Origin of the sequence: Dyadobacter luteus (genome assembly GCF_003383615.1) — a bacterium.
Lineage (GTDB): Bacteria > Bacteroidota > Bacteroidia > Cytophagales > Spirosomataceae > Dyadobacter > Dyadobacter luteus.
In genome coordinates this window covers 173,015-288,357 of the sequence record NZ_QNUL01000004.1, presented here as the reverse complement: position 1 = coordinate 288,357, position 115,343 = coordinate 173,015, and the positions used below count along the sequence as shown (strand labels likewise).

The following is a 115,343-nucleotide window of genomic DNA, read 5'->3' as shown; positions in this document are numbered from 1 at the left end:
CGGAGTCATTCCTAATGACATACTCCCGCTTTTGATTTATCGTAAAGCAATTGATACTCCTGTCAATGCCGATAAACTCGATCAGCAGCTTGCTGGCAATAACTGGACAAACAGCTGGCGTGATGGAATTTATCCCTTTCATCACTACCATAGTAACACACATGAAGTTCTGACTGTGATCGAAGGTAGTGCAGTACTACAATTAGGTGGACCAAAAGGCGAAAGGCTTGAAGTACAACCCGGAGATGTACTGATCATTCCAGCAGGAGTCGGACACAAATGCGTTTCACACAGTAATGATTTTCTTGTATTAGGTGCCTACCCTGACGGCCTGGAACCTGATCTGCAGCGTGAAGACGAACAGATTAGGGCTAAAGCAAAAGAAAATATTGGCAAGGTGCCCCTACCGCTCACAGATCCGTTATCAGGCGCATCGGCCGGACTTGTGCTGATTTGGGGAGAGCAACAAAATAAAAACACACATTAGAGATTAACCAATATGGAAAGAAGAGAATTCCTGTTAAAAACACCACTGGTGGCCGCCTGTATGGCATCTATTCCTGCAATCGGACTACTTACATCAACTAACCAAACAATGCAAGAACCCGTAAATAACAAACAGTTAAAAAAATTCCGCCCCGCCGACAAAGCCGGTTTTGGCGGTGTCGCACTGGGAAACGGCTTTCAGCAAAACCCGGATATTGAATGTCTGCAATCGATGCAGGAAGCCTGGGATGCCGGCATACGGTATTTTGATACATCGCCCTGGTACGGTTTAGGCATCAGCGAGAGGCGTATGGGGCTTTTTTTGAAAGATAAAAAACGAGAAGACTTCACACTTTCTACCAAAATCGGAAGAATACTTACTCCGCAAGAAAATTTTAAACCCGGACAACTTCTTTGGAAAGGGAAAATGAACGCAGGGTATCAATACGACTACACTGCCGAAGGTGTGAGAAGAAGTGTTGAAGACAGTCTGCAACGTATGGGTGTGTCCTCCATAGACATCGTTTTCATACATGATTTGTCGCCTGATAATGGTGATATGAAAGATAAATGGGTAGAACACTTCGAGGTTGCCAGAAAGGGAGCCATGCCGGAATTGACTAAAATGCGCGAAGAAGGTATTATCAAAGGATGGGGATTAGGTGTCAATACGATCGAACCTATCCTGAAAACCATAGAAGTGGCGGATCCGGATATTTTCTTATCTGCTTGTCAATACTCTCTGATTGAACACGAAGCAGCCCTGAATAAAGTGTTTCCTGAAGTTGCGAAAAAAGACATTTCCATTGTTGTTGGAGCACCGCTCTGTGCAGGTTTTCTGTCGGGTAAGGACAGATATCTTTATGGAGGCAAATTCCCTGCTGGTGTTAAAGAGAAATTGTCGGCTCTGCAGAAAGTTGCAAGTCAGCATCAGGTGGACCTCAGAACGGCAGCTTTACAATTTTCCGCAGCACCGCAAGTCGTATCCGCTGTGATACCCGGTGCACATACAGTACAGCAGGCACAGGAAAATGCAACATCTTTTAAGACAAAAATTCCCGCAGCTTTCTGGGCGCAATTGAAGCAGCAAAAGCTGATTGCAGAAAATGCACCGGTTCCAAAAGGCTGATCAAAGCAAAATCAGGGCAGCTCATAGGAACCTACCCTGATTTTGCTTTACCTGAGGGAATCATAGACTGATGACTTCTAAACGGCGCGGCTTGCTTATATTTGTCAATCTGATACTCTTTGCCTGATCCAGCCATGTACGAAGTTTTCTTCCAAAAATTCAACGAAAAAGTAAAACTAACGCCAACAGAAGAGCTTCATATTCAACAATATCTGACACCCAAGAAACTTCGCAAACGACAATATCTGCATCAGGAAGGTGACATTTGCAAACACATCGCACTGGTTGAAAAGGGCGCTCTTCGAAGTTATGTTGTGGATGAAAACGGTCAGGAGCACATCACCGCATTCGCGTTGGAAGGCTGGACAATCAGCGATCTATCTAGCTTCATGCATGAGCAGGTTTCCTCTCAAAATATTGATGCACTTGAAGATTGTGAGCTGGTATTGATCAGCCGGACATCACACGAGGAGCTGCTGACAACCATGCCCAAGTACGAAACATATGTACGCATACTGGTAACAGATGCTTACGTGGCTCTGCAAAAGCGAATGCTTGGGATGATCAGTATGTCTCCGGAAAACCGCTACAAATCCTTTATAGAGCTTTATCCAAATATTGTCCAACGTGTGGCACAGCATATGATCGCCTCCTTTATGGGATTATCTCCTGAGACGATCAGCCGGATCAGAAGCCGCATCAATAACCCGAAACCATAGCTGAAGGTGAATCAAGTATTTTCATTGATTTGAATCAAGAGAATTTCTTGCCTGAACGCATTGGCGCAGGTATGGCCTTGCTGGTAATTTTGTGGTGTCAAAATTGATGCTACAATGAACACAAAACAAACTATTGCCATCATAGGAGCTACCGGGAGCATGGGAACAGCTATCTCGAAAAGTCTTGCCAAAGGCAATTACAGGCTTTTGCTTTTTTCATCCAAAACAGAGCAATTACAAGCACTTGCATCCCAAATACAAACGCTTCATCCATCAGCAGATGTGATTGTTTCACAATGTCCGACGGATGCCTCCTGGGAAGCGGACATCATTATTCTGGCAGTACCCTATCAGGCCCAGCAGGAATTAGCCGGGAAGATTAAACAGGTTGCAAACCAGAAAATAGTGATCAGTATCGCTAATCCGTTGAATGAAACCTACGACGGTCTGGTGACAGCGCCGGACACAAGCGCCGCTGAGCAGCTGCAATTACTGTTACCTCATTCTAAAATAGTTAAAGCATTCAGCACCGTATTTGCTGCTGATTTTGCCCAACCTGTTATCTCCCAAAAACAAGCAGATGCGTTTATTGCAGGCGACGACCAGGAAGCATTAGAGGTAGTAGAACAACTGGTAAGCATTGCAGGATTTAATCCCATTGTTGCAGGTGGGCTACAAGTGAGCCGTACGTTGGAAAGTATGACACTGCTGCTGATTCAGCTGAATATCCGATACGACTATAATTGGCTGGCGGGTTGGAAAATCCTGCACCACTGAGAAACAATCAATCACAAAGTATAACATCATACCGCTGTAACGATGCAACGGAAACAATTTTTAACAACTGCCATTACTGGTACAATCGCCATGAGCACTTTTTCAGCATTCAAACATTTCACCAACTCTCTTCCTGAGCAGCCACAGCTCATGCCGGTATTATTTATCGGGCATGGATCACCCATGAATGGTATCGAAGACACCGAATTCAGCAGAAGATGGACACAAATGGCAAAGGAGATACCTACTCCTACAGCTGTACTGGTCGTATCGGCGCACTGGTTCACGCAAGGCACTAAGATCACAGCCATGGACTTCCCTAGGACAATACATGACTTTAGCGGTTTTCCTCCTGAGCTTTTTGCAGTGCAATACCCGGCACCTGGCAATCCCGAACTGGCACGGGAAACTGTAGGTCTTATCCATTCCGCAAAAGTAGAGCTCAATCATGACTGGGGGTTGGATCATGGAACCTGGACGGTCGTACGTCATATGTATCCCGAAGCTAAAATACCTGTACTGCAACTGAGCATTGACTATTCCAAAGGAGCACAGTACCACTACGACCTGGCAAAAGGATTACTGGCATTACGTAAAAAAGGGGTACTGATTATCGGAAGTGGAAACATGGTTCATAACCTGAGAATGGTAGCGTGGAACAGGCTAAACGACGTGCAGGGATACGGCTATGACTGGGCATTGGATTTAAACGATAAGTTCAAATCGCTGATTGCAGAGCATGACCACAAAGCACTGATCCATTATTCGCAGCTCGGACGTGAAGCGATGATGGCCATTCCCACTCCTGAACATTATCTGCCACTGATGTATACCCTGGGTCTGCAATCAGGCAAAGAAGACATTTCGTTTTTCAATGATCAGGCAGTAGGCGGATCGCTCACGATGACATCGGTAAAAATAGGATGAGAGCAACATGGATATTTGTCCTGCTATTGCAGGCCCTAACCGGACTGACAATCATTTATGTCAAAACTGAAGAAAAAAGAAAGAACGATAACATCGCAAGCATGGAAACGACACAAACCAACCTGCAATATCTGATCAAAGAACCTGAAAAGAAAGGGATTAAAGGCAAAGCTATTATTTTGCTCCATGGCGTAGGGAGTAATGAAAAAGACCTCTTTACACTGGCAGATTATTTGCCGGAGGATTTCTATATAATATCCGTCCGTGCACCCTTCCCTATGGGCGCAGAGCGCTATGCATGGTATCAGGTCGATTTCTCAACAGGAAAACCCGTATACAATACCCAGCAGGAACAGCAAAGCCGGAAAATGATACAGGATTTTATTGTTCAGGTTAAACAAAAATATGATCTGGAACAGGTATACCTTGGAGGATTCAGTCAGGGAGCAATTATGAGCTTTAGTATCGGCCTGACCGATCCCGGTTCTGTGAAGGGAATCGTTGCGCTGAGTGGCAGGCTACTCGAAGAAATCAAACCATTTGCGGCTCAAAAAGATGAATTGAAAAAACTGCAAGTTTTTATTGCACACGGTAAGCAGGACAGAACCCTTGATGTAGCATACGCCAGAGAAGCAAAAACTTATCTTCATCAACTGGGTATTGAACCTACCTATTCTGAATTTGAGGGAGGACATCAGGTAACAGCCGATGTGATACAGGAATTGAAGATATGGCTACAGTAGAGAAATAAGTATTACACTCACTGCACCAATGCAATTTTGGTAACAGGAATACAAAAATCCTATAAGGTCGTTTAAACACTTTCCAGCTTTTAAAAGTAACATCAGGAGCCATCCTTCGGAAATAAGTCCATCATCCGTCTCGATGAGGCGGCCTGCTTCTATATCCTTGTAAAATATTCTTGCCTGTCTCATAGCAACGTCGTCTGATTTGTGGGATTCAGGTCTTTACTGTTTACGGGAGCTAATTCGTGACCGAACATTCGGAGTACCTGATTTACTTTTTCAAGATTCAGATTTCCTTTATTCTGCTCAATTTTCCGGATTACAGTCAGTGCGACTCCGGCTCTAGAGGCCAAATCTTCCTGTGTCAAATGAGCCTGTTTTCTTTTATACTTTACAAATTCTGCTAGCTTTTCCATAATCTATATGCTTAAACATATAATTAATCAAATATACCAATATTTATATGCAAAAGCATACAAATAAGTATATAATTACTAGAATTATATCTTTTTGCATATAATGAACGACAAAATACTTTCTGAATTATATTAAATTATTCCATCACCACATACTCGTCTTTTCTCATAGTCAAATTTAGTTGATATATTAAATCTGCCTATTTCTTCTTCCAACAAATGTAGCAACCTCAGATCACTTACCTCGCCCGTTCCACACCTTTACGAAACCTTCTTTAAAACAATAAAAGTTTTTTCCAACTTTCAACCAGCAGCGACCGACAGCCAGTTCATCATATTGTACATCTACCGAGGCATGTAACTCTACTTGCATATCTGTAAAATTACTCTTGTTACTAAACAATAACCGCTTACTTGAAATCATTCTTTAGAAATTTCAAATATCTTAAAGTTAAAAAGCTTTCAAAGTGAACTTTTAAAATCCGCAAAAAGCTTAAATTAAATACAGAATATTAATTAATATTTCTAAATTTAGAATCAATACCATGCTACTACGACATGAGAATATTTATTTTGGGAATTTTGAGTACCTTTTTGGGTTTTATAAATAAGGAATCAGTTAGCTCCATTCAGGTAAGTTGTAAAGAATGTCTAGGAGGAAAGATAAGTATTATCAGGTATTCAACTTTTGCACAGATTGCTGACACACTATACACTTCTTCATTTAAAAAGGCAGAAAGTGAATTGATAAATTTGAATCATTCTGATTCAACAAGACTGATAGTTTCGGTAGTTAAGAATGATAGTGTTTCGATTTTTCGCAGGGATATTTACATAGAACCGGGCAAATCTGTTTCTCTTCACTTCAGCGATGGAAAATTAACATTTGGCGGAGATTTAGGGTTAATAAATTCCTACCTGCAAGACTCAGACCAGATCACCAAGGTTATAAGAAAACAGCACAGCGAGAATTTTGAGAAGTTTATTTCCTTATCAGAGCAAGACGCAGATCTTTATTTGACCAGGGTAACTAAACCTTATAATGAACTGAACGTCAAAATTCAGCAAGACTCACACCTGAGTACTTATCATAAAGAATTACTATTACACAGTAACTATTTATTCGCAACTAGCGAACGAAAGAACTTTAACTTTTACAGGCAACTCCGCAACATTTCAAAAGCAGAAAAACGTTGGACACGAGAAGGAACTAAGGAGAATTTTTATTCTCCGGATTACTTTTCCAACTTTTCAGTCAATCCATATTTTCTCAAAATTAATCCGATAACCTACAGTCATTATATAGGTTTGGACTTTAATGTACAGCTTACTGCACCAATTGATCATCACATTTCCCTCACAGATAAAAATTGGGACAGTAAGTATGAAGTTATTAAAGAAGCTATTCTTGCAAAAACTGATATAACCCAATACCATGAATTCATTCTGGCTATGCACAACTGCACTTATTTAGCCACTGAGTATAATTTTGAAAAAGCAGATGCTATTGTCAATTCATTTAAATCAGCGTATCCGACATCAGATTACCTTACAGATCTGGAGTATTTACTGTCTGAGATCAGTGTTACCAAAGCCGGACAACTTCCCCCTCAGGTAGCTGTAAATGATATAGAAGGAAAAGAATTCACACTTGCTGATTTGAAAGGAAAACTGGTTTATTTAGACTTTTGGGCCACCTGGTGTGGGCCATGTATTGAAGAGCTGAAATACTCAAAGAAGCTATCAAAAAAGTACGCTGATAACCCGGATATCGTATTTATGTATATTTCAAAAGATGGAGATGTCGAAAAATGGAAAAGATACCTGGCAAAACATCCTGATCTGAAGGGTATGCACGGCATTGACAAACAAAGTCAGAACAGTCTATCATCGGGGTTTAGGGTAGATGGTATTCCTCATTATGCACTGATCGAAAAGGACGGAAAAATCATCAATTCATATGCCGATCGCCCATCTGTTTTGCTGAATAATGACGTGCTGGATAAGCTTTTGAAATAGCTATTATCAATGCCTTTCAGAAGCCCTCAGCAAGTTGAACCCGAAGACACTCAGGAACGTGCCATCCGGTTACATATCTCTCATTTTCACCGAATTAACAATAGCTTAACAATGGCTTAATCACAGCGAGGCGGCAGGTGTATAGTTTTGCAGAAACTACTCACCATTGAAAATGTATTTATTAAATTCTACACGTAACGCAGCTGCTGCGCTTATCCTGGGGGCTATGACCTTTTCAGGATGTAATCTTCAGGATCATCAGACACCTGTCGATGCAAACAAACTTGTTGATCGCTCTGTGAACCCTTCGCTTGTGAAAGCGATGCCAGGTTTCGAAGATCTGAAAATCACTACGCTGATCAGTTCTGATGATCAATTGCAAGACTCGCCGGGTTTTGTATATGGTGCACAACCTGACGGAGGTGCTTTCATGAAAAACCCTAATGGCGAAGGTTACATCATGCTCAACAACCACGAGATCCTTTTCTCGGTATCCCGTGTGTTTCTTGACAAGGAGCTAAAGCCTGTGAAAGGAGAATATATCGTTGATGCTGAAGGCGGACAGTGGCGCTTGTGTTCTGCAACACTTGCAACACCTCAAGAGCACGGCTTCGGACCTGTATTCCTTACTGCTGGTGAAACCAACTCAGAGTCGATGACACACGCGATTGATCCATTCGCGCCAGCCGACAAAAAGAACAAAACGAGAGCTGTTGCTGCTTTCGGAAAATGGAATGCAGAAAACGCAGTGCCGCTGCCCAAAACAGCATTTCCTGGTAAAACAGTGATTATCATCGGAGAAGATGATACCAATGGTCAGTTGGTAGCCTATGTTTCTGAAACGGTAGGTGATCTCAACAACGGAAAACTATATGCGTTGCGCCGTACCAATCAGAACAGCGTAGAAACTGATATGACGCAGGGTCAGTCTTATGACGTAGAATTCGTTCCTTTTGACGATGTAAAAACAAGCACTGGAACACAGCTTCAGGCGCAAACTGTCGACAAAAAAATGATTCAGTTTGCCCGTGTTGAAGATATCGATTACGTAAAGGATGGTGTGGGTCGTGAGATTTACTTTACCGCAACTGGTGTGAGCCAGTCGGACAAAATAACTCCTGTGGCTGGAAAAAACATGTGGGGACGTGTATATCACCTGACTTTCGATGCTGCTAATCCATTGAAGGGTAAGCTGAACATCATCATGGACGGAGCCGACAGACCAGGTAACTTCATTGTAAACCCTGATAACATTTGTGTAACAAAGAATTACGTGTACGTGCAGGAAGATGGTGATTCATTCTACCGCGACAATGACCACGATGGTACGATCTGGCAATACAACATCGCTACGAAAGAGTCTAAGGCGATGATCCAGATGAACCACAGACGCAACGAAATGGCATTCAATTCGAAATACAACTCTGTTGGCAATAACTCCCTGAGCACATGGGAGTATGGAGCAATGATCGACATTTCGGATATCGTTGGTATTCCTGAAACCTTCATGATCAACATCCACCCACATACATGGCAGGATGATAAGTACAAAGGCGCTGACGGAAGCGGTCTTTCTACAAACAAGGAAGGTGGCCAGACTGTCATCGTAAGAGGAATCAAACAATAGTTTTTTGTTCAAAATAAGTATAAGGAAGGCCTCATCTGACGGGGCCTTCCTTATCTGGTTTTCAGACCAATATGAGATATTTTTTCAAACTGACTATCGTATGCTCAGCCCTATGGTTTTTAAGTGCATGTTCGAAACAGAGTCCGTCGCAGCAAGTAAGAGAATATTTTATCGGCGATTTGAATATCGTTATCAATAAAAATGACGACTTCTTGGGCAAAGCCAGAGGCGGATCTCCGAAACGGGAACTTCAGCACGAATTTCTGAAGCTACGCTTACGCTACAAACAAATAGAAGCATTCGCAGAATACTTCACTCCGAGCACGGTAAAACTTGTAAACGGTGCTCCGCTCGACGAAGTCGAAGATGAAGAAAATGCAGTATTCGAACCGGGAGGATTACAGGTTATTGAAGAATTGATCTTTACCGACGACGCAATTGACAAAGACGAACTGATCCGTCACATCCGCAAATTGCAGGTCAATCTCAAACGGATTAAAATGCTTTGGGAGGATATTCAGCTTACCGATGCCCAGGCGTTGGACGCGCTACGTTTAGAAATGTTCAGGCTAACAACCTTGGGAATCTCGGGTTTTGACACGCCCGGGTCCGGTAATGCTGTGGAAGAAAGCAAAACCGTACTGACTGCATTCAGAGAATACATTGACATCTATGACAAAGTACTTCATGATACAGATGCACTCAATGAGAAGGTAGAAGCTGCACTTATTTTTCTCGAAGCCCAAAAAGACTTCAACTCACTGGACAGAGCAGCTTTTATTACAGAGCACCTCAACCCGATTTGCCAGTTACTTCACAATGAGCAGAAAAAGGCCGGAATCGCTTTTATCCAGGATGGAAAATTGTTGCGAGGTGATGCTGCTACATTATTTGAACCTGGCGCTTTCGACGCAGAAGCACTTGTAACCAATCCTGACTTCAAATCCACAGCAGACCGTGTTGCACTGGGAGAGAAGCTGTTTTACGACGGCAAACTTTCCGGGAATGGCAACACCAACTGCGGATCCTGCCACTCCCCCGCCCTCGCTTATTCAGACGGGCTTAAAACCAGTAAAGGTTTTGTAAACGGCAATATTCTCCGCAACGCTCCAACAATTATGTATGCGGCCTTACAACAGGCTACTTTTTACGATCTGCGTTCACCATCTCTCGAAGACCAGGCGTCCGACGTGATCCATAATACAGATGAAATGCATGGCTCCCTGCAGGCGATTACGAAGATGATCGCCAGTGACGATGCTTACGTTTCTCTGTTCAAAAAAGCATATTCTGACTCTATTCAGCCTATTCATGTACAGAATGCGCTGGCTAGTTTTGTGCGCTCCTTAAGTCCTTTTAACTCTTCGTTTGATCAGTACATGCGTGGAGACAAAAAGGCTTTGACCGATGGACAGGTAAAAGGATTTAATCTTTTTATGGGCAAAGCAAAATGTGGCACCTGCCATTTTATTCCGCTGTTCAACGGAACTGTCCCTCCAGACTATCAGCGTTCCGAATCTGAGGTGCTGGGCGTAACAAGTAACACCGATTTTAAACATCCGGTGATGGATTCGGATCTGGGGCGTGGGAGACATAATAAGTTTCCGCAATGGCAAAACGCTTTCAAAACAAGCTCTTTAAGAAATATCGGCAAAACAGCTCCTTATATGCACAATGGAGCCTATGCAACACTGGAGCAAGTGATGGACTTTTATAACGAAGGTGGCGGAGCAGGTATGGGATTGTCTGTACCTAATCAGACACTGGCAGCCGACAAACTGGAGCTTACGCCTCAGGAAATACAGCACGTAATCAGCTTTATGGAAAGCCTCACTGATAAATCCCTGTAAACCTGGCAACAATCCGGCAAGGATTTTTTAGGTTTGATGAAATATTGACCAGCCAACCACTTCAATATTTCATGCAAAAATCCGCTACTTCGATCTGTAAACTAACACTTCTGATTCTCACATTGACCATGGCCGGTTGTGGTTCTGACAAGAATCAAGACCGGTCATGGTCAGTTTATAAGGCAGATGAAAACAGCTCCAGCTACTCATCGCTCGACCAGATTAATACCTCAAATGTAAAGACTCTGCAAACTGCGTGGAGCTATGATTTCGGGGATGTTGCTGCCGGCGGAAGAGCCGGAGTAAGTCAAAGCAACCCGATTATTGTAGACGGTGTGATGTACACAACTTCTGCAAGAGTAATCGTATACGCACTTGATGCTGAAACCGGTAAGAAAATATGGTCCTATGACCCATTTGATGGCCAAGAGGGCAGCGGCCCTGTACGGGCAGTTACCTACTGGCAGAAAAACGACGACAAAAGAATCATCTTTTCGGCTGGCAATTATCTGTTTGCGCTCAACGCCACCACAGGTGAGTTGGTCCCATCCTTTGGTGACAATGGAAGGATAAATCTGAACGTAGGACTCCGGGATGATCCTGAAAAAATTTCGGTGGCCATGACAAGTCCAGGCATCGTTTACAAAGATTTGATCATTACCGGTTTGCGCCTGCCTGATGTATACGATGCTCCTCCCGGATACATACGGGCGTATGATTGTAAAACGGGCAAATTGGTATGGACTTTCCACACCATTCCTCACCCCGGCGAGCCAGGGTACGAAACCTGGCCGAAAGATGCCTACAAATATGCAGGAAGTGCGAACAACTGGGCAGGCATGAGTGTCGACAGCAAAAGAGGCATTGTGTATATCCCTTTGGGAGCGCCTTCCTACGACTTTTACGGGGCGGACAGAACCGGAGCCAACTTGTATGGAAACAGCCTTCTTGCACTTGACGCGGCTACAGGTAAATATGTGTGGCACTACCAGATAGTCCACCACGATCTGTGGGATTATGATCTTCCCGCCCCACCCAATCTTGTAACAATCAAAAAAGACGGAAAACCTGTTGACGCTGTAGTTCAACTTACCAAACATGGTTTTGTATTTGTCTTTGATCGCCAAACGGGCAAGTCATTATTCCCGATTGAAGAACGAAAGGTACCCGTATCCAATATGCCCGGCGAGCACGCCTGGCCCACCCAGCCGTTTCCCCTGAAACCCGCCCCCTACTCCCGACAACACATCACAGAAGCAGACCTGACCAATTTTCCGGGAGCGGATCATGAGGCTACCCTGAAAAGATTCAGATCATTGCGGTATGAAGGAATGTTCACACCACCTGATCAGAAAGGCACTCTGGTATTGCCCGGAACTCTGGGCGGCGTGGAATGGGGCGGAGCGGCGTACGACCCGGAAACATCGATGCTATACTTCAAATCCAATGATTCTCCCGAAATCCAAACCATTGCCAAGGTGGGTAACAATCAGGCAACGACAGGCCTGGATGTAGCTACACATGGCCGGGTGATCTACCAAACGCATTGCGCGTCTTGCCACGGAGCTGATAGGGAAAGTGACAAGCCGGCGTATCCTTCACTGACCGACGTTGCCCGGCGCATGAAACCTGAACAGATTTTAAGCAAAATTCAAAAAGGGGCTGGCGTAATGCCGGCATTTGGCAGCTCGCTTACTTCAGAACAACAGGAGGCAGTACTCACATACCTGAGTGATTTAAAGCAAAGTCCTCTCAAAGTGGCAAAGTCTGAAGCAGACAAAGAAGATACCAGCAAAGAGCGGCTGATGAACATTACTGCCTACCAACCATTTTTGGACGACCAGGGTAATCCTGCGCTGCGCCCACCCTGGGGAACACTGCATGCATTGAATCTGGCGACAGGAGAATATGAATGGCAAATCCCCTATGGAAACAAGCCTAAATACAAGCTGCCCGGAATGCCCGATACAGGTCAGGATAGCAAACCAGGGCCTATTGTGACGGCAGGCGGGCTGATATTTATCGCCGGCACGGCCGACAACCTGTTTCGAGCGTTCGACAAAAAAGCCGGGAAGATGCTCTGGCAAAAAAAGTTACCTGCCATAGCCAATGCAATTCCAAGTACCTATCAGATCAAAGGCAAACAGTATGTAGCACTTTCAGTAGCTGGTACGGAAGAAAATCCATCCGGATCTATAATGGTTTTCGCGCTGCCCTGATTGTACAGATTGGAAATATCAGAATTTGATTGGAAACAAAATTCCGGCATGCGCCGATAGTCCGCGATTGTTGGAATGAAATCCGCTAGATATTATTTTACGTAACCCCATATGGTAGCGCGCTTCTGCAAACAACTTTAAGTTTTTCAACGGATAAGCGAGTCCTGCACCACCTGTCAGTCCGTAATCAAAGCTTCTCCAGCCACCTTGCCTGTCAAATTTAGTGTCAGTTACTGCATCAATGATGGTTACGCCATCGTGATAAATTTGATTCGAAGCCTTGAATCTCATTTTTCCGACAAGCAATTTCACGTCCGGCCCAGCAGATAGTATCAAATCAAGCGCTCCCAACTTGCTTTTGTACTGGAACAATATCGGCATCTCAATATAATTGACGAAGATTTTGCCTGAATCTACTTGCCTGACATCTACATTATTCGAAACATATTCCATCTCGTCATCATATCTGGCTCCCCTACCGGAAAAACCAGGTTCCAATTGAATACTAAAAGCTGAGTTTAACGGCTTATTCAGGATAACAGCCACACTTGGTCTTACGTTCACCTTGTAGTCAATGACATTAGCAGATCCGAATTTGGCAAAATTCATACCTCCCCGAACACCAATATGGTACTGAGCGTATAATGGAGCACAAAAAATTAAAAAGGTAAATATAGATAGTAAACAAGTGTAGTGATATTTTTTCATGAACGTCAGATGAGGTGAAACATGTTAAAGTTTAAAGAAAAATCGGCTACATCTAGATGCAGACAGGCCAATATACATAAATAATTTACATCGGTTACATAAAATATCATTTATAGACTGAAAAAGAAATACTTAGAAATACAATATTCATTATTTCCGGAATTCACATAATCATAATTAATGTTAAATGAATTGACACTACCTGTCTCGGGCATAAATACCTTCCTACATTGCAGTTTAATGAAATAAACTTATGCAATGAAAACATATATAGCAGCGGCCCTCCTACTATTGACTAACTTATTTTCATTCGGTCAGCGAAATAAAGAATCCCCACAAAAGTTAAATTTAGATTTTGAAAAAAATGATCAAAATTTACCGATCGGGTGGAAAATATTTGGGGATGATAATTATCAGATCAACAAAGATTCTATAACCAAATACAATGGAACATATTCGGCTTCAATTGAGCTCGGTACGGGAAAGCCAGGATATAAAACATTGTCTTATTCACTGCCGGAAAACTATCCGGGAAACACCGTTACGCTCAAAGGATTCGTAAAAACCCAAAATATCGAAAACGGATATGCCGCTCTTTGGATACGCATTGATCCTGCATTGGGATATCACGAGGTAAAAGTGGAGGGCACTACCGACTGGTCGGAATATGAGGTAAGTCTGACAATGAATCCAGAAAAAACCAAACAAATCGTGGTAGGAGGAGCTTTATTCGGAAGTGGAAAGCTATGGCTGGATAACTTTCAGATATATATTGATGGAAAACCTATCGACAGCATCTCTCCCATAGAAAGAAAGGAGTACGCAGCCGAAAAAGACAGAGAGTTTGACAACGGATCAGGATTGGATCTGACTGATCTGAGCGACAAGCAAGCCGAAAAGTTATATAACCTTGGTTTGGTCTGGGGATTACTTAAATACTATCATCCGCATATCGCCAGTGGCAAATACAATTGGGATTATGAGCTTTTCCGGATAGCATCAAGGCTTCTTAAAGAGAACGTAAACGTTGACAACCTGCTGACGGACTGGATAAACAGCCTCGGAGATTTCCCGGAGGATCCTCCGAAAGTCATTGATTCAAAATTAACGAAGCTACAGCCTGACCTGGATTGGATCTCCAACTCCGGCTTTTCACAGGAGCTCCGAAAGTCTTTACTTAAAGTGAAAGATGCAAAGCGTGACAATCACCACTACTACATTGGATTAAACACCCATTTGCTTAACCCGGAATTCAAAAATGAATCCCCCTACTTGTCTATGCCATATCCTGACGCCGGATTCCGATTACTTTCACTTTTCAGATATTGGAACATCATTCAATATTATTTCCCCTACAAAAATCTTATCGGTCAAGATTGGAAAATTGTGATGAAAGAATTTCTTCCCAAATTTATTAATGCTAAAAATAAAACAGAATACACGCTGTATGCCTTGGAATTAATAGGTAAAATAAGTGACTCACATGCAAATATTTTGGGAGAAAATAAGGCATTATCTATGTACCTTGGAGAAAATAGTATTCCTTATGAAGTGAAATTCATCGAAGACCAACTGGCTGTAACAGCAAGTAAATATCAGGAAAGTACGAAGGCTAATGCATTAATCAAAGGCGATATTATCACGAAAATAAATGGGAAATATATCGAGGAAATCCAAATATTTCCCTGCGTCCAACCAGGCAGCCAGATTGAGAGATATGGCTCAAAACATACTGAGAACCAATGACCCAAATATCAATATCAGCTATAAAAGAGAAAATAATACTTACAGCAAAACCTTAAATACAAGCAATCGAAATGAACTACAATCCCATCTAAAAACAGTCAAATCAGATACTTCCTTTGCTTTAATAGAAAAGGATATTGCTTACATCGACAACAGTCTCCTTAAAAGAGCTGATCTACCAGCATTATGGCAAAAAATCAAAGAAACAAAGGGACTGATTATTGACCTGAGAAACTACCCAGGCGATTTTCCCGGCTACGAATTCTGTAATTATCTCCTGCCAAAACCAACTGATTTTGTGCAGCGATCTTACGGTAGTATTGAAAACCCGGGCACGTTTACTCTGGAAGACCCGTTGATCACCGGCCGGGAGAATCCGGATTACTATAAAGGAAAAGTAGTTATACTTATCAATGAAGTTTCTCAGAGTGCATCAGAATTTCATGCCATGCGCTACCGGGTTCATCCCAATGCAATGGTAGTCGGCTCACCGACAGCCGGAGCTGATGGGGATTTTTCGCAATTCTATTTACCAGGTGGAATTAGTACTGGAATAAGTGGAGTGGGTGTATATTATCCCGATGGCCGTGAAACACAGCGGGTAGGTATTCTTCCGGATGTATATGTGAAACCGACCATCAAGGCGCTGAACGAAGGTCGCGACGAACTATTGGAAAAGGCAATTGAAGTAATCGGAATGAAATAATACCCAAGAAGCCGGTTTCCCAAAGCGCAACCTGCTTCTAAATGCAGATTATGTTTTCTAAAATAGCATTAGCGCAAGCTTTAAAGCGGAGTAAGCTAATGCTATTTTAAACTATACTTTCTGATTAAGATCAGCCACCTGCAGATGCACATAAAAGTCATGCACCGAGCGCGACTGCCAGTTTACAGATAGTACTTTCAGTAGAAGATCCTCCAAATCACGAGTGGATTTTGGTTTGGAAAGATAGCCGGTAGCTCCAAGCTTTCTGGCCTGTTCTACCGTAACACGGTCTCCTGTGGTAGAAAAAAGGAATACCGGCAGTCTGGCGGAAAATTTCTCCCGAATCTCCTTAAGCGCATCCAGACCATTCTTCACTGGCATATTGATATCAATGAAAATAATATCAGGAAGTGCCGGCGATATCCCCTCTAAACCATTCATTAATTCTACTCCATTTCCAAAAACTGTGAGTTGATGATTTAACTCCAGTTTACCAAGCGCATTGTTGAACAGATAGACATCGTCGTGATCGTCCTCTGCCAGGAAGATGGATTGCCCTCCTTTAGATGCTAGATTCATATTACATTTCCAAGTTAAAATATACTTCATTCACTATTGGGCTACATAACCAAAACCCATGCCAACCATGGGGATAAAGCGCCCCGTTGGACAAAAATTTCACCACAGCAGCAGCATTCAGCCCAATGGAAACGTTTGCATTCTCAAAATATCAATAAAAAGCGATCTTAATCCCTGAGTCTAAAATCCACATGGGTTAAATTGTTTTTCTCCCGGATCAGTAACCTCTGTACAGCCAGGTAATCGTTCGCCTGTTCTAACAACTTCACATTCAATAGCTGTAATCAGGCAAGAAATTTTAAAAGGAAGGCATGCAGGGTAATAAAATACTTTTCAGTTCTGATATTTTTAAATTGGATTACAATGACACATTTGGTTTTAGGAGCAACAGGGCATGTAGGTTCAGCTGTAGTCGACACACTAATCGCCAACCAGCAATCGGTGGCCGTAATTATCAGGGATACTCAAAAAGCGGATCAGTTTCACCAAAAAGGCATAAAAGTCATTATTGCCGATGCCCACAATGTGGAAGAACTTCGTCAGGCATTTGCGCAGGGAGATCGTCTTTTTATTCTTAACCCGCCTGCGGACCCTTCGACTGATACCGTCAGGGAAGAAACTCAGACCGTAAATACTATTGTTGAAGCATTAGATTCATCCTCTATCAAGAAGGTTGTTGCTCTTTCAACCTACGGTGCTCAGCCGGGTGAGCAGCTGGGCGATCTGGGCGTGTTGTATCATATGGAACAATTACTTTCGAAGCTTGGCAAACCAGTTACTGTTCTGCGTGGCGCCTATTACATGAGTAATTGGGACAGTGCTTTGCAGACTGCAAAAACGGATGGGCTGCTTCATTCCTTCTATCCTGCAAACTTCAAATTACCTATGATTGCTCCCGGCGACCTTGGGCTGATCGCAGCACATCTACTTATGGAGCATGTAGAATCAACCCGTCTGTATCATGCACAGGGCCCCTCGCTATATTCTCCGGCCGATGTGGCACGTGCATTTGAGAAAGCGCTTGGCCGGTCTGTAGACTGTGTTGTAATCCCTGAAGTAAACTGGAAAAATGCTTTAATTTCTGCCGGGTTCTCAGCCCTGGCGGCAGAGTCGATGAGTGCAATGACAAAGGTAACGCTTGACAATCCAACCCAGCCCGACCCGGATGTACTTCGCGCCGGTACGACCCTGGATGAGTATATTGAAAGCATAGTCAGAAAAGAGCAAGGCGGCAATTTGCATTCACCTTCCCTACCTGGTTAGCCTTCATTAAATACCTACTTATTACAATGAGATAACAAATTGATTACAATCTGGTTAAAATATCCAAGGCCTTGATTCTGTAAGTTTCAAGCTGATAACTTTGCCTTGTCTAAAGAACCGATTAAGCATTTCATGACTTTTCTAAGGAGCCTGAGGGCGAGCCGGTATTTTTGTATTTTCTTTGCCTTTCACCTACTTAACCTTTCTGTAGATTCTCCGGATTTTCAACCCATCTCTGTTGCTGAAGACCTTAGCATCAATGATCAGGAGAGTCTAATCGAATTCATAACTGAGCATATTCTGGGTTTCGACCACCTTTTCCCTGAGACCGATGATGATGACAGCAATAGTCGAAGCAGTGGACTTACGCTGTATCATTTCCCTGTGAGTTGCCGGTTTAGATTTTCACCTACCCTATTGAAACTTGAATCTGTCAGGTTTCTCAGCAGAGCGATTTTTACTGATCCGCGCCCGATCATCGAAGGCAGTAGCCCTCCACCCGAAATGCTGTTAGTCTGACCTCGATCTTAACTAACAACACATTAACAGCGTTTCGAACAGTAATGAAATTTCATATTATTATGCTGCTTACCCTGATTGGTTCTACCATCCGGTATCAGCAGAGCTATGCTCAAAAAAACGAAGAAGACAGTTTGTACATCCGGGAAGTTGAAGAGCATCAGTACCCGGCAAAGGTCCTGCATGCTGAACCTCTTTATATTGATCTGATCAGGGATCTTGGAGCAAGAAAAGGAGAAAAAGAATGGAATGTAGGACTTGGTCTAAATGACCGCTATTCCAGAGATGAATACATCGCGCTTGTGGAGTACGAATGGGCTCCCATTAACAGACTGGGACTTGAAGTTGAATTGCCTTTTACTATTTACCCGTCAACTCCCAGGCTGGAAGGATCCAGAGGATCCCGACTAAACGGACTTAAAGTGGCAGGGCAATATTCCTTTCTGGTTTCCGAAAAGTGGAAAACGACCATGGCGATCGGCTATCTGCATGAACTTGAATTACCTGTTTTTGCTGACTACGGGAAGGGGAAATTTCTGAAGGGCAATATTTACAATCCCTTCTTTATTGCTGCCAAACGCTGGGGAGGAAACTTTCACAGCTTGCTGTATACCGGTCCTGTTATTCACCATGACTTCGCCTCTGGAAGCGTGCATACTGTATACCAGGCCAATACAAGCTTTCACTATATGATCCCGAAAACCAAAAATTTTATAGGTATCGAATTCAACAAAGAATTCAATCAAACAGAATTTAATATGACCATTCGCCCGCAGATGCGTGTGAGTGTGGCCGACAACCTGATCGTTGGAATCGTGACGGGGATTCCTGTAGATAGGACAGATGAAAGACTAAGTACATTTCTGAGATTAATCTATGAGCCGGGGCACCGGATTCGTCACTAGAAACGAAAAATCCTTTATCCGTTCATTGAGCAATGATCGGATAAAGGAAAGATATATTATTGACCGAACCCTACAGAAAGTATCCGCTTTAAGATCGAAACGGGACACGTAAATTAGAACTCAGCTGCAACTTTATTTCTCAGACTTAGTATTTGGTCTGTCAGATCATAACACTCCTGATCACTCATGTGAAGAATTGTATTCTTCACCTCATTGGTGATGATATGATTGTCTTCATCTACCGCCGGACCGGATCTTTTAACACGCTCACATATTGATTCCCAACGAGGAGCCAAATCCTCCGAAAACATGCTGGCCGGAATTACCCTGAAATAAGCATGTTGTGCTATCAGGTCAGATTTTACAGAATTAATGCTCAGCGAAAGATTTTCCGCAAATTTCGAGAGCTCATTATAAGCGAAAATATTGGAATGTCTCATAGAGGGAAAGGTAGATAGTGGATTGTTGATTCAAATAACCGCTTTTTTCGAAAGAAAAGCAACAGTAGTGGTATTAAAAAAAACTAAAATTTTTTATACCAATCGCTGATATATAGGCAGTTGCAAAAAAACATAGTAGAATTCACTATACTCATCGAAACAAATCTGCACATCAGGCATCAACCCCCAACGTTTTACTACATACGTAGTCGATAAACGTTAAGGAATAATTACTACAAAGTAAATTTACAAATTCGAGAAGCATCTCGAAATGATTTTATTGACAACAAACCATCACATCCGGCTCCAACTTTTTAGTAAAAAAAGATTTACTAATTTTTAAACAAAAATGATCTATCAATAATCTTCTGTCGTAGATGAGTCAACGTTGAGTAATGTCAGATAGGAGCCCCGGATTTTGCGGAGCTCTTATCTTTTTTTGTATAGTAATAGAATTACACCAACTGATCTTTACGTTAATTCAGATCAGTCAATTCTTAAGTTCTGTCTTACCTGTGAGAAATGATTGTTATTCTTTCCCAGCCGCTCAAACTCTGACAAATCCTGAGCCACTACATCCTTAAATTTCTGTTTGTTGGGAAATTTTTTACCTTTGAAGTCCTCAAAAATCTTATCAGCTTCTTTGAAGTCAGATGTTAACAAGTAATAGTAGGCCAGATTGGTGAGCAAATACATATCCTGCGGTTCTTTGCCCAATCCAATAGAAAGACTTTTTCTGGCCTGTTCAAGCTGTCCGGCACAAAGTTGGCTGAACGCGAGTTTATTGTATATATCAATTGATGTAACGCCCGAGTTCAAAAGCTCATTGTAAGATTTAACAGCACCCTTGTAGTCCTTAGTAATCATTTGTCCGGCAGCAAGCTGAGCGAGTTCCTTTAATTTGTTGTCTTTGTAATCCTGTGACAGCAGACCGTCCTTCTCAGAACACACCTTAATTGTATTACGAAGCAGTCCTGTCTTTTCAGAAGGTGACAACAATGAAAACTTTGAAGGGGTATAAATGCTTTTAATCTGATTTCTGCTGCAGTCACAAATCGCTTCGGCCTCACTGTCACGAATGCTGAATTCATTCAAACAATCGGTATAAATAGCTTCGACACTTTCGGCTGTCCATATGTCCTTATACTGTTTTGTAGAAACAATCGCGACTACATCCACAGATATGGCCACGCCCTCAGTGACACTTGGATTTTTGATACACAGGTACAGATCGTTTCTGACTACCGGAACCTGAAATACGCCATTCCGGCTGTTCTGCGCAGTTCCTTCCTCGTAGAAAGTGGGGACATCCACATCATACATGCCTACGAGATCCTTTTTTTCAAATTCCTTAAAACCCTTGTTATCGGTGAGATAGACATCCACAACACCACTGCCTGTCGGTTTAATGAGTTGGCTTACTACGTTAGTTGCCATACCTGCCTTGATCACGTTCAGAGCACCGTTTGCAATCAGTTTCGCGATCTGAATTTCGAGCCCTGAACCTTCCAGTATGGTACTGGCATCATTGGTTTTTACAGTGGAAAAAGAGTAGTACCACGACACCGTATTCGCTGGTAATTTCACAGGCAATACTATTCTGCTCTTACCACCCAGCCTGGCTTTGCTGTTTAAATAAACGGTCTGTCCTTTGATCAGACTTTTTTCCTTTAAAACATTAGTGGTTGACTGCGCATGCAAATTGCAAACCGATAACAGCAGACTGACAAAAAGAACAAATTTATACATGGGTTGATCCTTACGGGTCGGGATTGATATTTTTATAAAACACTGATTCAGTGTAGAAAGATTTGCGACTATCTTTAGTTCCAAAACAATCCGGGAATTAAGTTAAAAAAGCAGGCACCCTGATATGACAGAGTGCCTGAGATGCGAATTATTGAAACGTACCCGATATTGGTCAATACTAACGGCGAAGCTTTAACAGATAAAACACCGGTATACCGCTTAAGGCAATGAATAGTCCGGGCCAGGTAAACTGAGGCTTATAAATGATGAGCAATATACAGAATGCCACACCCATCAAAATATACAATCCAGGAAGAAAAGGATACAGCGGCGCTTTGTAGGGACGCTCTACATCTGGCTTTGTATACCGGAGAATAAAAATTCCTCCTATAGTAAGCACATAGAAGATCACGGCAACGAAGGTGATCATATCCAGCAAATCCCCATAACGCCCGCTCAGGCACAGTACACATGCTATGATACATTGTACCCAAAGAGCAAATTCCGGAACGGCATGTTTGTTAAGCTTTGCAATTTTGTCGAAAAACACTCCATCACGGCTCATACTGTAGTAGACCCTGGCTCCGGCAAGTATCAAGCCATTGTTACAGCCAAACGTTGCGATCATAATCAGTACTGCAATGATAGCTGTTCCGCTGCTTCCGAATATTGCTTCTGAAGCTGCAATCCCTACTCTGTCCTTTTCAGTGAGTGCAATCTGATCCATTGGAAGTACAGCTGTGAACATCAGATTTAAAAGAATATAAATCGCGGCAACCATCACTGTTCCCAAAAGCAGACTCAATCCGATATTCTTCCTGGGATTGGTAATTTCTCCTGCTACAAAGGTAACATTGTTCCACGCCTCGTAGCTCATGATCGATCCCACCAGAGCCGAAGCAACCGCGCCACCAATAGCAGCTTTTCCTATGTATTCTGAGGATGAGCCATCAATATTGATCCTGTGTAGTTTCCACGCTTCACTCCAGTTCAGATTCCATACATCGGCCTTAAAAAAAATAAAACCAAAAATGATCAGACCGATAATACTAAGCAGTTTGGTGGAAGTAAATACAGTCTGAATAATTTTTCCGCCCCGTACGCCATTTTTATTTACATATGTCAGAAACACAATCAGCCCGATTGCAATCAGCTGAGCCGGAGACACCTTGAAATTCCCGAGAGTAAAGACAACCAGATCTTCACTGGCCCAGGGCAGAAAATAAGCTAAAAACTTCGAAAATGATACACCCACTGCCGCTATGGTACCTGTCTGGATTACGGCGAAAAGGCTCCAGCCATACAAGAATGCCACCAGTGGATTATAAGCTTCCCGCAGGTAAACATATTGTCCTCCGGCTTTGGGATACATCGCGCTCAGCTCACCATAGCTCAGCGCAGCAGCAAGCGTCATAAAACCACCGATCAGCCAGACGGCAATCAACCAGCCTGATGAGCCGACGTTCCGTACAATATCAGCGCTGACAATAAAAATGCCTGAACCGATCATACCTCCCGCTACCAGCAGAGTGGCGTCTATTAAGCCGATCTCTCTTTTAAGTTCTGTTTCCTGTGTCTGAACATCAATCATTGTAGTACGGCGTGGGTTAGCGGGGTCGACGGCTCAGATTCAGGAATACGTCCCTGTAGCTTTGACAATGAAACATTGGGTAAATGAGGTAATACGAGCCTGGCAAAATGTTCAGATTCTTCCATCAGCGGGAAACCCGAAAATATAAAAGCTCTGATGCCCATTTGCATATAACGATTAAGCTTGGCGATAATCTGCTCAGGGCTTCCGACCAATCCGCTGCCACAGCCAGAGAAAACCTTCCCGATATGAGTCCAAAGAATATCCTCGGTGTAGCCGTCTTCGTCTGCTGTTTCGCGCAGCTCATCCTGGCGAAGTACACCCAAAGACCGTGAATCCTCTCCCCTGGCTCTGATCTCAGCCGCTTTTTTCTCGTCAAACTTCGACATCAGTTTTCTTGCATAAGCTCTTGCTTCTGCTTCAGTTTCTCTTACAATGACATGTATCCTGAGTCCGAAATCAATTTTACGCCCGTGCTCAGCAGCCCTCGCAGTCATATCCTGCATGGTCGCATAGATACTTTCCTCTGACTCGGGCCAGGTGAGAAATACATCACAATGTTTGGCGCACACCTGCCTTGATCCTTCTGAAGTACCTCCAAAATAAAGCAGCGGACCTCCGTTTTGCTGATAGGGTTTCACCGGATCAGCTGGCATGTGGAACTGATATATTTCTCCGTCGTAGTCGATCCTGTCCTGGGTCCAGGCCTGTTTGAGAATTTCTATTGTTTCCTGGCATCTCAGGTAGCGCAGATCCGGATTTTCCCGAAGTCCGGGAAGATCTGAATTAATGATGTTCAGAACCAGCCTTCCTTCCAGCATGTGGTCCAGAGAGGCAATCGCCCTGGCCAGCATCGGCGGATGAATTTCTCCGGTGCGTATTGCTGTTAACAGATTGATTCTGTCAGTCTGAGGGGCTATACCGGCCGCAAATGTGAGCACATCCTGACCTACCGTATAGGCAGTCGGTAACAAAATATTGGTAAATCCCAGCTGCTCTGCATTCCTGGCAATAGCTGCACAGTGTTTAAAGCTGCTGCGACGCTGGGTATCAAGTACGCCCAAATGCTGTGTATCGCCACCTATAATATCGTCAAACCATGAAATCTCTGCCACCTGCTCGGGCGTTCTTACGTCAATAGGTACTATCTGTGATAACATTACTTCTTACTGGTATTTTTTACGTAAATGGTTTTGCCTTCCTTGATCGTCTCCAACACCTGAATGTCTTTGATTTTTAGCGGGTCAATAGAAGTAGGATCGTCCGAGAGTATCACCAGATCCGCCAGTTTGCCTTTCTCAATCGAGCCTTTGTTCTTTTCCTCAAAATATTGATAGGCTCCATTGATTGTAATCGCGCGCAGCCCCTCAGCAACAGTTACCCTTTCGTCCGGACCGATCACCACATTGGTTCTTGAAAGCCGGTTTACAGAAGATCCAAGCAAAAAAAGCTGGCTGATAGGCGTGATACCGAAATCAGTATGATTGGTAAAAGTGATACCGCGCTTGATCGCAGATTTAAGCGGACTAGAGAAAAATGCACGCTCTTTACCAAGGTTCTTGACGTGAACATCACCCCAAAAGAAAGTATGGTTTGTAAAAAACGACGGAACCAACCCCAGTTGCTTGTATTTATCAAGCTGATCGGGCCTTACAAATTGTGAATGGATTACAACCGGCCTGTGCGCTGCTGCCGAAATACCTGTCTGCAGATTTGCGTTTTCAATTGCCTTGATATACATGTCCACTGTGGCATCTCCGTTACAATGCACATAAGGCTGAATACTATTTTTGATCCCTGTCACAATTACCTTGTTGAGCACTTCCTGGGTCACGTTCGCAAAACCGGTACATTCATCATGGTTACAGCCGGGTACCTCGGTCAGGTAAGGTTTTGAGAAAAACGCCGTTTTGCCTTGCGGAGATCCATCTGCTGTAACTTTGAAACCTCCGAGTTTGAGGTGTGCATCGTAAGTGCCGAACTGATAAGATTTATCAGCGATCAGTTTGTCCAGAAAAAGGTAGTAGGGAAGCGAAATGATATCAATGTACAAGACCTTAGCTTCAGCTGCTTTCTTTAAAAGCTCCACCGATTCAAGGCTAGACAACCCGTCCTGAGCCGTTGTAATGCCCACACTTGCATAAAGCTGTTGCTGTTGTTTTAACTGCTCGAATTTCTCTTCCAGCGTTAATTTTCTCGCTTCTGCCCGTTTCACCAACCTGGCTGCCGATTCCTGTAACAGGCCGGTCGGTTCCTGTGAACCTTTTTTTCTGACAATCGTGCCACCGTCAGGATCCTTCGTAGTCTGATCTATAGACGACAGTTTCAGCGCAAGCGAATTGGCAACGACCATGTGCCCCGAAGCATGCGTGAGCACCACAGGATTATCAGGAAACGCCTGATCCAGGTCGCTCTTTTCGGGATGACGATGCTCCTCCAGCTGATCGGTATCGTAGCCAAAGGCAGAAATCCATTCTCCGTCTTTAATATCGTTATCCTTTTTAAATTTGGTCAGAACAGCAACAATGTCTTTAATGTTACGGACTGTTCCCATTGGCGGTGGCGAAAGGTTTGCATTTCTGGTCTGTCCCAATCCCATAAAGTGACTGTGCCCGTCAATGAAGCCCGGAATCAGGGTCTTACCTTTCAGATCCACAACCTGCGTGTTCTTTGCTTTTAGCTTTAACACGTCTGCGTTCGATCCAACGGCAAGAATCTTTCCCTGGCCTATTGCTACCGACTGTGCAAGGGAATTATCAGCATCAATGGTAAGTACTTTTGCATTAATAAAAATCTTGTCGGCAGTCTGTTCACTTCGGGTATTATCACGATCCGTTTGCCTGAACGCCACAAAAAAAAGCGATACCAATACTGCAAGAATTGTTCTTTTCATTTTCAGTTAATTTTGTTCAAATTTTATATGCTCCTGTTGATTCAATAAACTGTATTGCCTACCTGGGCGCAAGCTTATTGTAGGCCAATTCGTTGCTAGGCACAGGCCATACATAGTTGGCGGCAGTCGGGGCAATAGCAGGAGCTGTACCCGCATTACCTACTTTGGCAGGAAGCGGCTGGCCGGTTCTGAAAAGATCGTGAGACCTGAAACCTTCTCCGAGTAATTCAATTCGTCTTTCCTTTTGAATCGTTGCTACAAGTTCGGTTTTAGTAGCTACACCCGTGCTGAATCTGTGGCTGGCATCCGAACGATTACGCACCGCCTGCAGCAAGGCAGTTGCCTTCTCCAGATCATTGTTTTGTGCTGCGGCTTCGGCATAATTCAGCAAAATTTCTGCATACCTTATTACGGGAATGTAGGTTGTAAAAGGCGCCGAATTTTTTGAGAATTTCCTAAGCAGATTCTGCCCTGTCGCGTTGGTGGTGAGCAGCCCTTTTCTCGCATCTTTTGATTCCGCACCAAAAACGGGGTCAGAAACGATTGCAGCCGTGTTCAGATAAATAACCGGTGTGAGGTAATTACTGGCCAGAGAGCTCTGTAGCCCCGGCGCTTCCGCAGGCAAAAGGAATGGTATTGTGAAAATCGATTCACTGCCTGTGTAGGAGCCTGTGAAAACGCTGCTTATATCTGCTTCCAGTTTATGCGTAAGACTTGCTGATACATACTGAAATGGAGCCGCGGCTGAAACAATCTTGGCAGCTTCGGCAGCCACAGCTGCATAATCTGCTTTCACCAGATTCACTCTGGTTTTCAAGGCAATTGCCGATGCCTTATGTGCTCTTGATGAGTTCAGTAATGCAGTGCTGTAAGTGGCGGGCAGGTCTGTTTCTGCCTGATCCAGATCTTTCAGAATCTGCTCATACACCTGAGCCACGGTACTAAATGCCAAATCATTATTTCCGCCTGAGGTTTCTCCCTTCAGTCGTAGCGGCAGACCCACCGCAGAACTACTTTGCGTGTAGGGCTTGGCATAAGTTTGAACAAGGCTGAAATAACTGAGTGCCCTGATAAATTTAGCCTCGGCGATATAGGCATTCTTTGTGGGCTGGTCTATCACAGAAATATCTTCACTCAGTTTATCAATCAGCGTATTGGCCGAATTGATCGTGCGGTAAGCAGCACTCCAAACCGCATTGACAAAATCTCCGGAGCCGGTGATTGACTGGTTCCACACGTTGGCACCGGTGGAATTGTTTCCGTCATTCTGGCTGAACTCGTTTCCTCTCTGCTCGCTGAAAATAATGTAGCGCCCACCATAGAAAGATTCTGCTCCAAGCTGACTATAAAGTCCATTTACTTGTGAGAGGATTTTTGCAGGTGTCGAAAATGCCGTCTGCTCGGAGATACTGGTCTGTGGTTGCAGATCCAGAATATTGCTGTGGCAGGATAAGACAGCGATAGAAAAACTGCTCCACAAAAGCGTTCTTTTAAATGCCTTTCCCGTTATATATGTCTTTTTCATTTGATTCAGATGATATTAAATGTCAATTGCTTAGAAACCCAGATTTAACCCAACTGTGAACACCGAAGCATTTGCAGGAACGTTCTGATCTTTTCCGGAATTGATCGAATTTCCATTGATTGATATTTCAGGATCAGAGCCGGTGTACTTCGTAAGCGTCAGGATATTGGAAGCCTGCACATAAACCCGGGCAGATGAAATGTAGCGCCCGATGCCTTCTGAGCTCAGTGGTACGCGGTAATTGAGCGCGATATTTTTCAGTTTAATAAAAGAGCCATCTTCAACATTGGCCGCATTTGCAGACGAGAAACCACCAGTGAAACTGTCACCCCAAACCAGTTTTGGGATGTCCGTGATCTGTCCCGGTGTAGTCCAGCGGTCTTTTATGAAAGTCCCGTTGTTGAAATAACGCTGATCAGAAATAGTGGATCTTGTTCCGTTGTAAAGCTTATTGCCGCCAGAGAATATCAGCCCGATATTCAAATCAAACCTGCCCAGAGAGAGATTGTTGTTCAATCCACCGTAATAGGTTGGAAGCGACGGCCCCTGTATTCTTCCATCCGCATAGTTGTCGATAACCGGAGCCGCTTCTCCGTTCAAATAGGTAAATGCTTTGGTGACAGCGTCATACTGCACTTCCCTGTCATTGCGGTTGATGTAGATTCTGTTACCATTTTCAGGATTGATACCATTCACAGGCACAGCAAATATAGATCCTACCGAATAGCCCTCCCGGGTCACATTTTGTATACCAAAAGTACTTAGCACAGCCGGATAGATATCACCACCTGCACCCAGAGACGTTACTTTGTTTTTTAATGTTGATATATTGAAATCAGTGGACCAGCGGAACGATTTATGCTGAATAAGTTGCGTAGTAATCGCCAGCTCTATCCCTTTGTTGTAAAGCGAACCCACGTTTGCAGCAATAGAATTACCCGGAATTCCCTGAGACAACGCCTGAGGCGCATTCAGTATCAGCCCGTCAATGTTGTTCTGATAGTAGGCTGCTTCTACCGTAAACCGGTTATTGAGAAGTCCCGCGCTAAAACCGACATCGACCTTCTTGCTGGTTTCCCATTTCAATGAGGAATTACCTGCCTGACTAAAATACAGTGTTGGCAAACCGGAATAGGTGCCACTGCTGTATTGTGACAGCGACGCGTAATCATCCAGACTGCTGTTGCCTACCACACCATAACTTCCGCGAATCTTCAGGTTGTTAACCCATTTGGATATACCGGCATTTTGAAAAAAGCCTTCTTCTGAAATATTCCAGCCCACAGATCCTCCTCCAAAATTACCCCACTTGTTTCCCTCTGCCAGAGCAGAAAGTCCGTCACGCCTCAGGTTCACACTTAGCAGGTATTTTTTGCGGTAGTCGTAATTCACAGTACCAAAAAACGAGAGCAAACCATTCTCTGCCTGCACATTAGCAGCAGGAACTATGTTGGTAAAGCCGCCCTGATAACTCGAATAAAAAGGATCAGACAATCCTGAGCGCGTGGCTCCCCAACCTTCGATTTTCCTGTAGATTTCTTCATGCCCCAAAAGCACCCGCAGATTATGACTTTCTGCGATTTGCGTGTCGTAGCTCAACGTGTTGGTCCAGTTCGAACGGAAATATTTTGAATTCGAATTTGTTGCAGCACCACCATTCGGGAATCCTTCCGAACTGAACGGATTACGAAAACTGGTGTTCTCCACCACCAGATTATTCACTCCATAAACGGTTTTGAATTTCAGGTTGCTGAGCAATGCGACCTCTGCAAATACGCTTCCGATGAGTGTATTGTTTTCTGATGTATTCTTATCCAGATCCAGGATCGTTTGCAAATTATATGAATTGAATACACCTAATGAAGGACTGTTAGGACCATAACCTATATTGCCGTTGGCCGTGTTGATGTTATAGCTGCCATCCGTGTTATAAACAGGTACGTTGGGAGGCAGAATGTAGGTCAGTCTGGCCAGAGGTTGCAAACCAATATACTGTGTATTTACGCTATTGCCCGATGAGGAGGTGATTGAATTCGGAGCGACCCCTCCTGAATTAGGCCCGCTGTTAATCGAATTGGTAAATGACACATTGGTTCCCAGAGTAATAAACCTGTTCAATTTATGATCCAGGTTCAGCCTGGCACCCTGTCTTTTGAACTTATTGGTTTTAAGAATCCCGTTCTGATCAGAATAATTAACCGCAGCGAAATAAGACGTTTGTTCTGTTGCACCCGAGAAACTCACGTTGTGATTGTGTGAGACGGCAGTCTGGTAGGCAACATCATACCAGTCGGTACTGATAGGGCTTCCATCCGCGTTGGTGCCCAGCACAAAACCTGGTGTGAGTCCGGCATTCACCCTCGCTTCATTTTTAATCGTCACATAATCCTGCGCATTCAGCATTTCAGGTAAATTGAACGGCTTACTGAAACTCAGCCAACCGTCGTAAGTAACCTTAGTGCCACCTCTTTTACCTTTTTTGGTTGTGATCACCACTACCCCGTTTGCTGCGCGGGAACCGTAGATAGCCGTTGCCGACGCATCTTTCAATACATCTATTGATTCAATATCATTTGGATTGATATCCGCCAAAGGGTTATTGCCCACAGCTCCACCCGCTGAGCCGGTGAAAACTGTAACTCCATCTACAATAAACAATGGGTACACCGAGGATGTAATGGAATTGATTCCCCTGATTCTGAAAACCGGCGTGCTGTTGAGCGTACCGCTTGGTTGAACGATATTGACGCCTGCCGCCTGTCCTCCCAGTAGCTGGTCGAGACTTTGCGCAGGTCTGTTTTCGAGCTGATTGGCATTGATCTTGGAGACAGAACCTGTGAAAGATTTTCTACTTTCACTTGTATAACCCGTTACAATGAGCTCATTGAGTTGCCTTGTATCTACAGCAAGCCTTACATTGATTTCTTTGGACTCACCACCAAACCTGATTTCCTGACTAACGTACCCGATAAAAGTGAACACCAATGATCCTGTACTCTGGGTTACACGTATCTTATAATTACCTTGTTCATCGGTCTGAAACCCCGTTTGTGTTCCTTTGACAAGGATATTGACGCCAGGTAAACCTTCACCTTTATCGTCTGTTACCTTACCTGCAATTTCCTGATCCGCTTTTATCTGCAGATTTGCAGTATTGTGAACCCGGCTGTTTTGATGTGATCGGTTCTCAGTTACTGCCGGTATTTTTCCGGCATGAGCCGCTGAAAGCAACGGTACCGAGCTCATTGTGCAGACAAGTGCAGCGAGAAAAAATCTGCTTCGCCCAAAACGCCTGCCCGGAGTAATCCTGGCGGAGATTAATAGTTGTTTTTTCATATTTACGTGTCAAACCCCCCGAAGCTTTATCCGGGGTTAAAAGTGGGATTAATAATAAGAGCAGCGAAAATTATCGTTAAAATACGGGCATAGAAAAGCCTTATCCGCCTTTTCGGACGGACTCAAATTCAGTCAAAAACTTTATCTGATTTTCAACAACTTGTTTGAATTGGTAGGAATATCATGGTGGGTCAGGGTTATAATTTTATATTAATCTACTTATCCGATAGGCAAATGTCGTATTATTTTTTTTCAGAACAAGACTTTTCTTAAAAAATCCACACGATGAATTTTCAACGCCTTCTCAAAACACGAAATAATACAATTTAAATTAATGCTCGAATCTTTAAAGAATACTCGCGAACAAGCCCAAGCAACATATCTGGCGAATATCTTTCACTAATTGTACGAAGGAATCAGGACGATGCTACTTTCCAAAGTGGCGGATCGGAAGTACTTTTGCGCGTAAGCATGCTTCAATAAGTTATCAGAAATCTCAAAAATGGAAATTACCGCCCTGTCCGAAGGATTATTTACTGTAGATCGAAGTAAAATATTTGTTCCCTACAATGGTCAGCAGGCTTCCGGACCTGGGGGTGTACTGATAGGCGTAACTCCTTTTCTGATAAGTACTGGCAATGAATACATCCTGCTGGATACCGGCCTTGGATATGAAAAAGATGGCAAGCTGCAGATTCTCCAATCTCTGCAAGACCAAGGAATCCAGCCAGAACAGATAACCCATGTGATCCTTTCTCACCTGCACAAGGATCACACCGGCGGAAGTGCCGGCAAAACCAGCGGCACCTCCTATCAGCTTACTTTTCCCAATGCGAAGTATTACCTGCAGAAACGCGAACTGGATTTTGCCAGACAGCAAACAGATAATCCATCCTATCACCACCCTGCGCTGAATTTGCTAGCTGATCATCCACAGGTCGTTTTCTTAGATGATGATGCAGGGCAAATTACCGGACAGGTCCATTTCGAGGTTAGCTCAGGACATACCCCATTTCACCAGACGATAACGATTAAAGATGGAGAAAAAACCATTTTTTATGGTGCTGATGAATTGCCTCAATACAGCTATCTGACCAATAATTTCAATTATAAGAATGATTTCAACGGACGCCAGTCTATGGATTTGAGAACAAAATGGCACACCCAGGCCCAGCAGGAGCATTGGACTGTACTTTTCTGCCACGCAAAGCAGCGGTCTGTTGCAGAACTTTGATCGTTATTGAATACATCAACCCTTATTCTTTCCTGAAAATATCCTTGGCAGAGAATAACCCAGCGTCCATTCAATGTAGTCAGCTTTTCCGGCATGCGCCTTAATGGACACGCCCGCATACATTTCACGCATTAGCTTGTAGCGCACCCCTATCCGAAGAAACATCGGACCTACTTCCCCATTGAAATCATTCCGGTGGAGATAATAACCTACGTTTCCGTTCAGATATAGTCTTGATGTCAATATATGATCAATATAAAAAGCAGGACCGCCCGAGAGCAGTGCGCCTGCTTCGCCCGCATCGGATCCTGCAACCAACGCATCGTTTCCGGATGCCGAGTAGTACAGATCACCTCCTGCTCCCAGCCTCCATTTCGCACCCAAAGATCTGCTGATGTATGCGCCCAAAGTGGATTTGAAGTAACGTTTCTCATTCTCAGGGTTGAGTTGCTTGATTCCGGCTGCATAATTAATATGCAGGGCAAAATTATTTTCAAATGGCTCTACAGCCTGTTTTCTGAAAATATCCCCGACGACTTTGGGATAATAGGTCACGGACAGCGTTGTCGGAATCAGGTTAATTCCCTTATTAGGTTGTTTGATAGAGCCGTTGGAAAAATGCTTGAAGGCTAGTCCGGCACCAAGTTGAAAATGCTTGCCAAGCCTGTAGTTGGCCTGCGCGCCGAGATCAATATAGACGTTCCGTTTGGTACCCAACATGATATTCAGCGGATTTTCCTCTTCATCAAATGGCCGGAAATCAGAAGCAATCCCCAGTGAGATCCGGTAATTAAAATCCCATCGGCTGAATCTTGCCGGCTTGATTGGTATAGCAACAAATCCGTAAAGTGCAACGGGTGTTCCTATTTCAGGTTTATGAAAAGTACTGCTATACAAACCGATTCCATATATCGGAAAATTATGTCGTTGGTGATAGGGATCTGATCCCGCCCTGGTCTGCCAACCCACTCTCAAATTGACACCATTATAATAAATGTCGTTAAAATCTTCCTTTACCTGAGCGTTGTTGGCGATCATGCCCCCATTCTCATTTTCGATCTGAAAAATCAATAATGGCTTTTTGCTAAGTGTGGGTGCCTCAGCGGTATCTCTTTGCACAGCATAACGGGGATAAATCTGCGCTGTAACCGGAGCATAAATCAAAACAATAATAAACAGAACGGTAAGTCTGTAAATACCTGACTTCATAAGTGTTTGTTGATGAAATGTTATATTCCAAACTGTATGTTTGGAATATCATATTAAGTTTTGGTCACTGAATCTGATTCTTAACCAGCTGCAAATTTACTGCGGATTTGTATTGTGCAAAACAATTTCACGACTGAAACAGCCAAACCAGCCCCCGAAACGTCGCTGACTATTCACCCGCAGTTTTGTCCGTTTCAACTATTTCACTCTTCCAATACGCATCAGGTATCCTGAGTTTTGCATCACAAAAATCAACAACCAAACATGATGCAATTCAAAATACTTGCTGCTCTTGTATGCTCTTCGCTTTTGGTGGGCACCGCGCGGGCACAAACCAGTGTAACGCTGCAAAATGCACTTGAATATTCATTGGCCAACAGCGAGGTGATCAAACAGGCCCGGATCGATATAGAGAATGTTGCACAAAAAGTGGTCGAAACCAAAGCTGGTGCGCTTCCAAAAGTTGACGTGACCAGCTCGGTTACGGGCAATATTCTTGTTCAACAGTTTGTATTACCTGCTGAGGCTTTCGGAGGTGCGCCGGGTGAATTTCTGGCCATCAGAGCCGGACAAACCTGGAGTGCTATGTCTCAGGTACAGCTAAGCCAGCAGATTTTCAACAAGCAAGTATTCACCGGATTGAAAGCAGCCAGAAGCAGTGTTGAATTTTACGAATTATCGGCAAAGCTTAGTGAAGAAAACGTGATGCAGCAGGTAGCCGCCAACTTCTATCAAACGGTTATCACCCGTGAGAAAATCAAAGTGGTGGATGCAAACATTGAGCGCATTGATCAACTGGAAAAAATCATTCGTGGACAGTACGAAAATGGGCTGGCCAAAAAAATCGACCTCGACCGCGTGCTGGTAAATAAAAGTAACGTAAAGACGCAGCGTCTGGAGCTTGTAAACGCGATTTCTCAACAGGAAAATATGCTGAAATACTACATGGGAATGCCGATTGACACCGACATCACGCTTGTAGACCACACTATTGAAAATACACAACTTCCTGCTGCGCAGCCTGTAAGTAATGAGCCTTTCGATCCACGGATACTGCTTTCCTACCAGGTGCTTCACAAACAACAGGAGCTTTTGGATTTTCAACGGCAGGCCATTATCGCAGAAGCTTATCCGACACTTTCGCTGAGTGGAAATTATACGTATAACACCCAGAGTAACAAGTTCAACCTTTATAGTGGAAAGGCGCTCAGCTTTGATGCTTCCGCAGTGAGTCTGAACCTGAAAATCCCGGTTTTTGACGGTTACTCCCGACGGGCAAGAAGAAAACAAACCGAATTCGACATCATGAAAGGAAATGAGGATATCCGCAAAACGAATAATAATCTGCATCTGAATTACAGTAACGCGCAGAAACAACTTGCCTACGGACTTGAAGCGATTAACGCTCAGAAAGTCAATCAGGAATTGGCTCAGGAGGTTTTTGAAAGCACGCAGAACAATTATAAAAATGGGCTGGCTACGCTGACTGATCTGCTGGACGCGGAGTCTGAGCTGGTTACGGCACAAAACAGTTACAATGAGGCGCTACTGAACTACAAAGTGGCTGAAATAGAACTTATCAAGTCCAGAGGAGACATAAAATCACTCATAAACAAATAGGTCATCAGCCATATAGTATTCTAAAATAAAGATCGCAATGAAAAAAATCATCATAACCATCGTCACCCTTGTAGCAGCCGGCGCACTGATCGGGTTTGTTTTAAGTAACAATAAAAAGAAGAATCAGGAAAAAATAGAAATTGTCAACAAAGGTAGTGGAGCAGCTTCTGTGAAGACAGTTAAAGTTGCCATGAAAGATCTGGATTCCGATTTCAATTCCAATGGAAATTTTGTACCCAATCAGGATCTGAAACTGATGGCGGAGACCAGCGGAATCATTAGTGGAATTAAAGTTAGAGAAGGAGACCGCGTCAGCAAGGGGCAGATTCTGGCAACGATAGATGAGAAATTCCTTTCCCTTGATCTTCAAAATGCGGAGGATTCCTATCAGAAATTAAAAACCGATCAGCAGCGCTACGAAAGCTCTTTCAAAACTGGAGGTGTTACCCAGTCACAGCTGGACGATATCAATCTGCAGCTCAGAAATGCCGATAACAAGGTACAGCAGGCCAAAAGAAGGATTAGTGATGCGCATGTAAAAGCACCAATCTCGGGAACGATCAACAAACGCTATATTGAGGTAGGAACTTATCTTTCGGCAGGTACCGCTCTGTTTGACATCGTGGATGTATCTCAGCTTAAACTGACGGTGGCCGTTAACGAGAGTCAGGTAGTACAGTTGAAAAACGGTGATAAAGTAGATATCAAAGTTCCTGTTTTTCCTCAGGATTCTTTCACAGGCAAAATCTCATTTATTGCAGCACGTGCCGATGGTGCGTTGAACTTCCCTTTGGAGATCAAGGTCGATAATGACCGTAACAATAAAATTCGCGCAGGTATGTACGCAACGGCAGTGTTCAAATTCGAAAAACAAGGCCAGGCCATCGTAGTGCCGAGAAGTGCATTTGTAGGTAGTGTAAATTCCAATCAGGTGTATGTACTGGAGGGAAGTAATAAAGCGAGATTGAAGACAGTAACACCAGGACCAATTATGGGCGAATCCGTTGTGGTACTTTCCGGGCTTACTGAGGGAGAATCAGTGATTACTTCCGGACAAATCAACCTCATTGACGGTGCTACAGTTGTAGTTCAAAATAACTAACCAAAGGTAAATCAGCTTCTTCCGCTACGGAAGGCATCTTATCTGCAAAAAAATAGAATTATATGCTTTTAGCCAATATATCCATTAAACGTCCCACGCTGGTGATCATCGTATTCATTGCGTTGACACTGTTTGGACTGATCAGCTATTTTGCACTCAACTACGAGCTGCTGCCTAAGTTCTCACCTGGTGTTGTTTCCATCAATACGGTATATCCCGGGGCATCTCCCGGTGAGGTGGAAAATACGGTAACTAAAAAACTCGAAGACGCCGTTGCAACGATGGAAAACATCAAAAAACTCGAAGCGACATCCTACGAAAGTCTTTCTTCGATTGTCATCACTCTGACTGACAATGCCGATGTCGATCTGGCACTTAACGATGCCCAGCGCAAGGTGAACGCCGTATTGTCGGAATTACCGGATGATGCAGAAACGCCGTCACTGAACAAGTTTTCTCTTGATGACCTGCCTATCATCACCATGGCTGCTACTGCGAAAATGGATGACGCCGCTTTTTTTGATGTGATGGACAAACGGATCCAACCTATCCTTTCCCGTGTCAACGGAGTTGCACAGGTGAACCTGATTGGCGGACAGGAACGTGAGATTCAGGTTAATGTGAATTCGGCCAAACTTCAGGCTTACGGGCTCTCTATCTCACAGGTTCAGCAGGCCATTATGGCTTCTAACCTTGATTTTCCAACCGGAAGCGTAAAATCAAAAAATCAGGACATCCTGGTTCGCCTTGCAGGGAAGTATAAATCCGTAGACGAGCTGCGTAACCTGATCGTAGCTACCAGCGAAGAAGGTGCTCAGATCCGTCTTACAGAGATAGCCGACGTACAGGACGTTCAAAAGGATGTTGAAAAAATCGCGCGTGTTGACCGTCAGAGCGCCTTGACTGTCCAGATTATCAAACAATCCGACGCCAATGCTGTGGAAGTAAGCAAGGCTGTGAAAAAGATCCTGGTCGAGTTGCATGAAGAATACAAAAACATTGGTTTGAATATCTCCATTGCCAGTGATGGCTCTGAGTACACCCTTGAATCAGCAGATGCGGTAGTTTTTGACCTGGTACTTGCAATTGTGTTGGTGGCTGTAATTATGCTGCTGTTTTTGCATAGCCTTCGTAATGCGATGATCGTAATGATTGCCATTCCGGCATCTCTGATCGCGACATTTATTGGCATGTACCTGATGAATTTTTCCTTGAACCTCATGTCACTGATCGCACTTTCACTTGTGGTCGGGATTCTTGTCGATGATGCGATTGTGGTAATCGAAAACATCTACAGACATATGGAGATGGGTAAAAACCGCGTTCGCGCTTCTATCGACGGAGCAAAAGAAATTGGGTTTACGGTTATATCCATTACGCTGGTTATCGTGGTGGTATTCCTACCTATATCACTCAGCAGCAGCATGGTGGCACTCATTCTAAGGGAATTCTGTCTGGTAGTAGTGATTGCGGTACTTTTAAGTCTGGTAACATCCTTCACGCTCGTGCCACTGATGACCTCGCGTTTTGGGAAACTCGAACACATGACCAACAAAAGCCTGTATGGCCGTTTTATCTTGTGGTTCGAAAAACAGATTGAGAAATTTACAGTCTGGATAGCCGGACTCTTGAAATGGTGTCTGTCGCACAAGGTAGTTACCCTTGCGCTGATTACGGTGCTGCTTTTCGGCTCATTCACACTGATTACCAATAAATTCATCAGTTCAGAATTCATGCCGATGGGTGACAGGGGAGAATTTTTGGTACAGATTGAGCTGCCAAAGGATGTATCTATTGAACAAACCAATCAACTGACCAGAAGAGCGGAAGATTACCTTTCTTCGAAAAAAGAAGTAACCAAGATCATTACGACAGTAGGACAATCCAGTTCAGGCGGGATCGCCACGCTCTCTCCTACTTACCAGTCTGAGATCACGGTGCAGCTTGTAGATAAAAAAGACAGAGCTGAGTCATCCGATATATTCGCTGCCAAAATAAAGCAGGAATTGGAAAAAGAACTCACAGGAGCAAAGGTTAAAACATTGCCAATCAACATCATAGGTATGGCTCAGCGTGCGCCTGTTGAAATGGTAGTAACCGGCTCCGACCTGGATAGCGTTACTGCCTATTCTGAAAAAGTATTGGCCAAACTTCGTGACATCCCGGGTGCAGTGGAAGCGAAGCTTTCAGCCGAGTCAGGAAATCCTGAAATCTCTGTACAGGTGGATCGCGATAAAATGGCGGCACTTGGTTTGAACCTGCAGACTGTCGGAGGAACCATGCAGCTGGCATTCAATGGTAATACGGATGGCAAATTCCGTCAGGGACAATATGAATACGATATCAACGTCCGCTTTGACGATTATGACCGCAAGAATGTGAATGATGTGAGCAATATTCAATTCACCAATTCACGCGGTGAGCTTGTAAAGCTTTCTCAGTTTGCTTTAATCAGTGAAAGCTCGGGGCCGAGTCAGTTGGAACGAAGAGATAAAAACACATCTGTGAAGGTGCAGTCTCAGGCGATAGGCCGTTCCGCAAGTGCGGTGGTGGCTGATCTTGAAACGGCGATCAAAGATACGCCAAAGCCATCGGGAGTTAATTACTTCTGGGGTGGAGATATGGAAAGTCAGTCTGAAGGTTTTGGCTCACTGCTGGTAGCTTTGGTAATCTCGATCCTGTTGGTATATTTTATCATGGTAGGTCTGTACAACAGTTTTGCTTATCCATTGGTAGTTCTTTTCTCTATTCCACTTTGTGTGATAGGTGCGTTGCTTGCCCTGGCACTTACCAACAACACATTGAATATTTTCACCATGCTGGGGATGATCATGCTGATCGGGCTTGTTGCTAAAAACGCGATTATTCTTGTCGATTTTACTAATCAGCTTAAAGCAGAAGGAAAGAAAACCTACGAGGCATTGTTCCTGGCGAATCGTGCGCGTCTGAGACCTATCCTGATGACAACCATTGCCATGGTAATTGGTATGCTGCCCATTGCAATGGCCAGCGGCGCAGGAGCAGAACTTAAGAACGGACTTGCCTGGGTGATCATTGGTGGATTGATGAGCTCGCTTTTCCTGACACTGATCGTTGTGCCGGTTATTTACCAGATATTTGACAATGTGATGGATCGCTTCGGCTGGAACACGCCTCCATTACCTGTTGATGAACTGGCAGCTGAACCTTATGAGCACAAGGAAGTGTTGGAATATTGATAGATAAAAGTTGTGTTGTGTCAGGTAAATTAATTTTTACCTGACACAACAGTTAACAAAAAGCCTCAGTATGAAAACGATATTAAACGCAAAAAGTACACTTCTCAAATATTGGTACCTTCCCTTGATTATAGGCATTTTGCTTACACTCACAGGACTTTATGTTTTTTCAGTACCCCAGGAAGTAACGACAGTAGTGGTCACTTTGATCAGTCTGTTTATCATTTTGAGCGCCGCTGCGGAGCTGTTTTTCTATTCCAGAAGCAATCTTCAAAATAAGGCCCTGCATATCGCCGGAGCTCTCTTTATTGTTTTATCAGGAATATATTTTCTTTTCAATCCCGGCTCCGCCACTACGCTGATCGCGCTGCTGCTGGCCATTCAGTTAGCGGTAAGATCTCTGCAGGGACTGATGTTCTCGTTTGGTCTTAAATCGCGCGGTGTACCCAACTGGCATTTACTTGCCCTGTTGAGCGCAGCAGGTATCGCCTCGTCGGTCATGCTTGTGACTAACCCTGAGATCATTGGTGTCTCTATTGTTCTGTTCACCGGTATTGCCCTGATCCTAATAGGTTTAATTCTCATTGGACTCTCTTTGATCATGAAAAGATTTGGGGCTATGTTTACCTCCATGACCAATGGCATGGGCAGACAAGGCGGACAGCCTACAGATGTACCTTACGAAATTATACAGGATAAACTCAAAGAGTGATCTTTTGTAAATTCTCAAAAAGGAGTTCAAAGCAAAAAATCAAAGCATGCAACAAACCCTCCCTGTTAAACACCTGATCCGCCAGAGCGGAAAAACCATGCTACTATTGCTGGTGGCATCGCTGATTATAGGCAATAGTAATACCGACGATCTGACGGCGAGCCTGTTCAGGGTTGCTATTTCACTGGGACTTTTTACCGCGGTATTTTTCAGCAACATTGGTATTCTTATCTTTTACCATAAGAAGCAAAACTCGGCTAAAGGGCTGCTGGATAGAAAGACGTTTGTTACGGGTTATCTGTGCACGATCGTATTTGTTGTCATTTGCCAGTATATAGAAAGCATTCTTCGCAGCAAGGGTATTCTTTTGAACAGAGCGGCTAACGATCATTGGCAAAACCTGACGGGTTGGCGGGTATACGCCTATCTTCCCTATGTAAGTTTAATGCTTTACCTTTTCATATTCCTGATACAGAATTTTGTACTGACTCAGTACGAAAAAAGTAGAATTGAACTTGAATTACTGAAGCTAAAATCAATAAATACCGATACCGCCAACCAGTTGTTGCGCCAGCAGATTCAGCCTCATTTCCTCTTTAATGCTCTTAATGTTTTACGGTCTCTTATCAAAAAGTATCCCCAGACCGCGGATGCCTACCTGATCCGTTTATCTGATTTTCTCAGGGCGTCGATCTCTCGGAATGGTTCGGGACTCGCTACGATCCGGGAAGAATTAAAGCTATGTGAAGACTATATGGAAATGCAGCGGATCAGGTTCGGAAATGCTCTGGATTATCAGGTCATGCCGGAAGTTTCTGCCATAGATGAAGATAAATTCCTGCCTTTCTTTTCGCTTCAGCCTCTGTTGGAAAACGCTATCAAACACAACGAACTCACTGAACTACACCCTCTGACGATCACCATTACACGTCAGCAGGATTGCCTGATAGTAAGAAATAATTTCAGACCTAAAAAGATGATGGAAACTTCGACGGGTAGTGGACTTGCGAACCTTAGGGAACGCTACAGAATATTATCAGGAGATAATATTGTGATCGAAACAGATGAGTCATTTTTTTCAGTAAGTATCAAAATTCTTGACCATGAATATAGTCATCATTGAAGACGAACGGCTGACGGCTGAAGATCTTGCCGATATGATTTTACAGCTGGCTCCGGATGCCAACTTGACAGCTTCGCTTAGTTCGGTTCAGGAAGCGGTCCAATACTTTTCCGACTCTCCGCAGCCGGATCTTATATTCAGCGATATCCAGCTGGGCGACGGACTTAGCTTCGATATTTTCAATCAGATCGAAATTAAAATCCCGATCATATTCTGTACTGCTTTTGATGAGTACGCCATTAGCGCCTTTAAAACCAATGGTATCGACTATATATTGAAGCCTTTCAAAGAGCAGGAAATTCAGCAGGCGTTAGACAAATACAAAATGCTGCGCAGTACATCCGCAAGTGACAATTCCCTCAACAGTCTCTTGCAACTTATCCAACAAAAGAATCCTGGCCGGGCAGCGTCGGTATTGGTACATCACCGAGAGAAAATCATTCCTGTCAAGATGGAGGAAATCGCAGTTTTTTATATCAAACACGAGCTCACTCACCTGCACACATTTGACAAAAAAACCTACACGATCAGCAAAACCCTGGATGAATTACAACAGCTTACAGGTCCTGACTTTTTCCGGGCCAACCGCCAGTTTATCATCAACCGCAAATCGGTAGAGAGTGCTGAGCAATACTTCGGCAGAAAGGTTTCCATCGGACTCAATATTCCTTTCGAGTCAATTATAACCGTGAGCAAAGAAAAGATTTCATCATTTCTGGAATGGCTGGAAGGGAATGCGTAGAAGCGTTGCTTCCATTTAGAATGGGATCGACTTGTCGCACTTTACAGTAGTTGTTTGAAGCTACAGTAACTTGTAGTATTATGGTGCGCTGCACCTTCTGTTGCTTCATTGACAATAAGTTGCTACAAATATCTCGGCGCTCTGCACCTTCTTTTGATGGTTTGGAGCACCTCTACATAATAGGTCACTTCAACAAAATTGAAGACATCATAGCAATATAAGTTCTCCCCGGGCTTCACGAAGTGTTGCACTTCATTTTTCACGGTACCTCAGAAATTTCATGCGCGCATTAAGGAGGTTCATCCCTTCCCTTTGGTTAAAGGCAATATCCAGTATGCAAGTAAAATTGGAGTCAGTTTCAACTGACGATGATACTCAATGTAAATACTCCATTCAAGTTTAAGGCGCAGAGCGCTGTAATATTTGTAGCATTATCCGGAAACAGACAATCATCAGTTGCAGCGCACCGCAATAAAAACCTTCCCCACCACTAGAATTCCCCTCGCCCTACCCCCTTTGCCTCCATCCCTCCTTTGCCCTTCCCCCCCTATCCCTGCACTCAAACCTGCTGACTTTTCACCCCGTGATTTGTCCGTTTGAGCCTGAAACAGCTGGAATAATTTTTCTTAACAGTTGAAATTTGTTCAAAACCAAAAACCAAATGTTATGAAAAAATTAATAGTTATCTGTCTCATGCTGGTTGCCAGCACATCAGCATTTTCTCAGTCATTCAGTATCGGGCCCAAAGCAGGGATTAACGTAAGTAACTATACTGGTGGCGATATCGAATCCGACGCACTTGTAGGTTATCATATTGGTGGTATTATCAATTACGGTTTCGGAGAGGTATTTTCTATCCAGCCAGAAGTTCTTTTCTCTACACAGGGAGCAAAAGTGAGTAATGCAGGTCAGAAAAACGACTTCAAAATCAGTTATCTGACAGTTCCGGTGATGCTCAAATTCAAAACAAAAGGAGGCTTTTATCTGGAACTAGGTCCACAGGTCGGTTTCCGTACCTCTTCAAACATTCCTGATCAGACGATAAACAACTTCGCGAAAGGACTGGATCTTGCAGCAGCAGGCGGACTAGGCTTTCAATCTAACATTGGACTGGGCGTGGGCGTGAGATACGTAGCAGGGCTTAGCAAAGTCGGCGATTTTAATGCGGGTAATATCAACCCCGACTTCAGAAACAGCGTGATCCAGGCCAGCATTTTCTGGGCGATTCCGTTTGTGAAATAATCGAAATACGATACACTTAAGCGAAAGCTTAAGGGGGAGCAACACTTCATCAACAGACTTCTTTTTAGAATATAAAGTTTAAAATATTAGCCATGAAAAATAACCATCTTATCAGAATTGCCCTGTTGATTTTTACTTGCGGAATCTTTGCAAACACACATGCACAGAATACACAGGTACATATCACCGCAATTCGTTCTGATAAAGGGAAAATCATTCTGAAAATCTTTAAAGATCAGGCTACTTTCGAAAAAGAGCAGGCATTTAAGACGCAGTCCTTTGACAAAAAAACGCTGAAGAACGGCGAGCTGAACGTCAGTATCGATCTATCACCCGGCACCTACGGAATAACGCTGCTTGATGATGAAAATAATGATGGTAAGCTGGAAAAGAGCTTTGTAGGAATGCCCAAAGAAGGTTTCGGATTCTCAAACTTTTTCCTGCAAAAAATGAAGAAACCTACCTTCGATGAATTCAAAACACAGATCAAGAAGGACGAGAATAAAGTACAGATCAAAGTCAAGTACATGTGAGCGTACTGCTACCAAAATTTAGGGTGAAATTAATTGAGTAATAAGTAGTCAGTAAAAGTTGCCGGATCTTTCCGGCAGCTTTTATACAACATTACTTCCGCCATACCTTTCGCAATATTCTTTTCTTCATCATCATGCCCGGTACTATTTCAAACTTAAAAAAGCAATCAGATTTGCGAGAATTCGTAATGGTTACTGCCAGATACCTTGTTTACGGTTGCCTGATCGTTCTGCTCGCTCAACTGATCAAGTGGGATGCTTCCCAGGCCGAAGGTGATCTGAAATTTTCAGAACAATCCTATACCGAAGCATGTCAGTTGGTTTTACTTTTATTTTCATCGCTGCTGCTCTGGCACATTTACCGGCAATCGAAAGCATACGGGTATGTGGCACTGTTAATGATGGGACTTACCGCCACCTCACTTGTACGGGAAATGGATGATCCGTTCGATGCACTTTTCGACGGTGCGTGGCAGATCACTGCGTTTTCTGTCGCTGCATGGGTCATTTTCACAGTATATAAAAACAGACACACTTTTCTGAGCCAGTTTTTTCGCTTTGTCTCCACACCTTCATTCGGCATGTTCTTGTCCGGTATTTTCACAACGTATATTTTTTCACGTTTGATAGGACGCAAAGTATTCTGGCAGGCTGTGATGGAAGAACAGTATTTTCGTGCAGTTAAAAATGCGTCTGAGGAATCCACAGAATTATATGGCTACCTGCTTATCTTCATCGCTGTTTTAGAGCTGACTTATTACCATTACCGTAGCAAAGCGCAAAATCAATCCGGTCTTTCAACGGATCTGGCAGATGAGCTGCAAGGAAAAAAACTTCAGAACTTTTCTGTTTGACTAATCCCGAGTCTTACACAAATAGCCATGACGAACCATACTTCTGATACTCTTCTTCACCATTCGCAGACTCATGAATCTTGTGTCAGTGCATATTTATCTGTGGTGTGGAACAACGGATTTACTGATCAAATGGCATACTTCGTTCATCCTTTGTTTGTCGATTACAGTATGCCATTTTCCATACTTCAGAATGCTGATGGCGTAAAGACTTATCTTCATATATTAAAAACCAGTCTTCATTTTCACCTGGAAATAGAATCATTGGCCTCCTGCGGTGATTTTGTCTATGCTTCAACCAGACTTCATGTAGCACCTTTGCATCTGGTGAGTGCGCAGACAACAGAGGTAAGCATGCAATTCAGCATCTTCCAAATGAACAGAGGAATGATTATTGCACATTGGCAGGCATAAACAGCCTTTCGCCACACTACTATCGAATTCGATTTTACCTGTCTGATTCTATCTTTCCTGAAAGCTTGCTCGCACAGAGTCACTTCGAAGAAAGGTAACCCACCCACGTAAAGCAAAAAAGTTTTTCCATACAATCCACAAAGGCTATATTTACCTTTTCATGCAAGCTAGTAAAGACAAGTGTAATGAGAATTTTGTATGTGGAAGACGAGCCGAATGTGGCCTCGTTTGTTCAGAAAGGATTAAAGAGTGAGGGTTTTGAAATTGACATTGCTTATGATGGGATGCTGGGTCTGCGCCTGTTCAATACATCTTCCTATGATGTGGTTATTCTGGATATCAATCTCCCGAAAATCAACGGCTTCGATTTATGCAAGGAAATCAAATCCGTCCATCCTAGCCAGCTGGTAATGCTGCTCACCGCGCTAGACAGTATAATAGACAAAGAAACAGGATTCGGCGCAGGCGCTGATGATTATCTTGCCAAACCTTTCGAATTCCGTGAACTGGTTCTCAGGATTCATGCATTAGCACGGCGAAAAGGTCCGTCGCTATCAGCCAATACGGTGATTCAGGTTGATAATCTGATCATGGATACAGGTTCGAAAATCGTAACCCGTGACGGCAAACGAATAGAGTTGACAGGACGTGAATATGCTCTTCTTGAATATCTGATGAAAAACGCTGGTAAAATTGTGAGCCGGGTCGACATTTCTGAGAGAGTATGGGATATACGCTTCGATACAAACACGAATGTCATAGATGTATTCATCAACTACCTGCGAAAAAAAATCGATGTCGGCCATTCTAAAAAGCTGCTGCATACCGTAGTCGGAATGGGTTATATGCTGAGAGGATAATATGCTGATACGCCACAAAATCGTTATCTGGTTTACAGTTTTTGTATCGTTGGTGCTGCTGCTGTTCTCTGCATATGTTTATGTTTCCTTTAACAGCTACCGGGAACAATCCATCACCGAGAGGCTTGAAACACGGGCCAGAACCACAGAACAGCTTCTTTCAGCAGACGGGAAAGTTATAGGCAGCATCAGTAGTACGCTTCCTGAACAGGTCGATTTTATTTTCTCCGGCACTGACAGTCTTGTGTACAAAAGCTCAGATAAATTTGATTTTTATCCTGCCAAAGAACTACTTGACAGCATCCGTACGCTAGAAAAATTGCATTTTACCTACGAGTCTGCCGGGCATGCTTATCCTAAAGATGCAGGCGCAGTGAGCTACTATGCTCCCGGGCAAAAAAAAGGAGAAAGACCTTATGTAGGGCTGGTGACCGCCTATGACCTGGAAGGCCATAAACGGCTTTTTTCTCTCAAAGATTTGTTTGTTTATGGCAATCTATTCTTTGTACTGCTGATCGGCCTGCTGGCCTACTTCTTTGCTGCCAGGGTACTTCAACCATTGAATGCACTTCTTAAACAGATTAAAGATCTCAATCAGACTTCGCTGACTTTCAGACTCAAGAATTTTAACCCGAAGGACGAGATTGGTACACTTGCCACTGCCTTCAACGATCTGCTCGAACAGCAGGAACGGCTTATTGCGAGCCAGCGTGCTTTCATTTCGCAAGCGTCCCATGAACTCAGAACACCGATGTCCAGCTTAAAAGGACTGCTGCAGACCTCCATTTTGTATGATAAAGACAGAGATTCTCTGGTTACAAGTATTAAAAGTGCAACCAATGAACTGGATCGTCTGGTAAGTCTTTCAAATGGACTCTTGCAGTTGGCGCGCGTTGAAAATGAAGAGGATTTTATTCATACCCATCAGGTGGATCTGATTGAGACTGTTATGGATAGCATAGATGCGGTTCAGACCTCCTGGCCCAATCATCCTATTCGTCTCAACATCAGCGATGGCGTATGTCAGCAAACCAATGCACTGCTGGTGTCGGGGGAGAAAACACTTCTGAAGGTTGCGATTGATAATCTCATAGAAAATGCCTGTAAGTATTCTGACGGTAAACCCGTGGGAATTCATCTGGAAATGAATACAGAAAAACAAATAAGACTTATAATTACTGACCGCGGAATGGGAATTCCCGAAAGCGATATGACCCGGGTACTGCAGCCATTGATTCGTGGTTCTAACGTAAATAATGTTGCAGGATTCGGTATTGGACTCACACTGGCTCATAAGATCATCCGGCTTCATCGGGCAGCTTTTGTCATGACATCCAAAGTTTCTGAGGGAACCAGGATTACGCTTACTTTTGATTTGATACTGTTAAGGTAATTGAGATCATGCCCAACTTCTAATACACATTAAAATCCCTTAATGCACATTAGGTTTAATCTAATTTCCTGCTAATGTGCCCTTAACGGTAGCGACTTACTTTTGGTTTTGATCAAATACAAAAGTAAGAATGCTCCATTCCCGTCTCGTTTTTTGCCTCACCTTTTTTGTAATAGGTACTTTCTCTCCAAAGCTTTACGGGCAGAATCAGGACACGCTGGTTTTTACCCTCAAAGAAGCTCTTGATCTGGCCAAACGTAACTATCCCTTAATCAAAAGCAGGACTGCTCAGATAGAAGCTGCCACCAACGATGTCAGCGCTGTACGTGCATCCTATCTTCCCAAAGCAGGCTTTCAGGCGCAAGCTCTGTTTGCAACATCAAATCAGGTTCGGGGAGCTTACTACAGTGTGGAGGGTCTGGCAGTACCCGTAGCAGGTGGAATTAAACTTACCGACTTTGACAACAAACCAGCCTGGACGAGTCTTGGCGCATTTACCGTCGACTGGAAAGCAATTACTTTCGGACGACTGAGGGCAGATAAAAACGCAGCCCAAAGCAGACTTGCTCACTCTGAACAATTATTGCAACAGGAAATTTTTGAGCATCAGATCAGGGTGATAGACGCCTATCTGCTTGCGCTCAATACACAAAAAATAGCCCAGCTTCAGCAGCGTAATGTGGTTCGTACACAGAACATCCTGACGGTGACCAGTGCAAATGCCGCTTCAGGTTTGAAAGCGGGTATCGACAGCTCTGTGGCGGCAGTGGAAGCAACCAAAGCACGGATTCAGTACATGAATAGTCTGAATATAGCCCAGATGCAGAATGTAGTGCTTTCAGAATTGATCGGCCGCCCGGGGGAAACGATCAGGATTGACACCATGCATTTTTACAGACAACTCCCTTATCAGCCTCTGGTTGATTCTATCGGGCTGGCATCTCATCCCAGATTAAAGCCAAAACAACTCGAAATAGATGTGGCCAATAATACTGCGAAACAGATCAGGCTCAACAATATGCCCACTTTTTCTCTGATGGGATCTGTTTGGGGGCGCGGAAGTGGGATCTCTCAAAACATGAACCCTGATCAGAGTTTCTCAATCAACTCTTCGATCACTGAGGGTTTGCCTTTCAGGGCTTACAATTATATGCTGGGAGCTACGATTACCTGGCTGCCGACCCGTTATTTTGAAACCCGACATCGCTATCGCTCTCAGCAACAGCAGGCTATTTCTATCAAAGAAAATTATAAACTGATCAGTCAGCAGCTAACCACCAGTCAGAAAAATGCTGCACTTCAGTTTGATATGGCCTATCAGACGGCCGAGCAAACGCCGATCCAGGTGGCTGCAGCAAAGCAGGCTCTGGCCCAATCGAATGCCCGCTACGAAAGCGGTATTGAAAGCATTATGGTTCTTACTCAGGTGGGAGATCTTTACAACAACTCACAAACAGATTATCTGGTCTCAGTCAACAACCTCTGGCGTGCGCTGCTGATGAAAGCAGCCGCACATGGAGACCTGAATCTATTCCTGGAACAAATACCCAATTAATTAGTTTATCATGCTGAAAACCGCGCTCAAAAAGCCCGTTACCATTGTGGTGGCCATTGCGGCAACACTGATCTTTTCAGTGCTGGCCTTGCTCCGCATCCCTATCGATATATTTCCTAACCTGAACCTGCCCACCATTTACATTGCACAGCCGTACGGTGGTATGACAGCCGCCCAAATGGAAGGTTTTGTGGCCACCCGTTATCAAAACCAGATGCTGTATGTATCCGGTATTAAGGATGTGGAGGTAAAAAACATACAGGGATTGTGTCTTGTAAAATGTACTTTTTACGAAAATGCTGACATGGCCCAGGTATCCGGTGAAGTAGCCAATCAGGTCAACCGGGTGATGAACTACATGCCGCCGGGAACCGTTCCGCCAACCGTTGTACGGTTTGATGCATCTTCCCTTCCTGTTGGCCAGTTGGTGTTCAGCAGTCAACGTGCCACACTTGGAGAGTTGCAGGACTTAGCATCCACCCGCATCCGGCCACTCTTCTCTCAAATCCCCGGTGCCTCTGCTCCCTCGCCGTTTGGAGGAAACGAAAGAACGGTAGTCGTACGCGTTGACCCTGAAAAAATGAGAAGTTACGAGTTCACCCCTGATGATATCGTATCAGCTGTCGTGGAAAATAACAAGATCGCTCCTGCGGGAAACATTCGTATCGGAGATTATACCGTAGTCACACCAAGTAATACGGTAATTGAAAACGTCGAAGAATTCCTGGGGATTCCGTTAAGAAAAGGTGCCGGCCCTACCGTATTCATGCGGGATGTAGCCACTGTTGAAGATGCTACAGATGTACCGGTAGGATACGCACTGGTGAACGGGAAAAGAGCCGTATACATTCCGGTGACCAAAACTGCCGGTGCGTCCACGATGAACGTGGTGAATGCCCTTAAGGAAAAACTCCCTGAAATGCAGAACCTGATTCCCGCCGACGTGAAACTCAGCTACGAGTTTGACCAGTCGGTGTACGTGATGCAATCAGTGCACTCACTGGCTGTGGAAGGAGGGCTCGGTGCACTGCTGACAGGACTGATGGTGTTTCTGTTTCTCAGGGACCTGAAAAGCTCACTTATTGTAATTATCACCATTCCCATCTCTATTCTTGCAGCCATTTTGCTTTTGCAGATGACCGGCCAGACCATCAATATGATGACGCTCTCGGGCTTGGCCTTGGCTATCGGGATTCTTGTCGACCAGTCAACGGTGGTTATAGAAAATATACATCAGCATCTTGAAATGGACAAAAGCAAAGCCAGAGCGATACGCGACGCTTCCAAAGAGCTCTCCTTCCCTTTGCTGTTGATTACGTTTTCGATTATTGCCGTATTTGCACCGGCGTTCCTGATGACTGGTATACCGGGCGGAATGTTCCTGCCTATATCACTGGCTGTGGGATTCTCTATTCTGGTTTCCTATATTCTTTCTCAAACGTTGGTTCCAATTTTGAGTAACTGGTGGCTTAAAGATCATCACAATCAGAAAGCTTCCGCTCATCCTGAAATTGATTCAGAACCTGCAACGCCAGCCTTTATGGATCGCGTCAAGGATAGTTACGTTTCCATGCTCAATAAACTCATCAAAATCCGGCGATCAGTCATTTTGATTTATATAGGTGTCTGTATGGCCGTCGTTGGAGTGGGTTTTATGTTGATCGGCCAGGATATGATGCCTCGCCAGGACCGCTCACGCCAGTTTCAGGTGCGGTTAGTAGGCCCGCAAGGTCTACGTGTTGAAAGAATGGAAGACCGGGTCAAATTGGTACTGGCAGAAATCGCTAAACTGGTTGACGGAAAACAGAATATCGGAATCTCCTCGGCATTTGTAGGCACTACCCCATCGAGTTATGGTACAAGTGCACTTTATGTATTCAACTCCGGCCCACATGAGGCCGTTTTGCAAGTCAATCTGGCAGCGACTTATCACCTTGCTTCTCTTGATGGCTTGAAAGAGCAAATCCGAAAAGCAGTTAAAAAGGCAGTACCCGACATTGAACTCTCGTTTGAGCCTATTGAACTTACCGAGAAAATCATGAGTCAGGGAGCATCGACTCCTATCGAAGTGGTGGTGGCCGGAAAAGATATTGATGAAAGTGAAAAACATGCCCGAAAGCTCATCAAGGCAATGGGTCGCATCGATTATCTGCGGGATGTGCGTATCAAACAGCCGCTCAGATACCCAACTGTACAGATTCAGATTGACCGCCAGCGCGCTGCACAACTTGGCCTTGGTGTTGCTGAAATCTCCAGGTCGCTGGTAGCCGCCACGGCATCCAGCCGCTTTACGGCTAAAAACCTATGGCTGGATCAGTCCAAAGGATTCGCGTATCAGGTACAGGTAGAAATTTCTCCTCAGTATATGCAGTCGGTGGCTGACATCCAAAGCATACCTATGGTGAAAGGGCAGCTCCGGCCGACACTTGGAGACGTAGCGACAATCACGCCTGCTAACATGCCCGGCCAGTACGATAGAACCGGACCCCGGCGACTGGTGACGGTTTCAGCCAACATACACCAAAAAGATCTGGGCACTGCTACCAGCGACGTACAAAAAGCCATCGCATCCGTTGGCGAAGCACCAAGAGGTTCGGTAGTTGAACTTCAGGGTATGGCTCAGCTTCTGACTGAAACAATGAGTAGCCTTCAGTTCGGATTGGTACTTGCCATCATTGTGATATTCCTTTTACTGGCTGCTAACTATCAATCCTTTATGGTGGCCGGTATCGTACTTATCACTATTCCTGCTGTGTTATCAGGATCGATCCTTTTTCTTCTGCTCACCGGACAAACCCTTAATCTGCAGTCATACATGGGTATTATCATGTCCGTGGGGGTTTCGGTAGCCAACGCGCTGCTACTGGTTACCAATGCAGAAACGCTCAGAATTCAATACCGTGATGCCACCGCAGCAGCCCGCGTAGCTGGCTCTGTGCGCCTGCGCCCCATTCTGATGACCACATTTGCTATGGTTGCAGGTATGATTCCAATGGCCAGCGGGCTGGGAGAAACAGGAGAGCATGTTGCACCGCTGGGACGGGCGGTGATCGGCGGACTGATCGCCTCCACATTTGCCACATTGTTTATCGTGCCTGTTGCCTTCTCGTTGTTTTTAAGAAAGCAAACCTTCGATTCTGCTTCTTTGGACCCCGATGATCCTGAAAGTACGGTTTATGATCCGGCAGAAGAACAAGCACAGCAAACCTATTGATACTGAACCGAAAAAACCATTCAAATGATTCAAATACAAAATATATCACGGCTCAGCTGTCAACTGGCAATAACGACAGGAGTAGCCTTTTTCACACTCGCTCTCAGTGGATGTAATTCTAATAAAGGTCCAAAAAATCTGGCAGATCAGGAGGCGCATGAGGAAATCAGCTATGCCGCTCTACGCGTAAATACTTCACAGCCGGTGAGAGAACTGAACCTGCCGGGAGAGCTTGAAAGTTTCTATGAGACCGACCTTTTTCCCAGAGTAAGCAGTTACATCAGCAAAATGCATGTAGACATTGGTGACCAGGTTAGCAAAGGACAGGTTCTCGCAGAGCTGGAAGCGCCGGAATTAATCGCCAACCTGACCGCAGCCTATTCGAAAGTGAAAGCAGCAGAAGCTGTTTTCGGCGCTAGTAAAGCGGCTTTCCGAAGAGCGATGAAAACCCGCCAGACGCCCGGGGCTATATCCGAAATGGATGTTGACGCCGCACGCACCAAAGTGATTTCTGATAGTCTCACTGTCGTAGCGGAAGAGGCACATTATCAGTCTGTCAAACAACTGGCCGATTATCTGAAAATCGTAGCACCGTTTGCCGGAATGGTCACAGACCGTCGCCTTTCTCCCGGTGCATTTGTAGGGCCTGGCGGGCAGAACGCATTGCCGATCTTAAAAATACGCCAGCTGGATCGACTCAGGTTAAGACTTGCTGTACCGGAAGCCTACCTGGGGGATATTAAAGTCGGGACGGACGTAAGTTTCTCGGTTTCTACTTTCCGCTCTGAGAGTTTTACAGGGAAAATAGCACGTGTTTCCAATAGTGTTCGTCCGGACACCAGATCTGAGATGATTGAAATTGATATTTCCAACCCTAAGCGCAGGCTTAAACCAGGTATGTTCGTTTCTGCCAAATTACCGGTGACGGCTGTTGAAGGAAGTATCTATGTTCCGCAGAGTGCAGTGGTGAGCAATCTTGAAAGAACCTTCGTAATCAAAGTAGAACAGGGCCGTGCCAGATGGGTTGATGTACAGAAAGGAGATGCCACCGCCGGTCAGGTTCAGATTTTCGGGAATATTGCCCAGGGCGATACCATTTTGCGTGCCGCCAATGAAGATATAGCTATGGATGAACCCATTAAAATTGATCTGTCAGCCATGAACCCATAATCGGATGCAAATCTGAAACTTCTTTTCCATCATTACTATTCCATCCTTGACTGTCAAAACCCGCTTGCTTCCCGCAGCGGGTTTTGTTTTTAACAGATACCCGAAAGTCTCCTTCCTCTGGAACGGATTTATAACTTATATTCATCAGCAGATTTTGTGTTTCTATTTGTCCTATTATTTGAAAGCGCACTAAAAATTGCCCGGAATGAGATCAGGAGCCATTTACTTTTTATTTGTCTTATCACTGATAATGATCAGGCAGGTCCAGGCGCAACATGTCGTGCTGAAAGCTGAAGATTTCAAATCTTATATCACCGCCTTCAATGAAGCTGATGAGGAAATTTACAAACAACTGATACCTAACGAGCAGGCGTGGTCCTTTTTATCAGAACAGATTCCTCTGTTTGAATGTCCGGACAAACAGCTCGAACAAACCTACTATTTCCGCTGGTGGACTTACCGAAAGCACCTGAAACAGACACCTGCTGGATACATCGTCACCGAGTTTCTACCGGATGTACACTGGGCAGGGAAGTACAATTCCATTAACTGCCCGGCTGGTCATCATTTTTACGAAGGTCGATGGCTTCGTGATACCTCCTATCTGAAGCAATATGCCCGATTCTGGTACAGAGGCGGCGGCGATCCGCGATCCTATAGTTCATGGATGACAGATGCCATCAGCGCGTTCAATCGGGTACATCCGGATACTTCATTCCTTACCGATCTTCTGCCCGATCTGATTATGGACTATAAAGAATGGGAAAAAATGAGCCTGGATTCTATCGGTATGTTCTGGCAAACAGATGACCGGGACGGCATGGAAATTTCCGTTTCCGGCGCATACGGAAAAAAGAACGAGGGATACCGGACAACGATCAACAGCTACATGTATGGCAATGCCAAAGCCTTATCTGATATAGCCCGAATGGCGGGCGATCCTGAGGCAGAAAAGGTTTATCAGCAAAAAGCCTCAACCATCCGCAAGCAAATCCTGACAAGATTATGGGATCAGAAAGCAGGGTTCTTTAAGGTTATTCCAAGAGGACTTCCGCAGTTGAAACAGGCTGATGTAAGAGAATTACATGGATACACGCCCTGGTATTTCTCCATCCCCGAATCCAGGCATGCAGTAGCCTGGTCACAGGTATCGGATAAAGAAGGTTTTGGCGCGCCCTATGGACCCACAACTACTGAACAGCGGCATGCTGGTTTCAAAGTATTGTATGAAGGTCACGAATGTCAGTGGAACGGGCCCAGCTGGCCATTTGCAACAACAATTACACTTACTGCCCTGGCCAACCTGCTCAACGACTATGATCAGAAAGTAGTAGACAAACAAGATTTTCTTAATCTCCTGACAACCTACAGCCGCTCTCACCAACGCATACGCGAAGATGGAAAGCTGGTGAATTGGATAGATGAAAACCTGAATCCCTATACCGGAGACTGGCTTTCGAGAACCCGGCTTTCAACCATGGAAAACGGAGGCTGGTCTCAAAGAAAAGGAGGTCGTGAAAGGGGGAAAGATTATAATCATTCTGCTTTCTGCGACCACATTATTTCGGGGCTTATAGGCATCAGACCTTCACACGGCAATCAACTGATCATCAACCCCCTGTTACCGGAAAACACCTGGGATTATTTCTGTATCGACAAGGTATTATATCATGGAAAAAACATTACCGTTCTCTATGACAAAACAGGAAAAAAGTATGGAAAAGGAATTGGTATGAAGGTTTTTGTTGACGGCGTGGAGCGGGCCGGTTCGCCAGAACTTACCAAACTGACTATTATGCTTTGAGCACACACCGGGCATTTTGATCCCGGTGTGTCTAGCCTGATTACCTACTACACACGCTCATAATGCAGCAAAGCAATTCCACAGTCAAATGCTTTCGCATTGATCAGTTTCAATTGCTTGGGGCTTCCCTGGAATCCAAAAACAGGCAGCCCTTCTCCCATTCCAACCGGATTCACCAGTAAGTGATATTCATCAATCAGGTCTTCGTTGATCAGTGATGAAACGAAATCCGAGCCGCCGTACACGATAATATCTTTTCCTTCCAGGTTTTTCAACTCGTTGATAGCTGTAGTAAGATCACCGTTTTCCAGCTGTGTATTTTCCCAAACCGATTCCTCCATGATCCTGCTGAAGACGATTTTGGGCATATCCGTAAAGATTTTCCCGGCTTCGTTATCCTGATTACTGATATCCTCTGCTACCGAGTTCCAGTAAGGAATAAATCCTTCAGCCAGCTTCCGGCCCAGCACAATACAATCCACTGTTTCAGTCAAAGCGCCCACATAATCGTTAAGATCTTGCGACCAGTTCGGTGATGCCCAATCCATTTCTCCCTCGGGTCCGGCCATCAGACCATCCACTGTCACCTGTACCTGAAGTTTAAGTTTTCTCATTATCTGCTTTTCTATTTTTTTGTTTCTTACAAAGGTATACGCAATCTGGTTCTGTCACCTCCCTGGTTTCTGACAAATCCGGGGGGCATTTGTGACAAAATTAATGAAGGATTCTGTGAGGCATAATTTTTCTGAATTAAACAATTCCTATCAGCATCGGTCTGACATACATACACTGATTCCTCAATTAGAAAATGAAGCTACTTTGGAAATATCTGAAACCCAGCCGCAACCTGATAGCAATATCACTTGTATTTGCCGCCATTGCACAGGCACTCAACCTGATCGATCCTATTATATTCGGAGAAATCATTGATCGTTTTACAGGTCATAAAAACAACTATACGGAAACACAACTAATCCGCTCTGTAACGCTGTGGCTGCTGTTAGCACTCGGTGTAGCGGTATTATCCAGATTATTTAAAGCGCTGCAGGATTATTTTATGCGCAAAGCAGTGGCCAGTTTTGGAATGAATATCTTCAACGACGGTCTTAAACAAACTTTGCGACTCTCCTATCAGGAATTTGAACAAGGTCGAAGCGGCAGTACCTTATCCGTTCTGCAAAAAGTCAAAACCGATTCCGAGCGTTTTATCAATGCCTTTATCAATGTTCTGTTTTCCTCACTGGTCGGTGTCTCTTTCCTTATTTGGTATAGTTTGAGTCGTAACTGGTTGCTGGTTCCTGTATTTTTCATAGGTGTGCTTTTACTGGGTTCTCTCACCGGGCTGCTTTCCAAACGAATAAAATTCATCCAGAGATCCATTAACAAGAAATCCGAAAAGCAGGCGGGAGTAATCACAGAAAGTCTGCGTAACATCGAGCTTGTAAAAAGCTTCGGTCTGACATTTTCAGAGATCCGGCGACTCAATGACCTGACCGAGAATATCTATAATCTGGAAATGCTAAAAGCCAGAAAAGTCAGTTTTCTGGCTTTTCTGCAAGGCAATTTACTGGCAGTACTCAAACAGTCTATCCTGTTCATTCTCTTGTGGCTGATTTTCCGCGACATACTCAGTACCGGTGAGCTGATCGCCATGCAGTTTATCTCCGTAGCAATCTTTACCCCTTTGCAGGATTTGGGTAACCTGATCATCCTGTATAGAGAAGCGCACACCTCGCTGACCACTTTTGATAATATCATGCACAAGCCGATAGAGCAGCGGCCTGAAAATTCTGTAGAAGTAGGCCCACTACATAGTCTGCGCTTTCAGGATGTTGTTTTCCGGCATCGTACTTCCGGGTTCAATGCCATTGACAAACTTTCATTTTCAATCAATACGGGACAGACCATCGCTTTTGTAGGCCCGTCCGGTTCGGGAAAATCTACGTTGATTAAACTACTGGTAGGTTTATATACTCCTGTGGAAGGTCAGATTTATTACAATGATCATCTGTCTACGACCATACGCTATAACCCGCTCAGGCGACAGATCGGATTTGTAACTCAGGACACTCAGCTTTACGCCGGCACGATCAAACATAACCTGTTGTTTTCCAAACCTAATGCAACGGATGACGAGATCCGGGAGGCGCTTCACCAGGCATCAGCTGACAATCTGATAGCCAAGGCAGAATACGGCTGGGATACCATTTTAGGCGAAAACGGCATGAAGCTTTCGGGTGGTGAAAAACAAAGAATATCCATCGCCAGAGCGCTTCTGAGACAACCAAGTCTGCTAATTTTTGATGAAGCCACATCAGCGCTTGACTCACTGACGGAACAGGAAATCACCAATACAATACGTGCCGTATCGGCCAGTGGCAAACAAATGACCATTCTGATCGCACACCGGCTTTCAACCGTCATGCATGCTGACTGTATTTACGTATTGGAAAAAGGGCGTATCAGTGAGCAGGGAAAACATAAGGAACTCGTAGAGCAAAAAGGATTGTACTATGCCATGTGGCGGCAGCAGGCCGGGGAAAGAAGGTAGATGTACCTGTTGTAATCCTGCAAAATAACATTGTAATTTGTCCCAATCATAAGTGGTTTACAACGAAAAAAATCACCAAACATCCGACCATGAAAATCACATCAAAACTAATACCGTTGCTGTTACTGCTGGGATGCCACGCAGGAAAAACATTGAAAAAGGATTGTGCAGAAAAAACCAGAGATGATTCGATGTGCCTTGCCATTTATGAGCCTGTTTGCGGTTGCAATCAAAAAACCTACGGCAATGAATGCGAGGCTCGTGCGTATGGGATTACTGTTTTTACAAAAGGTGAATGTCCGGATAAAGAGTAGCAACCCGGGTTAACCCGGGATTGTCCCAATATCCTATCAATCTTCATAAAATCGATTTGCTTACTCCTTCAAAGACCGAATGATCCGGCAGGGATTGCCAGCCGCAATCACATCATCAGGAATATCTTTGGTTACCACACTGCCGGCACCGATAATGCTTCTGCTACCGATGGTAACACCCGGACAAATAATGGCTCCCCCTCCCACCCACACATCTTCTCCAATGGTGATAGGCTTCGCTGACTCCAGCCCCGTTGCTCTTGTCACATGATCGAGCGGATGTGTGGCAGTATAAATCTGTACATTCGGACCAAAGAGTGTACGGCTTCCAATGGTAACCTGGTTCACATCAAGCACCACACAGTTGAAATTAAAAAACACTTTGTCCCCTACTATCATATTACTTCCATAATCGCAGTAAAATGGAGGTTGAAGCCATAAATCTGAGCCTGAATTGGGTATCAGTTTTTTCAGAATCCCGAGCCTCTTCTCAGGTTCGTCTTCACGCCCGTTGTTCAATTCCAGCATCAGAAGACGCGCCTGTGTTCTCATTTCAGTAAGTTCCGGATCCAGTGCGTTATAGAGCTCGCCAGCCAGCATTTTTTCTTTTTCGGTTTTCATACAAAGTGTAATTTTATGCCAATGCAATCTTCATCTATTGCCCGAAACTACGCCCTGACGCAATCCTATCAAAACATTTCACGCCATTTGTGACACCAAAAACAGCATCTGCAAACCATTTTTCGGGAAAGAAAATTTGATTTGAGCAGTAAGATTCCGCCTATATTAAGTAGGGCTTACAACATCAACGCTTTCATTCTAACAGATTTTGGCACCATAGACTCAAAAATAAAACCCTTATGAGATTACCTATTCTGACTCTTTTATTAAGCCTGGGCGCATTGGAAAGTTTCTGCCAGTCACTAACACGCACATGGTCTACCGATACGCTATTTCTCAAACCGGAATCAGCAGTTTATGATATAAAAAAGGATGTGATTTACATTTCAAACGTCAACGGAGACTTCCTTGCCAGAGATAATAATGGTTTCATTTCAACGATCAAAACAGACGGAAAAATACAGACCTTAAAATGGATTACCGGCCTGGACAACCCGCAGGGAATGGGTTTGTATCAAAATAAGCTTTATGTCGCAGATATTGACAGAGTTGTTCAGATCAATGTAGATCAGGCTAAGATTGAACATATTTATAAAATAGAAGGTGCTGTGTTCCTCAATGATGTATCAATTGACAGGAAGGGAGACCTTTATGTGTCGGACTGCAGAACCAATAAAATTCATAGAATCTCCGGTGACAAAGTTGAAACCTGGCTTGCTGATTCCCTGCTGTCTGTTCCAAACGGATTGCTGGCTCTTGACGACAGGGTATTTGTACTGAATATGAAAAACGGCCTTGTCTACTCAGTAGATAAAACCACTAAAAAACTATCCGGGTTTACCTCAGGCATTACCGATTGCGATGGAATTGTAAGCGATGGCAAGGACGGATATTTCGTTTCAGGTGCCTGGCAAGGATCGATTTACCACCTCAACGCCAAAGGAGAAAAGAAACTGATTCTGGATTTAAGAAACGAAAAAGTAATCACAGCTGATATCGCGTATCTACCGCAGCAAAAGCTATTGATTATCCCAACATTGAACAAAACAGTCATTGCATACAAATGGAATTAGTCAGAGCCGATCCGTGGATTATAGGCTAACCAAAGGAAATAGAATTGCTCATTTCGTCTTGTCCTTACTTTCAAATTTACCCATCTTTGCAAGATTACCGATCATTCTAATCCCAACTATGAAAGCGAAAATACTTTACCTGGCAGCTATGCTGGGCGTTGCCGTTACCACTCAATCATTCACGGATCAAAAACCCAATGTACTTACTACACAAGAACAAAAAGAAGGCTGGTCGCTGCTTTTCGATGGTAAATCGACAAATGGCTGGCACCTGTACAACAAAGGGAAAACCACTTCGGCCTGGAATGTCAAAAATGGGGAGCTGTATTGTAAAGCCGATGATTACCAGGCTCAGCACGGCGATCTGATTTCTGATAAGCAATTTGAAAATTATGATCTGAAATTCGACTGGAAAATTGTAAAAGCCGGCAATAGCGGTCTGTTCATTAATGTTCAGGAGAAGAAAGAACTTCCGACTGCATGGGCATCCGGACCGGAATATCAGCTTTTGGAAAAATCCCACAACGACCATACTGCCAATCCAGCCAAAAGAGCCGGCTGTCTGTTTAATCTGTTTCCACAAAAGAATCCTGTGCTTCCCAAAGCACCTGGCGAATGGAATCAATCGCGCATCAAACAAGTGAATGGCAAAATAGAATTTTACCTCAACGGCGTACTCACTGCAAGTGAAGACCTTAAGTCCGAAAAATGGAAAAAAGCAATTGCCGCAAGCAATTTCAAAACCTTTCCCGAGTTTGGTAAACATACAAAAGGGCACCTTGCTTTGCAGGATTGGGCGAACGGAATCTCCTTCAGAAACATCAAAATCAAGCAGCTTTAGTGCATCTTGCACCTTCTTATAACAATCTCGCCGTGCATGCGGCTCAATCTACCGACTAACCTATGAACAGAAGAGAGTTTTTGACAAACACTGGCCTTCTTGCAGCTGGTGCATTATCTTTAAACACAATTAACGCCTTGGCAGGCGCACCAAAGAAACTGATCAATCCATTTGGTGTTCAGCTATACAGCGCCCGCGATATTCTCCCGGCTGATCCGAAGGGAGTAATGACCAAACTGGCTCAAATGGGCTACAAACAGTTCGAAAGCTACGGCGGCCCGAAAGGGTTCCTTTGGGGAATGGAGCCGAAAGAGATTAAGTCATTTCTGGATGGATTGGGCGTAAAAATGGTAAGTACCCACTTCGATTTCAGCAAAGCGGCAGCAAACCCCGATCTGTTGAAAGAACAAATCGACATGGCTGCAGGAGCTGGTTTGAGTTATCTGATCTGTCCATGGATCGGACCACAGAAAAGCTGGGACGACTGGAAGAAAATAGCTGAGAATTTCAATAAGGTTGGTGAGCAAGTGAAAGCTTCGGGTCTGAAATTCGGATACCACAATCACGATTACTCATTCAAAGAACTAGACGGCAAATTGCCACAGGACTACCTGCTGGAAAACACAGATCCTAAATTGGTGATGTTTGAGCTGGATCTTTGCTGGATCGACGTTGCAGGTGTTGATACAGGCGCTCACCTTAAAAAATATGGCAAACGTTACGAGCTTTGCCATGTGAAGGATTACAAAAAAGAAAACGGCAAACCCATCCAGAACGACCTTGGCAAAGGAAGTGTAGACTTCAAGAAAACGCTTCGTCTGGCGCTGGATAGCGGTATCAAGTATTTCCTTGTAGAGCAGGAAGAGTATCCTGAATCACCGCTGGTAAGTCTGAAAAACGATGCGGAGTATATGAAGAAGTTGTCGGTGTAGGTTTTAAAAACCGAGTCTTACCCAACGCAAAAAGGTTACCAAATGGTAACCTTTTTGCGTTGGGTATCATTCTTAAAATCTGTCTCAGAACAAATCCGGATAATCAGATATGATTCCATCCACTCCCAAACCAGCGAGTTGCTTTATTTCCTCTTTGGTATTTACCGTCCAGGGCACCACCTGCATTTTCAGATCATGACATTCCTTCACAGAAGCCGCCGTTACAGTTTTGTAGTAAGGACTGTATATCTGTGGTGTAAAACCAAGTAATTCAAGATTTTCCAGAACTGTTTTAGGATTAGCTGTCAGATAAGAAAGGATGACTTTGGGATAGCTCTTATGGAGAACCTGCAACGGTCTCACATCAAATGATTGAATGGTAAGTCTGTCACCCAGCTTTTTACTGCCACATACCTTCATGACCATGTCTACAAATTCTTGCGGCGCCGGATGGTGCTCTCCGTCCCCTTTTGGAGAAGATTTAATCTCAATATTATACTTCGGAGCTTTCATTCCCTTTTTAGAGGCATATACTTCTACCGAATCGATCATATCAGACAACAAAGGTCTGTAGGTTTTGAACTTCTTCTGTTGTGGAAACTGCGCATGGGGTTTGGTTCCGGCATCAAACTTTTTGATCTGCTCATACGGCATCTGAAACAGAATCAATTCCTTCGCTTCGGTCGGACTAATATCGGTTCCATCCGGGTGGCGCATGAAGTCAGAAGACAAATAGGTATCGTGCGAAACTACGACCTGCCCATCTTTGGAAATAACCACGTCAAGTTCAAGCGTATTCACACCAATGTCCATAGCCTTGATCATGGCCGGAATCGTATTTTCAGGCATCAGGCCACGCGATCCTCTGTGACCTTGTTTGTCAAGCGTTGACTGCCCGAATACTGCACCCGAAGTGCATAAAAGAATAAAAAGTGTCTTTTTCATATTGTAATAAATGGTGATGAAAGAAAAAGAGGTGCCCGTTTGTTTCGAACACCTCTTTCGTTTACTCAAAAATCAGAAGCTGTAACGTATTCCCAGCTGGCACTGATAAGGATTACCCGAAGGAGTAACAACACCGGCAGTATTGACGCGGTATACATAACGTTGGTTGGTTTTATCAAAACCAGGTACAGCTGGTGAGCCCTGACTTGCAGGAATACCCAATGCGTACAGTGCCTGTGTACCCAACGACTTGTTGGTTCCCCAGCTTTTGTTCAGGAAGTTAGCAACGTTGAAAATATCGATGGAAAGTTCAAGTGCATGGCTCTTATAGAAGTTGAACTTCTTGGAAGCACGCAGGTCAAACACCCCATAGAAACCATTGATACCACCATTTCTCTCAGCCATTTTGCCTGAATATTTAGTGATATAATCCTTCATACTCTGGCTTGCATTTGGATTATCCAGAATAGCCTGAAGTCCCTGTCTTACGTTTTCAGGAACGCTTCCATTGTTTCTGTCAAATACGAATGCAAGGTCATTTTGCCCGGCTACAAAGTCTCCGTTGTTGTTAGCACCCGACAACAATGTGTAACGTGTACCACCAATTCCTGAATAGCGAAGTCCTACGTTGATACCATAAAATGATGGTAGAGAACCGAAGAAAACAATCTTATGACGGAAGTGGTTGTCCGAATAAGTCATCATGCTCAAATCTCTCGGATCATCCTTCACCGGCAGGGAAAGAGTTGCTGTGTTCGCCACGTTTCCATTATAAGAAGTATTGTCTCTTGTATCGTTGTAAGTATAACTCGCAGTAATTTCCCCGTCTTTGAAATAACGGAAAGTCGCATCTGCCACGAAAGCAAACTGATTTACTTTTCCTTCGCTGTTCAGCTCCAGTACACGCCCAAATTTCTGACTCTTACGACCCAGAAGCCAGTCACCGGCTCCGTTTGTAGGCATAGACTCCAGCGGCACATATACACCTCTGTTCGCTTCTTCAGCCAAACGGAAGAAAGGCTGGTCCACCATGTTGCGATCTACATAGAAGTAGTTATTGCGTCCCAAAGTCATATATCCGGCAATACCAACTCTTAATCTATCCGTAAAATAGTGGCTGTAAGAAGCATTCGCCTTGTACATCACAGGTACACGTGCATCAGCGCCGTTTGTGTTGATCGTTGGCAGTTGCTGGGAAGCCAGACTTGGAATGCTGTTGTAATCATTTCTGTAAGCAGCGAAATCCGGAGTCGGTACATTCACACCGCGTACATCTACAGTAGCCAGGTGCTTACCATCAAAAGTGAGGTTGTTAATCAACACATAGTTATTGATATCTGACGCAAAAATACCTCCCCCTACACGGATGATGTCCTTATGACGCTCGCCGATATCCCAAGTAAACTGTGCACGCGGCTGAACCACAAATGATTTTAAACGGTGATCGGTACGGATCTGCAGCTCGTCGTACAAAGTCTGGTTCAGAGGCGAAGTGGGATAGTGCGCATAATCCACCCGAAGACCTGCTACCACATCAAGACCTGTTGCGAGCTGCGTTTTAAGCTGACCGTAGACTCCGGCATTCATAATATTGCCTTTCACCGACCAGTCGTCCATCAAAGGAACTTCGCGGTAGTAGCGGTAGGGTTTCAAGTCTTCAAATTGCTGAAGCGCCGTTCTGTTATTTGGAGCGTCTACGGTATAGTGAAAACGACCATTTACTTCACTACCATAGGTTGACTTCGATCCGGTATACATCAAATCCAAACCAAACGTGTACTGAACTTTATCTGTGTTGAAGTAAAGATTATCTACCAATTGCAAAACGTTGTTGGTAAATCCTTCCTGCGCAAAACGGTGACCGCCCATCTGGATGCTACCTACCGCCTTAGATGTACCATCGCTAAGGACAGAGTTTACATTTTCAACAATAGCACGCGGAATGTTGGCACCCGGAAGCTGATCACCAGGACTGCTTTTCTGGTGGGTGTATAGATGCTGCACTTTCAATTCGTTTGTCAAACGAGGGTTGATCGAAGAACGAAGAGAAGCCAGCAAGCTATTGTCTACGTTGTAATCGTTTCCTGTAGATTCGTAAATATTGATTGAAGAGTTATCCGTCAGGCCCAGTTTGTTTCTGTCGCTTGTGAAGTTGTTACGCACTGTCAGAAGATTCTTTCTGTTGATCTGCCAGTCTATACGTGCAAAAGCGGCATCAGATCCTCTTTTCTTGTCGAAGGTACCATACTGGTCATCATTGCTCACACCATATTTGGAACGTGCAATGCCTACAAACTGATCCAGGGTAGCACGTGTAATGTTGAAGCGGTTTTCATCTATCGGAGAACGAACGTCAGCAATTACAAAAGGACGTGAATCCTGCTGATGATCCCATGCAACGAAGAAATGTAGTTTATCCTTGATGATCGGGCCGCCCAAAGAAAAACCGAACTGGTTGGTTGAAAATTTGTTATTGATTTTGTTTCCACGGATATCATAACCACTCGACAACCAGTTAGCACGGCTATAGTTAAATATACTTCCGCTCAATTGGTTAGTACCCGACTTTGTTACTGCGCTTACGGTTCCACCGCCGGCACGTCCGTAAGTCACATCATATTGATTCGTTACCACCTGAAACTCACGCACAGCTTCAATAGAGATTGAATACGGAGCACCACTTCGGCTGGTTGTAGCACCGGCAGACGTCGGGTTTTTCGCATTCATCCCATCAATCGTGTAGTTGGTAGAGGAACCCAGCTGCCCGGAAATATTACCGCCACGGCTCAACGGAGACAAATCCATCAATGAAGTAAAGTTTCTTCCGTTCACGGGAAGCCTTGTAATATCTTTTGCTGAAATCGCAGTAGAAGCACCGATGTTTTCAATCTTATTTTTCAAGCCTGATGCCACAACCTGCACTACTTCCAGTGTCTGGTCAGTTTCCTGCATGGCGATTTTGATTTTAATCGCATCACCCTGGTTGAGCATATAGCCCGTTTGGCGTTGTTCGCCGTAACCTACAAAAGAAACAGTAACCGTGTAAGGACCACCCAATGGTAATTCTTTGAAAGCATATTCACCTTTCGCATTAGTAGTCGTACCTGTTGTAAAACCAGTTGATTCATTACGTACCTGCACTGTAGCCCCGGGAAGTTCTGCTTTCTGGCTATCAGAAATAGTACCTGAAATGGAAGCCTGAGTGGTTTGTGCCCACAGTTCGGAGCCTGAAAAAAAGCAGGCAGACAGGAGCATCATTAATAGAAGTAAATTCTTTCTTAACATAAGAACAATTTCATTTTTGTATTAAATAATTCGACAAATGAAAAAGTTTTTCGAGCCCTGTCGGTTACCAAATCATTAACGAATTGTGAAAATTCCGAGAAATCCGGTATTTATACAAGGCGTAAAAAAGACTCAGTTTCGTAATGAAAGCTTAATATTGAATTACAAATGAGGTAATTAACAGACAGTACATTTGGGCTCAAAACCAGATCAGATGAGCCTGAAACTTACTGTCAGAAACAGAGCGGTATTACAAGTTGCGATGGCTTTTGTTTTCCTGATTATACCGTTGACGGGATGGGAAGTTGTATCGGCAAGAGAAAACATACCAGTACACTCATCTACGAATGGCTTGCAAGGATGTGACACCCTTAGGTGCGGATCATTTTCTGTTCTAACCTATAATATCGCCGGGCTTCCTGAGATCATTTCCAGTGCTAAAACAAAAAGAGCATCCAGCATCGCCCGGATCGGACGGCTGATCAATCAATTCGACGTTGTCAACGTTCAGGAAGATTTTAATTACAATAAATACCTGTATCACTCAGGAAACAGCCACAGCTTCCGAACCAAAACAAAAGGGAAGGTTCCTTTCGGAGACGGGCTCAATACGCTTTCCCATTATCCAGTACACCAAACTGTCCGCATTCCATGGTCACATTGTACGGGAGCTGATTGTCTCACGCCTAAAGGCTTTACCTATTCGAGACTACAGATTGCGAAAGACCAGTTTATTGATTTGTATAATGTGCATACCAACGCCTATAACCACCCATCCGCAGCGGCAGCCCGCCGGGAAAATATCAGACAACTTTCAGCTTTCATAGAAAAAAAGTCAGCGAACCAGGCAGTTATCATTATGGGTGATCTGAATGCACATTACGATTTTCATCTGGATAATCTGCCTGAACTGTTAAGCAAAAATAATCTGAAAGATGCCTGGCTGGAACTGGGAAGACAGAAACTCCCTGTTGTAACCACCCGACTTCCGGATGATCGTATCCTGCAAGTCAACAATCAAACAGAATCTATTGACAAAATTCTGTATCGAAGTAATGATCAAGTAAAACTGCTGGTGTCGGATTATCAGGTACAACATCAATTATTCAAAAATGAGAGTGATATTCCGCTCTCCGACCACCACCCTGTGGGTATAGTATTCAGCTGGCAATTGCTTGGGTCTTCCGCCTATGAAAATGGTTTGACGGCATTGAAATAGGACAACGAACTAAATCTACAACTACACAACAGTCGCAGTTTAACTACTGAATTCAAAAATTCATGTAGTACAAATCAATCATAAGCCGGATACGACACTGCCTTTCACCACAGGTTTCTAAATATTTACCACAGAAACCTCTGAACCTGCACCTTTTCGAACTATTTTCGCGTAAAAGTTCTACAAGCATGATCACACCGCATGCTTTTCTCAATCACCTGCTCTAACATGTTATACGAAGATCCTCAGCTGCGATTACTGAATACGCTTGACGAAATTGAAGACTATGCCATTATCTCCCTGGATTTATCCGGTACAATTGAGTCGTGGAACAGAGGTGCAGAAAAAATCAAGGGATATACTGCTCATGATATCATTGGAAAGAATTTCTCGGTTTTCTACACGCCAGGTGATCAGAGCGATGGACTACCCGCCAGTTTGCTAAGCCTTGCATACAAAGATGGGCGTGCATACCATGAGGGGTGGAGAGTGAGACGTGACGGAACTACATTTTGGGGCGCTGTGGTGATCACGGCAAGTCATGATTCCAACGGCGTTGTCACTGGCTTTTGTAAAATCACCAGAGACCTGACAGAACGCATCCTTAATGAGCAGCTTATCAAAGACCAGCTGGCAGAATTGAAACAAAAAAACCGTGAACTGGAGCAGTTCGTATACATCGCCTCACATGATCTGCAGGAGCCACTTCTTACTATCAAAGATTTCATGGATCTGGCCAAGGATGAATTTCCTTATGTGTTTGAAACCGGCGTCGAGCTATACCTGAACGTTATTCACCAATCTGCCGACCGCATGAGCGGACTGATCCGCGGATTACTGGACTATTCCCGTCTGGGCAGTAAAGCAGTTCGCACAGAAGTAGATTGTATGCAACTAATGGAGGCTATTAAAGAAGATATGTCGGCCAGCCTGAGAAATTCAGGGGCATCACTCACCTATGAAAACCTTCCGGTCATTACCGCTTTCCCTCTGGAAATACGACAGCTGTTTCAAAACCTGATATCGAATGCAATTAAGTTTAGAAAAACAGGACAACAAGGCATCGTGAATGTAAGCTGCAAGCAAGAGGGCGAATATTGGAAGTTTTCTGTAACGGATAACGGAATTGGAATCGCACCTGCTTTTCATGAGCGTATTTTTATGATATTTCAAAGACTACATCCCCGTAGCATTTACGAAGGAACCGGCATAGGACTTGCAAATTGCAAGAAGATCGTGGACATGCATTCGGGGATTATCGGAGTGACGTCAGAGCAGGGACAAGGAAGCACTTTCTATTTTACAATACCTGTCAAATACTCAACATCAAGATGAAAAAATTTAAAGATCTGGAATGCATTTTACTCGTGGATGACAACGAGCTGACTAACTTCGTTCATACCAAGATTATCCAAAAGTCTGAAATTGACACAACAGTTAAAGATGTAACCAGTGTGGAAGATGCTCTGAATTTTCTAACCCAGAAAGGTGAGTTTGAAGATACAGCTGAATCGCCAAGGCCAGGTATTATCTTCCTGGATATCAACATGCCGGGGCTTACCGGCTGGGATTTTATGGAGCGTTATAAAAATATTGATTCCAGACTCCGCGCGAAAGTGATTGTTGTAATGCTTACCACTTCTTTGAATCCTGACGATCGGGACAGAGCTTTACTTGACGGGCAAATTGTCGATTTCCTGCCAAAACCTCTTCGGACCCATATGCTTGATGAGCTGGTAGAAAAGTACTTCGAACCCCATTGAGTTAATTTCTTGCCGGCATTGGAACAGATAAAACCCACGCAATTCGGCTCGGATGCCGGCAAATAATATCAGCAGATTGTTAGTCCTTTTTTGCCGGCCTCCCGCAGCTCATACCATCGACCTACCCCGACCAAAAGTGCTAATATACCTGTGAAAATATTGACTGCGATGGATTCCGCCTCACCTCTAAACAGATGAAACACAACCGCGCAGATCATTAACAAAAAGATCCCCGCAGCAGCAAATAAGGTCATCCGACGGTTCCGTCTCATCAAGGCCGGAAGCACTATCCCTACTGCAGCAGCCAGATCGATAAACCCCAGACCGCGAACCATGTACTCAGGCACTTGCCCCATCCAGGGCATTATAGAAGCTATATTAGCAATCGGCATAAATTTCATTATAGCACCAGATAGCATTAGCAGCGATAATGTCCACTGTAGCGTCCATAGCGAGACATTCATTTTTTTGTAAAACTTTGGATCAGTCATCTTCATTGTGTCTTGTTTGTTTCTGAGACAAACTTAGCTACATTTACTATCCGGCTGAAAGCACTTCCAGATTGGATAGCGCTATCCACCTGGATAGTATTGCTGATTTTAAATGAGATAACAACATGCTCACAAACGGAGGATGCCCCAAAACTGCACTTTCAATTAAAGATGCTTTGGAAGCGCTGGAAGGAAGATGGAAATTGTTGATACTATTTGCTTTGTCGACCGGCCCGTTACGCTTCAAACAAATTTCTAAACAGGTGCCCGGAATTACAGACAAGACACTTTCCAAAGAGTTAAAAGCACTTGAATCAAACAAACTGATCCTGAGAACGGTGTATGACACATTCCCACCTACAGTAGAATACACAATTACTACCCACGGAATGTCCCTGGAAAAAGTGATGGAAGAGCTCCATTACTGGGGTTTAGCACATAGAAAAGAAATTATGGATCGGCCTTCATGAAAATTACAAAGGCAAAAATACACTAAATGTAGCTCCTTCACCCGGGCTGCTTTTCGCAAGGATTGCACCCCCATGATTGCTGACCACGCGTTCGCAAATCGCCAGGCCTATACCCGTACCAGAATATTCACTCCTGCCATGCAGACGCTGAAATAGCTGAAAAATACGCTCGGCATATTGCTGCTCAAACCCTACCCCATTGTCTTTTACATCAATCTGATAATATGAATTCGAGGTTCGGGTAGGTCGTACAGAAGGACCCAGCTCATAATGGTGTACCAATTTACTCTCTATAGAAATGACCGGATTTACATCTGGCTTTCTGAATTTTATCGCATTACTGATCAGATTCAAAAACAGCTGCGACAACTGCGTGTTATCGCCCTGTATGTCAGGCAAAGGGGTAACATAAAGCTCGGTCTGAGACTCCTGTATTGCAATTTCAAGATCATTCAGGACAGCTGAAACGATTTTGGTTAGGGATACCCTCCCGTACACATTCTTGGGAGAGGTTACTCGGGAGAATGCAAGCAGATCGTCAATTAACTCAGACATTCGCCTGGCTGCACTTTGCATACGAAGCAGATAATCTATTCCGTCGGCCAACTGTGGCCCGTAACGATCCACGAGTAGTGTTGAGAAAGACTGAATTTTACGTAGCGGCTCCTGCAAATCATGAGATGCCACGTAGGCAAACTGCTGGAGATTTACGTTGGACTGTTTCAAAAGATTGTTCAATTCAGAAAGCTCCTCATTGGTAGCCATGTATTCCTCATTGATCGCCGCCAGCTCTTCATTGGTTGCTTCCAGCTGTTCGGTACGCTCCTGTATCTGCCCTTCCAGAGACAACTCGGTAATGCGCTGATTGGTAACATCCTGCACCGAACCTATAATCGTAACCGGTTTATGCTTCTGATCATAAAGCACTTTGCCCTGAGCGTGCAAAATTCTTGAAGTCTTTACCTTTTCGGGATTAAGCCTGTACTCAATGTCATAGAAACCATTGGTTGCCGGCGAAAGAGCCTGACTAATCGCTTCAGTCAAAGCTGGCAGATCGTCCGGAGACACTGCGGAATAGATCATTTGATCTGTTATTTGGTCCTGGTCAGGCAATCCAAACCAATGTTTCAATCTGTCCGAGCATTCAACACTTCCGTTCTCAACATCAATAGAATAGGTACCCAACTCCGCAAGTTCGATAGCACCTCTCAGGAATACTTCCGTTTGTTGTAATCGTTTTCGGCTTCTTACCTGTTCTGTAAGATCTGTAGCAACCACCAGTACGCCAATAATAACCCCATCCATATTACGCTGAGGCTGGTAGGTAAGATCTACATAAATCGTTTGCAGCACATCTTCATAGGCAATTTCTACCGCCTGTTCTTTGGAGTGATACGGTATTCCGGTGTTTATCACATTTTTCAGTAATTCGTCAAAGCCCTGTCCTTCCATTTCCGGTAGTACGTCCAAAAGCGGCTTTCCTAAAATGTCCTCCGCATTCCGTCCTATCAGTTTGCAGTAGAAGGGATTTGCCATTGTAAAGACAAGATCATCTTTTTTAATCATGGCGACACCCACAGGAGACTGCTCAAAAAGTGACAGTAACTGCAACTGGCTTTCATGAATCTGCTTTTCTACATTGACTCTTTCCGTAACCTCGATAGCAATATCCAGAATGGCATAAACATTTCCTTCACTGTCCAAAAGTGGAGAGTAGGTAATGTCATAGAAATTATGGCTCATCACACCATGCTGTACAATGTCTACCTGTGTGCCATAACTTTGGTAGGTAACTCCGCTTGTGTAAACATCATCCAGAATTTGCAGAAAGGGTTGATTGTGCAGCTCCGGCATTACTTCACTGAGCGGTTTCCCTACGATATCAGCACCTTTACCTACAATATCAATAAATGACTGATTCGGCATTTCTACCCTAAGCTCCCTGCCTACAAAAAGTCCTATCGCGGCGGGAGCCGAAGAAATCACGGATTTTAATCTTGCCTCACTTTCCTGAAGTGCCTTCTTGGCCAGCACCTGTTCGGTCACATCAATAGACATATCTATGATGGCATATACCTTACCGGTTTCGTCGAAAAGAGGTTTATACGTATAGGTAAAATAGTAACGGTCCAAAACACCATTGACCACCAGGTCCACCGGTGCGTCTACCGAAGTAAAAGTATTTCCGTTTTCGTAGATGTCTGCCAATAATTCAAGAAACGGTTGTCCTTCCAACTCAGGAAGTGCCTTATGAAGTGGTTTACCAATCACTGAGCTATCTTTCCCCCAATATTCAATCATCGGCTGGTTTATCAGTTCCACGATCATATCTTTCCCTGTAAACAAACTGACTCCGACAGGCATTTGCTCGATAAGCGTACGGAATTTCAATTCACTTTCCTCCAACTTTGCAATGGCATTAAACTGCTCAGTCACCTCAGTTGCCATAATCATAATTCCGTTCACCGACCCATGATTGTCACGGACGGGAGAATAAACAAAATCGAAGTAGGCCTGTTCGATTCTGTTATTTCTTTCCAGATTCACAAGCGCACTATTGCCAAAATGAGCTTTGCCTGTTTGGTATACGTCTGCTAATAGTTCAAGAAAGCCTTGTCCTTGAATCTCAGGCAGAGCATCCGCAAGCCTCACTCCCGCGATTGCGTTCGTCTTACCCCACATTTCAAATATTTTCTCATTTCCAAGCTCAATGATTAACTCGGGTCCTTTCAAAAGGCCTATGGCCATAGGCGCCTGCTCAACGATGGTTTTAAACAGCTGGCTTTGCTTACTCGTCTTTAATTTTTCGTCCCGAAGCTTGATTTCATGACTTATATCGACAAACGTCCCCAATATTATAGGCAGCCCGTTTGTTGGATGCTGATGCGCCATTCCCCTGCAAAGTACCCACACATCCTCATCAGCTGCATACAACTTAATCTCCAAAGAAAAGGATTCTTTCGATTTCGCATTCAAAAGTGTTTTTTTGAACGCATTTCGAAAATCATTATCTACCAGTTCTAACAGGGTTTCGAGCTTGACAACATCTTCTCCATCAAAAGAAAATAACTTTTTTGCCCTTCTGCACCAGCGAAACTGTAGGTTGTGCAAGTCGAGTTCCCACGTTCCTATACCAGCCGATTCGAGCGCCAGCTCCAATCGATTTAATTCCAACGTATTATCTATATTAAAGGGCTTCGAATTGCCTTCCATGCGTTGCTGTTTAATAAGTACAAAATGTTATAACTGCGGAATATATGCCTTTTAGGGCAGTGTTTTGGTATCTGCACAGTTTACATGAAGGATTATATAAACATCATGCCAAAATCAGGAACCATCCAATTGAGCAGACTCCAGAGTAACCCTGATGGCTATTCGTAGACAAGATTTTGGGTACCGATGTATTTGGTTTCAAAAGCAGAGTGTTAAATATGGCTACCTCTCAATTTTACTTCCATCATTACCAAGTCTCAGTATCCGGCATAATATAGCTGCGAGTTGGCCTGGTAAAAATTCCTCCCTATCGTGTCATTGAAAAAGTAATAAGTTATCACTCTTTAAACACACATTTACCTGATAAGTTAAAGCAGTGTCCGTGAGTATTATGGACATCCGTGACCACACCGGGATTAACAAATGTTTTTATCAGTAATTATCCAGGACGAAATTGACATCCAACCCATGGTATTCTTACTAAACTCCCGCCACTTTTATTTCCAAAAAACATTGTTTCCTGCGAATTAGCAGGTATTTTACTTATTCTCCACGATTTTGTCCACGGTCATTTTTGCTATCCACAACAAAAGGATTCTACATTTGAAATCGTAACGTTACTTCGATATTTACTCAACGTTAATAGAATGAATTCCCTCCTCCTATCATTAAAGTTTGACAGTTTACAAGCTGGCATCAATGGCTTTGATAAGGAAATTAGCTTCATCGATAATCGCATCCGCAAAGCTTATCGCTATTTAGGTGCTTTGAACATAGTCGGCTTTCTATCTCCTCAGCATCTTCCAACTTCAACTGCCTAGTCATACTTTTCGGCTGTTGAGAAATTATTATCCTTCCCTAATTAAAGTCTGCTCTCATACAATCTCTCTTGGAAACTTGAGAACTCACGCGAAGCTAATGTCCTCAATTAATATTTAACCATCAGTATACTTATCACAACGTTTATGAAACTAAACAAATCCTTATTTCAGGTATTTTTCTTGACGTCATCAACTGTCTGTTCTTTTTTCTCTCCCTCAGAGTTACTTGCTCAGGTAAAAATTGGCTCGAACACGACGACTATTGCTACAAATACCAATCTTGAAGTAGAATCAAACAACGGAAGCGTCTTCAGAATCAATAAGACTACAGGACAAGTGAGAATTCAGGACGGAAGCGAAGGTGCGGGCAAAGTATTCACTTCCAACGCCAAGGGAGTGGGTACCTGGATGGATACGAAAACACGAATAGCTTCCGGGAATACAGGCACACCACCAAATATAACTGGCCGTACTACTAATACCATCGCTAGTTATAAATATTCCAACATTAAATCACCGTTCCCAAGGGTAAATGGCTGATATTTCTAAATGCAACCTACCAAAATTTGATGAATGGACCATGCAATGCCTATTGGGATTTATCTACTTCAAGTACAACCAATACAAATAGGCGGACCGCTTTGATGAAGCGGTTAAAAATGACAGCGAAAGAGCTGCCTGGGCAGTAGGAACTATCGGCCGGCTTTACGGGATTGAAAAGGAAATCCGTGAGCATACGCCACCACTCAGTGAAGGTCAGATTGCTGAAAAAAGGATGACGAAAGCTCTGCCGATACTCACCCAACTACACGAATGGATGCAGCAGGAGTATCCCAAAGTACTACCACATAGTCCTATTGGAAAGGCGATTGGATATGCTCTTCCATTGATGGAAAGTAAGAGACTATGCGCTCCATGGAGATTTACAAATCGATCGCAGCGGCGCCCTCAATAATCTGATCGAGAATGCTATCAGACCAATCGCATTGCGTCGACGTAACTTCCTTTTCGCAGATACACACGACACTGCGCAAAATGCTGCCATGATTTACTCTCTTTTTGCCTCATGCAGAAAACACCAGGTAAATCCGCAAGACTGGCTGCTGGATATTCTTCGTAAAATGAATGATCCTAACTACGGCGGCAGATTCTCCGACCTTCTTCCAAATTGCTGGAAACTAAATCAATAATCCCTATAGCATACCTCTTACAAAACAAGCGGGATAGCCGACTGCTTACGTTGAAAATAGCTTCTTAGATAATGGATTCAACAACTTGTACAGATGTTTATTATACGCAACAAGTGAATCTACCGCAGAGAATCAAGTTAGGTTTAAGCTTGTTGCCACATCACCGATTGGTGTAGTAAACGGTTCTGGTAATATTCTCAGACACATCGTTAAACAATTGGATACGAATCAATTTCCCTTCCGTCATAAGCATGATATACAGACACTAATTTGGAAAAAAGTTATCAGCAACTGTGTGTTCAATTCAATTTGCCCGCTGCTGTAGATTGATAACGGAGTTTTCTACCGTAATGAATCTACATTAGAAATTGGTAAATCGGTAACTGACGAGTGCCTTTCTGTTGCCAGGCATTATGGCATACAATTGACTCACGATGACGTGCTACAAAATGTCCTGGCGATCAGCAGGTCGTCCGACGGCCAAAATATATCCACTTATCAGGATATATTAAACAAGAGACAGACAGAAATAGAATCATTCAATTTTGCGGTGGCTGCTGCTGCAACGCAGATAGGAAATGTTTCAGTTCCACTAACTTCTCTTCTAGGTCAATTGGTAAAAATCAAATCAGAGTTGCCAAAATAAGAATGATGCCTCTCTAAGTAAGATAGAGCATTAGCTCCTATTATGCCTGCCGGAGAAAAAATGTCAGAACTTCACTACCCGAAAGGCAAAGATGCAAGGACAGTGATAAAAAACACGACAAAACATTGTTGAAATTCTCAGTAAGTTTTGTGAGAGCCACTCCAGATAGCAGCTCTCACAAATCGTTTTATTCCACTTGATTGAGAAGTTGCTGCCCCTTGTGGAAAGCATCAATATTCCCGAATGAGGTCACAGCAATTTGCTCCATGGCTTCTTTGGTGAAAAATCCCTGATGAGAGGTAATCAGCACATTGGGGAAGGATATTAACCTGGCAATCTGGTCGTCCTGAATAATATCTTCTGAAAAATCCCGGAAGAAAAGATCTCCCTCCTGCTCATACACATCAAGACCAAGGGCTCCAAGCTGACCGCTTTTCAGTGCTTCGATTACATCAGCCGTATTGACAAGTCCGCCTCTGCTTGTATTGATCAACATAGCGCCCTGCTTGAATAATTTTAAAGTCTGTGTATTGATGAGGTGGTGCGTGCTTTCCAATAGCGGGCAGTGCAGCGAAACGATGTCTGCTCCGGCCAACGTCTCTTCCAATGTCCCATACACCACACCTGATTCTATCAGACTTTCATCTACACTGACGTCGTAAGCAGCTACTTTACAGCCAAAACCAAGCAGTATTTTACAAAAAGCCCTACCTATTCCGCCGGTTCCTATCACAGCCACTTTCCGGTGGTGGAGATTAAAGCCCATGAGTTTTTCTAACGAGAAATTCCCCTCTCGTACCCGGTTATAGGCCTTATGTGTCTTTCTGTTCAATGTAAGTATCAATGCGAGTGCATGTTCCGCCACGGCCTCCGGCGAATAGGCTGGTACGCGTGTGACAGTAATATTTTCCTCTTTGGCCGCCGGTAAATCAACGTTATTGAACCCTGCACAGCGAAGTACAATGAGTTTGATTCCATTCTGTGACAAAATGTTGATTACCTCCTTGTTCGCAGTATCATTAACAAAAATACATACCGCGTCAAAACCCTTTGTCAGAGAGGCTGTCTGCTCATTGAGAGGCAGCTCGAAATATTTGATTTCGTGTCCCGTGTTGAACTGATCAAGAAACTGTCGGTCGTAGGATTGTGTGCTGAAAGTGGCGATTCTCATGGTGAGCTGTTAGATGTGGTGGTAAATTCAGACCCTTAAGATATGCATTAAGGTCTGAAATACACAAATCAGCCTTAAAGGTTACAACTTTGTTTCAACCCAGACTGCGGTAAGACATCCCAGTAACAGACCCAGCCAAAGCCAGGGTGAGGGCTGATGACGTGCCTGATCTGTCGAGGCAACTGCTGCATCTTTCTGAAAGTAAGAATTGAGAAAGTCCCGGATCCGGGCATCTGAGTAGTTAGATTGTTTTTCGACAAATAGCCTGGCTCCTGAAGAGTCGGCCGTACTGAGCCAGCCGGTTTCTACAGGTCTGAATGATGCAGAATAAGACAGGCCGTTCAGTGCAGATTCCACCGGAAAAATTGTATCGCTACCTACTGTGAATTGCGTCGGCAAGTTCGCGAAATTGTTCAGACTGACCTCTGCAGGCAATCCTGAAATAACCGGGGCCTCAACTGAAATATTGTTCCTAGAAGAAGGGTGAACTAGCGCCAGAATACTGTTCCAGACTTTCTGATAAGCCAGACTATCCCCCGCCAGCATCAAAGGAAAAGTCTCGTTCAACAGACTTACCGCTACCTTCCCTTTTTGTTTTTCGATCGCTACCGGCAAGTCAGCAGCATTCAGCTGACGTCCTGAAACTGAGAATAAATAAGGGAAAGCCGTAAGTCCAGACGCAATGGTAACAGATTCCTGCTGAGATGTCCGCTTTAAGGCGAATTTTGTTCCAAGCGCAGTATTGATTCGCCCGATATCAGAAAGAGGATTGGCAATATTGATAAATAGAACACTTTTCCCAGCAGCCAAGGCTTTTTTCACCAGTGCACCTGAGGCATTCATCGGATCTGTTACGATAATATCTGCCTCCTTTTTGGACATGTTAATCGACTCTTTACTTTCAAGATCCTTGGACAAAGTCGTTAAATACTGCACAGAATGTCCATTTTTCCCCAGCCATGTAGCGAGGTTCCTACTCTCAAAGTCGGGACTCTGCTGAACAAACTGAAATACCAGAGGCTCGGAAGGTCGGGCAAAAAAATGAAGCGTATCAAGCACCTTCTCCCCCATAGTAAGTGTAAACCAGCTTTGCCCCTGAGCAAAGGCCGGAGCCTGCAGACGAAATGAATTGTCGCCCGTGGATAGTTTGGTACTGTCTATTGTCCTGCCGGCAAAAGACAACCGCAATTGCTGCTGCGCATCTGTTCGGATGTTACCTGATACTGTCTGCATTTCTCCTTTGCGAAGGACAGCCTTCCAATGCAGATTGTAAACAGAATTGGACTGCCGAAACGGAATCCATTTCAGAGCAGGGCGCTTAGTGGTTAGCAGTAAATTATTGAATGTTTTGTCAGAAAAGGACTGACCTGCCACTACCAATGAATCTACCGATAAAAGCTTCTCAGCATCAGTATTCTCATCCAGACGAATCACTCTTGATTGCGGAAGGCTATCTCTTACCGCCTGACGGAAATCGTCTGATACCTCCTCGCCAAAAAGCAAAGCTGTTCGGCCGGAACCATCAGAAAACCAGAATGGCTGCAACACAAATGCCAGTGTCACCAACCAAAGTAGTATATTCAATCCCAAACGAAGATATAGCCTGCCATTCCATGATGGTTTAGATTTGAAGAGTAGCAACCAGAGCTGTACCGGCAGCAACATCACCAACAGAATCAGTATGATCTGATTAAGACCGTCATGAAAATCAAAATTAAACTGAATCATACTACTGCATCATTTTCCAAAAGGCCCCTTCCAGTTTCTGTTCACCTCTGTAGCCCTTGTTTCGTTCCAACGCCTTGTCGGCCCGTTTGTAAAGTTCATTTTTAAGTTCCATCTTCTCCTTTTCACTCAGAGGCTTGGCACTAACCATTTTCTGTAGTGAGGCCAGCACTTTCCAGTTTTTAGGTCCGCCATTGAAAGGACCACTGTTCAGCAGTCTTTCAGATAAAACAGAACCGGCAATTTGCATCTGGCTTTGCATATTGCCTGAGAGCTTTTCAGCTTGCAGATAACCCAACACCTCTGCAACAAGTTGTCCGGTTGTCTTCTCTCTGTAGTTTTTCTCTGATGACAAATTCTTGTTCAGATCCTTCATTTCGCCGGTAAGCCGTTTCTCCTTTTCCTTGATCGGAGGGGGATCATAGCCACTTTTCTTCACAAATGTCCGTGCTTTGTGCTGAGCCGATTTCAGAAATTCCAATGCCTTGTTTTCAAAAGGAATGGCCTTTTCAGGTTCGTACATTCTCAGATGAAGCTCCGACTGCCACATGTTCTCTAGAGCCATTTTCAAAAGACTCCGTGTTGACTGCTCGTAGAATGTATTGGTTTCGGCATCATCATGCGCATGTACATATTGTTCCATCAGAGCAGCGAGAGGATCTTTTGAATCGCCCTCCGAACTCCCATGATCGTGATCGTGTCCATGGTCATGATCCGGCTCCGATGCTCTTCGTTCCGCCGCCTCACCTTCTCCATCAGATTTATGCGTAAAAGCATCCAGTATGTTTCCCCCGGATTCTCCTTCTGCCGGCGGGCCCGCCGCTCCGCCTAAACTCGTTTCAAATTCCTCACCCAGATACTGACCATATCTCAGCCTTAAAACTTTCTGATCAAAACCGATTTCATTTGAGATTGAGTTAAACTCCTTCTTGCTGATTTTCTTTTTTCTGGCAATCAGTTTTTCTGTATCGATAATAATCTGACGCTGGCTACGGAAGTATTCAGGCATAATGTTGACCGCCATTGTAGCAAGCTCAGCTTCCTCTACCTGAGCGGTATCTTTATAAACCACAAAATAGGTATCCGACTTACTGAAATTGGCTTCCGGTTGACGGTTGTCTACTGCCGCCCAGTAGTAATAAAGCTCATCGCCAGGTGTGAAATTCAAAGCCTTCAGATCAATCGTTTTTTGCAGGTTAGCTTCCTTGAAATCGGCCGGACTCAGTGGAAATTTCATTTCCCGGAACTTTACATTTTCACCACTACCACGGGCTACGGTAGCCACAATAAATGCTTGTCGCACCCTGAAATCATCAGAGATTTTCGCTGCAATATTCAGAGACTTACTGTCTTTCAGAAAATGATATTTGTAAAGTTCTTTGGAGGCGGGTTCGATTTTAGGCGGAAGATCGGGTAAAGCTTCCAATCTGTAAAAATCAGACTGATACACAAGCGAATCTCTCCAATATGCCTTGAACGCGTACAAGCCTGAGCCTGTGAGCTTATCGGAATACTGGTAAACACTTCCCAAATCCTTAAAAACGACCTCCTCTCCCCTGCTGTTAGCGAGCTTTACAACCAGTTTCTGATGATGACTGAAATGAAGCTGCCATACGAGCTGTGAGCCCGAAACAGCACTAATGTTCATGTCCTTACTATTGCTGACCGTCAATCCTGTATAGGCAGGCGGAGTGATACGCACTTCGGCATTCTGAAATACCGGGGGTATACTTGTGTTGACTGCGGGTTTCTTTTCAGACGCATTAACTGCAGCTATCCCGGCTTTTGCCGACCTGTTTGCGATAAGCGGATACATCCAATAAAACACAACTGACAATGCCAGCAACCCTGCATACCAGCCCAAACTTTTGTACAGGCGCACATACGGGAAAACCACCTGCTGATCTGCCAGGCGCTCCAGCTGCAATTGTTCTGCAAGATTGAGCTCTTCTTTATCCAGCAGATGCAAGCTATATTCTGCCTGCCCCACTTGGGCATGAATCAGCGATATAGCCTGCTGTTTTTTATTTTGAAAAATCCCTGTTTGCCAGAAACCGATGCCTGCAGCAAGGAATCCCGCTAAAACCGGCCATACAGATGCTTCACTGTTGAATGCAGCGACAGGTAGATAGACAGCTACGAAAAGCAAAGCACATTGAAGAAATGCCGCAGTGTATAACTGAATGCTTACGTTATTGATGAGTTTTTTTAGTTCATGCATAGGTCTGTGTCACATTTTTCTTCAACGACAGCCATCTTTCCAAAAGAAGTGTCATCACAAAACCCAATAAAAGATACTTCCCGAAATGATCAGACGATTGCTGCCCGGCACTATCCATAGATACAAACCTGGTTTTTAATTGCTTACCGCTAAGTATATCTGAAGGCTGGCTTAGATTATAGCGATTCACAAATTGCTGGCCAAACCATTCCGGCAGTCTTCCTTCTCGGACCATTTCCGAGGAAGAAACTTTGAGAGAATCGCCGACAGATATAACCTGAGCCGGAACAACTCCCGGGTATTGCTTTCCGGAAACTACGTAAGCTGTTGATTTGTCGGTATTCGTCACAAGATCATTTGTAAAAATCCAGTCGTAATTTTTGTTGTCGGACGCTACTTCATCGATCATAAACGGGATTTTATACACCTCTGAAAAAGCCATCAATGCAGCTCTTACAGTTTTTTTCTCTGTCTGATTTTTATATTCAAGCAATACGCTGACCGGCCCGTTTCCACTCTTGGTAGCTCCCGCATTTTCTCTGAGATCACCTGTTTTCAGAATACCAGATTGCTTATCTACAAAGAGTCCTGTAGAAGCGTCTATAGCAAAATAGTTTACAGCCCGATTGTATGTGGAGTCAACAGTCGTCATGAGTTGAAAGTCCGCCGGTACGACAATCCTGGATGGAAGAGAAATTCCTGGTGAATTTCCGACGTATAGCATCAGCTGCGCGCCTTTCCCGGTTATGGCATTAATGCTTTGCTGCAAATAATCCAGTCCTGATGAAAGTGGGGGAACAGTTTCGGAATTTGTGAGAGCAACCGGCTCCTTACTGATCCAGAACACCTGCTCTCCTTTTTTTAATGCTTCCTCTATCTCAAATTTAAACGCATCTGCTACGCGCTCACCCGACTCCACCAGATGCACACGTTTGGTTTGCCCTGTTTGATCCAGCCACGAAATAGCTGCCCTTGAGAGCAGCAACACAAGCAGAATAACAAGCAGACAGCGCAATAGCAACAAGGGGATCTCATCCAGTCGTATACCACGATGCTGCAGACTGGTTTTATCAGTGAGCCAGCGTGTTGCAGCCCAAGCGATTGTTTTACCCTTTTTCTGATACCAAAAGTGAATGATCACAGGTATAATCACACCCAGCAATCCCCACAACAAAACAGGTTGCAAAAATGTCATTATCCTTTCTTTTTGGTTAAAAATGCTTTTAATACCATACCTATCGGATCGCTCAATCTTGCTCTTACCAGCCTTACATATGGGATTTGTAATGCAGATTTTACCTGATCGAGGTATTGCTGCGAAGATGCAAGAAAACGTTCACGGACAGAAGATGCATCCAGCTCAATTTCCTTACCTGTTTCAAGGTCTTTAAATCTGTAAAATCCATTCAGATTGAAGTCAAGTTCCTGATCACCCAAAATCTGAAAAATCACAATTTCTCTTTTAGGGCTGGCCAGTGATTTGATCAGAGACAGCCATTCCTCGCCCGCCTGCAAAAAATCTGTAATAAAAATCAGCTGCTCCTTTCCTTTCTGTTGAAATTCTGCAAACCGTACCTCAGTTGCTTCTGTCCATTCGCCGGCGGCTTCACTCTTTTCGAGCGCCACCAGTATCTTTTGAAATGCCTGTTTTCCTGATGAAGATGATCCTGTACCCACTGCGGTTTGTACACTTCCTTTTTTCAAAAAATACAAACTCATCTGATCGTTTTGAATGTAACACAGATAAGCAAGTGAGGCCATAATTATCCTGGCGTAATCCAACCTGGCTATACCCTTTTCTGCGTAATTCATAGAGCCGGACAGATCCAACACAAAGCGAACCTGCCTGTCACTTTCAGTAGATGATTCCCGCACAAGGTGCTTGTCTGTTCTTGCAAACAGTTTCCAGTCGATACGCTTGGGATCATCACCGGGTTCGTAGTGCCGGTATTGCTCAAACTCAGTTCCTATACCAGAGCGCTTACTGGAATGAATACCCAGCATGAGCTCGTCGCTGACCAGTTTTCCGGTGAGCTGCAGATTTTTGAGCCTGATCAGATCCGACGCCAGTAAACCAGTATTTTTTACCATCTCTTATGATTGTGGTGCGGACAAACCCGTTTAGTTGGGCTTTACAACTTTTAATAGTTCCGAAATGGCCTGATCGGAAGTGATACCATCGGCCTCTGCTCTGAAATTCATCGCAATCCGGTGACGGAAGATCGGATAGGCAAGTGTTTGTATATCCTCAGGAATAACCGAGAAGCGTTCATGCAATACTGCTCTCGCTTTTGCGCACAGTACCAATGCCTGACCTGCGCGTGGCCCTGCACCCCAGTCACACCATTCTTTCACAAACTCAGAAGGAGAACCGTCAGGTCTTGTGGCCCGCACCAGCTTATTAATCCAGCTGATCAGTTCGTCGCTGATATGAACCTGTCTGGTCAGCTTCTGGAGCTGAATAATGTCTGAATCACTTAAAATACGGTTAATCTGCGGTTTGAAAGAGCCCGTAGTTCCTTTCAGTACATTCAACTCTTCCTGTTCGCTTGGATAACCCAGTTTGATGTAAAGTAAAAAGCGGTCGAGCTGCGCCTCGGGTAAAGGATATGTTCCTGCCTGCTCTATGGGATTCTGTGTTGCGATGATCAAAAAGGGAGCGGGTAACGGATAGTTCGTTCCACCATAGGTTACGCTTTTCTCCTGCATCGCTTCCAATAGCGCGGCCTGGGTTTTGGGTGGAGTACGATTAATTTCATCGGCAAGTACCACATTGGCAAAAATGGGTCCCTGGTTAAATTTAAAAAACTTCTTTCCTGTCTCGTGATCCTCTTCCAGTATTTCGGTACCGATGATATCTCCCGGCATTAAATCGGGGGTAAACTGAACCCTTTTAAAGCTCATGTGCAAAGCTTCCGACATGGTTTTCACCATAAGAGTCTTGGCTAGTCCCGGTACGCCCTCCAGCAGACAATGTCCTCCTGCAAGAAGAGAAATCAGTATTTCATCAATCGCTTCCTGCTGGCCCACAATCACTTTGGCGATCTCGGTTTTAAGATCAGGCAGCTTCGCCACCAATGCTTTATAATGATTTAATTCCTGAGTCTCCAATGTTCGTTTCTTTTATTATTAATCAAAAAATAGCTCTTTCCGTTGGATCAGGCAGTCAACGCATACATGACAATATTCACTCCGAACCGGGTATTGTCTACAGCCAGAAACCGCTTGTTACGAAAATCATAATCCCACTCACAGCCATAATCCTTATTGCTATACAGCACCCCTATTCTTCCGTTGACAATAATGGCTTTCAGGTAGTCGTGTACAAGATCATCTCCCCAACCGTTGAGCTCGAAGGAAGTTGTAGGCGGGCCATCTTCAAATTTGAAAAAGCAATTGTATATCGGATGATTATTAGGAATTTTCTGAAGTGCTTTTGCTCCGAAAGTCCTCTCCATTTCCTGTTCAAAGGATTTTGCAAAAAGGCCATCGATGTCGTGATTACAATCGTCGACAAAAACAAAACCGCCATTTTGAACATACCTTCGAAAATGGTCTCTTTCCTGACTCGAAAATTCTACCAGTTTATGCCCGCTCAGGTAGCAGAACGGACTTTTAAAGATCTCGTTACTGCTCAGCTGCACGACTTTTTCCTTTTCATCAACGGGTATGGTCGTGTATTCAACCAACGAGTGTAGCAGGTTTGAAGGCATGCGCTGGTCGGTATCCCAGTTCCCAGATGTGTATTGAATACGTGTAAAAAAGAATGGTCGCATTATTTAAAGGTTCTCGCAGAGTAAAGAGAGTATTTCGCGGAGTTGCACAAAGGTTTAAAGCTAAACTCTGTGCAACTCCGCGAAAACACTTTATAACTCTGCGTTTCAAAAATCTACACCGCGTCGGATAGAGATGAAAAAGTAAATTCTCTGATCTTCATCGGAGGGATAAGATAATTCCGGTCAGACTCTGTACTTACTACACGCTCCGGCTTACCGAGTGTCTCCAGATTGTTCAGCATAATTACCGGACTTTCGTTAAAACGGAAGTTTTTGATCGGATGTTTGATCTTTCCGTTTTCGATATAAAATGTACCATCACGGGTAAGCCCGGTTAACAGAAGGGTCTGTGGATCCACTGTTCTGATATACCATAACTTTGTAACAAGTATACCTTGTTTGGTGGATTTGATCATGTCTTCCAGTGACGCTGTGCCACCGTCCATAATCATATTGTTGGGAAAGGGTATTGGAGCAACATTGTTCTTCTGGGCCCAGTACCTCGAATAATACATATTCTTTACCGTCCCCTTCTCTATCCAGTAACGCTTGTCCTGGGGTTGTCCGTCTCCCGCAAAAGGCGAAGCGGGCAAATCAGGATTAGATGGGTCTGAGTAAAAGTTAACTCTTTCATCCATAATCTTTTCACCCAGCTTAGTCTTCCCTCCCTGCTTACTTAGGAACGAACGTCCTTCATCGGCGCTACGCGCATCCATTCTAAAAAAGATATTTTCCAACAGAACAGCCGCTGCAGTAGGTTCCAGAATAACAGTATACTTACCTGGTTCCAGCGCTTTCGCTCCCACCGAACCCAGCGATTTCTGCACTGCGATTTTTGTCGCTGCTGCTGTGTCCAGCTTACTCATGTCGCTGTATCCTTTGGCCACGTATCCTGAACCGGTTCCGTCTTCGGTACGCACCGTCAATGAGAAATTTACGCTCGTACTGGGATAGTAGGCAAACAGGCCCTTTGAATTCATCATGGCAGAATAACCTTTCTGATCTTCCAAAAAACCTGCAGCAGTTAACTTCTGGGTTCTTGTCAGTTCCAGACTTTTCAAAACTGCATTCGCGCGTGTATCAGGACTAGCGCCAGCTGTAGATTCGAAATATCCTTTGGAAGCTGCACCGTATTTCTGCGGCCCCAGCAATCCCATATATTCAGGGTTTTCAGGTGCCAGTTTAGCCAGTTCTTCAGCCCGTTGAACCACTTTTTTTAATGATTCCTCACTGAACTCATCGATGGTGGCAACACCTACCTTTTTCCCAAACGCGGACTGCACCTGTAAGTTTTGGTTGATCAGCGATCCACTGGTAGACACTTCGTTACGTGCATAGCGCAGGTTACCACGTTGCTCCCCCATCAGATTCACCTCGCACTCATCTGCTTTAGAATAGCTCAGCACTTTTTGTAAAAGCGCTTTGGCTTCCGATTCACTTAATATGATCGACATGGCAGTAATACTTTAAATTTTACGAGCTGTGTTAATTACATTCACTCCGTTGAAGCGTGTTGTTGAGCTTCCATGAGAAACCGCACTCGACTGAGACGGCTGACCTTTTCCGTCAAAGAAAGAACCTCCCAGACGGTAGTCACGCTCATCACAAACCTGTGAACAAGAGTTCCAGAATTCCTGCGTATTGGACTGATAAGCCACATCATTGAGCATACCAACGATCTTGCCATCTTTCACTTCGTAGAACAGCTGCCCGCCAAACTGGAAGTTATAACGCTGCTGGTCAATAGAGAATGAACCATCACCGATAATGTAAATTCCTTTCTTCACGTCCTTGATCATTTCATCGACTGACAATGGCTTTTTACCTGCTTCGAGTGAAACATTCGGCATACGCTGAAACTGCACGGAACTCCAGCTATCCGCATAGCTGCAACCATGGGACTCTTTTTCTCCGATGATATGCGCCTGGTCACGGGTGGCCTGATAGTTCACAAGGACACCATCTCTTACCAGATCCCATTTCTTGGTATTTACCCCTTCGTCATCCCAGCCTACAGCACCCAAAGAACCTATCTGCTGCTTGTCAGCTACCAGATTTACCTCCTTGCTACCATACTGAAAGTTTTTCGACTGCCATTTATCAAGCGTCGCGAAAGATGTTCCCGCAAAGTTCGCCTCATATCCGAGTACACGGTCCAGCTCCAGGGGGTGACCTACCGACTCGTGGATGGTAAGCCACAGGTGCGAAGGATCCAGAATCAGATCGTATTTACCTGCTTCGACTGATTTTGCTGTCAGTTTTTGCTTTGCCTGCTTAGCGGCTGAGATTGCGTCTTCAAGCATATCATAGCCTTTGTTGTAACGCGTGGTAATTCCAGTTACTTTATCTGAAGGATTCACCTGCAGGTAATCATAACCCATCCCGACCGGAGCACTCAGCGCATTTCTTGTCTGGAATTTCCCGGTCTGTGCATCAATAGCTGTAACGTTGAACTGCGGGTAGATTCTATGAATATCCTGATCAATATAGGAGCCATCTGTTGAGGCAAAGTATTTCTGCTCGTTGACCTGGAACATCACAGAGTTGACATAGTTGGCACCATTGGTCAGCGCTGCATTATTTACAGAAAGTAATAGATCCACTTTCTCCTGAATAGGTACCTCAAAAGCATTTTTCTTGATTGGTGCTTTCCAGCTCACTTCGCCAAATCCTTTCTGGGGAGCCAGCTGAACCGGCTCTTTCATCAGTTTAGAGTTTGCCTTGGCTATCGCGACAGCATCTTCTGCCGCTTTTGCCATTTGCGCTTCGCTCTTCGCATCCACCACTGCTGCAAATCCCCAGCATCCATTTGCGATTACGCGCACCCCCACTCCGTAGGATTCGGTATTGACAATATTCTGAACTTTGTTTTCACGGGTTACTACAAACTGGTTCAGATAGCGGCCAATGCGAACATCAGCATAGGTAGCACCTTTCGCTTTGGCTGCATTCAGAGCGGCATCAGCGAGTCTTTTCTTTACGGCTACATCAAGTCCCGGCGCCAATAATGCTTCGGGAGCTACATTTTTGCCCATGGCAAAAGCCGGCAACATCATAGCGCCTGTACCAAGTCCGGCGAGTTGTATAAAATCTCTGCGTTTCAAAATAAATTCTGTTAAAACAATGAATGATTATCTTAAAAATATACCGGCTATTCTATACAGCGTCCGATAAGCTGGTGAAAGTAAAGTCTCTGATTTTCAACGGTGGAACCAGGTTCCCTCCCGCGCGCATTGGTTTACCCATCGCTTCCAGATTGTTAAGCATGATTACAGGGCTTTCGTTAAAACGGAAGTTTTTAACCGGATGTTTGATCTTTCCGTTTTCGATATAGAAAGTACCGTCACGTGTTAGTCCGGTGTAGAGCAATGTTTGCGGATCTACAGCGCGGATATACCAAAGTCTGGTTACCAGAATTCCTTTTTCAGTTCCTTTGATCAGATCGGCCAACGACTCAGTTCCTCCTGCAAGAATGAACCCGGAAGGAGAAGAAATTGCCTCTACGCCCTTCTTTTCTGCCCAGTAGCGGGAATAGTACATATTCTTCACTACACCTTTTTCAATCCATGTCACTTTCTGTTGCGGGCGGCCATCGCCACCTCCGCCCCCCATCCGGCCACCACCGCCTCCGCCAAATGGGGAGCCAGGAATTTCGGCATTTTGAGGGTCTGAATAGATGGTCACGCGCTCATCGAAGAGTTTTTCTCCCAGGCGGGTTCCACCTCCTTTTTTACTTAGGAAGCTACGACCTTCCTCTGCACTTCTGGCGTCAAAACTCCGCATCATATTCTGAAGCAGATCAACAGCAGCGGTCGGTTCAAGAATAACGGTGTATTTACCTGGTTCCAACGCTTTTGCATCTGACGAAGCAAGCGCCTTTTGCATCGCAATCTCTGTGGTTGCTTTTGCACTTAGTTTAGATGCATCGTTAAAATCGCGTGTAGCATACCCTGAACCTTTTCCGTCAGCTGTACGCACTGTAATCGAAAAGTCAATGGAAGTAGCCTTGTTATAACCGAACAAACCTTTGCTGTTACCGATGGCAGAAAAACCGGTGGAATCTTCAAGATAACCGGCAGCAGTCAGATTCTTTTTTACGCAGGGGTCAATACTGTCAAAGGCCGCCTGAGCGCGGTACTCCGGAGTGATTTTCGCAGTGCTTTCTGCATAAGAATTGATGTCCAGATATTTCTGAGGACCCAGCATGGGTACGTACTCAGGATTATCAGGAGCCAGTTTGGCAATCTCCTCAGCACGGCGTACCGTCTTTTCCAGAGATGCATCATCAAATTCATTGATCGTAGATGTTCCTGATTTTTTGCCAAACACCGCTGTTACAGCTAAGGCCAAATCCGTGGTTTCACCACTGGTAGAAACCGAGTTACGTGCATAACGAATATTACCGGTACGAGAACCTGATAAACTGACACTCATTTCATCAGCCTTGGAATAGGCCAATACCTTATCTATAATTTTCTTTGCTTCTTCTTTAGTTAAAATGGCCATTAGGAAAAAGTTAATACGTTAGATTTTTGAACTTCATCGAATGCAGGCAGATCTTAGATCTTCCTTCCGGTATTGATCACATTCACGCCATCGAAGCGCGTGGTTGCACTTCCATGAGATACCGCACTGACCTGGGAAGGCTGCCCTTTTCCGTCAAAGAAAGAACCGAAAGTCCGGTAGTCGTCCTTATCGCAAAGTTGAGAGCACGAATTCCAGAATTCCTGCGTGTTGGACTGATAAGCCACATCATCTATCATTCCGGCGATCTGACCATTTTTGATTTCATAGAATACCTGCCCTCCAAACTGAAAATTGTAGCGCTGCTGATCAATCGAATAGGAACCTCTTCCTATGATGTAGATACCCTTATCCACACCTTTGATCATATCCTGAACGCTGCGTTTCTCAGTGCCCGGCTTTAGAGAAATATTAGGCATTCGCTGGAATTGTACCGAGTTCCAGTTATCTGCATAGCAGCACCCATGAGACTCTTTCTCTCCAAGAATACTTACCTGGTCACGCGTAGCCTGATAGTTGACAAGAATACCGTCTTTGATAATATCCCACTCTTTGCAAGGCACACCCTCGTCATCGTAACCCACAGCGCCCAGTGTATGAGGCTGGATTTTATCAGCTACAATATTGACGAGCTTACTTCCGTAATTGAACTTTTTGGTTTCCCATTTATCCAGTGTGGCAAAGCTGGTACCTGCGTAGTTAGCTTCGTAACCCAGCACACGATCAAGTTCAGTAGGGTGCCCCACCGACTCGTGGATTGTAAGACCAAGGTGGTTCGGATCCAATACCAAATCATATTTGCCCGGCACTACAGACTTAGCCGTTACTTTTTCCTTCGCCTGCTTGGCGGCAGTAATGGCATCTTCCACCATATCATAAGAGTTGCGGTATCCGACAAGACCGATCGGACCTGCAATTTTCTCTGACGCAAGGCCGTCCAGATACTCGTAACCCATACCCATCGGAGAGCTGATCGCATCTCGCGTCTTGAACTTACCCGCAGCCTTATCAATGACCGTTACAGTGAATGTCGGCCAGATCCTGTGGATATCCTGATCAATGAATGAGCCATCAGATGATGCAAAATATTTCTGCTCATTAACAAAGAACATATTGGATGTAACGAATCCGGCCCCATTATCCATGGCAGCACCGTTCACATTCATCAAAAGATCAATTTTCTCTTTTACCGGAATTTCAAAGGCATTTTTGGTAAGGGGCGTTTTCCATACCTGATCTCCTACTCCCTTTTGAGCTGCGAGTACCACCGGCTCCTTCTGGAATTTAGAATTCGCTTTTGCGATTGCAGCAGCCGTAGCCGCACATTTAGCAATACCATCCGTAGTCACATCGCTGGTTGCTGCAAAACCCCAGGTTCCGTTCACAATCACTCTGATACCTATCCCGTAAGATTCAGCATTCACAATGTTCTGGACCTGCTTTTCACGGGTGAATACGTATTGCTGAAGATAACGTCCGATGCGAACATCTGTGTAAGTCGCGCCTTTGCTTTTGGCTGCGTTCAGTGCCGTTTCAGTCAACTGTTTTTTCGTGGCTACATCCAGCCAGGGTTCAGTCAGTTGCTCGGCGGAGACCGGGTTACCTATTAAAGGCACCGAAGGAAGCATTAAAGCCCCCAATCCCATACCAGACATCTGCATAAAATCTCTTCTTTTCATTTGCTTTGGTTTAGTCCTTTAATTCTTATGAAGGATGAAGATTGGTTAATTTATTACAATCAGATTTCTCTGAATTTTCACAATGTAAATAACAAATATTAGTACAGCAATTTAAACATTCCGGAATTTCCACGATCTATACCACAATGTAGTCAACGATACGCCACCTAACTCTCTGAAAGATATAGCTTCAGGATTCACTTAATGATGGTAAAATAAATTCCGATTGCGTACCCAAACATTATTCCGGATAAATGGAAGTTATAAATATAATCAATCGGACATGAACCACGACCCGATACATTAGTTTAAATTTATTAATCATTAATATTTATTTATATTTTTTAATAAATATTAGTATACCTCCATTTACTTAAACTAATCAAAGACCGCCCGCCAACACTTTTACGATGAAACAGCCAAAAATACAAAAAGCCGCCAACTGTTGACAGCTGGCGGCGTTCCGCTATACGGTTCTGCAAATATTATTTCTTCTTAAACTCCAGATATGGCTGAGTAGAAGTACCAGTCGCAGTATTGGTAATCTTTAGGTCAATATTAATCTGCTGATTACCTGAAGCGTTCAATACCTTCGTCCCCTGCCCTTCCAGCTTCTCACTTCTTGTAACACCAGAGCCCTGATCAACTACCACTGTCTCATTGATCGTAAATCTGTCAGCAGACGTTGTAGTTACATTTCCTAATTCAGTTTTATGAACCCTGACAACGGTCTCACCAGGTATTTCAACCGTGTAGCTCCTGTCGTAAACAATTTTCAGCTGGTTATTATTTACTTTCTGTATATCCCAGATATGGTTAGTTGCTAATCCATTTTCAACGGTGGTAGTCTGATAGGTACCTACAAAACCTGATGCAAAATCATTCTCCGGCTCCGCATCCTTGTCCTTATCCTTACAAGCCCCCATGAAAATCACCAGACAGCAGAAAATTAACTTTTTCATATTATTCTAATTGATGTATGCTTTAAAGTTCCAAATGTAAAAATTGATGGACAAACTTCTGATTATTTTCTAGCATTAAACGGATTATCAAACCATTTAGTATTAACTGATACAATTTGCATGCCTCAATCAAAATGGAAGCCTGCCCAAATCTACATTACCACCCGAAATTACAATTCCTATCCTTTTACCTTCAAAAAGCGCTTTGTTTTTCAACACCATTGCCAATGACACTGCACCAGACGGTTCCACAACCAATTTCATTCTTTCCCACAACAGCCGCATGGCATCAATAATTTCCTGATCCGAAACGGTGAGTACGTCAGCCACGTGCCCATGGATAATGGGAAAAGTCTTATCACCCAGATAAGTCAATAATCCATCGGCAATCGTGTTTACATATGGAGCCTTCTCAATACGTCCGTTTCTGAATGAGAGAACAGCATCAGCAGCTCCTTCAGGTTCAGCAGCATAAACCTTTGTTCCCGGCGAAAAGTACCTGGCAGATAAAGCAGTGCCACTCAAAAGTCCTCCTCCACCTACCGGAGCAACTATTACATCCAGTGCAGGATCGGAATCTTCTATCAGCTCCTTAGCTACCGTCGCTTGCCCCGTGATCACTTCGTAATTATTGAAAGGATGTATAAAAGTAGCACCGGTTCGTTCTACAATTTGAAGCACTGTACTTTCACGCTCTTCGGGTGTATTCTTACAGAATGTTATTTCTGCTCCGTAGCCTTCAACCGCCTTTATTTTAACCAGAGGAGAGTTGTCGGGCATCACGATAAATGCTTTTGTTCCCACCTTTGCCGCAGCCCATGCAATCGCTTGCGCGTGGTTACCAGAGGAATGCGTCGCTATGCCGTTTACTCTATCCTGCCCTGGTAATGACAATACCGCATTGAGCGCCCCCCTGGCTTTGAAAGCACCTATCTTCTGAAGATTTTCACATTTGAAGTACAGCTCAGCGCCACTGATCGCATTCAATGCAGATGAGGTCATGATCGGTGTACGGTGAATGAATGGTGCTATAAGCTCATGGGCCTGCTGAATGTTTTCCCGATTCGGGGCATGAGTCATCATAGAATTCCGGATTTAGTGAAATTAATAATATCTTTTTGTACCTACAAGATAGTTGAGTCCCTTTAAAATACAAAAGGCCCGTCAGCAAACTGACGGACCTTTATCCAAATATTTAAATTCAGTTATTTTCCTGCGTTTGGAGTATACAGATTAAAGAACTGATCCAATTTAGGAGTAATGATGATCTCCGTACGACGGTTCAGGCTACGGTTAGGTGCTGAATCGTTTGGTGCCTTGGGCAGGTATTGACCACGACCACCAGCGATCATACGAATTGGCTCAACACCATATTTCTTCTGAAGTGTACGCGCAACAGATGTAGCACGCAATACGCTAAGATCCCAGTTGTCAGCAACTTTGTCAGTAGCGATAGGTACATTATCCGTGTGACCTTCAATAAGGATTTCGATCTCTTTGTAGTCGTTAAGGATTTTAGCAACCTTAGCCAAAACTGTCTCTGCCTGTGTATTGATCACAGAACTTCCTGAACGGAACAACATTTTGTCGGAAAGAGAAACGTAAACAACGCCTTTTTTCACTTCAACCTGCACATCTTCATCGCTAACATCAGCCAATGAACGTTTCAGATTAAGAACAAGCGCCATATTCAAAGAATCTTTACGTTGAATACTTGCATTCAAATCGCGGATCTGAACACCTTGTGCATCCATCATCGCAAGAGATTTCTTGATACTTTCAGAACCTTCTTTGCTTATCACAGAAAGGTCAGACATACGGTCAAGAAGGTTGTTGTTGTTTCTCTTCAAGAAATCAACCTGATCTTCCAGCTCTTTCAATTTGGCGTTTTTGCTGGTCAATTCATCGTTCTTTAGCTTAAGATCGTTATTCAAACTAGCAGTTCTGCTGTCGCAATCATTAAGGTCAGCTCTTGCTTTGTCAAGCTGGATTTGGATTTCATTTGCTTTGTTCTGAACGGCAAGCATTTTTTTCTTACTTGCACATGAACCCAGAACAAACAGCATAGCAACAGCTACAAGCGTATTTCTCATAATTAAAGGGTTATTTTTGGTATAAACACTGGTTAAACGTTAGAAAAGATAAATTCAGCACAAAAATCAAGCCAGAAGAGAATGCCGGCACTTTCAAAGTGCAAAGGTATAAAAAAAACAGATTGCTAAACACAATCTGTCTTTTCTAATTTGATTCTAATATTCACTGTTTCAGGAGCACAGAGGCCTGTTTAACCCCTTATGGATGTAACCAATATTAACTAAATTCAGTACCGGATCGACCAGAATGGATTACGCCGTCCTTTGATGCTGGTCTTCATCAAATCTGCCACTAATGCGTCATATTGAGGTTGATTCAGTTTCTTACCTTTCACCTTTTTGGGCAATGCCAACTGAGCGGGTTCGACAGGCTTCAGTTCAATTTTATCTGCTGTCAGGACGACATCGCCTTCATTAATGTCAAGCTCCAGGATAAGCCCTGGTAGTCCGAAATACTTTTCCGGGCCGGCCTGTACAGCAATATCGTTGGCAAACCAGGCCGTGATTGTTTGATTCTTAATGGTATCCTTCGTTACGGCCATCATACACAGATACCCTTTGATCTCCTTGATCTTATTCATCACTTTCCACTGCGGTGCTCTGAGACTGTCTTCGGTAATGTAAGTTTTACCGGATACCGTTTCGATATTCGTGATGTTTTCCTTCTCGTAATTTCTGTAAATGATATAATCGTCAGGTCTGCCCCAGCCTCCTTCTTCTACCACATCCTCATAACGACTCTCATTTCCATTAAAGTAAAGACGCGTTTTCGATTTCCATTCGTCGTCCTTGCCCCAGGTAAGTTTAGCACGGTCCTTTTCTTCCTGGGTCAGAAAATCGAGCCGGGCAATAATTTTGGTATAATACTGTACACGCTCATAGGTTACAACTCCCTGCTGTGACTGCGCTTTTGCTGTAAAACAGCTCGTTATTACAAATACTATGGTGAATAATCTCTTCATTATAACTTCAGATTTTAGATTCGGATTACCGGATTAATAGCCATACCCTTTACGACGAACTGAGTGTGCGACTCCACGCATATTGTAAGTGAAGCTAAGCATGAAATAACGTGCAAGCGTACGTACCTGCTCTTGTGAAACTACGTTTCCAAATGCATTATTAGAGATTCCTCTGTTTTTGTTGAAAACATCAAACGCAGACAGGCGTATTTCTCCTTTTTTACTTTTCAGCATCGTTTTGTAAACCGACAGGTTCAATATTGGTAACGACTGATCAAAACCGAAACGTTTGTTTACATAAGAATTGTAAGAAAAACGGCTGTTGAAATAGATATCTTTCGGCAATTTATAATTCAACTCTGCTCCATAATTGGTATTGACTATTTGCTGATTCTGACCTGAACTGATTGAGTAGCGGGTGTCCGAGATGTTCCAGTTGGCATTTGTGTACACCGTAAACTTATCACTTGGCGTGTAGTCGAGGCGAAGTCCCCAGTTGTATCCGTCGGTGGTAGTTTCGTTCAGGACATTATTAATATTGATCGGATTGTTGTTGCGGTTGTACTGGGCATTGATGCTCAGATTACTTTTTGTTTTCACAATCGGGAAGCCATAGTTACCATACAGACTGAAACTGTTTCCTCCACTGATGTTGGTTGCCATGGTGGTAGTCACCAGGTTTTCGGAGACTGTCTGATTATAAATTACCTGATTTTCGAACTTCGTGTAATAAACACCGAAGAACATCTGGACAAAACTGCCAGGGTTAAAGTAATTGAAGCCCAGATTACCGGAATGTGTTAGAGTGGGAACAAGGTTTGGATTACCTACTCTGATAAAGAGCGGATTGCTGTTATCAACAATAGGCTGCAAATCTCTTACATTTGGCTCCTGCACACTCACGTTGTATCCTCCATACAGGTAGCGGTTATTTTTAAGATCAAAGTTAAGGGAGACGTTAGGTGTCCAGTTGAAAAATTCCCTGGTAATGTTGGTCTTTACCGGATCCGACTGATTAACAGAAAAATCTCCGTTCAACCTGATCTGCTGCGCACCTAAACCAGCAGACACGTTGAAACCTTTATTAGAATAGCGGAGTGTAGTACCCGCCCGGTTAAAAGTGGTTTTGTTTTTATAATACCTGCTCAGATTCACATTCAGTTCGCGTCCCGATTCTGTTACATCGAAAACGTCGCGGTCAACATCGTCGGTCTTCAAACTGAAATTGTAGAAACTCTCCAGGAAAAACTTCTTAGACAATGGTTCAATGTAAAGCACGCTTGTCTTGATCTGATTACGTAAGCTTTTGGTTGTATTGGTCTGATTAATATTGATTACGCTATCAGGCTCATTTTGAGACGAAGTGTAAAAACGGTTCGCAGACTTCTGAATCGCATCACCATCAGAATTGTTGATGTTATAGCCAACGCTGGCTGCGAAGTTTCTTCCTTTTTTCCTGAATTTATGTCTGAATATGGCAGTGTTACCCAAAGCAAATGAATTGAAGTCAGAGTAATTACTTACATCACTCATTGTGGAAAGTGAATCAACTTCATTATTTCCTCTGAAATATTGCTGGTGGCTACCGTAATCTGCCGAACCATTACCTATACGCACGTTGCTGAGCACGATAAGGGTATTAAGGGAGTCAAGATTCTTCTCAAACCGTAATCCTCCTCTGTGGTTAGCATTAAAATTTCTCCTGCTATTTGTATCCAGAGTGGTGAAAGTAGAATTATTCAGAAAGTTCGTTCTCCGCGAGTTCGCATCCAGATCCTGGCTAGTCTGATTATAATAATAGCTTGTATTGAACTTTGTTTTTTTCTCATCAAAATTGTAATTGGCACCTCCAGCCCAGTTTTTATTAAAACCGCGGTTCTGTCCACCACGGCCCGCCTGGATCGTCAGACTTTCCTCATCTCCATCGCCCCCAAAAGATATATATCTGCCACCTCCAAAACCAAAGTCACCGTCATCTCCCCAATTGAAAGACTGGCTTCCCCTGAAATCCTGGTAATCGTCCCAGGACATACCTCCGGAGTTCGTATTGTTACCCAAACCGATGACAGAAAACTGATTTTTTTCGTTAAACCTGTTGTAATTGACCTTCCCTTCTACCCTTCCATCCGTTCCGGCCCCGATGGATGCCTTTCCAAACCCGCCTTTTTTGTGGCTATCCTTTAATTCAAGATTCAGCGTTTTCTCATGTTTACCATCATCCACACCGGAGATTCTGGACTGCTCTGTTTTATCGTTGAACACCTGCACCTTCGAGATGGCTTCGGCAGGAAGGTTCTTGGTAGCAGCTTTCACGTCGTCTCCAAAGAAGCGCTTGCCGTCCACGGTTACACGTTTCACCGTCTCACCCTGTGCTTTCAGACTACCGTCCTGCTCCACCTGCATACCCGGCAAACGCCTGAGCAGGTCTTCCACAGTGGATCCCGGCGGTACTTTAAATGCCCTCGGATCGTATTCAACCGTATCACCTTTGATGCTCAATGGAGCGCGGGCCGTTTTGATAACGACTTCATACAAATCCTGATTCAGAAATTTCATTCCGAGTTTACCAAGGTCTGTCACATCTCCGTCTTCAGGCTTAACGTTCTGCTGATAAGGCAGATAACCAACATAAGAGACCTTTAGCAGATAAGGAATCCTTTTGACGTTTTTGAATTCAAAGGCGCCCTGCTTGTCTGTTCTTCCAAAGTTTACAAGCGAAGAATCTTTGGGAAGCAATAGCATGACCGTGGCTTCGGGTAGTCCGACCTCAGCTGTGTCGGCAATAATACCTTTGATGGTGAATCGCCCTGACTGGGCATGTACGGTGAGTGCTGCAATACAACACATACACAGAAGTAGGATTTTTTTCAAAGCTAATAGATTTATTTAGGGTAAAAAGTAACCAGTATTTCCTGGCTGCAATAGTATAAAATCTGAGAGAAAATTACAACTAAAAACTTAGTTTGAATCCGCTTTTTTGACCAAACGGCTACATTTTAACATTCTTCAAGGTTTATCCTCTCTATATAATCCTGATTGACAGAATCTTACAAATCATGTAAAATAGTCATTATCCATCACCACCTTACCCACCATATGTATCCACGAGTTTCTATTTAAACCCAAGTGATCTAAAAAACCATGGACGGTCAACTTCTACTCAAAATTTGTAACCGCTTTCAAATATAAATAAATGCTATATATAATTTACTTTAATCAATATTTTTTTTCATTTTATTATTTTTACGCACATTTTATCTGACCGGCGATTCCCGGTTTGGCAACACCAATGAAAAGAATAGGTTTATTATCTGACACACACGGCTTTATAGACGATCGTATCCTCGGACATTTATCATCCTGTGATGAAATATGGCATGCGGGGGATATCGGATCACTCTCCATCATTGATAAATTAGAAGCAATTAAGCCATGCCGTATCGTTTTCGGAAACATAGACAGCAGGGAAGTTCAGTTGCGGACACATGAAAATCTTTACTTTGAAATAGAAGGTTTCAGAGTATGGATGACCCACATTGGAGGAGCGCCACCCAGATATAATCCGGTTGTAATGCCTGCTCTGAGGGAGTCGACTCCTGACATTTTCATTTGCGGGCACTCCCACATCCTACGTGTGATCAGAGACAAGGATCTCTCCAACATGCTCTATATTAATCCTGGCGCGGCGGGAAAGGAAGGTTTTCACAAAATGCGGACGCTTCTGCGTTTCAATCTGCATGAAGGTGTGATCAGCCAGATGGAAGTAGTTGAGCTTGGAAAAAGAGGGGCTATAGAAAAATAAAAATCCCGCCGACCAGCGCCAACGGGATTTTCTTCGCATATATACTTTCTTGCCTCAGAAAGTCACCTGCACTGTTTTTTGGTTATTACCACGCAGCAGGACTGCATCCACTTTCTGGCCTTTTTCGTGATTACCCAAAATCTCCATGTAGTCATAAATTGTTCCGATATCTTTTCCGGCTAGTTTCAGAATAATATCGCCTGTCAGAATGCCGGCAGCTTCAGCAGGTCTGCCCTTAGAAACTCCGTCGATTTTCAAACCTTTCCCCTGAAAACTGTAGTCTGGCATTACGCCCAGTGTAACTTTAAAATTAGACGTTGTTCTGGCCGTATGCGGATTACCAGCTTCTACAAACTCCGGCTTCGCTTCCTGATCGAGTTTATCAATCAAGCCTGCAACCAGCTTTAATATCTTTGCCTCTCCGTTGAAATTAATCTTGTCTGCATCGTCAGAGATTTTGTGATAGTCACCATGCGAACCGGTGAAAAATTGTACTACCGGGATATTCTTCAGGTAAAAAGAAGTGTGGTCCGATGCACCCACTCCTGAAGAATCGACTGTGTAGCGAATCTTATTCTGCTCAGCCAATGCAGGTAACAGCTTACCCCAGACAGGACTTGTACCCCAACCGGAAATAATAACTCCTTTGGCATCATCAAGCCGGCCTATCATATCCATATTGATCATGGAAGATACAGTATTGAGCGCAATGGTAGGTGATTCTGTAAAATATTTCGAGCCCAGCAGTCCCAGCTCTTCACCTGAAAAAGCCATGAAAAGCAGGTTGTGCTTCTCATTTTTTCCATTTGCTGAAAAGTAGCCGGCCAGTTCAATCAGTCCGGTCGTTCCTGAGGCATTATCATCCGCACCATTGTGAATCTTATTCTTGCTGTCTGGAGATAGCGAACCACTCTGATACCCTTTTCCCAAGTGATCATAATGCGCGCCCACAACGATTGTCTGCGCTGCGCCATTGTCAAGAAAACCAATCACATTACGTCCTGTGACAGTATGTGCATTGCCTTCTACAGAGTAAGTCACCTGAAACGGTTGAAAAAATGAATTATCTTTCCCTGCTGGTTTTAAACCTGCCTTTTTAAATTGCTCCGCTATGTAATTGGCTGCTTTTATCTCTCCAAGACTACCCGTTCCACGGCCTTCCAGGTCATCGGAAGCCAGAAATTCAATGTGCTTTTTGATGTGCTCCGCCTTAAATTCCTGAGCACGGGACTTCACACTTAAAAACAGTGCGAGGGCTGCAACTACTAATAATTTCATCTGTATTTTCAATATTTCAAATTCGGGACGCTCAAAGCTTCTCCTGAATTTCTGTTAAAAATTTTCTTACACGCAAAAGACGCTGTATGAGCAATTGCGAATCTTCTTTTCTGCGTAGCTGTTCACGCGCACCTTTGATGGTCCTTCCCTGCTTGTCTTTCTGGTGCATGATCTTTCTGATGACCTCAATATCACGCTCCGTATACCGACGTCGGTTCCGGCTATCACGCTTAGGATTAAGCTGAGGGAATTTTTTTTCCCAAAAACGCAGGGCAGATGGTTCACAGCCAACCATTTCGGCTACTTCATTGGTGTCGTAATATAGTTTTTCGTTAGCTTCCATAGGACAAGAATTGAGAACAAAAGTAGCAGAGCTATTTTATTAATTAATAATAATTCTAAATAATTTCTTTCGTTTACTGTTTCAGACCGACCAGTAATTACAAATTTAACTTATTCAGATTTGTGAAACACCTATTGATGGCTAGTTGTAGTGGCAGGAAATGAACAAAAATAAATAAGGGGCCGGCAAAATACGCAATGCCAGCCCCTTATTGAAATTCTGCAACGGTTATCTCTCAGACCTTATTTTCAGAAATTGCCTTAATTTTCCCCAGCACTTTATCAGCGAATTCCGTATACTGCTCCTGCACTTTTTCGCCATCTTTTAATTTACCAAAATCGCCGATTTCAATGGTTAGCGAAGTTTGCTCACCATTCTGTTCCAACCTGTAGGAGATACTCACATCACACTCCGAAGGGGCGATGTCCCATTTATTCAAAAACAGCGATTGCACCAGCAACTCATTGGCAGCCATATCGGTAACTACAAGCCGGGAGGTTCCTGCCCACTCAATTTCACGCCCCACTTCCAGATAGTAATCCTGAAAGTCCTCAGGAAGTGCATCCCATTGCCGTATAAATTTGGGAGCGATCAGCACTTCCCACACTTTACTCACAGGAGCATTAATACTGACATCCTTTATAACATTACGTTTTTTCATCAGAGTCTAAAATTTAAGGGCCTGAAGCCGTTTTAATAGCGAACGGTAATAACTAAACTTGCTTCAAAATACAATGCCAGCTCCCTAAATCACATTCTTGATATGACTAATATGCACCATTAAAATTGTAGAATTTCTGATCCCAACTTTAACTATATTTACAAGACCTACTAACTTCTATATCAATGGATCAACGCATTATCAATCTTTTCGATGAGTATACCCACAAGCCACTGTCCAGGGACACCTTCCTGAAAAAACTGGCAAAACTCGCAGGCGGTACCAGTGCTGCACTGGCGTTACTTCCGTTATTGGAAGTCAGCTATGCCAACGCGGCAACTGTATCGGAACAGGATCAGGACATTATTGCAGAAGATATTACCTATCCTGTGGAAGGCGGTACGATGAAAGGCTACCTTGTGCGCCCGAAGGGAACCGCAAAAAAAGGTAGTGTACTGGTAATTCATGAAAACAGGGGTTTGAATCCGCATACTAAGGATGTGGCCAGAAGAGTTGCCAAAGCCGGATACACTGCACTGGCCGCAGATGCACTTGGTCCTTTTGGAGGTACTCCTGAAAATGAAGATGAGGCGCGGGCCTTGTTTGCTAAGATCGACCCGGCCAAAAATCTCGACAATTTCATTAAAGGTCTTGCGTACCTGCGTGCACGTCCTGAAAGTAATGGCAAAACTGCGGTTGTGGGCTTTTGCTGGGGAGGGGCACTTTCCAATCAACTTGCTGTACATGATCCTAAATTGAATGCTGCTGTAGCCTACTACGGACGGCAGCCAGAACAGAAAGATGTAGCCAAGATCAAAGCGGCCGTTCAGCTACATTATGGTGGTTTGGATGAGCGAATCAATGCCGGAATTCCTGCCTATGAGGAAGCTCTGAAAGCTGCTGGCATCAAATATGAAGTTTATGTATACGAAGGTGCACAACATGCATTTCTCAATGACAGCGCACCTACCAGATATAACCCCGAGGCTGCTAAACTGGCATGGAGCCGTACCCTGGATCTTTTCAGCAAGAGCATCTCCTGAAAATTAAAATGATTGCCTGCAAAGCTTCCACTTTGCAGGCAATCATTTTAATGTATCAATGGCTGTACCTCAGGACTTCCGGTTTCCAGTTTCTCGCTTACTCTTTTGGAAAGAGATCTGAAAAATGTATACATCACTACACCAGTTACAACTCCTACTGCTACGATCTTTTTCATAATTCTATATTTTACGTGGTTAGTATTTCTTGTTGACTGATTACCATAAAAAACAATACCAACATGATTTGTGTAGATGCTATGTTCCGAAGATTTCAAAAACTGGTACGGTTTTTAAATAACTCATTCCAAACAAACACTATGTGAACATGGACGTGGTTATTTTTTTCGAAGCGATTGGCAACTTACTTTTCGCAGCAATATTATTCACGGCAGTCATTATGACTACCTGCATGTTTATATTTACGCATCTGCTCAAACAACTTGGAGAGAAAATGGCCGGGATCTATCTGTCAAAATATAGGATAGCAATCCGAATCGCCAACCATAAAATTCACAACTTCAAGAAATTAGCTTCTGACGCAATAAAAATTCGAGCTGATTATTCGCATCAATAAGTTTGTTAATCAATTCTTTGTTCTCTTCCCTTAGTCTGAATATCTCATAAGCATTTTTGATAATAATTTTCAATTGCTGCTCATCCCACGGCTTGTTCAGATAGTAGTATATATGTCCCTTGTTGACTGCATCGATCACAGCATTGATATCTGTGTAGCCTGTCAGCAAAATTCTGATCGGGTCTGTGTGCTTTTTCAACACTTCAATCAGAAAGTCTACACCCGTCATTTCCGGCATGCGCTGATCTGTAATAATTACGTGCACGACGTTGCTTTCCAGAAGCGCTAATCCTTCCTGTCCTGAGGAAGCAAGCAGAACTTTAAAATCTCTACGAAATGCGGCTTTAAATGAATTCAGGTTGTTTATCTCGTCATCAACATATAGAATGCTGATTTTTTCTGACTGTTCCATGGGGGTATTTTTCTTAATCTTTAAGGTATAACCAATAAAGGCGGGTAAATATAGTCTTCTTTTCAGAAAACCTTCCAGTAGTGCAAAAGTACTACATCGCTTGTAAAACTATATTATATTACTACTTCATGGTAAACAATTAATGGTAAACTGCTAAATATTTTGTTCCTTGTCAATAGAAGTATACATTTACGCAAGGAGTACGGCTGGTCTTTTTTTGATCCACCGTTGGAATTCTCTAAAATTGCACCCCGCACACTTAAGAATTATTTTGTTTGTCCGCTGATACCTTACAGTTTCAGCAAAGAATAGTTATACCTGATCCGTATCTTGTAGAATTATGTATGATGGTATCGGGAGATGTATTATAATTTCTAAAAAATGTACCAAATAGAAGAATTAGATAAAATATTTTTACCTGTTGCCTTAAACAAAACTTCCGATAGTATCAGTTCTGAAATCGGGCTGCTTAAAGGAGAATATCCCGGGGTATCTGTAATTGACTTATTTTCTTCTCAGAAGAAAGAACTGTTCAAAATCCAGCATCCGCGTTCCCGTTTTTCAGAGGAAGAATTGCAAACAATGTACAACAACTGGCTTGGAGATAAAGATCCCCTCTTGCAAGGTACCTGGTTCTTTTATCCCTGGAACAACAAGATTATTCATCTACTTGAAAGAGAAGAGTTTGTAAGATTACGCACCAGCCGTAACCATTACAAAATATCTCCTGAAGAACAGACAGAGCTTTCGGAAAAGAAAATCGGTATAATCGGTCTATCGGTCGGCCATGCTGTCGCAGTCAGCATCGCAACTGAACGGATTTGCAGTAAGCTGAAACTCGCCGACTTTGACACCGTTGAACTCAGCAACCTGAATCGCCTCAAGACCGGACTTCATAACATAGGGCTCAATAAATGTATCGTAACTGCAAGGGAGATATCAGAAATTGATCCGTTCATTGAAATAGAATGTTTCACTGATGGTATAACAGCTCAAAATCTGCCTGGATTTCTTCTTGACGGTGGAAAACTTGACATTCTTATCGATGAGTGTGATGATGTCGAGATAAAACTTGCAAGCCGCCAATTTGCCAGAGAAAACAATATTCCGGTCGTGATGGAAACCAGCGACAGAGGCATGCTGGATGTCGAAAGATTTGATCTGGATCCAACCCGTCCCATTTTTCATGGTTTACTGAAAGGAATCCCTGATGAAAAATTCCGGAACATACTTCCTCAGGAACGGTTGGGGCTGGTCATGAAAATTGTTGAACCCAACAAAGGATCAGTACGCGGAAGAGCTTCTTTGCTTGAAGTAGGACAATCTATATCCACATGGCCTCAGTTGGCGAGCGCAGTTACACTTGGCGGAGGCGTGGTTACCGATGTATGCCGGAGAATTCTGTTGAATCAGTTCACGGATTCGGGCAGATATTATGTTGATCTGGAAGAGCTCATTTCCAATCGGCAAATAAGTGAAAAACCACTGATTTTCAGAAAAAGTATACTGCCATTCTATCCGGAAATTGCGATTCGTATATGTGATTCGTTACCCCAAAAAGTGGCCAACAGCATACCTTCTTCACAGCAGATTGAACAACTGGTGGAGGCAGCAAGTGCAGCTCCCTCTTATGGAAATGATCAACCGTGGAAATGGGTCTTTCGTAATGGCAGATTACATCTGTTTCATGACCCTTCCCGCTCGTTTGCGTTCGCGAACGTAGACAATTTATCGGCTTATTTAAGTCTTGGAGCAGCCTACGAGAACCTCACTTTAAAAAGCAAAGAGATGGGACTGAATGTATCTGCGGACATTTTCCCTCTGGGCAGTGATTCGGAGCTGGTGGCCGTAGTCTCTTTCCATTCATCAGCAAGCAAGCTTACAGAACCGGTAAGTTTTCAAGAACTTGCTGAATTTATACATACCAGAAGTACCAACCGGGCATTTGGTGATGCCCAACCAACCTCTGAGCAAGAGGTGCACAATCTACAGTTAACTCTGCAGGATCAGGACATGGTCGGTCTGTCGATCATCACAGACCGGGAACAACTCGTTCAGATAGGTTCACTGGCCGGAGAATGTGACTTGATTTCAATACTCAACGAACACGGTCATTACGATTTCTTTGAGCGAAATATCCGGTGGACACCAACAGACTATTCAGCAACGTATGATGGCGTTCCGTTACAGCCTGCCACTACCCCTCCTGCTATACTAGCCACCCTGTCGGTATTACGCGACCAGAAAGTAGCTGCTGCCCTACGTAAAGTGGGAGGCGGCAATGCTGTGGTGCAGGCCACGATGCAATCGCTTATGACTGCATCATGTGCTGGTGTTTTATGGGTGCAAAAAGAAACGGTGGAAAACTATTTCCTTGCCGGCAGGAATATGCAGAAACTATGGCTCCGCTCGACTCAGATGGGTTATACATTACAACCGGTTTTCTCTCCTGTATCGCTATTTCTAAGATTAGAGTCCGGAACAGACCTTGATCATCATGAGAAAGAGAAGTTGACAAATCTTAGGGAGATTTTTAGAAGTATTACTAAATTAGAGGGCGATAAAAGAGAAGTATTTTTATTTAAATTATCCAGAACTGAAAAACAGGTGATTCCCACAAAACGGCTTCCGTTGAGTGAAATTTTATTCCTGTAAAAAGAAAGTATCTAATGGTCGCAAAAATCAGAGCTTACAAATCTCCTGATGACATTGAAACCAGCCTGAGATATATTGAGGGACACAGAAAAGTGCTGGAATCTTATGGAGTAAAAAAGGTAACCTCTGCTAATCATAACTGGCTTTATGATGACCAGACTTACGTGGTCATTGTGGAGTCAGAAGACGGGGACAGAATATTTGGTGGAACAAGAGTTCAGATACGCTCCAACGATCTGAAGATGCCCATGGAGGACGCTATTGCCAAAATAGACCCGAACATATATGATTATATGGACAATTATGAGAACAAAACACTGGCTGAATTCTGTGGTTTATTCAATTCCAAAGAAGTAGCCGGGTTCGGAATAGGTAGTATATTTTTAGGCAGAATTGCTATCGCCATTGCTGCTAACCTTGGCGTTGATCACATGATGGGACTTTGCTCCCCTGCTACCCTGCGTAACAGTTTAAGAGTTGGATTCGAGATATTACGCGACCTGGGAAACAACGGGACCTTTTATTATCCAAGGGAAAGTCTGATTGCAACCGCGTTGGTCATTAAAGATGTAGTAAATTTGCCTAACGCAACAACTGAAGAAAGGGACCGCATCCTTGATCTACGCAATAACCCTAACCAGTTTGCAGTAGAAAAAGGACCCAAGGGTGAACTAGATATTATTTATGATACAAAGATTTAGGCATTTACGGAGACTATACTTCCTGCTTTTTCTACTCCTGAGCGTATCTTTTGTCACTTACGGGGAGCAGATTGAGTTTAAAGGTCAGGATATACTGATAGGTAAGTCTTTGGAAATTGCCGAAGATCCCACCAACCAGATCACCTTTAGTGAGGCAAACCAGCTTCAGTTTACCAGAAGCAAAGAAGTCTCCCCTAACTTCGGCTTCAGCAACTCCACCTGGTGGATCAGATTTACTGTCCAAAACAATACGAGACACAAGAACCTTTATCTGGAGCTGGGATATCCCATGATCCACGACATTGAACTCTTCGATACAAATGATCCCGGACATTCTCAGAAAATAGCTGAATCCGATTCGTTCGATAAAAGAATTACCCGGTATCAGAATCCTGCATTTATCCTCTCCATTCCGGCTGGCGGAAGCACTACGTACTACATCAAGATCAGAGAGCATACGCAGATAGTGCTGCCATTGTTTCTCAGAAGTCAGAGCGGATTTCTCTCGACAGTACTTACAGGAGAAATTCTGATGGGGGTGTATATTGGAATCCTTCTTGTAATGCTGTTCTATAACCTCTTCCTGTTCTTTTCGATCAAGGAGAAAAGCTACCTCTTTTACGTACTGTACATTCTTTTTATTGGTCTCACCCAATTAGCACTAACCGGATACGGTTTTAAATTATTGTGGTCTGACCAGCCGGGCTTTAATACCTTTTCACCTACATTTTTTTCTGCGGTATCCGGATTATTTGCAATACTGTTCTTTCAGAATTTCCTGTCCACCAGAACCAGAACACCAGTACTTCACCAGGGCTTGTATCTTGTGATAGCATGCTATTTCCTTTCAGTTGTTTTCAAACTGGCAGGCAACGAGTCGGTCAGCTTTATGCTTACGAATGTGTCCGGTATAGCTTCTATCGTTCTGGCTCTGACTATTTCTGCGATAATACTTAAAAACGGGTACCGCCCGGCCATGTATTTCCTGATAGCATGGTCAGTATTCTTTCTGGGACTGGCACTGTTCGTTCTCCGTAATCTGAACATTTTGCCCTACAATACCTTCACCAATTATACAATGCAGGCAGGAACTGCTATTGAGGTGATTTTACTTTCCTTCGCACTCGCAGACAGAATCAATATTCTGAAACGGGAGAAAGAACTATCCCAGGAACAGGCTCTTTTGATATCCAAAGAGAATGAGCGGATTATCAAAGAGCAAAACGTGGTGCTTGAACAGAATGTACAGGAGAGAACCAAGGAGCTTTTACTGGCTAACACTGAACTCATCGACACGCTTACACGACTAAAAGACACGCAGACTCAACTGATCGAGTCCGAAAAAATGGCTTCCCTCGGTCAACTCACCGCAGGTATTGCTCATGAGATCAACAACCCCATTAATTTTGTAAGCTCCAACATCCGCCCCCTCAGAAGAGACATCGGCGAACTTGTGATGATTCTTGATGCTTACGAAAAAATGTTACCCCCCGGAACAAATACCGTCACAGAAGAACAGCTGCAGGAAATAGAAGAGCTGAAAGAAGAGCTTGATCCGGATTACCTCAAAACTGAGCTTAATACCCTGATGAAAGGAATTGAAGACGGAGCCCATCGTACAGTTGAAATTGTGAAAGGATTGAAGCTGTTTGCGCGGGTAGATGATACAGATCTGAACATGGTCAACATCAATGAAGGAATTGAATCGACTTTGATTATCCTCAATTATCAAATCGGAACAAAACTTAAGATGATTGTCGATCTTGATAATATACCTAACGTTGAAGGTTTTGGAGGTAAGCTCAATCAGGTGTTCATGAATATTATCACCAATTCTGTTCATGTGCTTCAGAAAGATACAGAACACCCTGAACCAATCATTTGGGTGAAAACCTGGATGAGCGGCCCTGATCATGTGTCCATTTCCATCAAAGACAATGGCTCAGGAATGACTCCGGAAGTGAAGGCTAAAATATTTGAGCCTTTCTTTACAACTAAACCGGTAGGAGAAGGAACAGGTTTGGGTCTTTCAATTGTATTCAAGATTATTGAAGTTCACAACGGAACAATTAATGTAAATTCAGCGCCGGGAGAAGGAACAGAATTTGTAATTTCCCTGCCTATTTTAAAGAAAAAGAACCCTATCTTGACGATCAATGACTGAGAAACCAATTAGAATCCTTTATATAGACGATGAAGAACATAACCTTCAGTCGTTTAAAGCCAGCTTCAGAAAACAGTGGGATATCACAACAACTATCTCGGTGCTTGAAGCTGAAGAACTGTTAACGAAAAAAGATTTCAACATCATTCTGGCCGATCAGCGTATGCCGATCATGACAGGCGTGCAGTTTTTTGAAAAAATCAGAGACCAGTATCCCAATATCATCAGGATACTGATCACAGGACATACGGACATAGGCGCAGCTATTGATGCGATCAACAAGGGAGAGGTATTCCGCTTTATTGATAAGCCCTGGGACTATGTATATGTTGAAAATGCTATCACCCACGCTTTTGATATTTACAAAACAAGAGAAGACCTGAAGCAGAGAAATATTGAACTGCAAAAGGCTAATGAAGAACTTGACAAGTTTGTTTACAGTGCCTCCCACGACTTACGCGCTCCTTTGATGTCTGTACTCGGGATTGTGAATCTAGCGTTGATGGAAGAAGATCTCAAATCACAAAATGAATATCTTGAATTGATCCGAAAGTCGGTTAAAAAACTCGATACATTCATTATTAACGTCATTGATTACTACAAGAATGCCCGTGGGGTTGCTGTAATTACAGACATCAATTTTGATGAGCTGATCACAGAGGTTCAGGCTACAATCCAATACCTTCCCGAGTTTGGCAACCTGAGAATTACCTCCGAGATTGATGAGAAAGGTGTCTTTAGATCTGATGTGATGAAGCTGAGAATTATATTCAGTAACCTGATCAATAATTCAGTTAAGTTTCAGGACCCTTCCAAAGCTGATCCTTATATACATATCAAGGTTGAATCAACGCCGGAATACGCCAGGATAATTATTCAGGACAATGGAATGGGGATCAGGGAGATTGACCAGGACAAAATATTTAAAATGTTTTACCGGGCAGGTGCGACTAACAGCGGGTCGGGAATCGGTCTGTACATAGTTCATGAAGCGATTACAAAACTGGAAGGTACTATTGATATTACCTCCACCTATGGTGAAGGAAGTATTTTTGAGATACGTATACCTTCTATAAATAAATAGTCGCTATGGATCATCTTTTAGATGTCATACTTATAGATGATAGTGCCTTTGACTTATTTATCTACGAAAAGCTGCTGCAAAAGAGTGGACTGACACGTTCGGTAAAAACATTCAATTCGGCCAGAGAGGCGCTTCAATATCTGATAGCGGAAGAAGAGCGCCTGCCTGAAACTCTGATATTGCTGGATCTGCAGATGCCGGATATGAATGGTTTTGAATTTGTTGACAGTTATGACAATGTATCAGATCGCTTAAAAAGCAAGATCAAGATATATATGCTCTCATCCACCATTGATTCCCGGGATATCGAAAGAGCAAAGTCAAGCCCCAATATCATTGATTTGCTGTCCAAACCTCTTGATATTCCACTTTTAAAAGACAGGCTTTCCATCGGACTCTAACGATCCAGCTCTGTTTTCACAACTATCAGGAATACTGCGAATTGAATCTTTTTGAATCCCCACATTGCTTATAAATAGTACAATTGCACATCCTATGTTAGTGTCTGTCGTTGCGTGTACGAACCCGCCTGTATAACATTTCCTACACAAAAAGTAATTTTGCCAAGCAATTCTCGAAGAAAGGCAGCGCGGGTACGATATTGACCATATACGTACTCTTGAAACCAATTACATAATTTTGAATGAAAACGGATAACAAAACCCTTGATGAAATTATCAAATTGCATACTGAGTATGTAAAGGAAATTGATCATAGCGGAATTAAGCCTCTCTCCGCTAACATTTACAAGAACAACTCCTACAATTTTGTGAGATGGATAAGAGACGAGTTCTCTCCGGGCAGCTCTAAATCAAAGAGAAAAGAAGCTTAGTGAAAAATCAAATTAGAGTAATGATTAATAGCCGGTGACTTTTGTTATTTTTGACAACTATTCAATATCAATCACAGGCAATCATGATTTTCACCGTATTAAGTTTTTTGAAAGGACGCTTTTCGAAAGAGGCAATAGATGAGGTTAAGTCCAATCAAAACAAAATGTCCCGCCAGGAAGCATTGCAACAATTCAGAAACCTTGCTTCCAGGCGGGATAAAAAAGCAGATTAACAACCCTGCCCATAGTAAGCGTCTTTTCCGTGCTTACGAAAATAATGCTTGTCAATAAGACTTTGCTTGATGGTTGGCGTAGCCGGATTAATCTGCAGGGTCAAAAATGCCATTTTTGCTACCTCCTCCAAAACTATAGAATTGTATATAGCCTTGGCAGGATCTTTTCCCCAGGTAAACGGTCCGTGACAGGCAACAAGCACCATTTCTACTTCCTGCGGACTGAGATTTTCTCTGTTGAAAAGATGGAGTATCTGATGCCCTGTTTCCAATTCATAATCCCTTTCTATCGCTTCATCCGACATCACCTCAGTTACAGGAACCGATTTGGTCAGGTGATCAGCATGAGTTGTTCCCAGATTCGGAATTGATCTCATCGCCTGCGACCATGCCACTGCATAGGTCGAATGCGTATGGCATACACCACCTATTTCCGGAAAATGCTTATACAATAAAGTATGTGTTTTCGTATCGGATGAAGGCCTCATGTCTCCTTCCACCAGCTTATTGTCAAGGTCAACGATAACAATGTCATCCACTTTAAGGCGGTGATAAGGTACGCCACTAGGTTTGATCGCCACTACACCGTGCTGCCGGTCTACACCGCTTACATTGCCAAAAGTAACAATGGCCAGCTGCTCTCTGGGTATTTCCATATTGGCCTCATAGACCAGCTCTTTCAAATATCTGAATTGCGACATAGTAATGGTTTTAACTAAGTAAATTAAACTTTACGGCCATAGTGACTTTCTGACCAGCGCAGCTCATTTTTAAACTGTCTTAATCTTGTATCCTGGTCTATTACCACGAGTTCAATATCAAACATTTCCGCAAACATTTCCATGTGTTCAGCATTCAGGTTCTGACTGTAAACTGTATGGTGAGCGCCTCCTGCATAAATCCACGCGGCGCATGCTGTATGTATATCAGGCGCAGGTTTCCATAATACGCGCGCAACAGGTAGTTTTGGTAATTCATGTTCGGCTTCGACCGCTTCCACCTCATTTACCAGTAATCTGAACCTGTTACCCATGTCAATCAGTGAAACATTCATAGCGGCTCCTGCACCTGAATTAAATACCAACCGAACAGGGTCTTCCTTCCCTCCTATCCCCAACGGATGAATTTCGCAGGAAGGACGGCCAGATGCTATTGTGGGACAGATTTCAAGCATATGCGATCCCAACACCAGGTTGTTTGCCGGATTAAAGTGGTAAGTATAATCTTCCATAAAGGAATTTCCACCTTCAAGTCCCGATCCCATTACTTTTAATGCCCTTACCATCGCCGACGTTTTCCAGTCGCCTTCACCTGCATAACCGTAGCCTGAAGCCATCAATCGCTGTGAAGCAATTCCGGGCAACTGTTTCATTCCGTGTAAATCCTCAAACGTATTGGTGTAGCCTTTGAAACCGCCATCTGTCAGAAATTGTCTCATGCCCAATTCTATTCTCGCGGCATCGTACAAGGAAGCTCGTTGCGCTCCGTTCTTTAGCAAGGAATCTGCCAATTTATAGGTATCCCCGTATTCAGTTACCAATCTTTCGGTTTCCTGATCACCTACCTGATTAATCACCGCCACCAGATCTCCCACCGCGTAAGTATTTACAGAAAAACCGAATGCCATTTCTGCCGCGACTTTATCACCGTCTGTAACAGCCACCTCGCGCATATTATCACCGAACCTGGCAAACTTAGCGCCGTTCAGATCATACTTACTAACCGCTACCCTCGCCCATTGACCAAGACCTTCCAGAATCTGATCCTGTTTCCAGTGCCCGACAAGCACCTTTCTGTTCAACCTCATTCTGGTCATCATAAACCCAAACTCTCTGTCGCCGTGTGCGGACTGGTTCAGGTTCATGAAATCCATATCAATCTCGTTCCATGGTATGTCCTGATTGTATTGTGTATGCAGATGAAGTAAAGGTTTTTGTAACGCGTGCAAACCACGAATCCACATTTTAGCAGGAGAAAATGTATGCATCCACGCTACGATTCCTACGCAATGCTGAGCGGTGTTTGCCTCCTGAATTACCTTGTATATTTCATCCGAAGATTTCACCACTGGTTTGAAAACGACCCGCACAGGCACCTTTTCAGACCTATCAAAAAACTGGCTTATTTCTTTGGAATGTTCGTCGACCTGCCGGAGTGTCTGCTCTCCGTACAAATCCTGACTACCGGTAACAAACCAGATCTCAAACTGCTTTAAATCAAGTATCATATCTAAACTATTAACCTATTTGTAACGGAAATGTGCTTTCCTTTAAAAATTCTTTTTCAATAAAATCACCGGCTTTCAGGTACTTATCGTACAACTTGTCGTAAATGCCGACGATATCAGGACGCGGATGATAAACCGCATCGAAGCCCGAACTCATCGCCTGCTGTGCCTGTGGAAGAGACTGATGGATCCCGCTCGCCACCGAGGCAAACATAGCAGCCCCAAGTGCGCAAGCCTGCTCTGAAACCGCTACTTTGATCGGCATATTAAGCACATCGGCCAGCGTTTGCATTACGAACGGGGACTTTTTGGACACCCCACCTATAGCAATTACCTCATGTACGGGGACACCTTCCGCTTTGAATCTTTCCACTATACTTTTTGAACCGAAAGCCGTAGCTTCCACAAGCGCCTTAAAAATAGCGGCTCCATTTGTGGCAAGATTAAGACCAAGCAACGCACCTTTCAGCGTGTGGTTGGCATCCGGTGTGCGGCGGCCATTCAGCCAGTCTACTGCCAGTAAATCTTTTTCTGAAACAGGCAAAAGAGCGGCCTCTGCCGCCAGATGGGTAATCAGTTTATCTGCAACAACTTTGGCTTGTTCTTCTCCGAGAAGCGACTTTACCGGCTCAATTACTAATTTGGCGAACCACGCATATACATCCCCGAAAGCAGACTGCCCCGCCTCCATGCCCAGCATACCCGGTACAATTGAACCATCTACCTGTCCGCAGATTCCTTTGATCAGCAAATGCCCTACCTCTTCATTTGGTGCAACCAGCATATCACAGGTGGAAGTGCCAATTACTTTGCATAAAGCGTAAGGTTCTGCCAACGCACCCACAGCTCCCATGTGTGCGTCAAACGCCCCCACGCCGATCACCACGTCTTCTGGGAGTCCCAGTCTGTCGGCCCATTCAGGAGCTATCGTTCCGACAGACTGATCGGATGTATATGTATACTCGAACAATCGTTCACGTAAGCCACCTAATAAAGGATCGAGCTCTTCAAAAAATGCATTGGAAGGCAAACCATCAAAATCCTGGTGCCATAGTGCTTTATGTCCCGCCGCGCAACGCGAACGCTTCATTGACAACGGATCTGTATTACCTGCCAATTCTGCTGATATCCAGTCGCAATGCTCTACCCATGAAAACGCTTTTTCTCTGACTCTTTCATCTATACGCAGTGTCCGCAATATCTTCGACCAAAACCACTCCGAGGAATATACTCCTCCGACAAACTGTGTATAGTCCGTTTCCCACCGGTGTGCCAGTTCGTTGATTTCTTCCGCCTCTGCGTTGGCGGTGTGGTCTTTCCACAATATGAACATCCCGTTAGGGTTTGTCTCAAATTCCGGTAATAAGGCAAGAGGAGTACCAGCTCTGTCTACTGCCACCGGCGTAGAGCCCGTCGTGTCAACTGCAATACCTTTAATGCTCCGGCGCACCTTATCCGGAACCCCGGACAAAGCCGCCTTCACGGAGGCTTCCATACTCTCAGTATAGTCAAGCGGGTGTTGTCTGAATTGGGACAATGCGGCATTACAATACAAACCTGATTTCCAACGGGGATATTCACTAACAGCCGTACCGGCAGTTTCACCCGTAACCGCATTCACAACCAGGGCACGCACTGAATCAGTACCAAAATCAATACCTATTACATATTTATCCTCCATGCTATGCATCTGATAAGCGTATAATTAAATTCCGTTTTTTAATTAATCATCGGACAAATATAAACATATCTATACATAGTGTACATATGACACATTTAATTTTACAGGAAATATGTCCGTATCTTTGCGTAAAAATTTCTAATTACTCATCAGGCTTTCTCTTGACTCAGGCATGAAGTTCCAGAAAGAGTTGAATTTCTTCTTATACCTGACCGTATCAAGCTTATAAAGTGTCGCTTTTTTGGTTGCCGAATGGCTGTTTTTCAGACCGGTATCTATTAAGAGTCCGGTTGAAAGGAGCTTCCGGCTAAAATTTCTGCGATCTATCGGCGTATTGTAAATAGCTTCATAAAGCTTTTGAAGCTGAGGAATTGTGAATTGTTCCGCAAGAAGCTCAAAACCGATGGGATGCATTGCGGCTTTATACCGAAGATGCTCAATAGCCTGGCCGACCATATCGTTATGGTCAAAAATCAATGACGGCAGTTTATCCAGAGCAATCCAGGAAGCATTATGGTTTCTGACTGCATCTTTATCCTGATCATCGATGTTGATGAGTGCAAAAAAAACAACCGAGACCGTTCTTGCGACGGGATCGCGCCCTACATTACCATAGACGCCCAACTGCTCAGCGTAAATATTCTTAAGTCCGGTTAAATCGTGTAAAATACGGCTCGCCCCATCTTCCAGATTCTCCTGTGGTTCCAGAAAACCACCCATCAGAGACCACTTCCCCATTTCGGGTTCAAAGTTTCTTTTGATCAGAAGCAGTTTGATGTCTTTTCCATCGAAACCAAAAATGATACAATCGAGCGCCAGGATAATGCCGGATGCATTCGGGTAACTGGTCATAATAATCTTATAATTGTCAAAACTAGCAGAACTACAGCGGCAAATATACTGTCCATTTCACTACGACCACAATTTTCAACCTATTGCATAAGTTTCAATTATGTTCCATTGCCTGCCATCGTGCTGTAACAGCTGAAAGTCCTGAACTTTAAATTCGTCCGTAAAATCATACTGACTGAATTCTTTCCAGGCCTCCCTGAATTGATCCGGACTTAGGTCACGGTAAGCTACCGTCACATGTGGAGAAAAGCGCTTGTCAGTGAAGCTGAGAAACCGACCGGAAAATGTATACTCAAACTGCGTAACAATCTGATTTTGTAAAAAGCAGAGCTGCTGCACAGCGGCCGGCCGGATGTAGATTACAGGACTCTTTTTATTTTCAAATGCTCCGAAATTACTTAATTCCTGTTGAAAGGGCTCCACGTCAATGTGCAAACTC

Annotated in this window: 96 protein-coding genes and 1 pseudogene (2 of these 97 running past the window's edge); 54 read left to right on the top strand and 43 right to left on the bottom strand. The window is 43.8% G+C overall.

What is annotated here, in order from left to right:
- From DSL64_RS07980 to DSL64_RS07955, 6 genes are all read left to right on the top strand, one after another.
- Positions 1-487 carry the 3' portion of a cupin domain-containing protein gene (locus tag DSL64_RS07980; protein ID WP_115830149.1) on the top strand. 41 nt of this gene lie to the left of the window's left edge, so 487 of the gene's 528 nt are visible here — the last part of the coding sequence; its start codon lies beyond the left edge, outside the window; it ends in the stop codon at positions 485-487.
- Between the two features lie 12 nt (positions 488-499).
- The gene (locus DSL64_RS07975; RefSeq protein WP_115830148.1) at positions 500-1,615 is read left to right on the top strand and encodes an aldo/keto reductase; all 1,116 of its coding nucleotides are present in this window, start codon (positions 500-502) and stop codon (positions 1,613-1,615) included.
- Between the two features lie 134 nt (positions 1,616-1,749).
- The gene (locus tag DSL64_RS07970; RefSeq protein ID WP_115830147.1) at positions 1,750-2,334 is read left to right on the top strand and encodes a Crp/Fnr family transcriptional regulator; all 585 of its coding nucleotides are present in this window, start codon (positions 1,750-1,752) and stop codon (positions 2,332-2,334) included.
- 114 nt (positions 2,335-2,448) lie between these two features.
- A complete protein-coding gene (locus DSL64_RS07965) occupies positions 2,449-3,111 on the top strand; it encodes an NADPH-dependent F420 reductase (RefSeq protein ID WP_115830146.1) in 663 nt (220 codons plus the stop codon).
- 90 nt (positions 3,112-3,201) lie between these two features.
- Positions 3,202-4,038, top strand: coding sequence for a 4,5-DOPA-extradiol-dioxygenase (gene ygiD / locus DSL64_RS07960; protein ID WP_115830145.1), 837 nt, complete (start codon positions 3,202-3,204; stop codon positions 4,036-4,038).
- Positions 4,035-4,781: an alpha/beta hydrolase gene (locus DSL64_RS07955; RefSeq protein ID WP_229216994.1), complete on the top strand. Its 747-nt coding sequence runs from the start codon at positions 4,035-4,037 to the stop codon at positions 4,779-4,781. Before ygiD ends, DSL64_RS07955 begins: the two co-directional genes overlap by 4 nt.
- Positions 4,782-4,969: 188 nt before the next feature.
- On the opposite strand, the gene DSL64_RS07945 is transcribed toward DSL64_RS07955, so the two are convergent.
- Positions 4,970-5,200, bottom strand: coding sequence for a helix-turn-helix domain-containing protein (locus tag DSL64_RS07945; protein WP_115830143.1), 231 nt, complete (start codon positions 5,198-5,200; stop codon positions 4,970-4,972).
- 753 nt (positions 5,201-5,953) lie between these two features.
- Between DSL64_RS07945 and DSL64_RS07935 the strand changes: the two genes are divergently transcribed.
- The 4 genes from DSL64_RS07935 to DSL64_RS07920 all read left to right on the top strand — a co-directional run bounded on the left by DSL64_RS07935 (position 5,954) and on the right by DSL64_RS07920 (position 12,915).
- Complete coding sequence (locus DSL64_RS07935; RefSeq protein WP_158547896.1) at positions 5,954-7,219, top strand: TlpA family protein disulfide reductase; 1,266 nt, start codon at positions 5,954-5,956, stop codon at positions 7,217-7,219.
- A 172-nt stretch (positions 7,220-7,391) separates the two neighbouring features.
- Positions 7,392-8,846 (top strand): PhoX family protein, encoded by a 1,455-nt coding sequence (locus tag DSL64_RS07930; RefSeq protein ID WP_115830140.1) that lies wholly within the window; start codon positions 7,392-7,394, stop codon positions 8,844-8,846.
- A gap of 71 nt (positions 8,847-8,917) precedes the next feature.
- On the top strand, positions 8,918-10,696 hold the full coding sequence (locus DSL64_RS07925) for a cytochrome-c peroxidase (RefSeq protein WP_115830139.1): 1,779 nt from the start codon (positions 8,918-8,920) through the stop codon (positions 10,694-10,696).
- A gap of 71 nt (positions 10,697-10,767) precedes the next feature.
- The gene (locus tag DSL64_RS07920; RefSeq protein WP_115830138.1) at positions 10,768-12,915 is read left to right on the top strand and encodes a pyrroloquinoline quinone-dependent dehydrogenase; all 2,148 of its coding nucleotides are present in this window, start codon (positions 10,768-10,770) and stop codon (positions 12,913-12,915) included.
- 18 nt (positions 12,916-12,933) lie between these two features.
- Here the strand turns inward: DSL64_RS07920 and DSL64_RS07915 are convergent, their stop codons facing one another.
- Entirely contained in the window at positions 12,934-13,623 is a 690-nt protein-coding gene (locus tag DSL64_RS07915; protein ID WP_115830137.1) for a porin family protein, read from the bottom strand.
- A 258-nt stretch (positions 13,624-13,881) separates the two neighbouring features.
- Here DSL64_RS07915 and DSL64_RS07910 point away from each other — a divergent pair, with 258 nt between their 5' ends.
- The gene (locus tag DSL64_RS07910) at positions 13,882-15,369 is read left to right on the top strand and encodes a S41 family peptidase (protein WP_115830136.1); all 1,488 of its coding nucleotides are present in this window, start codon (positions 13,882-13,884) and stop codon (positions 15,367-15,369) included.
- On the top strand, positions 15,341-16,075 hold the full coding sequence (locus tag DSL64_RS07905) for a S41 family peptidase (RefSeq protein WP_158547894.1): 735 nt from the start codon (positions 15,341-15,343) through the stop codon (positions 16,073-16,075). The genes DSL64_RS07910 and DSL64_RS07905 overlap by 29 nt, the downstream gene beginning before the upstream one ends.
- Positions 16,076-16,186: 111 nt before the next feature.
- On the opposite strand, the gene DSL64_RS07900 is transcribed toward DSL64_RS07905, so the two are convergent.
- A complete protein-coding gene (locus tag DSL64_RS07900) occupies positions 16,187-16,654 on the bottom strand; it encodes a response regulator (RefSeq protein WP_229216993.1) in 468 nt (155 codons plus the stop codon).
- Positions 16,655-17,017: 363 nt separating this feature from the next.
- On the opposite strand from DSL64_RS07900, the gene DSL64_RS07895 reads away from it, so the two are divergent.
- The 3 genes from DSL64_RS07895 to DSL64_RS07885 all read left to right on the top strand — a co-directional run bounded on the left by DSL64_RS07895 (position 17,018) and on the right by DSL64_RS07885 (position 19,341).
- On the top strand, positions 17,018-17,917 hold the full coding sequence (locus tag DSL64_RS07895; RefSeq protein ID WP_115830133.1) for an NmrA family NAD(P)-binding protein: 900 nt from the start codon (positions 17,018-17,020) through the stop codon (positions 17,915-17,917).
- 132 nt (positions 17,918-18,049) lie between these two features.
- Positions 18,050-18,436, top strand: coding sequence for a hypothetical protein (locus DSL64_RS07890; protein ID WP_115830132.1), 387 nt, complete (start codon positions 18,050-18,052; stop codon positions 18,434-18,436).
- Positions 18,437-18,480: 44 nt separating this feature from the next.
- The gene (locus DSL64_RS07885; RefSeq protein ID WP_115830131.1) at positions 18,481-19,341 is read left to right on the top strand and encodes an HAEPLYID family protein; all 861 of its coding nucleotides are present in this window, start codon (positions 18,481-18,483) and stop codon (positions 19,339-19,341) included.
- A 113-nt stretch (positions 19,342-19,454) separates the two neighbouring features.
- Here the strand turns inward: DSL64_RS07885 and DSL64_RS07880 are convergent, their stop codons facing one another.
- From DSL64_RS07880 to DSL64_RS07850, 7 genes are all read right to left on the bottom strand, one after another.
- Positions 19,455-19,781 carry a hypothetical protein gene (locus tag DSL64_RS07880; protein WP_115830130.1) on the bottom strand — a complete coding sequence of 109 codons (327 nt, stop codon included), beginning with the start codon at positions 19,779-19,781 and terminating at the stop codon, positions 19,455-19,457.
- A gap of 486 nt (positions 19,782-20,267) precedes the next feature.
- Positions 20,268-21,530, bottom strand: a complete 1,263-nt coding sequence (locus tag DSL64_RS07875; protein WP_115830129.1) for a tetratricopeptide repeat protein — start codon at positions 21,528-21,530, stop codon at positions 20,268-20,270.
- 178 nt (positions 21,531-21,708) lie between these two features.
- On the bottom strand, positions 21,709-23,121 hold the full coding sequence (locus DSL64_RS07870; RefSeq protein ID WP_115830128.1) for an APC family permease: 1,413 nt from the start codon (positions 23,119-23,121) through the stop codon (positions 21,709-21,711).
- On the bottom strand, positions 23,118-24,281 hold the full coding sequence (locus DSL64_RS07865) for an LLM class flavin-dependent oxidoreductase (RefSeq protein WP_115830127.1): 1,164 nt from the start codon (positions 24,279-24,281) through the stop codon (positions 23,118-23,120). Before DSL64_RS07865 ends, DSL64_RS07870 begins: the two co-directional genes overlap by 4 nt.
- Positions 24,281-26,014, bottom strand: a complete 1,734-nt coding sequence (locus DSL64_RS07860; protein WP_115830126.1) for an amidohydrolase — start codon at positions 26,012-26,014, stop codon at positions 24,281-24,283. Before DSL64_RS07860 ends, DSL64_RS07865 begins: the two co-directional genes overlap by 1 nt.
- Positions 26,015-26,072: 58 nt before the next feature.
- A complete protein-coding gene (locus DSL64_RS07855; protein WP_115830125.1) occupies positions 26,073-27,539 on the bottom strand; it encodes a RagB/SusD family nutrient uptake outer membrane protein in 1,467 nt (488 codons plus the stop codon).
- A gap of 30 nt (positions 27,540-27,569) precedes the next feature.
- A complete protein-coding gene (locus DSL64_RS07850; RefSeq protein ID WP_115830124.1) occupies positions 27,570-30,875 on the bottom strand; it encodes a SusC/RagA family TonB-linked outer membrane protein in 3,306 nt (1,101 codons plus the stop codon).
- Between the two features lie 502 nt (positions 30,876-31,377).
- On the opposite strand from DSL64_RS07850, the gene DSL64_RS07845 reads away from it, so the two are divergent.
- Complete coding sequence (locus DSL64_RS07845; protein ID WP_115830123.1) at positions 31,378-32,109, top strand: MBL fold metallo-hydrolase; 732 nt, start codon at positions 31,378-31,380, stop codon at positions 32,107-32,109.
- Positions 32,110-32,124: 15 nt separating this feature from the next.
- On the opposite strand, the gene DSL64_RS07840 is transcribed toward DSL64_RS07845, so the two are convergent.
- Positions 32,125-33,318: an acyloxyacyl hydrolase gene (locus tag DSL64_RS07840; RefSeq protein ID WP_115830122.1), complete on the bottom strand. Its 1,194-nt coding sequence runs from the start codon at positions 33,316-33,318 to the stop codon at positions 32,125-32,127.
- 264 nt (positions 33,319-33,582) lie between these two features.
- On the opposite strand from DSL64_RS07840, the gene DSL64_RS07835 reads away from it, so the two are divergent.
- The 16 genes from DSL64_RS07835 (at position 33,583) to DSL64_RS07760 (ending at position 54,874) form a co-directional block, all read left to right on the top strand.
- Complete coding sequence (locus DSL64_RS07835) at positions 33,583-34,938, top strand: TolC family protein (RefSeq protein ID WP_115830121.1); 1,356 nt, start codon at positions 33,583-33,585, stop codon at positions 34,936-34,938.
- Between the two features lie 37 nt (positions 34,939-34,975).
- Entirely contained in the window at positions 34,976-36,040 is a 1,065-nt protein-coding gene (locus DSL64_RS07830; protein WP_115830120.1) for an efflux RND transporter periplasmic adaptor subunit, read from the top strand.
- Between the two features lie 62 nt (positions 36,041-36,102).
- Positions 36,103-39,258, top strand: a complete 3,156-nt coding sequence (locus DSL64_RS07825; protein ID WP_115830119.1) for an efflux RND transporter permease subunit — start codon at positions 36,103-36,105, stop codon at positions 39,256-39,258.
- A 70-nt stretch (positions 39,259-39,328) separates the two neighbouring features.
- The gene (locus DSL64_RS07820; RefSeq protein WP_115830118.1) at positions 39,329-39,970 is read left to right on the top strand and encodes an HdeD family acid-resistance protein; all 642 of its coding nucleotides are present in this window, start codon (positions 39,329-39,331) and stop codon (positions 39,968-39,970) included.
- Between the two features lie 46 nt (positions 39,971-40,016).
- On the top strand, positions 40,017-41,093 hold the full coding sequence (locus DSL64_RS07815) for a sensor histidine kinase (RefSeq protein WP_115830117.1): 1,077 nt from the start codon (positions 40,017-40,019) through the stop codon (positions 41,091-41,093).
- Complete coding sequence (locus tag DSL64_RS07810) at positions 41,074-41,835, top strand: LytR/AlgR family response regulator transcription factor (protein WP_115830116.1); 762 nt, start codon at positions 41,074-41,076, stop codon at positions 41,833-41,835. The genes DSL64_RS07815 and DSL64_RS07810 overlap by 20 nt, the downstream gene beginning before the upstream one ends.
- Before the next feature lie 666 nt (positions 41,836-42,501).
- The gene (locus DSL64_RS07805; RefSeq protein ID WP_115830115.1) at positions 42,502-43,077 is read left to right on the top strand and encodes a porin family protein; all 576 of its coding nucleotides are present in this window, start codon (positions 42,502-42,504) and stop codon (positions 43,075-43,077) included.
- 92 nt (positions 43,078-43,169) lie between these two features.
- Complete coding sequence (locus DSL64_RS07800; RefSeq protein WP_115830114.1) at positions 43,170-43,610, top strand: DUF2141 domain-containing protein; 441 nt, start codon at positions 43,170-43,172, stop codon at positions 43,608-43,610.
- A gap of 173 nt (positions 43,611-43,783) precedes the next feature.
- Positions 43,784-44,464 (top strand): hypothetical protein, encoded by a 681-nt coding sequence (locus DSL64_RS07795; RefSeq protein WP_147300346.1) that lies wholly within the window; start codon positions 43,784-43,786, stop codon positions 44,462-44,464.
- 132 nt (positions 44,465-44,596) lie between these two features.
- Positions 44,597-44,878 carry a hypothetical protein gene (locus DSL64_RS07790; RefSeq protein ID WP_147300345.1) on the top strand — a complete coding sequence of 94 codons (282 nt, stop codon included), beginning with the start codon at positions 44,597-44,599 and terminating at the stop codon, positions 44,876-44,878.
- Positions 44,879-45,063: 185 nt separating this feature from the next.
- Positions 45,064-45,738, top strand: coding sequence for a response regulator transcription factor (locus DSL64_RS07785; RefSeq protein WP_115830111.1), 675 nt, complete (start codon positions 45,064-45,066; stop codon positions 45,736-45,738).
- Between the two features lies 1 nt (position 45,739).
- Positions 45,740-47,131, top strand: coding sequence for a sensor histidine kinase (locus DSL64_RS07780; protein ID WP_115830110.1), 1,392 nt, complete (start codon positions 45,740-45,742; stop codon positions 47,129-47,131).
- Between the two features lie 130 nt (positions 47,132-47,261).
- Positions 47,262-48,686: a TolC family protein gene (locus DSL64_RS07775; protein ID WP_115830109.1), complete on the top strand. Its 1,425-nt coding sequence runs from the start codon at positions 47,262-47,264 to the stop codon at positions 48,684-48,686.
- Positions 48,687-48,696: 10 nt separating this feature from the next.
- Positions 48,697-51,900, top strand: a complete 3,204-nt coding sequence (locus DSL64_RS07770; RefSeq protein ID WP_115830108.1) for an efflux RND transporter permease subunit — start codon at positions 48,697-48,699, stop codon at positions 51,898-51,900.
- A gap of 24 nt (positions 51,901-51,924) precedes the next feature.
- Positions 51,925-53,070: an efflux RND transporter periplasmic adaptor subunit gene (locus tag DSL64_RS07765; protein WP_115830107.1), complete on the top strand. Its 1,146-nt coding sequence runs from the start codon at positions 51,925-51,927 to the stop codon at positions 53,068-53,070.
- A 205-nt stretch (positions 53,071-53,275) separates the two neighbouring features.
- Positions 53,276-54,874, top strand: a complete 1,599-nt coding sequence (locus tag DSL64_RS07760) for an MGH1-like glycoside hydrolase domain-containing protein (RefSeq protein ID WP_115830106.1) — start codon at positions 53,276-53,278, stop codon at positions 54,872-54,874.
- 47 nt (positions 54,875-54,921) lie between these two features.
- Here DSL64_RS07760 and DSL64_RS07755 read toward each other — a convergent pair whose 3' ends face one another.
- Positions 54,922-55,488, bottom strand: a complete 567-nt coding sequence (locus DSL64_RS07755; RefSeq protein ID WP_115830105.1) for a dihydrofolate reductase family protein — start codon at positions 55,486-55,488, stop codon at positions 54,922-54,924.
- 194 nt (positions 55,489-55,682) lie between these two features.
- On the opposite strand from DSL64_RS07755, the gene DSL64_RS07750 reads away from it, so the two are divergent.
- Together DSL64_RS07750 and DSL64_RS07745 are read left to right on the top strand one after the other, a co-directional pair.
- Positions 55,683-57,425 (top strand): ABC transporter ATP-binding protein, encoded by a 1,743-nt coding sequence (locus DSL64_RS07750; RefSeq protein ID WP_115830104.1) that lies wholly within the window; start codon positions 55,683-55,685, stop codon positions 57,423-57,425.
- A gap of 89 nt (positions 57,426-57,514) precedes the next feature.
- Positions 57,515-57,739, top strand: coding sequence for a Kazal-type serine protease inhibitor family protein (locus tag DSL64_RS07745; protein WP_115830251.1), 225 nt, complete (start codon positions 57,515-57,517; stop codon positions 57,737-57,739).
- A gap of 60 nt (positions 57,740-57,799) precedes the next feature.
- On the opposite strand, the gene DSL64_RS07740 is transcribed toward DSL64_RS07745, so the two are convergent.
- On the bottom strand, positions 57,800-58,360 hold the full coding sequence (locus tag DSL64_RS07740; RefSeq protein ID WP_115830103.1) for a sugar O-acetyltransferase: 561 nt from the start codon (positions 58,358-58,360) through the stop codon (positions 57,800-57,802).
- A 239-nt stretch (positions 58,361-58,599) separates the two neighbouring features.
- On the opposite strand from DSL64_RS07740, the gene DSL64_RS07735 reads away from it, so the two are divergent.
- From DSL64_RS07735 to DSL64_RS07725, 3 genes are all read left to right on the top strand, one after another.
- The gene (locus DSL64_RS07735) at positions 58,600-59,433 is read left to right on the top strand and encodes an SMP-30/gluconolactonase/LRE family protein (RefSeq protein WP_115830102.1); all 834 of its coding nucleotides are present in this window, start codon (positions 58,600-58,602) and stop codon (positions 59,431-59,433) included.
- A gap of 118 nt (positions 59,434-59,551) precedes the next feature.
- Positions 59,552-60,274: a 3-keto-disaccharide hydrolase gene (locus DSL64_RS07730; protein ID WP_115830101.1), complete on the top strand. Its 723-nt coding sequence runs from the start codon at positions 59,552-59,554 to the stop codon at positions 60,272-60,274.
- A 62-nt stretch (positions 60,275-60,336) separates the two neighbouring features.
- Positions 60,337-61,206, top strand: a complete 870-nt coding sequence (locus DSL64_RS07725; RefSeq protein WP_115830100.1) for a sugar phosphate isomerase/epimerase family protein — start codon at positions 60,337-60,339, stop codon at positions 61,204-61,206.
- Positions 61,207-61,290: 84 nt separating this feature from the next.
- On the opposite strand, the gene DSL64_RS07720 is transcribed toward DSL64_RS07725, so the two are convergent.
- Together DSL64_RS07720 and DSL64_RS07715 are read right to left on the bottom strand one after the other, a co-directional pair.
- The gene (locus DSL64_RS07720) at positions 61,291-62,151 is read right to left on the bottom strand and encodes a glycerophosphodiester phosphodiesterase family protein (RefSeq protein WP_115830099.1); all 861 of its coding nucleotides are present in this window, start codon (positions 62,149-62,151) and stop codon (positions 61,291-61,293) included.
- A gap of 72 nt (positions 62,152-62,223) precedes the next feature.
- Positions 62,224-65,436: a TonB-dependent receptor gene (locus DSL64_RS07715; protein ID WP_115830098.1), complete on the bottom strand. Its 3,213-nt coding sequence runs from the start codon at positions 65,434-65,436 to the stop codon at positions 62,224-62,226.
- Between the two features lie 214 nt (positions 65,437-65,650).
- Here DSL64_RS07715 and DSL64_RS07710 point away from each other — a divergent pair, with 214 nt between their 5' ends.
- The 3 genes from DSL64_RS07710 to DSL64_RS07700 all read left to right on the top strand — a co-directional run bounded on the left by DSL64_RS07710 (position 65,651) and on the right by DSL64_RS07700 (position 68,418).
- A complete protein-coding gene (locus DSL64_RS07710; RefSeq protein ID WP_147300344.1) occupies positions 65,651-66,655 on the top strand; it encodes an endonuclease/exonuclease/phosphatase family protein in 1,005 nt (334 codons plus the stop codon).
- 228 nt (positions 66,656-66,883) lie between these two features.
- Complete coding sequence (locus tag DSL64_RS07705; protein WP_115830096.1) at positions 66,884-67,990, top strand: sensor histidine kinase; 1,107 nt, start codon at positions 66,884-66,886, stop codon at positions 67,988-67,990.
- Positions 67,987-68,418: a response regulator gene (locus DSL64_RS07700; RefSeq protein WP_115830095.1), complete on the top strand. Its 432-nt coding sequence runs from the start codon at positions 67,987-67,989 to the stop codon at positions 68,416-68,418. The genes DSL64_RS07705 and DSL64_RS07700 overlap by 4 nt, the downstream gene beginning before the upstream one ends.
- Positions 68,419-68,486: 68 nt before the next feature.
- On the opposite strand, the gene DSL64_RS07695 is transcribed toward DSL64_RS07700, so the two are convergent.
- A complete protein-coding gene (locus DSL64_RS07695; protein ID WP_115830094.1) occupies positions 68,487-68,915 on the bottom strand; it encodes a DoxX family protein in 429 nt (142 codons plus the stop codon).
- 119 nt (positions 68,916-69,034) lie between these two features.
- Here DSL64_RS07695 and DSL64_RS07690 point away from each other — a divergent pair, with 119 nt between their 5' ends.
- Complete coding sequence (locus DSL64_RS07690; RefSeq protein WP_115830093.1) at positions 69,035-69,379, top strand: winged helix-turn-helix transcriptional regulator; 345 nt, start codon at positions 69,035-69,037, stop codon at positions 69,377-69,379.
- A gap of 3 nt (positions 69,380-69,382) precedes the next feature.
- On the opposite strand, the gene DSL64_RS07685 is transcribed toward DSL64_RS07690, so the two are convergent.
- Entirely contained in the window at positions 69,383-72,592 is a 3,210-nt protein-coding gene (locus tag DSL64_RS07685) for a PAS domain-containing protein (RefSeq protein ID WP_115830092.1), read from the bottom strand.
- Positions 72,593-73,557: 965 nt separating this feature from the next.
- Here DSL64_RS07685 and DSL64_RS07680 point away from each other — a divergent pair.
- The 4 genes and pseudogenes from DSL64_RS07680 (at position 73,558) to DSL64_RS29520 (ending at position 75,249) form a co-directional block, all read left to right on the top strand.
- Positions 73,558-73,953, top strand: a complete 396-nt coding sequence (locus DSL64_RS07680; protein ID WP_115830091.1) for a hypothetical protein — start codon at positions 73,558-73,560, stop codon at positions 73,951-73,953.
- Between the two features lie 112 nt (positions 73,954-74,065).
- A pseudogene (locus DSL64_RS29525) lies at positions 74,066-74,368 on the top strand (IS66 family transposase); the annotation flags it as partial.
- The gene (locus tag DSL64_RS29660) at positions 74,343-74,603 is read left to right on the top strand and encodes a transposase domain-containing protein (protein WP_510185882.1); all 261 of its coding nucleotides are present in this window, start codon (positions 74,343-74,345) and stop codon (positions 74,601-74,603) included. The pseudogene DSL64_RS29525 and the gene DSL64_RS29660, both read left to right, overlap by 26 nt.
- A 325-nt stretch (positions 74,604-74,928) precedes the next feature.
- The gene (locus DSL64_RS29520) at positions 74,929-75,249 is read left to right on the top strand and encodes a ketopantoate reductase family protein (RefSeq protein ID WP_115830088.1); all 321 of its coding nucleotides are present in this window, start codon (positions 74,929-74,931) and stop codon (positions 75,247-75,249) included.
- A gap of 187 nt (positions 75,250-75,436) precedes the next feature.
- Here the strand turns inward: DSL64_RS29520 and DSL64_RS07660 are convergent, their stop codons facing one another.
- The 16 genes from DSL64_RS07660 to DSL64_RS07585 all read right to left on the bottom strand — a co-directional run bounded on the left by DSL64_RS07660 (position 75,437) and on the right by DSL64_RS07585 (position 97,233).
- Positions 75,437-76,420, bottom strand: coding sequence for a 2-hydroxyacid dehydrogenase (locus DSL64_RS07660; RefSeq protein ID WP_115830087.1), 984 nt, complete (start codon positions 76,418-76,420; stop codon positions 75,437-75,439).
- 81 nt (positions 76,421-76,501) lie between these two features.
- Positions 76,502-78,148 (bottom strand): hypothetical protein, encoded by a 1,647-nt coding sequence (locus DSL64_RS07655; protein ID WP_115830086.1) that lies wholly within the window; start codon positions 78,146-78,148, stop codon positions 76,502-76,504.
- Between the two features lies 1 nt (position 78,149).
- Complete coding sequence (locus DSL64_RS07650) at positions 78,150-80,366, bottom strand: hypothetical protein (protein ID WP_115830085.1); 2,217 nt, start codon at positions 80,364-80,366, stop codon at positions 78,150-78,152.
- On the bottom strand, positions 80,359-81,561 hold the full coding sequence (locus DSL64_RS07645) for a BatA domain-containing protein (protein ID WP_115830084.1): 1,203 nt from the start codon (positions 81,559-81,561) through the stop codon (positions 80,359-80,361). The genes DSL64_RS07650 and DSL64_RS07645 overlap by 8 nt, the downstream gene beginning before the upstream one ends.
- Complete coding sequence (locus DSL64_RS07640; protein WP_115830083.1) at positions 81,561-82,457, bottom strand: DUF58 domain-containing protein; 897 nt, start codon at positions 82,455-82,457, stop codon at positions 81,561-81,563. Before DSL64_RS07640 ends, DSL64_RS07645 begins: the two co-directional genes overlap by 1 nt.
- Positions 82,458-82,487: 30 nt before the next feature.
- Positions 82,488-83,477, bottom strand: a complete 990-nt coding sequence (locus DSL64_RS07635; RefSeq protein ID WP_115830082.1) for an AAA family ATPase — start codon at positions 83,475-83,477, stop codon at positions 82,488-82,490.
- Between the two features lie 47 nt (positions 83,478-83,524).
- Positions 83,525-84,142, bottom strand: a complete 618-nt coding sequence (locus DSL64_RS07630) for a DUF4159 domain-containing protein (protein ID WP_115830081.1) — start codon at positions 84,140-84,142, stop codon at positions 83,525-83,527.
- Positions 84,143-84,255: 113 nt separating this feature from the next.
- Positions 84,256-85,596, bottom strand: a complete 1,341-nt coding sequence (locus tag DSL64_RS07625; RefSeq protein ID WP_115830080.1) for a TldD/PmbA family protein — start codon at positions 85,594-85,596, stop codon at positions 84,256-84,258.
- A 12-nt stretch (positions 85,597-85,608) separates the two neighbouring features.
- Positions 85,609-87,246: a TldD/PmbA family protein gene (locus DSL64_RS07620; RefSeq protein WP_115830079.1), complete on the bottom strand. Its 1,638-nt coding sequence runs from the start codon at positions 87,244-87,246 to the stop codon at positions 85,609-85,611.
- A gap of 52 nt (positions 87,247-87,298) precedes the next feature.
- Complete coding sequence (locus DSL64_RS07615; RefSeq protein ID WP_115830078.1) at positions 87,299-88,648, bottom strand: TldD/PmbA family protein; 1,350 nt, start codon at positions 88,646-88,648, stop codon at positions 87,299-87,301.
- A gap of 53 nt (positions 88,649-88,701) precedes the next feature.
- A complete protein-coding gene (locus DSL64_RS07610; protein ID WP_115830077.1) occupies positions 88,702-90,345 on the bottom strand; it encodes a TldD/PmbA family protein in 1,644 nt (547 codons plus the stop codon).
- Between the two features lie 485 nt (positions 90,346-90,830).
- The gene (locus DSL64_RS07605) at positions 90,831-91,307 is read right to left on the bottom strand and encodes a hypothetical protein (protein WP_115830076.1); all 477 of its coding nucleotides are present in this window, start codon (positions 91,305-91,307) and stop codon (positions 90,831-90,833) included.
- Positions 91,308-91,436: 129 nt separating this feature from the next.
- Positions 91,437-92,387: a pyridoxal-phosphate dependent enzyme gene (locus DSL64_RS07600; RefSeq protein WP_374755825.1), complete on the bottom strand. Its 951-nt coding sequence runs from the start codon at positions 92,385-92,387 to the stop codon at positions 91,437-91,439.
- Between the two features lie 125 nt (positions 92,388-92,512).
- Positions 92,513-93,400, bottom strand: coding sequence for an OmpA family protein (locus DSL64_RS07595; RefSeq protein ID WP_115830074.1), 888 nt, complete (start codon positions 93,398-93,400; stop codon positions 92,513-92,515).
- 227 nt (positions 93,401-93,627) lie between these two features.
- Positions 93,628-94,362, bottom strand: coding sequence for a GLPGLI family protein (locus DSL64_RS07590; RefSeq protein ID WP_115830073.1), 735 nt, complete (start codon positions 94,360-94,362; stop codon positions 93,628-93,630).
- A gap of 33 nt (positions 94,363-94,395) precedes the next feature.
- Positions 94,396-97,233, bottom strand: coding sequence for a TonB-dependent receptor domain-containing protein (locus DSL64_RS07585; protein ID WP_310587828.1), 2,838 nt, complete (start codon positions 97,231-97,233; stop codon positions 94,396-94,398).
- Positions 97,234-97,651: 418 nt separating this feature from the next.
- Here DSL64_RS07585 and DSL64_RS07580 point away from each other — a divergent pair, with 418 nt between their 5' ends.
- On the top strand, positions 97,652-98,164 hold the full coding sequence (locus DSL64_RS07580) for a metallophosphoesterase family protein (protein WP_115830071.1): 513 nt from the start codon (positions 97,652-97,654) through the stop codon (positions 98,162-98,164).
- A gap of 54 nt (positions 98,165-98,218) precedes the next feature.
- Here DSL64_RS07580 and DSL64_RS07575 read toward each other — a convergent pair whose 3' ends face one another.
- The 3 genes from DSL64_RS07575 to DSL64_RS07565 all read right to left on the bottom strand — a co-directional run bounded on the left by DSL64_RS07575 (position 98,219) and on the right by DSL64_RS07565 (position 100,446).
- Positions 98,219-99,442, bottom strand: coding sequence for a M20/M25/M40 family metallo-hydrolase (locus tag DSL64_RS07575; RefSeq protein ID WP_115830070.1), 1,224 nt, complete (start codon positions 99,440-99,442; stop codon positions 98,219-98,221).
- 31 nt (positions 99,443-99,473) lie between these two features.
- Positions 99,474-99,785 carry a MerR family transcriptional regulator gene (locus DSL64_RS07570; protein WP_115830069.1) on the bottom strand — a complete coding sequence of 104 codons (312 nt, stop codon included), beginning with the start codon at positions 99,783-99,785 and terminating at the stop codon, positions 99,474-99,476.
- A 235-nt stretch (positions 99,786-100,020) separates the two neighbouring features.
- Positions 100,021-100,446 carry an SRPBCC family protein gene (locus DSL64_RS07565; RefSeq protein WP_115830068.1) on the bottom strand — a complete coding sequence of 142 codons (426 nt, stop codon included), beginning with the start codon at positions 100,444-100,446 and terminating at the stop codon, positions 100,021-100,023.
- Positions 100,447-100,631: 185 nt separating this feature from the next.
- On the opposite strand from DSL64_RS07565, the gene DSL64_RS07560 reads away from it, so the two are divergent.
- Positions 100,632-101,489, top strand: coding sequence for a dienelactone hydrolase family protein (locus DSL64_RS07560; protein ID WP_115830067.1), 858 nt, complete (start codon positions 100,632-100,634; stop codon positions 101,487-101,489).
- A gap of 47 nt (positions 101,490-101,536) precedes the next feature.
- Here DSL64_RS07560 and DSL64_RS29395 read toward each other — a convergent pair whose 3' ends face one another.
- Complete coding sequence (locus tag DSL64_RS29395; RefSeq protein WP_262512409.1) at positions 101,537-101,665, bottom strand: hypothetical protein; 129 nt, start codon at positions 101,663-101,665, stop codon at positions 101,537-101,539.
- A 342-nt stretch (positions 101,666-102,007) separates the two neighbouring features.
- A complete protein-coding gene (locus DSL64_RS07545) occupies positions 102,008-102,475 on the bottom strand; it encodes a response regulator (RefSeq protein ID WP_115830064.1) in 468 nt (155 codons plus the stop codon).
- Between the two features lie 381 nt (positions 102,476-102,856).
- On the opposite strand from DSL64_RS07545, the gene DSL64_RS07540 reads away from it, so the two are divergent.
- The 7 genes from DSL64_RS07540 to DSL64_RS29150 all read left to right on the top strand — a co-directional run bounded on the left by DSL64_RS07540 (position 102,857) and on the right by DSL64_RS29150 (position 110,144).
- A complete protein-coding gene (locus DSL64_RS07540; RefSeq protein ID WP_115830063.1) occupies positions 102,857-105,130 on the top strand; it encodes an Rv1355c family protein in 2,274 nt (757 codons plus the stop codon).
- Between the two features lie 14 nt (positions 105,131-105,144).
- Positions 105,145-105,831: a hypothetical protein gene (locus tag DSL64_RS07535; protein ID WP_115830062.1), complete on the top strand. Its 687-nt coding sequence runs from the start codon at positions 105,145-105,147 to the stop codon at positions 105,829-105,831.
- Positions 105,815-107,995 carry a sensor histidine kinase gene (locus DSL64_RS07530; protein ID WP_115830061.1) on the top strand — a complete coding sequence of 727 codons (2,181 nt, stop codon included), beginning with the start codon at positions 105,815-105,817 and terminating at the stop codon, positions 107,993-107,995. The genes DSL64_RS07535 and DSL64_RS07530 overlap by 17 nt, the downstream gene beginning before the upstream one ends.
- Positions 107,988-109,079 carry a sensor histidine kinase gene (locus tag DSL64_RS07525; protein WP_115830060.1) on the top strand — a complete coding sequence of 364 codons (1,092 nt, stop codon included), beginning with the start codon at positions 107,988-107,990 and terminating at the stop codon, positions 109,077-109,079. The genes DSL64_RS07530 and DSL64_RS07525 overlap by 8 nt, the downstream gene beginning before the upstream one ends.
- Before the next feature lie 5 nt (positions 109,080-109,084).
- On the top strand, positions 109,085-109,480 hold the full coding sequence (locus tag DSL64_RS07520; protein ID WP_115830059.1) for a response regulator: 396 nt from the start codon (positions 109,085-109,087) through the stop codon (positions 109,478-109,480).
- Between the two features lie 242 nt (positions 109,481-109,722).
- Positions 109,723-109,911 carry a hypothetical protein gene (locus DSL64_RS07515; protein WP_115830058.1) on the top strand — a complete coding sequence of 63 codons (189 nt, stop codon included), beginning with the start codon at positions 109,723-109,725 and terminating at the stop codon, positions 109,909-109,911.
- Positions 109,912-109,994: 83 nt separating this feature from the next.
- Positions 109,995-110,144 (top strand): hypothetical protein, encoded by a 150-nt coding sequence (locus tag DSL64_RS29150; RefSeq protein ID WP_199539345.1) that lies wholly within the window; start codon positions 109,995-109,997, stop codon positions 110,142-110,144.
- Here DSL64_RS29150 and DSL64_RS07510 read toward each other — a convergent pair.
- The 5 genes from DSL64_RS07510 to DSL64_RS07490 form a co-directional block, all read right to left on the bottom strand.
- Positions 110,141-110,845, bottom strand: a complete 705-nt coding sequence (locus DSL64_RS07510) for an L-ribulose-5-phosphate 4-epimerase (RefSeq protein ID WP_115830057.1) — start codon at positions 110,843-110,845, stop codon at positions 110,141-110,143. The genes DSL64_RS29150 and DSL64_RS07510 overlap by 4 nt on opposite strands.
- Before the next feature lie 23 nt (positions 110,846-110,868).
- On the bottom strand, positions 110,869-112,368 hold the full coding sequence (gene araA / locus DSL64_RS07505; RefSeq protein WP_115830250.1) for an L-arabinose isomerase: 1,500 nt from the start codon (positions 112,366-112,368) through the stop codon (positions 110,869-110,871).
- A 13-nt stretch (positions 112,369-112,381) separates the two neighbouring features.
- On the bottom strand, positions 112,382-114,052 hold the full coding sequence (locus DSL64_RS07500; protein WP_115830056.1) for a ribulokinase: 1,671 nt from the start codon (positions 114,050-114,052) through the stop codon (positions 112,382-112,384).
- Between the two features lie 138 nt (positions 114,053-114,190).
- A complete protein-coding gene (locus DSL64_RS07495) occupies positions 114,191-114,904 on the bottom strand; it encodes an NUDIX hydrolase (RefSeq protein ID WP_115830055.1) in 714 nt (237 codons plus the stop codon).
- Positions 114,905-114,979: 75 nt separating this feature from the next.
- Positions 114,980-115,343, bottom strand: the 3' portion of a protein-coding gene (locus DSL64_RS07490) for a 2'-5' RNA ligase family protein (protein WP_115830054.1). 197 nt of this gene lie beyond the right edge of the window; the window shows 364 of its 561 coding nt (coding positions 198-561); its start codon lies beyond the right edge, outside the window — the gene reads right to left on this strand; it ends in the stop codon at positions 114,980-114,982.

Bases quoted from the DNA above. Each gene is read 5' to 3' on its own strand.
- DSL64_RS07975 (WP_115830148.1), top strand. From the start codon at position 500: ATGGAAAGAAGAGAATTCCTGTTAAAAACACCACTGGTGGCCGCCTGT.
- DSL64_RS07970 (WP_115830147.1), top strand. From the start codon at position 1,750: ATGTACGAAGTTTTCTTCCAAAAATTCAACGAAAAAGTAAAACTAACG.
- DSL64_RS07965 (WP_115830146.1), top strand. From the start codon at position 2,449: ATGAACACAAAACAAACTATTGCCATCATAGGAGCTACCGGGAGCATG.
- ygiD (WP_115830145.1), top strand. From the start codon at position 3,202: ATGAGCACTTTTTCAGCATTCAAACATTTCACCAACTCTCTTCCTGAG.
- DSL64_RS07955 (WP_229216994.1), top strand. From the start codon at position 4,035: ATGAGAGCAACATGGATATTTGTCCTGCTATTGCAGGCCCTAACCGGA.
- DSL64_RS07945 (WP_115830143.1), bottom strand. From the start codon at position 5,200: ATGGAAAAGCTAGCAGAATTTGTAAAGTATAAAAGAAAACAGGCTCAT.
- DSL64_RS07930 (WP_115830140.1), top strand. From the start codon at position 7,392: ATGTATTTATTAAATTCTACACGTAACGCAGCTGCTGCGCTTATCCTG.
- DSL64_RS07925 (WP_115830139.1), top strand. From the start codon at position 8,918: ATGAGATATTTTTTCAAACTGACTATCGTATGCTCAGCCCTATGGTTT.
- DSL64_RS07920 (WP_115830138.1), top strand. From the start codon at position 10,768: ATGCAAAAATCCGCTACTTCGATCTGTAAACTAACACTTCTGATTCTC.
- DSL64_RS07915 (WP_115830137.1), bottom strand. From the start codon at position 13,623: ATGAAAAAATATCACTACACTTGTTTACTATCTATATTTACCTTTTTA.
- DSL64_RS07910 (WP_115830136.1), top strand. From the start codon at position 13,882: ATGAAAACATATATAGCAGCGGCCCTCCTACTATTGACTAACTTATTT.
- DSL64_RS07905 (WP_158547894.1), top strand. From the start codon at position 15,341: ATGGCTCAAAACATACTGAGAACCAATGACCCAAATATCAATATCAGC.
- DSL64_RS07900 (WP_229216993.1), bottom strand. From the start codon at position 16,654: ATGAATCTAGCATCTAAAGGAGGGCAATCCATCTTCCTGGCAGAGGAC.
- DSL64_RS07895 (WP_115830133.1), top strand. From the start codon at position 17,018: ATGACACATTTGGTTTTAGGAGCAACAGGGCATGTAGGTTCAGCTGTA.
- DSL64_RS07890 (WP_115830132.1), top strand. From the start codon at position 18,050: ATGACTTTTCTAAGGAGCCTGAGGGCGAGCCGGTATTTTTGTATTTTC.
- DSL64_RS07885 (WP_115830131.1), top strand. From the start codon at position 18,481: ATGAAATTTCATATTATTATGCTGCTTACCCTGATTGGTTCTACCATC.
- DSL64_RS07880 (WP_115830130.1), bottom strand. From the start codon at position 19,781: ATGAGACATTCCAATATTTTCGCTTATAATGAGCTCTCGAAATTTGCG.
- DSL64_RS07875 (WP_115830129.1), bottom strand. From the start codon at position 21,530: ATGTATAAATTTGTTCTTTTTGTCAGTCTGCTGTTATCGGTTTGCAAT.
- DSL64_RS07870 (WP_115830128.1), bottom strand. From the start codon at position 23,121: ATGATTGATGTTCAGACACAGGAAACAGAACTTAAAAGAGAGATCGGC.
- DSL64_RS07865 (WP_115830127.1), bottom strand. From the start codon at position 24,281: ATGTTATCACAGATAGTACCTATTGACGTAAGAACGCCCGAGCAGGTG.
- DSL64_RS07860 (WP_115830126.1), bottom strand. From the start codon at position 26,014: ATGAAAAGAACAATTCTTGCAGTATTGGTATCGCTTTTTTTTGTGGCG.
- DSL64_RS07855 (WP_115830125.1), bottom strand. From the start codon at position 27,539: ATGAAAAAGACATATATAACGGGAAAGGCATTTAAAAGAACGCTTTTG.
- DSL64_RS07850 (WP_115830124.1), bottom strand. From the start codon at position 30,875: ATGAAAAAACAACTATTAATCTCCGCCAGGATTACTCCGGGCAGGCGT.
- DSL64_RS07845 (WP_115830123.1), top strand. From the start codon at position 31,378: ATGGAAATTACCGCCCTGTCCGAAGGATTATTTACTGTAGATCGAAGT.
- DSL64_RS07840 (WP_115830122.1), bottom strand. From the start codon at position 33,318: ATGAAGTCAGGTATTTACAGACTTACCGTTCTGTTTATTATTGTTTTG.
- DSL64_RS07835 (WP_115830121.1), top strand. From the start codon at position 33,583: ATGATGCAATTCAAAATACTTGCTGCTCTTGTATGCTCTTCGCTTTTG.
- DSL64_RS07830 (WP_115830120.1), top strand. From the start codon at position 34,976: ATGAAAAAAATCATCATAACCATCGTCACCCTTGTAGCAGCCGGCGCA.
- DSL64_RS07825 (WP_115830119.1), top strand. From the start codon at position 36,103: ATGCTTTTAGCCAATATATCCATTAAACGTCCCACGCTGGTGATCATC.
- DSL64_RS07820 (WP_115830118.1), top strand. From the start codon at position 39,329: ATGAAAACGATATTAAACGCAAAAAGTACACTTCTCAAATATTGGTAC.
- DSL64_RS07815 (WP_115830117.1), top strand. From the start codon at position 40,017: ATGCAACAAACCCTCCCTGTTAAACACCTGATCCGCCAGAGCGGAAAA.
- DSL64_RS07810 (WP_115830116.1), top strand. From the start codon at position 41,074: ATGAATATAGTCATCATTGAAGACGAACGGCTGACGGCTGAAGATCTT.
- DSL64_RS07805 (WP_115830115.1), top strand. From the start codon at position 42,502: ATGAAAAAATTAATAGTTATCTGTCTCATGCTGGTTGCCAGCACATCA.
- DSL64_RS07800 (WP_115830114.1), top strand. From the start codon at position 43,170: ATGAAAAATAACCATCTTATCAGAATTGCCCTGTTGATTTTTACTTGC.
- DSL64_RS07790 (WP_147300345.1), top strand. From the start codon at position 44,597: ATGGCATACTTCGTTCATCCTTTGTTTGTCGATTACAGTATGCCATTT.
- DSL64_RS07785 (WP_115830111.1), top strand. From the start codon at position 45,064: ATGAGAATTTTGTATGTGGAAGACGAGCCGAATGTGGCCTCGTTTGTT.
- DSL64_RS07780 (WP_115830110.1), top strand. From the start codon at position 45,740: ATGCTGATACGCCACAAAATCGTTATCTGGTTTACAGTTTTTGTATCG.
- DSL64_RS07775 (WP_115830109.1), top strand. From the start codon at position 47,262: ATGCTCCATTCCCGTCTCGTTTTTTGCCTCACCTTTTTTGTAATAGGT.
- DSL64_RS07770 (WP_115830108.1), top strand. From the start codon at position 48,697: ATGCTGAAAACCGCGCTCAAAAAGCCCGTTACCATTGTGGTGGCCATT.
- DSL64_RS07765 (WP_115830107.1), top strand. From the start codon at position 51,925: ATGATTCAAATACAAAATATATCACGGCTCAGCTGTCAACTGGCAATA.
- DSL64_RS07760 (WP_115830106.1), top strand. From the start codon at position 53,276: ATGAGATCAGGAGCCATTTACTTTTTATTTGTCTTATCACTGATAATG.
- DSL64_RS07755 (WP_115830105.1), bottom strand. From the start codon at position 55,488: ATGAGAAAACTTAAACTTCAGGTACAGGTGACAGTGGATGGTCTGATG.
- DSL64_RS07750 (WP_115830104.1), top strand. From the start codon at position 55,683: ATGAAGCTACTTTGGAAATATCTGAAACCCAGCCGCAACCTGATAGCA.
- DSL64_RS07745 (WP_115830251.1), top strand. From the start codon at position 57,515: ATGAAAATCACATCAAAACTAATACCGTTGCTGTTACTGCTGGGATGC.
- DSL64_RS07740 (WP_115830103.1), bottom strand. From the start codon at position 58,360: ATGAAAACCGAAAAAGAAAAAATGCTGGCTGGCGAGCTCTATAACGCA.
- DSL64_RS07735 (WP_115830102.1), top strand. From the start codon at position 58,600: ATGAGATTACCTATTCTGACTCTTTTATTAAGCCTGGGCGCATTGGAA.
- DSL64_RS07730 (WP_115830101.1), top strand. From the start codon at position 59,552: ATGAAAGCGAAAATACTTTACCTGGCAGCTATGCTGGGCGTTGCCGTT.
- DSL64_RS07725 (WP_115830100.1), top strand. From the start codon at position 60,337: ATGAACAGAAGAGAGTTTTTGACAAACACTGGCCTTCTTGCAGCTGGT.
- DSL64_RS07720 (WP_115830099.1), bottom strand. From the start codon at position 62,151: ATGAAAAAGACACTTTTTATTCTTTTATGCACTTCGGGTGCAGTATTC.
- DSL64_RS07715 (WP_115830098.1), bottom strand. From the start codon at position 65,436: ATGTTAAGAAAGAATTTACTTCTATTAATGATGCTCCTGTCTGCCTGC.
- DSL64_RS07710 (WP_147300344.1), top strand. From the start codon at position 65,651: ATGAGCCTGAAACTTACTGTCAGAAACAGAGCGGTATTACAAGTTGCG.
- DSL64_RS07705 (WP_115830096.1), top strand. From the start codon at position 66,884: ATGTTATACGAAGATCCTCAGCTGCGATTACTGAATACGCTTGACGAA.
- DSL64_RS07700 (WP_115830095.1), top strand. From the start codon at position 67,987: ATGAAAAAATTTAAAGATCTGGAATGCATTTTACTCGTGGATGACAAC.
- DSL64_RS07695 (WP_115830094.1), bottom strand. From the start codon at position 68,915: ATGAAGATGACTGATCCAAAGTTTTACAAAAAAATGAATGTCTCGCTA.
- DSL64_RS07690 (WP_115830093.1), top strand. From the start codon at position 69,035: ATGCTCACAAACGGAGGATGCCCCAAAACTGCACTTTCAATTAAAGAT.
- DSL64_RS07685 (WP_115830092.1), bottom strand. From the start codon at position 72,592: ATGGAAGGCAATTCGAAGCCCTTTAATATAGATAATACGTTGGAATTA.
- DSL64_RS07680 (WP_115830091.1), top strand. From the start codon at position 73,558: ATGAAACTAAACAAATCCTTATTTCAGGTATTTTTCTTGACGTCATCA.
- DSL64_RS07660 (WP_115830087.1), bottom strand. From the start codon at position 76,420: ATGAGAATCGCCACTTTCAGCACACAATCCTACGACCGACAGTTTCTT.
- DSL64_RS07655 (WP_115830086.1), bottom strand. From the start codon at position 78,148: ATGATTCAGTTTAATTTTGATTTTCATGACGGTCTTAATCAGATCATA.
- DSL64_RS07650 (WP_115830085.1), bottom strand. From the start codon at position 80,366: ATGCATGAACTAAAAAAACTCATCAATAACGTAAGCATTCAGTTATAC.
- DSL64_RS07645 (WP_115830084.1), bottom strand. From the start codon at position 81,561: ATGACATTTTTGCAACCTGTTTTGTTGTGGGGATTGCTGGGTGTGATT.
- DSL64_RS07640 (WP_115830083.1), bottom strand. From the start codon at position 82,457: ATGGTAAAAAATACTGGTTTACTGGCGTCGGATCTGATCAGGCTCAAA.
- DSL64_RS07630 (WP_115830081.1), bottom strand. From the start codon at position 84,142: ATGCGACCATTCTTTTTTACACGTATTCAATACACATCTGGGAACTGG.
- DSL64_RS07625 (WP_115830080.1), bottom strand. From the start codon at position 85,596: ATGTCGATCATATTAAGTGAATCGGAAGCCAAAGCGCTTTTACAAAAA.
- DSL64_RS07615 (WP_115830078.1), bottom strand. From the start codon at position 88,648: ATGGCCATTTTAACTAAAGAAGAAGCAAAGAAAATTATAGATAAGGTA.
- DSL64_RS07610 (WP_115830077.1), bottom strand. From the start codon at position 90,345: ATGAAAAGAAGAGATTTTATGCAGATGTCTGGTATGGGATTGGGGGCT.
- DSL64_RS07605 (WP_115830076.1), bottom strand. From the start codon at position 91,307: ATGAAAAAGTTAATTTTCTGCTGTCTGGTGATTTTCATGGGGGCTTGT.
- DSL64_RS07600 (WP_374755825.1), bottom strand. From the start codon at position 92,387: ATGACTCATGCCCCGAATCGGGAAAACATTCAGCAGGCCCATGAGCTT.
- DSL64_RS07595 (WP_115830074.1), bottom strand. From the start codon at position 93,400: ATGAGAAATACGCTTGTAGCTGTTGCTATGCTGTTTGTTCTGGGTTCA.
- DSL64_RS07590 (WP_115830073.1), bottom strand. From the start codon at position 94,362: ATGAAGAGATTATTCACCATAGTATTTGTAATAACGAGCTGTTTTACA.
- DSL64_RS07580 (WP_115830071.1), top strand. From the start codon at position 97,652: ATGAAAAGAATAGGTTTATTATCTGACACACACGGCTTTATAGACGAT.
- DSL64_RS07575 (WP_115830070.1), bottom strand. From the start codon at position 99,442: ATGAAATTATTAGTAGTTGCAGCCCTCGCACTGTTTTTAAGTGTGAAG.
- DSL64_RS07570 (WP_115830069.1), bottom strand. From the start codon at position 99,785: ATGGAAGCTAACGAAAAACTATATTACGACACCAATGAAGTAGCCGAA.
- DSL64_RS07565 (WP_115830068.1), bottom strand. From the start codon at position 100,446: ATGAAAAAACGTAATGTTATAAAGGATGTCAGTATTAATGCTCCTGTG.
- DSL64_RS07560 (WP_115830067.1), top strand. From the start codon at position 100,632: ATGGATCAACGCATTATCAATCTTTTCGATGAGTATACCCACAAGCCA.
- DSL64_RS29395 (WP_262512409.1), bottom strand. From the start codon at position 101,665: ATGAAAAAGATCGTAGCAGTAGGAGTTGTAACTGGTGTAGTGATGTAT.
- DSL64_RS07545 (WP_115830064.1), bottom strand. From the start codon at position 102,475: ATGGAACAGTCAGAAAAAATCAGCATTCTATATGTTGATGACGAGATA.
- DSL64_RS07540 (WP_115830063.1), top strand. From the start codon at position 102,857: ATGTACCAAATAGAAGAATTAGATAAAATATTTTTACCTGTTGCCTTA.
- DSL64_RS07535 (WP_115830062.1), top strand. From the start codon at position 105,145: ATGGTCGCAAAAATCAGAGCTTACAAATCTCCTGATGACATTGAAACC.
- DSL64_RS07530 (WP_115830061.1), top strand. From the start codon at position 105,815: ATGATACAAAGATTTAGGCATTTACGGAGACTATACTTCCTGCTTTTT.
- DSL64_RS07525 (WP_115830060.1), top strand. From the start codon at position 107,988: ATGACTGAGAAACCAATTAGAATCCTTTATATAGACGATGAAGAACAT.
- DSL64_RS07520 (WP_115830059.1), top strand. From the start codon at position 109,085: ATGGATCATCTTTTAGATGTCATACTTATAGATGATAGTGCCTTTGAC.
- DSL64_RS07515 (WP_115830058.1), top strand. From the start codon at position 109,723: ATGAAAACGGATAACAAAACCCTTGATGAAATTATCAAATTGCATACT.
- DSL64_RS29150 (WP_199539345.1), top strand. From the start codon at position 109,995: ATGATTTTCACCGTATTAAGTTTTTTGAAAGGACGCTTTTCGAAAGAG.
- DSL64_RS07510 (WP_115830057.1), bottom strand. From the start codon at position 110,845: ATGTCGCAATTCAGATATTTGAAAGAGCTGGTCTATGAGGCCAATATG.
- DSL64_RS07500 (WP_115830056.1), bottom strand. From the start codon at position 114,052: ATGGAGGATAAATATGTAATAGGTATTGATTTTGGTACTGATTCAGTG.
- DSL64_RS07495 (WP_115830055.1), bottom strand. From the start codon at position 114,904: ATGACCAGTTACCCGAATGCATCCGGCATTATCCTGGCGCTCGATTGT.